Below are 115,343 nucleotides of genomic sequence, written 5' to 3' on the forward strand. Positions count from 1 at the left end.
TCATTGAATGCTTTGAAGTGCCGGGACAACAGCTTCAGATTGGAGAAACCACAAAACGCCAGATTGAACTTTATACTAAATTGGGTGTCACGCCACCGGCATCGTTACAATAGCCCGGGAATTTAGGATATACATGAAATATCTACTGGATATTGGGGTGGCAAGGCAATAGAATAGTGCAGTGCGCTGCTTTTCTTCCCAAAACCATAAGGAGGTGGCGAGTAAAATACCTTGCTTTTTCCCAGATTTTTTTTAAAAGGATTAATTACGAATCTGTCCAATATGAGCACCGCTGCGGTGGTGTTGTTTCATAATGCAGCCGCATTCTTGCGGCCATGCCTACCATTACAATTGAAATCACTTGCAATACTATAATTTTAGGCTGGACTGTTAACTGATAATCCTCCTCCAGGAGAAAAATATGGCTGTACATATAGCGGATCATCCACTCATCAAGCATAAACTCGGTTTAATGCGTCAACATGATATCTCAACAAAAGATTTCAGAGATCTCTCTTCTGAAGTTGCCCGCCTGCTGACCTATGAGGCATCCAAAGATCTTCCCACTGAAAAGAAAACAATTCAGGGTTGGGCCGGACCTGTTGAAGTTGATGAGCTGAAAGGCAAAAAAATCACTATTGTGCCGATTCTTCGGGCAGGGCTTGGAATGATGGATGGAGTAATCGATCTCATTCCTTCGGCCAAAGTCAGTGTTGTGGGCTACTACAGAAATGAAGAAACGCTCAAACCGGTTGAATACTACGTGAAGCTTGCAAGTGATATGGAAGAAAGAATCGCCCTGATTCTTGACCCAATGCTGGCAACCGGTGGTACCTTGCTGGCAACGATTGAAACCCTGAAGAAAGCAGGTTGCAAAACAATTAAAGGATTATTTCTTGTTGCTGCCCCTGAGGGCCTGAAGGTGATTACTGACGCTCATCCTGACGTGGAGATATATGTGGCTTCGGTGGATGAACGGCTCAACGAGGTAGGCTATATCCTGCCGGGACTCGGGGATGCCGGAGATAAAATCTTTGGCACCAAGTAAGGCCATGAGCCATTACAGATAATGTAATGGCTCTTTTTTTTGTCGATCTGATAAGGTCGTACAAAAAGATCAAAACTTACGAGAGACAACTCGTAATAAACTTCAAACAGATAATAACGAAGAAAAAAGTCAGGGCCCGAGAGGGTGTACACCTTGAATACTTGAAACTTCGGGAAAAGAGTTTTTACGATACCATCTGAGAAAAATTTCGTTGAGGAGAGCTGTATAATGTCCGAAGTTTCACAAAGTATTGACTATAAATTTCGTTTTAGCGACTGTCTGCTTGGAGCTCAAATGCTCTTTGTCGCCTTTGGCGCTCTGGTCCTTGTTCCTATTCTGACAGGGCTTGATCCCAATGTAGCGCTTTTTACTGCCGGCCTTGGAACTCTGGCGTTTCAGGTTATCACCAAGGGAAAGGTGCCTGTTTTTCTTGCGTCTTCCTTTGCCTTTATCGCTCCCATCATCTATGGCGTTCAGACCTGGGGCATTCCAGGGACCCTGTGTGGGCTTGCTGCTGCAGGAGTTCTTTATATTATTCTGAGTTTTGTTGTCAGGATTTTTGGCCCCGGGATCCTTCATAAGTATCTCCCCTCTGTCGTAACAGGGCCGGTTATCATGGTGATAGGTCTTGTCCTCGCCCCTGTCGCCGTGCATATGGCCATGGGGCGGACCAGCGACGGCTCCGGCTGGCTTGTTCCTGAGACGACCGCTATGATCATTGCCGGGGTGTCTCTTGTGACAACGGCCCTGGTGGCTCTGGTTGGTAAGGGATGGTTTCGGCTCATTCCTATTCTTTGCGGTATTATTGCAGGCTATATTACCTCACTCGGCCTGGATGTTACCGGGTTTTCCGCCTCGGTCCAGGCGGGTTTTGATCCAGGTGAATTACAAAACTGGACTGGACCGACACTTATTACCTTTGCACCAATAGCAGATAAGATGTGGTTTGCCATGCCAGTTTTTGTTCTTCCTGAATGGAAGTGGGAAGCCATTCTTTTTATCGTTCCTGTGGCCATAGCGCCAGCTATTGAACATTTCGGGGATGTACTGGCCGTAGGCTCCATTACCGGTAAAGATTATGTGGAAGATCCCGGTATTGAAAATACCATGCTGGGTGATGGTATCGCAACGTCGATTGCTTCCCTGCTCGGTGGGCCACCAAATACGACATATTCTGAGGTAAGCGGGGCGGTTGCGCTGACCAAGGCCTTTAATCCAGCCATTATGACCTGGGCTGCAATTGTGGCAATACTTCTCTCTTTTGTTGGTAAAATCGGAGCGGTGCTCGCAACGATTCCATCGCCTGTCATGGGTGGTATTATGATCCTGCTTTTTGGAATGATCACAGTCATTGGTATCAATACCCTGGTAAAATCCGGACAGGATCTGACGACACCCAGAAATCTTATCATTGTCGCTGTAATCCTTGTCTGCGGTATTGGCGGAATGAAGTTTACTGCGGGATCTTTTGCCATTGAAAAAATCGGTCTTGCCGGGGTCCTGGGGCTGTTGCTAAATATCATACTGCCACAGGGTACAGAAGAAAACGCTGACTGAAGGTGAGTTGCATTTCATCGAATCAACAGAGTAACCAATCAGCATTTTATTGTTTAATAAAATATAAGTTTTTACTTGGAGGTAAAAATGGAATTCCCTATAGATTTAACCGGGTATACGCCACTGCAGTTTGATCTTTCTCAAAAGGAACTCACCGGTGATCAACGTTCTGTATTGATTAAAAATATTGATATTGTTCGTAACAGTATCATTTTTTTCACAGCTCTTGCCAATGTTAAGGGCCTCGGTGGCCATACCGGTGGTGCTTTTGATATTGTTCCTGAACTGCTGATTATTGACGGCTTTATGAAAGGCTCTGACAGTCTGCATCCTGTGTATTTTGATGAAGCAGGGCACAGGGTTGCGATTCAGTACATGATGGCTGTGCTCAATGGGTACCAGAAACCTGAGTCCCTGTTGCATTACCGTGAGTATGATCACGGCTATTACGGTCATCCTGAGCGTGATGATAAGAATGGGGTCTTCTTTTCCTCAGGAAGGCTTGGGCATCTCTGGAGTTATGTCAACGGTGTCGCTGAGGCGGACCGGGATAAAACTGTTGTCATGTTCGGCAGCGACGGTTCCCAGATGGAGGGTGATAATGCGGAAGCTGCCCGTTACGCAGTCGCCCGTGGACTCAAGGTAAAACTATTTATCGATGACAACGATGTGACCATTGCCGGTCATCCGAGCCAGTATCTGAAAGGCTATGATGTTGAAAAAACCATGAAGGGCCACGGGCTTGAGGCAAACTCCGGTGATGGTGAAAATATCGATGCTCTCTTTGCCAGGATCCAGCAGGCTCTGATGGTTGACGGGCCGGTGGCGCTTATCAATAAACGGCCCATGGCAGTGGGAGTGCCTGGTATTGAAGGGCTTTCAAAAGGTCACGATGTCATTGCCGTGAATCTCGCTGTCGACTACCTGAAAAGTAAAGGACTGGCCAGTGCAGCAGATCTGCTTCTCAATTTCACGGTTGACAAGGTCAAGGTCAGCTACCTGGGAAGTACGCCGGAGATGGGAAAAGTCCGGGACGATTTCGGTAAAATTGTCTGTGAAATTCTTGATACCACAGAGAACGCCAAAGATAAGGTTCTCGTTGTCGATTCGGATCTTGAGGGTTCCTGCGGGATGCATCATATCCGAAAAAAACATCCTGAACTGTATGTTGCCGGTGGTATTATGGAGCGGAATAACTACTCCGTTGCAGCAGGCTTTGGTTCAGAACCAGGACGTCAGGGAATCTTTGGTACATTTGCGGCCTTTTTAGAGATGGTGATTTCTGAGATAACCATGGCTCGCCTCAACGAGGCAAACGTTCTTGCCCATTTTTCACATTCCGGAATTGACGATATGGCGGACAATACCTGCCATTTTGGAATCAATAACTTTTTTGCTGACAATGCCCTTGCAGAAGGCGATTGTACCAGACTTTATTTTCCAGCCGATGTGTTGCAGTTACGGGCAATGCTCAAAAGAATTTTTAACGATAGTGGACTGCGCTTTTTATTTTCAACCCGATCGGCAACGCCATGTTTGTTGAAAGAAGACGGTACGAAGCTCTACGATGAGGGCTATATCTTTGAACCCGGTAAAGATGAGGTGGTACGCGAAGGAAAAGACGGTTACGTCATAACCTATGGTGAGATGACCTACAGATGTCTTGATGCGGTGGAACAACTCAGAAAAGATGGTCTGCAGATTGGTTTAATTAACAAGCCGACACTCAATGTTATAGATGACGAGATGCTGGCAAAAGTTGGCGAGAGTCCTTTTGTTCTGGTGGTTGAAAGCCAGAACAGCAAAACGGGTCTGGGTGCGAGGTATGGTACCTGGCTGCTTGAAAGAGGTTTTGCACCCCGCTACTCCCTTTTGGGTACAAGCAAGATAGGGCATGGTGGTATCGCAGAGCAACTGCCACACCAGGGTCTTGATGTTGCTGATATCAAGAAGAAAATTCTGTCGATGAAAAAATAATTTCGATCTGGCAGAAATTTTAAATGGCCTGCGTCCACTGTTGGGGGATGCAGGCCATTTTTCTATGATGGCAAAAAAAGAACCTCCCGGTATCTTGGAAAAAAAATTTGCAACCGAACTTGCGTTTAATGTATCCTTCACAAAGTTTAAATTTGTCCTGATATTTTAAGGGTTCTGAGTGCCGACATCATGCTCGGCAATCCGATTTTCCCTGTGGGTACTTTTGGCGGTAAAGCAATTATGGAGACGTGATGGAAGATATTACTAATGGTGTTGAAGGCGAGGAAACCGATATTGTAAAATCTGTCGGGCGTCGGAAAATACGAGGAAAATTACTCTGGTCGTTCTTGATCCTTATTGCACTCACCCTTGTGGTGATTGCAATTACTCTTATTTCCCAGACCTATGCCCAACGAACTGTCCATGATCTTGTCCAGGTCCATGGTAAAATTGCCCGTCTCAGTCTGGAGACGGAAAAGACCCTGCGCGTTATGCAGAGTTATGAAAAAGATTTTCTTCTTCAGCACGAAAATATCGGGATCCGGGAGGCAAAAGAAAAATATCTCACCCCCTTTATGGAGCAAGGTGGTGAGGCATACCGGACACTTTATGAGATCCAGAGTCTGGCGGTTTCTCCAGAAGAGGTTCAGGCTGCTCAATCCGCTATGGATTCCATTAATGAATACCTCAGTGCCTTTGTCGGTACCGTCAATATTCTCGAGCTGCGTGTTGATAAGGAATTCGGTGAGCTGGTAAAACTTCAGGAAAGTCTCAATCTACTTGGACAAGCGGCAGCGCAATCTTCGTCGGCTAAAATCCAAAACCAGTTTTACCTGCTCAAGGCAGCCTTGCAGGATTATCTGGTCGTTCAGACTCCGGAAAACGCAAGCAAGGTCACTGGTGAGGAGGAAAATTTCAGGACATTTTTACAGTCTTCAGCCCTTCCTGCTGCAACCAAAGCAAATCTTGGGGAGAGTCTAGCTGATTTTGCGAAGTGGTATGCTGAGGTGAAGAAGACCGATGGTGAGATCGTTGCCCGTATCCAGGAATATCAGAGTGCTGCGGCAAAAGCAGAGCCGGTCATCAGCTCTTTTCTCAATGGTGCAATTACCAATGAGGCTGCAGCGACAAAAGATATGGAACAAACCTCGGCAATGGTGCTCAAAATTGTTCTTGGTGTTGGTGTGGTAGCTGTTCTTTTTGCAATTTTTATCGCTATCCGGCTTTCAAAAGGCCTCACCAATCAGGTGGATCATATTATGTCACTTCTCGGCCAGATGGAGGCTGAAAATTACGAGGCGAGAACAGAGGTCGTCAGTGACGATGAGCTTGGAGTAATGGCGGTAACTCTCAATAACATGCTGGATAATATTACAATCCTCATTCAAAGCCAGGATGAGCGGAATGCTATCCAGGAGTCGATCATGAAGCTGCTGGAAGAGATCAGTGCACTGAGTGATGGTGACTTTACCGTCCGTGCTGAGGTTACAGAAGACGTGACCGGAGCCATTGCAGACTCTTTTAATGCCATGGCCGATCAGTTTTCTGACATTATTTATAAAGTTAAAGTTGCGACCCAGGCGGTCGGTGTTACAGCCGAAGAGGTGTCACGTCAGACTATGAGTCTTGCTGAGAGGAACATCGATCAGGTTAAAGGTGTAGCGACTGCCGTTGAGGCTATTGACGAAATGGTTGGTTCAATCAGGAGTGTTGCTCAAAACGCCCAGCAGTCTGCACAGGTATCCAGGCAGTCACGGCAAAACGCACAGGAAGGAGCCCAGGCTGTTCAAAAAACAAATAATGCGATGTCAGAAATACGTGAACAGATTAATGAGACAGCCCGCTCCATTAAACGCCTTGGAGAAAGTTCCCTTGAAATCGGTAATATCGTCCAGATCATCGATGATATTGCTGACCGAACTTCAATTCTGGCGTTGAATGCCTCTATTCAGGCCGCCATGGCAGGTGATGCGGGACATGGCTTTGCTGTGGTTGCCGACGAGGTACAGCGTCTTGCAGATAGCTCCAGTAACTCAACAAAACAGATTGAGGTCCTGGTGAAAAGTATCCAGGCGGAGATAAAAGATCTCACAACACGCATTGATGAGAGTATCGGCAAGGTTGTTGAGGGATCAAAACTGGCAGATGGTGCCCATGATAAGCTGCAGGAGATTGAAAATGTTTCTCGCCAGCTTGCAGAGCTTATTGAAGCTATCACCGGGGCTACCACCAACCAGGTGAAAATGTCTGAGGCTATCTCTAAAACCATGGAGGAGGTTGGTGAAGTCAGTCGAGAATCTTCACTCTCAACTCAGGATACTGCGGCTTCTATGAATATTCTCAGTAAGACAGCGCGGGATCTGCGTTCAGCTGTTGAGGTGTTCAAAATTGGCAAGACTGAGGCAGCATAACAACCCGGCATCTCTTTAGGTATATCTGGAAAATGTTGGAACGGCTATCTTTGGAAGGTATAAAATGACCTTCCAAAGTACTACGGTGCATCTTTTGAGAGTGAAGCTTTACTGGAGCTCTCTTTGTACGGAGTGTGGAGATACGAATGAAAAAGACGATCGCGATTATTTTGCTCAGCCTTGCCCTGCTGGTTTTGGAGACACCTGCTATCTTTGCAGGTGATGAAGCGCTGCGCATCGGCTTTAACTTTCCTTTGACCGGGATGTTTGAGCTTGTGGGCAATCATTCAAAAAATGCGGCTGAGATGGTTCGGCAGGAAATAGATGCAGCCGGAGGGATTACAGTTGGTGGGAAAAAATATAGTGTTGAGTTTCTCTATGGTGACAATAAATCAGATGCCGCTGCGGCTTCTTCGCTTACTGTCTCCCAGGTGACTAAAGAAAAGGTCCTGGGGATAATTGGTCCTCTGAGTAGTCGTCAGGCGATACCCGTGGCGCAGATGGCTCAGGCATTTGCCACTCCGATGATTACTCCGTGGTCAACCTCTCCTCTTACCACCAAGGACAGACCCTTTGTTTTTCGCAGCTGTTTTGTTTTTACTATCCAGGGTTCGGTGATTACCAAATTTGCGGCCAGTGAATTTAAGGCCACGAAGGCTGCGGTTTTATATGATATAGTGAGTGCCTATCCAAGAGGAATGGCAAGTTCGTTTAAGCAGGATTTTGAAGCGCAAAACGGTCCAGGCTCGGTGGTTGCCTATGAAGAATTTCGTACAGGAGACAAGGATTTTTCCAAACAGCTTGAGCGCATTGCAGATTCCGGCGCTCAGTTTATTTTCACCCCCCAACATTTCAATGAAGTCCCTCTGATTGTAAGGCAAGCCAAAAAGATGGGTATTACCTTGCCGATTATGGGCAGTAATTCCTGGTCTGGTGGTGATCTCATTGGTGAGTGTGGCCCTGATTGTAATGGACTCTTTTTTACCGGCAATTATGCACCGGGAAATGCCAAGGGAATAAACGCTCAATTTGTTGACGCATATAAAAAAGCTTATGGGGAATACCCCGATGAACCGGCAGCACTTACCTGGGATGCCGTCCGGGTAATGATCCAGGCAATAAAAGATACAAAAGGTTTGACTGGAAACCTGCTTGCTGACCGCAAGCTTGTTCGAGAATCTCTGGTCAATGTTAAAAATTTCGAAGGTGCAACGGGAGTCATGACCTTTAACGAGAGTGGTGATCCTGAAAAATGTGCGGTTGTTATCAAAATTGATAATGAAGGAATTTTCACAGCACACGAAGTGGTCTGTCCATAAAACGACCTAGAGGTCTTTTGTTTCTTCAGACAGTGTATGAATTGGATTTGACGGGCTTTAGGGGTTTGCAATGGAAGAAATTCACAAAGAGTTCAAGGAAAAAGAAAGAGATATCCTTGAATATCTGAGGTCACTTCGTCTTCTTTCAAGTGATCTTGATGTTGAAGTTACAACAATACGCTACAGCGGGCTCATTCAGGTGAGAGGCGGCGCTGTGGGGGCGGCCCGCCAAGGGGCATTAACCGGGAATGGTGCACTTTTTACCTTACTCAGCCAGAGGAAGGGAGAGGTTAAAGCCATGAAGTCCACCGCCCCTCTGGTGAAAAATGTAACGGTGAACCATGAACAAATGGCCCATATCTGCACTAAAATTCTCGGAAACATTGTAGACAAGGGTGCCTGCAGCGAAGAACAGCTTCTTGAGGAGGCTATCCATCTTTTCTTACAGTTTCGGAAAAAAGAGGCTGGGATTAAACTCGTTGAGATCCTGCGTTGTAACAGGTTCTATTACCCTGCCTGGCTCTGGCACTCCCGGCAGTTGAATCAGGTGGGATATCTTACCAAAGCCCTGGATGAGATGAAGAAATGGGGCGGCCACGATCTGCTGGTCAAGCAAGAACTTGCTAAGCTTGGCCCTCGACTTTCAGGGAAAGAGGGGATCGTTAAGCGGTGTATCTTCTGTTGGGCGATTGTTGAACACGGTCAGGAACAGTGTGAGAACTGCCACTGTTTACTCACCGTCTCCTCGCAGCCTTTTGTGCAGGCCACAGGACAAAAAGAGCTGGAAGACTCAGTACATCGCTATGAGGAAGAATTTAAAAAGAGTCCCAGAAATTCTCGTATTGCCTACTGCCTTTGTCTTGGGATGTTCTCTTTGGGAAAAACAGAGCAGGCAAAAGAGTATCTGGAAAGGGCGCTTGCGATTTCACCAGGAGAGCCACTTTTTGTCAAAACCATGCGGTTTTTAACAAGTCTTCTGCCTTCTCCACCCGCACCTAGGCTCGAGAAAAAAGCCATGGCAGTTCAGGCTCCTGTGGTAAACCCTTGTCAACCACCTCAGCAAAAGGCCATAAAAGAATCGGTTCTGGTCATAGAAGACAGTAATACCTCACGCAAAGTCATAACGATGGTTTTGAAACGACACAGGTATTCTATTGTAGAGGCCACCACCGGAGGTGAGGGACTGGCCCGTATGCTCGATATTGTCCCGGATCTGGTTCTGCTTGATGTTATGCTGCCCGATATGGACGGCTATCAGGTTCTTTCCGAGATCCGTGCGACCCCTCGATTAAAAGATGTCCCCGTTGTTATGCTTACGGGGAAAAGAGGCAGTGCCGATCGAATGAAAGGTATTGCAAGCGGGGCCAATGAATATTTAACCAAACCCTTTGACCCGGCTAAGCTACTTAATGTTCTGAAACGGTTTATCGGAACTGGCAGCAAAAAAACATTTACAGTGCCAGTGAAAAAGCCCGTCATTGCCAGGGGTGCAAGTCCCATAAAAAAACCAGCCAGCAGGGTTGTGGAATCCCCAGTAACACAACCGGTTTTACGGCCAATCGAGGAAACGGGCCCCTCCATTCTCATTGTTGAGGATAGCCCGACCACCCAGAAGGTCATTTCCATGGTTTTGGGCCGCAAGGGCTACACCTGCAGGAGGGCTATTTCAGGTGTAGAAGCCATTCAGTCCATGCGAAGCCACCTGCCTGATCTGGTACTGCTGGATGCTGTTTTGCCGGATATGGACGGGTACAGTGTCCTGTTTCAGATGCAGCAAATAGAAAAAATGAACAAGGTGCCGGTTGTGATGTTGACCGCTAAAACCAGTGCCACGGACAGACAAAAGGGTATGGCTTCGGGGGCTAAGGCCTACCTGACGAAACCTTTTGACCCGGATAAACTGCTTTCAACTGTGGCACAATATGCTCCTGTCAGCTCTTCAGCTACGAAAATACGATGACAAAATACCCCGACTTAATAGACCTCATTCACGCTATTGATCGCCAGCTTGAGGGCGCGGTGGGCGGTGCAGACCGCAGTGTGTTTGGTGCCACTGCACCAGAGGTGATGGTAAAATATATTCTTGTCAAGGTCGGTACTCGTACTCTTGCCATAGGAATTGACAGCCTTGCAGAGGTCGGTGTTTTACCCAAAATCACTGCCCTTCCTAATCTTCCATGGTGGATTCTGGGTATTATGAATATCCGAAGTGAAATCATTTCGATGGTCGATTTTACTGGATTTTTGCAAGAACGGCAGCCCGTAAGGAACCATGCAAGTAAACTGGTTGTTCTGCGAAATGACAAGGTAAAGGTGGGTATTGGTGTTGACGCCATTGTTGGAACGGTGAACATCGTTGTACAGGAAATATTGCCCAATGTGAATGGAGACGCTGAATCCATCGAAAAGATGCTGTTTCCTTCAAGGCTACTATCTAACGGGGTTGCATACTCCATTCTGGATGTGGGGAAATTTCTCACCCACCCACGGCTTATCGATTTTGATGTCAAGAGGTCGAGCTAAAATGCTAAGCTGCATGTTTTGTGTAAGAAGGATCAGTTGGAATGGTTAATTTTTCGAGATCGGAGCTTCTTGACCTCTTTTTACAGGAAGTTGAATCCTATATTCCAGAGATGGAAAACAGCCTCAACGCAATTGTTGCCTCCGGGGATACCGGTGCGGTGGATGAGCTGCACAGACTTTTCCATAACGTCAAAGGTGCAGCGGCCCAGGTCTCATTGACACACTTGAGCCGGGGGGCAAGGTTGGTTGAGGATTATCTATCAGACGTTATTGCAAAAGAGCAGCCTTTGCCTAAAAAGGGGGTTGAGGCCATAAAAAAAGCCGTAGAACTGCTGACAGTCTTTATAGGGTTGGATTCTCCAACTGAAGCGGCAGAGAAAAAGTTCTGTCTGGCGGTGCAAGCTCTTTCCTGGCCCCAGGAAAAAGACAGTGTCGCCGAGTCAGACGATGATATTCTGGCTACCATCCAGTCAATCTTACCGCTGCTGGTGGAGCTTGGCAACTGCCTTGCAAGTGACCTGGATTCGCGTAATAAAAACAGCCAAGTCTACGCAAGGTTGTCCACGGCATTTGAGACCCTGGTTGAGCTGTCGAATACGAAAGAGCTGAAAGAACAGAGCCTTTTGTTTGATGATTTCTGCCATCTGCTCAACTCTCTTGCCAGGGGCGGCCACCCCTGCCAGGATGAGATTGCCGGGATGGTTCGCGATTTTCTGGGATTTCTGGTTGTCGCTTTCTCCAAAAAAGACAAGGAGCAACTTGCCTTACTAGGCCGAATTCATACCCAACTGAGACAGGTTGTACAGTTACTGTCATCCCAGGAATCCCCTGACAGTCACAATAACGTTTTTCACGGTATTGAGGGGCAAAACATCTCTGCCGATGATCTCTTTGGCGACTCCGAGGCCATTGATGAGTCGTTATCTTTTCTGGATGAGCTGTATGAGGTGGATTTGCCGGAGGGTACAGGAGGTTTAGAGGAAGAAGAGTCTGAAGTCCTTGATTTTTTTAGTGAAAAACAAGATGTTGAAGACGATTTTATCCTGCCTGCTCAAAAGAATGAAGGTCCATCTGAAGATGAAAAAACTGCTCCAGCAGGAGAGAATCAATTTCAGGAATATAGTGTAACAGAACATGCAGCGCTGGCTGAAATTTTTAAGGAAGAGTGTGAGGAGCATTTTATCACCATTCATGCCGCTTTGAACCGCCTGGAAAAACAGACCATTGCAGATCCCACAGCTCGTCTGAATATAATGGAGCCGCTTCGGGAAATACGAAGGGCTGTGCACACGTTAAAAGGTGCCGCATCCATTACCGGTGTGAAGATGCTGGCTGATGGTGCCCACAGACTCGAAGACATGCTCGACTGGTTGTATGATCACGATCAAGCAATCGCTGGCGAAGAAATCGGACTTATCGGTGAAAGTGTCGAAATTCTAGAAAGTCTGGCTGGGCGTGAAGACAAAGAGAAGGCTGATCTACTGGCTGAACGAATCACCTCATATCTTGAAACAAGAGGAGAAAGGCCGGAAAATCCTGAAAAAGAGATTGCAGACGAGGATGTTATTTCCCTTTTGTCTGAGGCTGAGCATGGAGCTGATGAGGCGCGCTCCCTGCTTCCTGAAGATTCTGGTACCCTCCGGGTAAGGCTCAGTGATCTGGATGAATTGCTTTCCATTGAAGGGGAGTTGGTTGTTGCCCGCGGGGCAATCGAGAAGATGGTGGATGAATTTCGTCAAACCCTGGGAGATCTGGAGAACGTCAAGGAAAACCTCCGGAGAAAAAGTCAGGAATTGGAATCAGGGTTTGAGGTACAGGCGCTCTACGGTGGCCGGTCGGCATCGGGTAAACGAGTCGCTCCACTTCTACTGGTCAATGATCAGGAAGGAAATGAACTTGATGAATTTGATCCCATCGAGTTGGATCGCTACTCGGAGCTGAATCTGATTATACGTTCCCTCAACGAAATTTCAGTTGATGTGAATTCGATCTATTCAACGCTTCAATCCATAACCGGTGGTATCGGGGGCCAGGTCTCCAAACAGCAGCTCACCATGCGTCAGATGCAGGATAAATTGATGCGCATTCGTATGACGCCTCTCTCTTCTATCTCAAGGGTGCTCTACGGGGCGGTGCGTAGTGCTGCGGCAAAGCTTGCCAAACCCGTGGATTTTACCATTGTGGGCGAAGATGTCTATATGGACAGGTTCGTCTGGGCCCAGGTGACTGATCCACTGGTTCATATCTTAAGAAATGCTGTTGACCACGGGATTGAAACGGCCAACGACCGTCTTCTTGCAGGGAAACAGAAACGGGGCAGGATAACCATGCGGGCAGAACAGCGCAGCCGCTATGTTGTACTGCATATTGCCGATGATGGTGCTGGGATTGATGTACACAGGCTTAAACAAAAATTGTCTGCACTCAAAATTGTAAAAGATCCTGAGAGTTTAGATGATAAAGAACTGCTTGAGTATATTTTTTATCCAGGCTTCAGTACCAAAAAAGATGTGAGTGAGTTATCCGGCAGGGGGGTTGGACTTGATGTCGTTAAAAGGAACATCCAGAATCTGCGAGGTTCAATTCATCTCAATAACAACCCAGGAAAAGGCGTGCGATTTGAAATACACATTCCGTTCACCCTTTCTGTCAACAGGGCTGTTCTTGTCAGCGTGGCAGGAGCCCCATTTGCCATCCCGCTTCAGGATATTGAATCTATCAGACAGTTTAAGTCTGAAGATATCACAAGAGATAATGAGGAGTTGCGTCTGTCGGTAGAGGGTGATTCCTATTTATTTTCAAACCTTGCATCCTATGTGAGCTCTGAAAACGCCCCACTTTCAACCGCTGATGGTACCGCTATTGTCTTTTCCACCTCTGCACGAGCGGGAGCGGCATCTGAACACATTGCATTGTCAGTGCCTGAAATTCTTGAGCAGCGCGAAATCATCGTCAAGAGTCTTGGCAGCCATCTCACCCATGTTCGCGGGATCAGCGGGGTCACGGTCAGTGGCGCAGGGGATCTTATACCCATTCTCAACCTCAGAGAACTGGTGGATGTTGCGCAGCCAATGAGCATTGAGTCTGCAGAGGTCTTCAATCCACCCTTGGCAGTTTCATCTTTCAAGGTGTTGATTGTAGATGACTCCATCAGTGTACGCTTCAGTATTGCACGTCTGGTTGAATCACATGGCTGGCAGCAACAGCAGGCTGTGGACGGAGTAGAAGCCTTGGCTCAGCTGGAAAACTATAAACCAGATGTCATTATTCTCGATATCGAGATGCCGAGAATGAACGGCTATGAATTAAAATCAAACCTCAATAATAGAGAGGAATACAGGGATATACCTGTCGTGATGCTGACATCTCGGGCCTCGGAGAAACATCAAACCAAGGCAAGAGAGCTGGGTATTTCCTACTATCTTACAAAACCCTATGAAGAAGACAATTTTTTGCGGCTGTTGGAAAAAATCGAAGGGTTACGGAATTAATCGGATTAAGGTGAACACCCATGGGTACGGACGTTGAAGTTGCAATAGTTCGCGCATGTTGCAAAAGCTGCGATAACGAGGAACTGTACTGGATGATGAGTCGTTCTCAGGTTGAGTTTGTTGCAAAAAATCTCGAGCTGGTACATTCCAGTGGGGACCAGATTTTTGCACGATATGGTGACCAGGTTCTTCCTTTGGTCTCACTGGAGAGTCATTTTGGCTTTGTCGCAGACAACATACAAAAGCGTGAAAAATTTATCGGCGTGCGTTTTGTAAACAACGATGGGAAATTACAACGGCTTGTTATTACAACCGGAGATTCGCCGCATTTTTTTGCGTTAAACCTTTCTTTTTCTACAATGGATAGCTTTTCAGCACCCCAGAATAACACTCACATACAGGGGGTCTATCTGTTGGGTAAAGGCAAGGTGGCGGTTGTTCCAGATATCACCAACGTCTCCTCTGGAACTCTTTAAACAAAGGAGTCTTCTTGAACATTGAAGGGTGCCTCCGTCGTACAGAAACCTTGTTTAATTCCCTCAAAGAACGGATTATGGGATTGAAATAATTTTGAATTTTAAAAGGATGAAAAAAGATGGCAGCTAAATTGATTTTAATAGTGGAAGACAGCCCGACAGACAGAAAGATAGCGGAGTCGGTTTGTCTTGACCAGGGCTACCGAACGGTTGTGGTCACTGAGGGAGACAAGGTTTTAGCAATAGCGACTGAGCAGAAGCCGGATTTGATCCTGCTGGACGTTATTTTGCCCAATAAAAATGGGTTTCAGGTTTGCCGGCAGTTGAAAAATAATGAGGCAACGAAAGATACGAAGATAGTCATTGTGAGCAGCAAGGATCAGGCGAGCGATAAATTCTGGGGGCTTAAGCAGGGGGCTGATGATTACCTGACCAAGCCTTACAAAGAGCAGGATCTCATTGCTGTGATAGAGAAAAATATCTAATAATATTGGTGCTCCAGCCTATGCAAGCACTCCATACCTTGTCTGTATTTTTTGTGGCCTCATTGCTGCTTGCCCTGACGCCAGGCCCTGATAATCTGTTTGTTCTGGCCCAGGCGGCACAACAGGGCAAAAGAGCGGGTATTGTCGTGACCTTAGGGCTCACTACCGGAATTATGTTTCATACTCTGGCAGTGGCCTTTGGTGCCGCCGCTATTTTCAGCACCTCAGTTGTTGTTTTCAACGCCCTGAAATATGTAGGGGCCAGTTATTTACTCTATCTTGCCTACCAGGCCTGGAAGGCTTCAGGTAGAGTGGGGGAGCAGGCAGAGGCTGAGCGTTTAAGCTGGAGAAGGTTGTATGGGAGGGGCGTGGTGATGAATATCACCAATCCAAAAGTAGCTCTGTTTTTTCTCGCATTTTTGCCTCAATTCACCGATCCTGCCCTGGGATCGTTGTTTCCGCAGTTTTTGTTACTAGGGTTACTCTTTGTTGTTTCTACCCTTCTTGTTTTCGGCGCAATCAGTCTTCTGGCTGGCTGGATCGGAGGATATCTGAGATCATCTCAACGGCCGGCGCGGCTACTCAACTGCAGTGCAGCAATGGTATTTCTTGCGCTGGCCGTAAAACTTGCACTTGTTAAGCGTTAATGCCAGAGAAAAATCGAATCGTAAAACCTGCGCGGATTGCGGGTACCGTTATAGCTGAAGATGGGAGTGTTCTTCAAATTCCAGAAAACTGGGAGTTACTTGAACCAGGTGATGGCCCTCTGACAAAGCTTGTTAAAGCAAAAGGACCCAGCTGGGTCGTACAGGTGAAAATAGGCAGACGCCTCATTTCAAAAGGTGTATGGGCCGACAGACAGGGTATTTCCGAGGCCAGAAGCGAGATCGAAGAAAAACGTTCGGCGCCGGGATATGCCAAAAAACGCAGCAGTGATCTCAAGAGAAAAGAGCGGCTGCATGAGGAATATGTAGCGACCTTTTCCAGCGAAGTATCATCATTTCTGGCGTTTGCTCCACGCTATAAGGCCTTTGAACAGAAGCTGGCAGATGCGGTTACAGAACTTGCGACTCCGGTAGGTTCAGGAACCGTTGCGAGGACAACCCGGATTCCGGTGGAAGAAAGGGCAAGAAAGGCGGTCGTTGCCTGGATGAGGCATCAGACCACGAACTATGATCGAATGTCTATTGCAAGGGTAAAGGGACGGCGCAGGGAGGTGCGTCGTGAGCTTGCGGCTCTCTCCATGAGCCTCCTTTCCCGGTATCGAAAGGGAGAAGATGCTCCGGATTGCTGTCCTCTGCAAAGAGCACTTGAGGCGATCAAATAGCTCATCTTTGCTGAGGGTTGACCCCGGATAAAAATATATGACCCCTTCCACCAGACAGGAGATTTCTACCTTGGGACAGCTTGGTTTCACGCAAAAAAAAAGACAAGAAGCCAAGCTGTAAGGGAGTAAAAACAATCCAGGATTACAATCAACCTTCAGTTGCGCGCCTGTTGAACTCTTCCGGGGTAAAGCTGTAAACCTGGGTACCATTGCTCTCAACGGCAAAGGACGCACATACACTGCCCAGGGTGGCGCTTTCCTTCAAACTTTTTTTCTTGAGAAGGCCACTGATGAGTCCGCCTCGAAATGCATCTCCGGCCCCTGTTGGGTCAACAACCCGGGCGGCCTTAAAGGCTTTGATGGGTGTCATGCCGGTGCCGTTATACAGTTCGGAACCATTATCTCCGAGGGTGACAATGGTCGTATGGGCTAACTTGAGGAGTTCATCTTTGGAACAGCCGGTTTTATCCTGGATGAGGTTGAACTCATAGTCGTTGACGATGAGGATAGAACAGCCGGAAATCACCTCGACGAGATCCTTACCCTGAAGCATAGGCAGTGCCTGACCGGGATCGAAAATATACTCAATACCAAGTTTTTTACACTGTTTTGGGTAGTTGATCATATCATCGAGATTGCCAGGGGAGACCAGGAGCAGGTCTTCTTCCGGAGAGAGTCCGGCAACGTCGAGCCCGGAAGAATATTTCATGGCACCCGGGTTAAAACCTGTGATCTGGTTATTGCTGATGTCCGTTGTGATGTAGGCGCCGGCTGTGAGCTCAACGTCTATAACCTTTATGCCGTCTGTGGCAATGTTGTTACGTTTCAGCCATTCAAAATATTTGTGGTGATCACTGCCAATGGTGGCTGAAAACTGGGGAGCCACTCCCATGAGGTTAAGGGCGTAGGCAATATTCCCGGCTGTTCCCCCATAATTTTCAGTGACGCCGTCGACCTGAAAACAGACGTTGAGGCTATGAATTTTATCCGGAAGGATATGGTCTGAGAAGTTATCAGAGAAATTCATGATTCGATCGTAGGCCAGAGAGCCTGAAATGATAACATTTTTCATTGAATACCTTTGTTTGACTTTTTTTCAAGTGAAGATAGAAGCCGGTTCCTGCACTTCGATTGTTAAATTTTGCAGCACTATAGTACACCGGCTGGGATAATCTATAGATAAATTTTCTTGAAAATATGGAGAGGATTTTGCTCTGCTAGCATGAAGAGTTAAAAAGTCCCTACATTGGGACTGTTCATTACAAAACTGTTGTTTTTTATGGTTGGCTTTGACGAATCTGTTGCCTAAGAGATGGAACACTCAAAAATGTAAGTTTGTCCTTGAGTTTTAGGGTGGATTTTGTTACCCACAAAGGAATTACAGGTAATTCAGCGGGTGTATTAGCCCCTTTGAGGTTGTTTTCCCCGAGGGCTTGTATGGTTTGTTGTTCATTGCTCCGGTTCAGAGTATGCGGTCATGGCTTTAAGGGGGGTCCCCTTAAGAAAAGAAAAAAGAAAAAAGGAGATGTAGATGAAAAAAATTACCCTATTGTTGGCCGTCGTCCTGGCGGTTGTCACCTTTACCAGCGGGTCTGTTTTTGCAGTTGATACACTGGCAGAAATTCAAAAACGCGGATCTCTTCGGGTTGGAATGGAGCCCGGTTATATGCCTTTTGAGCTGACCAATAAAAAAGGTGAGATCATCGGTTTTGATGTTGATATGGCAAAAAGAATGGCAAAGGCCATGGGGGTTGAGCTGGAGCTGGTTTCAACTGCCTGGGACGGTATTATCCCCGCTCTTCTCACCGATAAATTTGATATCATCATGTCCGGTATGACCCTGACCCAGGCACGCAATCTCTCCGTAAACTTTGCTACTCCCTATATTTTGATCGGTCAATCAATTCTCTTGAAAAAAGAACTGGCAGACAGTGTCAAATCCTATAAAGACCTTGATGATCCTAAATATACCGTTGCCTCCAAGCTCGGCACCACCGGAGAGCAAGCGACCAAACGTATGATAGGTAATGCCAAATATATCTCCTATGAAACCGAGCAGGAAGGAGTTATGGAGCTTGTAAACGGTAAGATTGATGCCTTTATCTATGACCTTCCTTTCAACGCAATTGCTGTTGGTCAGAAAGGTGATGGTAAAATTGTTCACCTTGACGAACCTTTCACCAAAGAGCCTCTTGCCTGGGCCATTAAGCGCGGCGATGCTGATTTTCTCAATTGGCTGAATAACTTTATGAACCAGGTCAAGTATGATGGTGTATATGACAAAATTTACCAGAAGTGGTTCCAGGATTCTGCCTGGATGAAAGAAATCCAGTAAGAAAAGGAATCACTATTTTGATAGCCACAGATAAAACGTGGCCCTGGAAACTGTTGCTGGTAGCCATTCTGCTCGTGGTGGCTGCCGGTACCTGGGGTGCGGTTCAGAAGATAGACTACCAGTGGCGTTGGTACAGAGTTCCCCAATACTTTTTATACCACGCTGAAGATCCTCAAAAAATTCCCTTTGATGGTGTTGTTGACACCGTCAAAACATCAGGAAAAACAACGAAAGTCAGTCTTATTTCCGAGAATGAGGAAAAACTGACCCTTACTATTGCAACGGATACGTTGCGAGTAGATGAAGGTGAAGACCTTTTTGAGGGAGACACCGTTGGTTTTATAAAGGAATGGCGTCTTGGGCCTCTGATGCTTGGTCTATGGACAACGCTGTGGCTGTCGGCTGTCTCCAGCGTTTTTGCACTTTTTCTCGGTCTGGCAACCGGCCTGGCCAGGATATCTAAAAACTTCACTCTACGCGGTCTGGCAATGATTTATGTGGAGTGTATCCGTGGAACCCCGCTTCTGGTTCAGATCTTTCTTGCCTACTTTTTTCTCGGGACTGTTTTTAACCTGAGTCGAAACGTCTGCGGTATTGGCGCCCTCGCACTTTTTGCCGGAGCCTATGTGGCCGAGATTGTACGGGCAGGAATTCAGGCGATTCCAAAAGGCCAGACAGAAGCGGCAAGATCTCTTGGCATGACCGCTTTTCAAACTATGGTGGAAGTGATTCTGCCCCAGGCGTTTAAAAAGATTCTTCCTCCCCTTTCGGGGCAGTTTATCAGTCTGATTAAGGATTCGTCTCTGGTCTCCGTCATTGCCATTACTGATCTGACAAAGTCAGGGCGGGAAATCATTACCTCAACATTTGCAACTTTTGAAGTGTGGCTGGTTGTTGCTGCTATGTATCTGCTGATAACGTCCGTATTGTCACAAGTTGTCTACTACATGGAACGGAGGTTTGCCATCAGTGATTAAAGCTACGAATGTGGTCAAAATATTTAAAAGCCGTGCCGGTGTTGTGCGTGCGGTAGATGGGGTTTCCACTGAGGTTGCACCAGGAGAGGTCGTCGTTGTCATCGGTCCTTCCGGTTCTGGGAAATCAACGTTTCTGAGATGCATTAACGGGCTTGAGGCTTTTACAGATGGTCATATCATCATCGATGGGGTTGATCTCGCTGATAAAAAAACCAACATCAACAAAATCCGTGCGGAAGTTGGTATGGTTTTTCAGCAATTCAACCTTTTTCCCCATAGGACGGTGGTGGAGAACCTGACGCTTGCCCAGTGCAAAGTGCGTAAACGAAGCAAAAAAGTCGCCGAAGAAAAAGCATATGCCCTGTTGAAAAAGGTTGGAATTCATGATAAAGCCGGCGAGTATCCGTCAAGATTGTCCGGTGGTCAGCAGCAGCGGGTGGCCATTGCCAGGGCTCTGGCGATGGACCCGAAGGTGATGTTATTTGACGAGCCGACGTCGGCACTTGACCCTGAGATGGTTGGCGAAGTTCTCGATGTTATGAAGCAACTAGCCAGAGAAGGGATGACCATGATCGTGGTGACCCACGAAATGGGCTTTGCCCGCGAGGTCGCCGATCGGGTTATTTTCATGGATGAAGGAAAGGTTGTTGAGGTGGGTACGCCGGAACACTTTTTCACCAACCCAACCGAAGAACGGGCGAAGTTGTTCTTAAAGCAGGTATTATAGAAAATAGAGATGTTCGGGAATCGTATACGTACTTCGTATGAACTGACTTGAGGAGGAGAACACATGAAAATGTTAAAAGTTGTATTGCTGTTAACTTTATCTCTGTTTCTCTCAACGGCAAACGCCGCTGAGAAAGAGATGAAGGTAGGTTTCGTTTACGTTTCGCCAATAGGTGATGCCGGATATTCTTATGCCCACGACCTCGGCCGTCAGGCTGTGGAAGCAATGGACGGGGTGACGACATCCTATGTTGAATCCGTTCCAGAGGGGCCGGATGCTGAGCGGGTGATCCTGAATATGGCGCGAAAAGGCTACGATGTCATTTTTGCCACGAGTTTTGGCTATATGGATCCGATGCTCAAAGTCGCCAAGCAGTTCCCTAAAGTTGCCTTTCTCCACTGCTCAGGTTTCAAACAGTCTGAAAATATGGGCAACTATTTTGGACGGATGTATCAGGCTAGATATCTCTCGGGTATTGTGGCTGGTAAAATGAGCAAATCCAATATCATTGGCTATGTGGCTGCATTTCCGATTCCTGAGGTTATCCGTGGAATAAACGCTTTTACACTTGGTGCCCAGTCGGTCAATCCGGATGCAACGGTACGGGTGGTCTGGACCAAGACCTGGTACGACCCCGCCACCGAAAAAGAGGCGGCTAAATCCCTTCTTGACGTCGGTGCAGATGTTATCGCCCAGCATCAGGATTCTCCAGGGCCACAGGAAGCTGCAGAGGAAAAAGGCGTTTATTCCATCGGTTATAATTCCGATATGTCGTCGTTTGCTCCCAAGGCCCACCTGACCGCCACTGTCTGGAACTGGGCTCCTTATTATACCAAGGTTGTGGAGGCTGTAAGAAACGGCACCTGGAAGGCAGAGTCAGCATGGCCTGGGCTTGCTGAAGGTATTGTCGATCTGGCACCATTTGGTCCTATGGTTCCCAAGGATGTGCAGGATGCTGTCAATACTGTAAAGGCTGAGATCATCTCGGGTGCAAAAAAAGTTTTTGTCGGGCCGATAAAAGATCAGAGTGGGGCGGTAAAGATTGCTGAAGGGGTTGCAGCTCCTGATGCAGATCTTCTTGGCATGACCTGGTTTGTCCAGGGTGTTGTGGGCACTACTGAATAATTAGCGTCTGAATGCTTCGTACATGGTGGGAAGTTGTGAAGGTCACAAATGATGAAGGCGGGGCCTTCTTCATCTGTGACTTTTAGCTGAGGCTCCCTAAGGGTATCAGTTTTAACTCTGTACCAAAAACAATAATTTTGGATCCCTGAAAAGGGCAACCGGATAGAAGCCATATGCTTCACATGCGTATTGCAAAAAGACAGGAGCCTCTTGGATTGGGGGGCTCCTGTCTTGTTTTAGTTCTGGCGCTGGCACTCTCACTGGCGCTGAGTGGTTTTCTGTTATTTTTAGGAGGTACGCCTCCTGTTAAGGGGCTTTCCACGCTTTTTCATGGAGCCTTTGGTTCACGCTGGGCCTTTGAAGACAGCGTGCTGAAGGCCATTCCAATTTTCCTCTGTTCACTTGGCGTTGCGATTGCTTTTCGCCTGAAAGTCTGGAATATCGGGGCGGAAGGTCAGTTTGCCCTCGGAGCGGTCGGGGCTACCTGGGTTGCCCTTTCCTATCCGGATTGGCCCGCATATTTTCTCCTTCCCGCAATGATTGCCATGGCAGCGGCTGCCGGCGGTTTCTGGGGGCTTATCCCTGCATTTCTCAGGCAAAAACTGAGAACCAACGAGATCATCGTCACCTTGATGATGAACTATGTTGCTATTCTTTTTCTTGACTACCTTGTATACGGCGTGTGGAAAGACCCTACCAGCTTTGGTTTTCCTATGACTCCGGCCTTTTCCGATAATGCTGTGGTTGGCAAAATTGGCAGCAGTTCCATAAACTGGGGAATTTTCCATTGCCTCGGTCTTGGTTTTTTGATGTGGGGTTTTTTGAAATTTACGAGGCTTGGTTTTGAACTGAAAGCTGCCGGTGATAACGTGGCCGCTGCCCGTTATGCCGGGATTCCTTACGACCGCCTGGTAATGCTGGTCATGGTCATGAGTGGAGCCCTTGCCGGATGGGCAGGGTTTCTTGAGGCGTCGGCCACGGTAAATAGACTGCAGCCTTCCATAATGGTAGGCTACGGTTACACCGCCATTGTCGTTGCCTGGCTGGCCCGTTTAAATCCTCTTAGTATAGGTATCGCCTCAATTCTCCTTGCCGGCTTGCGGGTCGGAGTGGAAAATCTGCAGCTCGATTTGCAGGTGCCGGCAGCATTTGGTGGGATACTCGAAGGGCTTATTCTTCTCACAGTACTTGCGGGCGGTCTGTTTACCCATTACAAAATTGAGAGAAAGAGGATTCGATGACAACAGAAATTATCATATCCCTTCTCGCGGCCGCGGTACAGTCGGGCACCCCTATTCTTTATGCCACCCTTGGTGAAATCTTTACGGAAAAATCGGGAGTACTCAACCTTGGTGTTGAAGGTGCCATGATTCTTGGAGCCCTTGCCGGGTTTATGGTTGCAAAATTTACCGGCAGCCCCGTTATCGGATTTCTTGCGGCGGGTGTAGTTGGTAGTTTTGCCACCTCAATCCACGGTGTTGTCTGTCTCTGGTTTCAGGGAAATCAGGTGGTCTCAGGTCTGGCTCTCACTATTCTCGGGGCAGGTCTTGCAAATTACTTAGGTACTGCCTACGTTGGTTTGTCGGCACCTGGGTTTAATCCACTCGCACTTCCTGTACTTTCTGAAATACCTGTTTTAGGCAAGATATTTTTTCAGCAAGACCTGCTTGTCTATTTCAGCTATTGTATTCCTTTTCTGATGTGGCTATTTTTTGCGAAAACCCGATATGGTCTCAGTCTCAGAGCGGTAGGGGAGTATCCGGCTGCGGCAACTGCAGCAGGGCTGAACGTGTTATTATATCGCTGGGTTGGGATTCTGGTTGGAGGTTTTTTTATGGGTTTAGGTGGAGCCTATCTGTCTCTTGCATATACCCATCTCTGGACCACGAATCTGACCGGAGGCCGGGGCTGGATTGCGGTGGCACTAGTGATTTTTGCTTTCTGGCGGCCGGGACGGGCGGTCTTTGGGGCGTATCTCTTTGGCGGTGTCATGGCCCTGCAGCTTCGTTTACAGGCATCAGGCACTCAATTACCGTCTTCGCTGCTGCTGATGCTTCCCTACGCCTTGACCGTTCTTGTACTGGTTCTTTCCTCGTGGAAAAAAGGCAGCAGCGATGAACCCGGGGCGTTGGGAGTGAATATCGAGCCTGTGGACTGATTGCTGCGGGTATGAAAACAGAATAATGATTTTTGATGGTGTGCATGCTCACTGGACGTTTTAGCTGTTGTTTGAGTATGAGAGCTGATTTTACCATTAAGGTGAATGGAACATTTAGAAAATATATTGAGCCTGTCAGTCAGGCTGTACCAGTTTATTGGAGAAACCTATGTCCACAAACTCAACGTATAGAAAGACCTACCCTATTTCCTGGGATCAGTTACATCGGGATTCCAAAGCACTTTCCTGGCGGTTGCTGGATATGGGTTATTTTAAGGGGATCATCGCAATCACCCGTGGTGGCCTTGTTCCCTCTGCAATTATTGCCCGGGAGCTTGACATCCACCTGGTGGATACCATCTGCATTTCCGGTTATGACTGGAAGGATAAAAAAGATGAGGCTGATATCTTGAAGACCGTTGAGGGGAATGGTGAAGGCTATCTGCTGATAGACGACCTTGTTGATACTGGCCGAACCGCCCAGCTGGTTAAAGAGATTCTACCCAAGGCCCATTTTGCGACGGTCTATGCGAAACCTGCTGGCCGACCCCTGGTAGACACCTTTGTCACCGAGGTGAGCCAGGACACCTGGATTTTATTTCCATGGGATACGGAATCGCAGTTTGTAACCCCACTTGCAGGGCGGGAGAAGGCCTGATTATGTCAACTGCTGTACCACCACTCATTCGACTTGCCGGAATATCGAAATCCTTTGGTGATGTTCATGCCAATCGTGATGTCAGTCTCGATATAGAAAAGGGCAAGATCCTTGCCCTGCTTGGAGAAAATGGTGCAGGAAAATCAACATTAATGTCTATTCTTGCCGGACAACTGCAGCCGGATAAGGGGTCGATTTTCTTTGAGGGAAAACAGGTCGTACTTGATACGACAGAAAAGGCAATCGGGTGTGGCATTGGCATGGTCTACCAGCATTTCAAGCTGGTGCAGGGGCTGACAGTGACAGAGAATGTATTTCTTGGGGCCAGGGGAGGCTTCTGGCTCAACTGGTCCAAGATGCAGGCCGAGGTGAAGGAATTGGCAGCGCAGTATGGGATGCGCATAGATCCGGCCGCCCGTATCTCAGATCTGTCAATGGGTGAGAGACAGCAGGTTGAAATTTTAAAGCTGTTGCATAGAGAGTCGACTGTTCTCATTTTCGATGAGCCTACTGCGGTACTCACCCCTAAAGAGGCGGACAATCTTTTTTTGACCATGCATGAGATGGTTAAAAGAGGCAAGGGCATAGTTTTTATCAGCCATAAGCTCGAAGAGGTTATGGCCATTGCAAACAATATTGCCATCCTCAGAAGAGGGGCGGTCGTAGACACTGTGGCGACCAAAGATGTTGCCTCCACCGCCGAACTTGCAGAACGGATGGTGGGGCGTGAGGTGCTGCTCCAGGTGGATAGAATACCGATGGAGCCTCGACAGGTCGTGTTAAAAGTGGCACAGCTGAGCGATGAATTACTCCAGAATGTTGATTTGGAGCTTCGCCAGGGGGAAATTTTAGGGCTCGTTGGAGTTGCCGGTAATGGTCAGAAAAACCTGGTCGAAACTATCTGCGGTCTGAAAAAACCTAAAAAGGATTGTATCAAAATCCTTGGTGCCGAGTGGAAGAAATTCTTTTCAAGTATGGAGTGGGATAATGTCTTGTCCTATATCCCTGAAGATAGACAGGGCCTTGCCACCTGCCAGGGACTTGATCTGCTTGATAATTTTTTGCTGACAACCCGTCAAGGTTTTACCAGGGGACCTTGGCTTTACCGTGAACAGGCCAGGGAAAAGGCCGACTATCTGGTGGAGGAGTTTGACATCCGCCCTCCAAACCTCAAGGCCTTTGCCTGGCAACTATCGGGGGGCAACCTGCAAAAAATGGTGCTTGCCAGGGAATTTTATAGAAAACCTCGCCTTATTGTAGCCGAACAACCCACCCAGGGACTGGATATTGCTGCTACAGAGGATATCTGGAATCTGCTGCTCAATGCGCGCGAGATTGCAGGAATTCTCCTTGTAACAGGCGATCTTGCAGAGGCCCTTGCACTATCTGATCGTATTGGGGTCATGTTTAATGGCCGATTGATAGACTGCTTTGATTCAGATGATGAAGAAAAAATTGCCCAGATTCCACAGATGATGGCGGGGCTCAAAGAGCAGGCATCAGGAGCCGGAAGATAGCTGCATGTTCCTGAAGAACTTTGCTGAACTGTTTTCTTTTGTTGCTGGGATCAACAGGCCATAAAAGCTGTAAGCACGGAAAATGGCAGAATTAGAAGAAAAACTATACGGTATCGTCGAGCGGGTCACTTACCATAATTCTGAGAACGGTTGGTCTGTATTACGCGTTTCTCCCTTCAATAGTCCCGCATCACTTGAAACGGTCACTGTGCATCAGACAAAGGTCTTTGCCGGAGCTACAGTTGAGTTTTTTGGAACCTGGACCCATCACTCCCAGTTTGGCCGGCAATTTAAGGCCGATCGGGCCATAGAGAAAAAGCCGGCGACCAGTGCCGGCCTTGAAAAATATCTTGGCTCTGGCCTTATTAAAGGTGTCGGACCGAAAACCGCCAGAAGAATCGTCAACTATTTTAAAGAACATACCCTAGAGATTTTTGAAAATGATATCGGCAGGCTGGTCGAAGTTGAAGGAATAGCCAAAAAAAAGCTTCTGATGATTGAAGTCGCCTGGCGGGAACATCGTGCTGTACGAGAAGTGATGATGTTCTTACAGTCCCATGGTATTTCAACCCTTTTTGCCGTCCGTATATATAAGAAATATGGAGAGGAGGCTATTGCAAAGGTTGTAGCTGACCCCTACAGGCTGGCCAGTGATTTTTATGGGATCGGCTTTTTCTCAGCCGATAAAGTAGCACTCTCCATTGGCCTTGATAAGGAGAGTGATCAGCGGCTTAGTGCAGCTATTAGACATATCCTCGCCTCTGCCAGGGATGATGGTCACTGTTTTCTCAGCTACGAGCAGATAGCAGCAGGTATTGAAAAACTGTTGGAACTCAGCCTTGATGAGCGTCTTGCAGAACTCCTGGCTCACATGGAATCGACCAACCAGCTTAAGCTGCGGGTTCTTGAAGAAAACCAGATTCCGAAAAATTGTTACTATTCTAAAACCTTGTATTATGATGAAGAATATGTAGCCGGTAAATTACGGGAAATGATCAACCTGCCTGGCAGAACGAAGGTGGCTGGTGCAGCCCAATGGATTGAAAAGTATTGCAACGGCCAAAAAATACGTCTGAGCAAAGAGCAGATGACGGCGGTGAAAACGGCTGCTACGTACAACTTTTCTGTATTGACGGGTGGGCCGGGCTGTGGGAAAACCACCACTACTCTGGCTATCGTGCGACTTCTTGAGTTTCTTGGAGTCCACGTTGTTCTGGCTGCTCCTACAGGGCGGGCAGCTCAGCGGATGAGTGAGGTGATTGGTCGGGAAGCCAAGACCTTGCATCGGTTACTGGAATGGCAAAATGGTGGGTTTCAGCGCAATGAGCAGCAGCCTCTTCGTGCGGACTGTCTGATCGTGGATGAGTGCTCGATGCTCGATATCTCTCTTACTGCCTCACTGCTCAGAGCAGTCCCCCCTGCTTGTCAGGTCCTTTTTATCGGGGATGCTGACCAGTTGCCATCGGTTGGGGCTGGCAATGTGCTCAGGGATATAATCTCCTCAGGGGCCGTTATGGTCTCCCGGCTTACGGAAATATTTCGCCAGGCAAAAGCCTCTAAAATAATTCATTATGCCCACGAAATAAACAACGGAAGAACGCCTCGGATTGAATCTCCTTTCAAAAAACCTGAGCTGTGGAAAACCGGAGAAGATTGTCTTTTTTTTGATTCGGATGAAGCAACCCAGGAACAGATGAACTTTATCAGCAGGGTGAAGAAACTGAAAGGTTTTGATCTTGAGGCGCGGGAAGAAATGACTTCGCAGGAAGAGCCTCTTTTATATGGTACGGCAGAGCCCATTGTATCTTCCTATGAGCAGTCCTTTGTTGTGCCTGCAAAATTTCAACATGTGGATCTTCTTGAGGTGAGCAGGGCTGAGACTGCGGTCAATGAACTCAAGGCTGTTGTGAAAAAAATCCATCCGTGGTCGACCCTGCATTTTGGCTTTTCAGCAGTTGACGCTGTTATACGGCTGTATACGGACTGGATTCCCAAATATTACGGAGCAGGTATTGAGATCCAGATACTCTCTCCGATGACCCGTGGAAGTCTGGGTACCGTGAACCTGAACAAGGTTATACAAAATGCCATTAATCCAGAGCGAGCTGGAAAGGCGCAGGTCGTGATAGGTGAACGGGTTCTCCGTGAGGGCGACCGGGTTATCCACAGAAGAAATAATTATGAGCTCAATGTTTTTAATGGCGATATTGGCAATATTACGAGTATTGACACCGCAGAGCTTGGTTGCGTAGTACAATTCTTTCCAGATAATCGGGAGGTTATCTATAAAAAGGATGATATGCTGGAATTAGATCTTGCTTATGCGATAACTATTCATAAATCTCAAGGGAGTGAATTTGAGGCGGTCATTATGCCGCTTCTTACCCAGCATTTTAAAATGCTGTTTCGAAACTTAATTTATACAGGCCTTACCAGAGCACGAAAGCTTGCCGTTTGTGTAGGCACCAGAAAGGCTCTTGCCATGGCAGTGCAGCAGGAAGACGGCTGTAAACGTCAGACGGCTTTACAGCAACTCCTTTGCCGTGGTATGTAGAGCGGCAGGAAGCGTAAATAATGGGCAGGGGTCACTTATCTTTAATCTTGATTGGCGAGACTACTACAGATGGAAAATGCGATTAATCTAAAAAACGTATTACGAGGGGTTTCACTTTCTCTCATATTCATTGCTCTATACCATTTTCTGGTCACAAGCCTTGCCGTGGTGGATATCCAGCTTACCACAGATAACAGAACAAAATTTAAGATCTATTACAGTGATTCCAGTAAAAGCTGGTCGGAAGACAAGATGGCTGAGATACTCATAAAGCCAGGCAAAAATCACTACTCTCTGCGACTGGCAAATTTGAAGAAGATCAAGGAATTACGTATTGATACCTCAGAGGAAATAGCAAATGTCCAGGTCGAAGCTCTTGTAATTTCTCAGCCGGGTTTTGTGCCCATACAGATAAGTTCTCCCAGCCAGTTTGAAAAAATTGTGGCAGGTGGTGGCATAGAGGATTTCTCCTATTCAGAGAAAGGTTTTCTGGTAAAGCCCTCTTCTCAGGATCCTAATCTGTTTTACCAGCTTCCTCCTCTGCAACCTGAAAACATTGTTGTTGACCAGTTGGTGCGCAACCTCCTCCTGGCTCTCCTGGCCTTTGCTATTGTTCTGGCCTCGGGAAAGATGGCAGCTCATGCGAGATTTTTGCTCTCAGCAGGACTTGTTGTGTTGACGCTTATTGCGGTGATGGCAGGGGTGAGTAAGTACAATCAGCATCCTGATGAAGAGATTCATGTGAATTCTGCGAAATATTATATTGACCATAATATTCCACCGCAGATCGGCGACCCTGCAGTGGCCGACACCTACAGTCCCTATGGCATGTCAAGGCTGAATACCGGGGAGATTTCTTATTTTTTCGCCGGAAAGTTTGCCCGAATACTCGAACCGCTTCAGCTGCCAAACTATCTGGTATTTCGCTATTTTAATGTGTGCCTTTTTGCCTTTTTGCTGCTAATTGCCCTCTATAAGAAACCTTTTCGTCTCCTTTTGGTACCACTGCTGCTGTCACCACAGATCTGGTATATCTTCAGCTATTTTAATTCTGAGGGTTTCGCGCTGGTGGTGATTCTTCTTGTTGCCTATCAGATGGTAGTGGAAAAATCTGCATGGAACAGGCTTCTTACAGTAGATGGTCCCGGTTGCAGGTGGTGGGAGTTAGCTGGCATCGTGATCTTGTTGATAGTACTGTTGCTCCTAAAGGTGAATTTCTACTTTTTTGGTGTATTTATCTTCCTCTATTTTCTCTGGAGGCTCCTCTATAAAAAAACCTTTTGCGGTAAATCGACATTTTTACGTGTAGCTCTGGTGGCCCTTGCAGGCCTCTCTATTTTTGCCGGAATCCGTGTTTATGACAGTGCCATATATGATTTTAAAAAGAGTGAAAAAATTCTGGAAGCAAGAGAAATGTACGCCCACGAGCTATATAAACCAAGTACACCACTTGACAAGAAATTGTTCTATCTGCAGATGAAAGATAGAGGGATAACCCTGAAGACAATTATCAAAGGTCATCTGTGGGCTGAAAAAATGTTTCGCACCTCCTTTGGGGAATACGGATATACCTCTGTTGCCGCGTCATTGGGGTATTATGACTTTGTCCGCTATCTGGCGGTTGTTGTATTTCTGGTGATTTCATTTTTTACCATTAAAAATGGCGGATGGGAGGGGGTGACTCTTTTGCTGATAACAGTGGGAAGTGCGGTCCTTTTGGCTACGGCAACTCTCTATCACTCATGGACTGTCGATTTTCAGGCCCAGGGTCGTTATCTCCTGCCTGTTGTTGGTATGTTGTCAGTCTTTGCCTACCAGATGCGGGAAAAACTGGCCAATCTTCCCAGCGCATTTGTCCTGAGCTGTATGTTTTTGGTCTCCCTCTACAGTTTTATTTTTGTTGGCCTGGCCGGAATAGCAAAGACAGGTTTTGCCCTTGGTTAAATGCTGATTTTGTCGGCTTTTAAAAGATGAGCAATGATAAGGCCAACAGTAAAGCCCCAGGACAGGCTTGTGGTAAGAGTGATTGCGAGAATCAGCAGAACCACAAACATCTCTTTTTGCACCATCATATCAAGAATAGACAGGCTTAATTGACTACCAGCAAAGACCAGCAGGACGCCGAGGATGGAGGTGGGCAGCAGGTGAAGAATTGCAGTGGCATGTTGTCCCAGAAAGAGTGCAAAACAGAGAAAGATTATTCCGATTATTACATTGGAGCCACCTGTACGTGCTCCAAATTTATAGTGCGCGGCAAGCCCTCCTGCACCATGGCAAAGTGGAATGCCGCCGAGGAGAAAGCATAGGCTATTTGCCAGAGCCATGCTCAGTGTTGTTGCTTTGTAGGTGACTTTTTTTGATTCTTCTCCAAAGTAGTCTTTAGAGAGGTCTGCATTGGCAATGATTGCGTTGCCGATGGTCATGGGCAATTGGGGGAGTACCAGAACAAAAAAGGCGATCACCAGGTCAGGTTGGCTGGGGAGGCCAAAGGGAAGCAACTCCGGAAGATGAAAGCCGAACTGAACTGCAGTAGTTATCCCATTTTTACCCCAAAATATACCAACGAGAAACCCTGCTGAAATCAGGACCAGAGCTGCTGGGTATTTTTTATTGTGCATCAGCAACAGGGTGAGCAGAGCGCCAGCCGTTCCAAGGAGTACGCCGATGGGCAGTGGGCCAAGGGCACTTATCTTAAGAAAAGGTTCTGCTGAACCCGCGGCGAGCTGTTGGGAAGAAGTGCCGATGATCAGTTTTAAACCCTGCATCATAAGGAGGGTTCCGGTTGAGACCTGAATCCCTCTGATCACCGCCTTGGGTATCATCCTGCCAATAAGATTAATCCCTCCTGAGAGCCCGATAATAAAGAGAAACAGGGAAGTAAGAGCTACTGAGCTGCTGATCTGAGTTGCCGAAATACCCGTTGCTATGGCATAGGCACTGATAGCTTTCATCGGTTGTACAGGAACAGGAACCCCAAAGTAGAGCCCTGCCCCGATGTAAAAAAGGCCGATGGTAAAGAAAATACCTGTAGCCGACATGCCGTTTACAACGATCATTCCCATGGCCAGAGGCAGAAGGGTGCCGAGATCGCCCAGTGAACCGGAAAACTCCATGCGATCAAATTTATACGGTATTGTCATCAGCAGTTCCAAGATTGTGGTCTGAGGCCTGTTTGAGCCTGGTGAATAAGGGTGAAGTCGTCCAGCCGATGAATTCACTTTAATTCAAAACCTGAAAAAAAACATGATATTTCAACAGGTAAAAGCATCTGATTGTTGATTTGTAACAGGACAAAACTTGTAAACTGACGAGGGTGCATTAAAATAAGCGCAGTTATGAACGTGATGTATTAAATGGAGAATACGATGTACATATGTGTAGATTTTGATGGAACTATTGTCGATCATAGATACCCTGAAATAGGTGAAGCCGTTCCGGGAGCGATAACCTGGTTAAAAAAATTACAAAGATACGGAGTGCGGCTCATCCTGTTTACCATGCGTGGTGAGAGTCAAAAAGGCCGAAATCTTTTGCAGGAAGCAGTTGATTATTTAGAAGAAAATGGAGTGGTGCTCTATGGGGTAAATAGAAATCCCGACCAGGACTCCTGGACCAATAGTCCCAAGGCCTACGGAGAAATATACGTTGATGATGCGGCCTTTGGCTGTCCTCTCATCGAAGTAAAAGGGTTTAGTCGTCCATGTGTTGACTGGAAAAAAGTCGGGCCTCATCTTGAACATATATGTCTGAGTCGACGATAGGCACTATTGTCTGCGGTTTCTGCAGCTGGGTGAGGTACATTTCAAGCGCTTTGATAAGTTCTTCGGCCAGGAGATAGTTTTTCGCCTTAACGTTACTTGATAAATCGGTGATAAGTGCCGCCAGTCGCCTGAATCCAAACATGCCGCAAACTCCCGTCAGAGCGTGACAGGTGCTGTAAATCAGGGAGTGATCCATTGCCTGAAGAGCGTTTTTCAGCACCTCTACATCTTTTGTAATTGTCTGGAATATTTGCGGTAGAAGTTCCGTCAGGTTTGCTGGGATCTCTTCTGCTTTTTCATTTTCAAGACAGTAGCCGATGGCCTTATTTCCCATTTCAACCGGTGGCGGAACCACTTCCTGTTTGCTGGAAAATCTGAAGAGAGCCTGAATAAGCTCCCGTTTGAAAAATGGTTTTGTCAGTACTCCGTCAAAGCCAAGCTTCAAAAATTTGTTTTTTTGTTCCTGGAAGGCATGGGCTGTAATGGCCAGTATGATTACAGGGGTATCTGTATCATGTTCCTGCTTTCGGATGGTGCTTGTTGCGGTTATACCATCCATGACAGGCATGCGGATATCCATGAGGATGATATCAAATGTCGTCTCGCGTAATCGATCGAGCGCTTCCTGCCCGTTTTCTGCGGTATATACATTTACCGGATAATCCTTCAGGTATACTTTGAGAACTTCAAGATTTTCCAAAATGTCATCGACGACCAGAATCGTCATTTTCGGGAAATTTTCCGGCAAAATGAGATGCGTATCAAAACGAATTTTTCGTCTTTCCGAGACAACAACCTGCGGAACGGGAAGCGAGCAACGAAATGTGGATCCGTGGCCGAAACGGGATTCAACTGTGAGCTGGCCGCCCATGGCTTCTGTCAGCTTCTGGCTGATAGCCAGACCAAGGCCTGCACCTCGATGCTGCTGGGAGAGAGAATCGTTGGCTTGGGTAAATCGGTCAAAAATAACCTTTTGCTGATCTTTTGAGATGCCGACACCTGTGTCCTGTACACTGAAAATGAGGTTCTCCTGTTGTCCTTCATTTTCCGCTATGGTGAGTGTAATGCTTCCCGACTTGGTGAATTTTACGGCATTATTGATAAGATTGAGCAGAATCTGGAATATTTTCAAAGAATCCCCGACGCGTTCCATAACAAGTAACGAGTCATGCTGGACGAGGAAATGGAGATTTTTCGGCAGACAAAGCGGCAGGGCTGAAGTCTCGATCTGGTTGATGATTTCTTGCAGGCTGAAGGGCTCCGGTTCAAAGGATATTTTACCCGCCTCAATTCTTGAAAATTCAAGGATATTGTTCAGAATATCCAGTAATTGTTTACCCGTTAGCCTGAGGCTGTTGAGGTACTGCTGCTGAGGTGGGGTAAGGGCGGTTTCCGCAAGCAGATGGGCCATACCAAGGATAATGTTCAGGGGAGTTCTGATCTCATGGCTCATATTTGCCAGAAAATCTGATTTGGAAAGATCTTCCAGGCGTTTTTGTTCATGGAAGAAGCGCAGTTTATCGTTGGTCTCCTGTAAAAGTGCCGATGTCGCTCTGGTATGTTGTTGCAGGGAGCGGATCTGTTTTTTGGCTGTTTCAAGATCCTGGCGCAGCTGGTCTCGCTCTTTTTCGAGTTGTTCTAGTTTTTTTTTCATTTTTAAAGAAGTATCTTTTTCCACTGCTTCTGCCCATGGAAATACATGTACTATTACACCGGTAATAGATGTGTTCTGGCCGCTGAAGTCATGAACGTGATTTTTATACCAATAATCTCTGAAGAGATAAAAACCACAAAAAACGAGAAAAGACTTCATCTCTCCCCTGCTGCGTTATAAACAATTATCCTTGAAAAAGACCCCAGCAAGACTAAATTCATGGAGAAACTTTAGGACATTAATGCTACTATACGCTGCAAAAATGTGTAACCTCGCTGATACTGCATGAAGAAAAAGACCAGTCTGTAATGTTCCCCAATATATACACAACAGTTCATAATCTGTTTTAACTGCTTCTCAATATAAAGGAAAATATCATGGGTGTGAAAGTCACACAGCTCTATCGCAAAATAGACGAAAACAAGGCCTATTGTTTTAATGTTGAATCAAACAGAGACCTCACTCAGGAAGAAATGATTCGCCTTCGTCTTATCCTGGCCGAGGGGCTATTGGTCGAAACCGTTCAGGTAGAACCTGTACTGTCAGGAGACAGGGTTGTTGAGGTTGGTCCGAGGATGAATTTTGCCACAGCCTGGTCCTCCAATATGGTCTCGATCTGTCAGGCAACAGGTCTTGAGATGGTGACACGGGTCGAACGGTCCAGACGCTATCTTGTACCCGAAGGTGTTGATCTCCAAGAGTTTATCGAGAACAATCACGATCGCATGACAGAATGTCATTATCCGGCGCCGCTTACCACCTTTGTGACAGGTGTTGTTCCTGAGGCGGTGTATGAGGTTGATCTCAAGTCCAAGGGACCCGATGGCCTGAACGAATTACCGGGTATTTCCATGGATGAGTGGGACCGTAATCTGTACTACGACTATTTTGTCAACCAGCAGAAGCGAAATCCGACCATCGTTGAGATTATGGATCTTAACAATGCCAACTCCGAACACTCCCGCCATGGATTTTTTAAAGGCAGGCAGATCATTGACGGCCAAGAGATGGATGATACTCTTTTTGAGCTGGTCACACAGACCCTTACTGCTCATCCTAAAGGGTCCCTGGTCGCTTTCAAGGATAATTCAAGTGTCATAGACGGTTATGACATTGACACCATCATTCCAAGAGAACCAGGGAAGCCATCTCCTTTTGTTCCTGTGAAGGTCAACTATAATCCGCTTCTTACTGCAGAAACCCATAATTTCCCCACTGGGGTTGCTCCTTTTCCCGGGGCAGAGACAGGGACCGGTGGCAGGATTCGAGACGTTCTTGGGACCGGCAAGGGAGGTTTTGTTATTGCAGGCACCGCTGGCTATTGTGTTGGAAATCTCAATATTCCCGGGTACGAGCTGCCCTGGGAGAAGAAATATCCGGTTCCTGAGAACCTGGCCTCACCGCTGGAGATTGAAATAGAGGCCAGCAATGGTGCCTCTGATTACGGCAATAAATTTGGTGAGCCTCTTATTCAGGGGTTTACCCGATCCTTTGATATGCGTCTTGAAAATGGTGAACGCTGGGGGTTTCTCAAGCCGATCATGTTCACTGCAGGGGTCGGTCAGCTTGACCGTCGGCACACTGACAAGGCAGCCGAAGAAAAAGGGATGATCATCGTTCAGGTCGGTGGCCCTGCCTATCGGGTAGGTTTTGGTGGTGGTGCTGCGTCATCAATGCTGCAGGGAGAAAACGAATCAACTCTTGACTTTAATGCCGTTCAGCGTGGCGATGCGGAGATGGAGCAGAAAATGAACCGGGTTATCCGGGCCTGCAACGAGATGGGGGACAAGACCCTGATTGATGTAATTCATGACCAGGGGGCTGGCGGACCTGCCAATGTCTTGAAAGAGCTGGTTGAAAAATCCGGTGGCCGGGTAGAGATCCGTAATATCAGAGTTGGCGATCCAACCATGTCCGTTCTTGAGATTTATGTGGCAGAGTATCAGGAGAGGACAGGCTTTCTTATTCGTCCTGAAAACATAGAGAGGTTTCAGGCGATTTGTACAAGGGAAAAAGTCGGTTGTGAGATCCTTGGGGAAGTGACAGGCGATCTTCGTTTTGTGGTACATGATTCCAATGATGATACGACTCCAGTGAACATTGATCTTCCTGTACTCTTAGGCGAAATACCTCAGAAAACATTTGAAGATCATCGTCGTCCTCTGGGCAGCAAGCCTCTTGAAATTTCCCCGGACGTGACAGTAATGTCAGCCTTGCACGATGTGCTCCGGCTTGTATCCGTTGGCTCGAAAAGGTTTTTAACCAATAAGGTGGATCGAGCGGTTACCGGCCTGATAGCACAGCAACAGTGTTGTGGCCCTCTACAGCTCACCGTGGGGGATGTCGCGGTGGTCGCTCAGAGTCATTTTGGCCCCACCGGTATCGCAACTGCCATCGGGGAACAGTCTATAAAAATGCTGCTCGATCCCGCAGCAGGCGCCAGAATGGCGGTGGGGGAATGTCTTACCAATCTTGTCTGGGCTAAAATTGAAGACATTGAACAGGTAAAGTGCTCAGCAAACTGGATGTGGGCACCCAAACTTGCGGGAGAGGCAGCGGCACTCTACGATGCTGCTGCTGCCATGCGTGATGTGATGATCGATGTTGGTATGGCTGTGGATGGCGGAAAAGACAGCCTCTCCATGGCAACAATGGTCGGCGATGAAATGGTCAAATCTCCAAGAGAGCTGGTTATCTCAGCCTATGCCGCAATCCCTGATATTACCAGGAAAATTACCCCGGATATCAAAAATGTAGGTGCACCGCTTCTTTTTATTGATCTCAGTGGGGATAAGAACCGCCTGGGAGGAACGGCGCTTGGCCATGTCATGCAGCAGATGGGAGATGTGAGCCCTGATGTGGATGATGGAAAAGCCCTCAAAAATGGTTTTCTGGCAGTCCAGGAGCTGATTGGCAAGTCTCTGATCCGTTCAGGTCATGACCGCAGCGATGGTGGCCTGGTTACCACCCTGTTGGAGATGGCCTTTAGTGGTAATTGTGGTCTTGATATTGAGCTTGAAGGCCATTGTACTGTTTTTGAAAAACTGTTTTCTGAAGAACTTGGCCTGATTGTCGAGTGTGATGCCGAAAAACTTGAAGAGGCAGCGTCTGTTCTAGAAAGTTATGGTACAGCTTGTGTGAAAATTGGGAACTCAACCACCGACTCAAAAATCCGTATCAGTTATAATGGAGATCAGGTGGTGGATGAGGAGATGGTGGTTCTGCGCGGCTGGTGGGAAGAAACCTCCCATCAGCTAGAAAAACTCCAGATGAATCCCGAGTGTGCCAAGGAAGAAAAGGTGGAGATCTATGCACGCAAGGGCCCTGGATATCGCCTCAGCTTTACCCCTGAAGCTGCTCCGGCTGAGCTGCTGGACAGGTCGGACAAACCTAAGGTGGCTATCCTTCGGGATGAGGGGTCGAACTCGGATCGTGAAATGACTTCTGCCTTTTATTCTGCAGGTTTTGAACCGTGGGATATTTGTATGAACGATCTGCTCGCAGGTACTGTGAATCTCAATGACTTCAGAGGACTTGCGGCTGTCGGTGGATTCTCCTATGCGGATGTTCCTGAGTCTGCAAAGGGCTGGGCCGCCACTATCCTCTTTAATCCGAGGTTGAAGAAAATGTTTACCGAGTTTTATGAGCGGCCAGACACCTTCACCCTTGGTATCTGTAATGGATGTCAGCTGTTTGGTCTGCTGGGCTGGATACCTGAGGTGGGACTTGTCCCCGAGAAACAGCCACGTTTTATCAGCAATATCTCCGGCAGGTTTGAATCAAGATGGACCACTGTGAAAGTGCAGAAAAGTAAAGCGATGATGCTCCAGGGTATGGAGGACACGGTGTTTGGCATCCATGTGGATCACGGTGAAGGAAGATTGCATTTTCCCGATTCATCGATCCTTGAAAAGGTTATCAGCAGCGGTATGACCCCTATGGTCTATGTCGATGATGACGGGCAGGCCACGGAAAAATATCCATTTAATCCCAATGGTTCCACTTTGGGGCTGGCAGGGCTCTGCTCCAGCGATGGTCGGCATCTTGCCCTTATGCCTCATCCCGAGCGGGTGGTCTTACCATGGCAGGCACATTTTCTGCCGGAGGAGATGAAGGACCTGACGGTGACTCCATGGATGCAGATGTTTAGAAATGCCTATGAGTGGTGCCAGAAAAATTCTTAACAGTAACCCCGGTAGCTTCTCGTTTCTATAGGGAGCTGCTGTATACAAGCAGATCCCAGGCTCAATTTTCCTCCTGGATTGAGCCTGGGATCGATAGAGTTACTTCCCTTGCTTATTCTCCCGGGTCATCTGTTTTTCCAGCATGATTTTGAGGATGGTTTTATCTGTTGCAACCATGCCATCGTGACTGAGTTCCCCCATGTTCTGGATGGTTTTCCTCGTTGAATCTCCGATGATTCCGTCGGTGTCTTTCACGTTGACACCATGGAGGGAAAAAAGAGCGGCCTGCACGGCTGCACCTGCTGCGGTATTGAGTTTAATTGCGCAACCGGCCTTTGCTCCATCGCAGATAACTCCTGCGAGATCCTCCAGAATATTTTTAATGGCCCCCTCCATATGGTGGACGTCGCCGCCGACAAGATAGGTAATGCCGGCCGTGGCACCTGCTCCTGCTGCCACAGAGCAGCCACAGACCGCAGAAAGCCTGCCGGTGTGCGCTTTCACATATGCTGTGACAATGTGACTCAGGCCGATGGCTCGTAGAACCGTCTGGCGGTCATGATCGATAAAATCCTTAATAGCCCAGATAGGCAGAATGGCGGTAAGTCCGTGGTTACCGCTGCCGGCAGAACTCATGGCAGGCAGTTTTACTCCCCCCATGCGCGCATCGGCAGCAGCCGATGTGAGCCTCTTGGCAGAGCTGGACATATCTTTGACCATGAGTTTTTGTTTTATCAGCCGGTCAATGGCCTTGCCAATTCCAAGACCGCTTCCGTGCTGCAGCCCGTATTCTGCAAGAGCCAGGTTGTGGTTGACGCCAATCTGAAGAAAGTTGAGATCGTCTTCGTCTAGGGTGTTGGTGAGCTCTAAAATTTCATCAAGTGTCAGTTCTCTCAACCATTCTTCAAGCTCGGCAAGCGTCCTTTTGCCATTTTTGCCTTTAACTGAGGCGAGCAGAGGTGAGTCGGTTACCTGAACACCATTGAGACTGAGGCTGACAATGTTGTTGTGCAAGTCTATAATAAGGGATTCTGCGCTGTTGGTTCCCGCAATGATTCTGGTTCGGACGTGCAGGCCGACCTCTTCTCTTAAATTCACCTTTACTTTTTTTGCGGCGAGCAGTTGCTGAGCCTTTGCGATAATTACTTCGTCAACGCTTTCGAGTACTTCGAGATCACGCTTGGGGTCTCCGCCATAGGCCCCCAGAGCTGCCGCGGTATCCAGGCCCTGTAGGCCTCCTGTTCCAGGGATCGTAACTGCCATGGCATTTTTATAGATATTGGGATCTATCCATATCTCAATAGAGTCAAATTCCCTTTCGGGCAGGAGGGTTGCGGCAGCAGCAGCTCCTAAGGCAATGGCAACCGGCTCCGTGCAGCCGAGGGCGAGGGTTACTTCCATCTCTAAAATGTCTTTCACCGTAAAACGCATAAACTTCTCCTGGAACAAGGTGCCTGCCGGACTAAATGGCAAGAATAAACTCAATTTCTATGTTTGAATCCAGGGGCAAGGCCGCAACCTGAACCGTTGATCGTGCGGGAGGTGACTCGGTAAAGTGTTTTGCATAAGCTGTGTTCATCTCTGTAAAGTCGCCAAGGTCGGTTAGAAAAATCGTGGTTTTAACCACGTTTGTAAGAGATGTGCCTGCTACTTTTGCAATTGCTGCGGCGTTTTTGAGAATTTGCTCGGTTTTCATACCGATTGCCCCCTCAACCATCAATCCACTTGTGGGGTCGATGGGGAGTTGACCCGAGATAAAAAGGAGGTTGTTGGCGGATACGGCCTGGGAGTATGGACCAATGGCTGCGGGTGCATTTTCAGTGGATATCGTTGTTATGTGCATATTTACCTCGATTTTTATGTTAACGCGTGATTGCGTACTTTTTTTAAGTAATTGTAAACGGTGAACTTAGTCACTCCCATGAGATGCGCTACCTCTTCAACAGAACCCTTGAACTGGAAGGTACCATTTTCTTCGAGGAGGGATATGAGATGGGTTTTTTCTTCTACACCCATGGTAGCAGGGTGCTTACCGACCCTTTCGACAGCCTGGCTGAAAATTGCCTCAACGGTCTCACCAACGGAGTGAGAAAAGGTTTCCTGATTCTCGCTGTTGTTCTGTTCTGCCAGATGCAGGAAAGGGGCTAAGGCCTGGCTGGCATTGTAAATTTCCGTGGTATCAAAATTAATGCAGAAGGCGGCAACTGGTTTACCGCTCCTGTCTGAAATAAAGGTGGTACTGGATTTTAGAGATCTGCCGTCGCTGGTCGTGGTTTTGTAATTATGCATATCCTGTGGGGCGGCGTTCTGTTTCAACCTTCTGCTGAGTAGATCCGTTGCAGGAGCGCCAATAGATCTTCCGGTCACGTTGCCGGCAATGTAAACCAGAGATTTCTGCAGTGAACGAAGGTCATGAATACAGGCCTCACAGTTTTTACCAAACAGAGCGACAATAGAATCTGCTAATTTTTCAAGATTGGTAATGATTAATTCGGTTTCAGTCATGTAGGTTGTTCATGTGAGATTATATTGTGTGTATATGCACCTTACACGATACCATCTGAGGGCTGTGGTTGTCATCTAAAAAAATTAAAAAGATTCAACTAAATTTGAATAAGGGAAACATTAAATACATCAAAACGTGTGCAAAAATATTATATATGAATTCCCGGAAGAGGCTGAGCTATTTGACGATAGGGAGAAAGGTATTGGTGTTCATTGTGCCTATGTGGCGTTTTATTGGGACGGAAACTCGGCTGACCCAATACCGGTAACACTCTCTTGCAAAACATTAAAAAGTCGCATGAAACGACCGGAGAAGAGGCCATGAATGCATCTCGATCCATTTTTAATGTAAATTTTGAAATTCACTTTTATCTCCCTTAAAACTGCATGATGCTGTTCTTGTCTTTTCCCGGTTTGTAGGCTGCAGGTCGTTTTCTTATTACCTAAAGGTTCCTAATCTTCCCTTGCTGTTTGCCCCTATCCCATATATATTTGCTTTCTATGTCATATAATTTTAGTTTTTTACTTACATTATCAACTATATAACTACGACAAGGTAGGAACAGGTTTGAAGAGTTTTCAACATGTTTGTTTTTCTTTTTTAGTCGCAATATCACTTTTGTCTTCCCCCATAAACCAGGTATGTGCAAAAGATGCCGGCCTGAGTTTTACAGATGCCTGGATGCTGGTGGCTGCTGAAAATGATGCTCTGCAGGCGGCAAGATCTGAGGTGGAGAGTGCCGGTCATTCAAAAGATGCCGCAAGAGATCTCTATCTGCCTGAAGTTACCCTGTCTGCCAGCTATATCTATCTCGATGATGACATTGATCTCTCACCCTCAGAGATACTTGACAGTATGGCAGGGGGAGATCAGTTGTCGTCACTGGTCTCAGGCCTTGCTTCAAGTTATGGCATGTCGGCGGCTTATCTTGAAAGTGCCCTGACATCCACCATCCAGGACCGGGAGACGGTGATCAGTGCCATAAGTGCCAAGTGGCCCATCTATGCCGGTGGGCGAATTGATGCAGCCCAGGATATAGCCAAAGGTAAATACCAGGAAGCGACACACAATCTTCAACTGCAGTCACTGGAACAATTCGAGACCTTGACTCGCTATTATTTTGGTGCTGTCCTGGCCAATAACGTGTTTGAGACTCGAAAAGAAGTGGAGGCCGGCCTCAAGCAGCATCTGGAGCATGCCATCCTTTTAGAGCAGCAGGGGCAAATTGCCAGGGTTGAGCGTTTGCAGTCAGAGGCCGCACATGATAAGGCGGTTGTGGAGAAAAAAAAAGCAGGTCGGGACCTGGAAATAGCACGACTTGCCCTGACGAGACTGCTGAAGCAGGAAAATTCTGTTATCCCAGCCGATGCTCTCTTTGCCAACGGGGTTTTGCCAGGAATGGAAACGATGCTGGAGAGAACGCTGCAGGCATATCCTGGCCTGCAACTGCTTGATGCCAAGAAGGACCAGGTGACAGGTCTTCTGGCCGTTGAAAAGGGGAAGTATTATCCCACGGTAGGTCTTTTTGGAAGCTACAGTGTCTACGAAGAAGACAGTCTTGCAACAGAGCTTACCCCGGATTGGTTTGTTGGAATGGGAGTGAGTTTTCCTCTTCTTGAGCGCGATGGCAGGTCGGGCAAGGTGAAAGCGGCGCAGTCCACAATGAAGAAAATTGAATCCCTTAAAAAGCAGGCGAGGAGTGATCTCACCGTGCTGCTGGAAAAGACCTATCGTCAGGCAGAGCAGTCCCTGGAGGAATATCAAGGTCTTGGTTCCAGCGAAGAACTGGCAAAAGAGACGGTAAAGCTCAGAATTAAAGCCTTTAGTCAGGGGCTTTCCACATCTCTTGATGTGGTGGATGCGGAGCTTTTTCTGGCTGGTGTCAAATCCCAGCGGGCAGTGGCTCTCTTTAACCATGTGGTCGCCCTGGCAAGGCTTGCTGCCGTCAGCGGGGATCTCTCGAGTTTTTTTCAATATCAAACTTCACCGCTGATTGAGGTGCGTTGATGCGTGTATTTAGAACGATAGTTATTTTTGTAGTTTTTGCGGTAATCGTGGCCTGGCTTTCCTATACCTTCTGGCTTGCGTATCAGCCAAAGCCCTTACGCATGCAGGGCCAGATAGAGGCGCAGCAGTACAATATCAGTTCTAAAATTCCAGGTCGCATCAATGAGGTTCTGGTAAGAAAAGGCGATGTGGTGGACAAGGGACAGCTTATTTTTACCATTCTCAGCCCGGAGATAGATGCAAAATTAGCACAGGCCCAGGCAGGGCAGGATGCCGCTGAAGCTTTGGCTGAAGAAGTGTATACCGGAACGAGAACAGAGCAGATCGAGGCGGCCCGCGACAAATGGCAACAGGCCAAAGCGGCAGCCGAGCTCATGGAGAAAACCTTTCAGAGGATAGAAAATCTCTATAATGCAGGTGTTGTGGCTGAGCAGAAGCGTGACGAGGCTGAGACCAAGCTGAAAGGGGCACGGTTTGCTGAAAATGGGGCCCTCCAGATGTACAAGATGGCACAGGAAGGGGCTCGGGAAGAAACGAAAAAGGCGGTGACAGGCAAGGCGAGAATGGCTGCCGGTGCCGTTGCCGAGGTTGAAGTATATGCAGCTGACACGAAGATTGAGAGCTGGCATAGTGGCGAAGTCACTCAGATCTTATTGCAGAGCGGTGAGCTTGCTCCCCAAGGGTTTCCCGTGGTGACGATCATCGATATGAGTGATGCCTGGGCCGTTTTTCATGTGCGTGAGGACAGGCTTATGGATTTTAACAAGGGCAGTGAGTTCAGTGCAGAAATTCCTGCTCTGGGAGACGCCTCTTATCGCTTCAGAGTCGATCACATCGCAGCTATGGGAGATTTTGCAACCTGGAGGGCAACAGACAGCGACAAAGGTTTTGATATGAGAACTTTCGAGGTAGAGGCAAGACCTGTGGAGAGTATTGAAGGTTTACGAGCCGGTATGAGTGTTATCATCAAAAAATGAGTGCCCTATCGTTTACCGCAATGCAGCGGCGCGAGTGGCGACTGCTTTTGCATGACCCCTGGCTCTTTTCGCTGATCACCTGGATTCCAATGGCCCTTGGGGTGTTTCTCTGGTCAATTTTTGCCCAGGGAATAGCCCGTGATCTGCCTATCGGGGTTGTAGATCTAGATAAAAGTCAGGTTTCAAGGTCCATTATCCGAACCTATGACGCCAGCCCCGCCCTTCAGGTCATAAAAGGTTTTGCTGATATCAGCCAGGGGGTGGCAGAGCTTCGGGCAGGTACAATCTACGCCCTTGTGCTGCTTCCGGAAAACCTTGATAAAAACACGACCCTTGGTAGCACTCCAGAAGTTACCGCATTTGTGAACAGCCAGTTTCTGCTCATTGGTAAAGTTGTCAATTCTGCCCTGCTCCAGGCACAATCGACCTTCACCGTAAAGGTCGAGGTGAAAAAGAATCTGTTTTCCGGCCAGTCTGTCATGGATGCCGCGCTTTCCTCTTCTCTTCCCATCGGAACACAGACGACTCCACTCTTTAATATTAATACAAACTATGCACAGTTTCTCGTCTCTGCCATTTTGCCAGCTCTCTGGCAGATTCTCACCGTTGCACTTACGGTACTTTCATTTGCGGCGGATAAAAGACGACTGGGCCTGCAGGTCTGGCTTGCTGATGGCCCGGTGAAGGCTGTAACTGCAAAATGTATTACTCTTATTGTGGTTGCTTTTTGCCAGGGTGCTCTCTTTTTGTCGGCAATGTATATCTGGTTAGGCTGGCCGATGCATGGGGCGTGGTCGATTCTTCTTAGTGCTCTATTTCTTACCTCAGTGGCCAGCGTTTCTGCGGCCTCCCTGCTTTTTCTTGCAACCCGTGATGCCGCGAGAGGTTTAAGTCTTGCAGCGGCCTACGCTGCTCCGGGACTTGCCTTTATGGGGGTGACCTTTCCCGTGAGCGATATGACCTTACCGGCTCGAATATGGCGGAGTCTGATTCCGATCAGTCACTACATTGAAATTCAGTTGAGCCAGGTGAATTATGGAGCGCCTTTTGTGACCACGATCCCCCAGTTTAAAGCGCTTCTCTACTTTATCGTTCCCCTTCTGCTCTCTTTAGTTTTGGCAAAGGTAGTGGCTTCGCCACGTAAAGTTGCGGGGGAGGTTGTATGAACTGGTGGGATATCTGCAAAAAGGAGTTGAAGGCAATATTTAAGAATCCCGCTATACTGCTGACGGTATTTGGCGGGGTCATATTTTACTCCTTTCTTTACCCACTTCCCTATTCCGAACAGATTCCAAGGGAGTTGAAAGTTGTGGTCGTTAACCTCGACAACAGTCAGATGAGTCGAACACTTGAACGGATGGTCGACGCCACGCCCCAGGTGCAACTGGTGGCAAGAGCCCATAGTCTGGCTGAGGCACAATCTGACTTTGTTCTGAAAAAACTTGCGGGTATTCTGGTAATCCCAGAGAATTTTTACCTTGATCTTTTGCAGAATAAAAGACCAACCCTTTCTTTTGCAGGAGATGCCAGTTACTTTCTGGTGTATGGAACGGTTCTAGAAGGTATGGCATCGGCCGGCCAGACCCTTGCGGCCCAGGTGAAGGTCACCCGGATGGTGATGTCCGGTCAGTCAATGGTCCTTGCCGCAGAGCAATATAGCGCCATAAAACTCAACATCTTCTCCGCCTTTAACGAAACACTCGGCTATGTGAATTATGTCATTCCGGCAATATTTATTCTCATTCTCCACCACACTCTGCTTATGGGTGCAGGAATTCTTGGGGGAGGGCAAAATGAAGAGCTGGCTACAGGTACGGTGGATTGCTACTGGCTTAAAGCGCCGGTCTGGAAGCTTCTTTGTGTACGAACTGTCATATTTATGACGATCTACTGGCTCTTATGTATGTATTATTTTGGATTCGTCTTTGAGTTTTACAGCATTCCCCATCTGGCCGATTTTCATCAGCTCAACCTCTTTATCCTGCCGTTTTTATTAAGTACTTCGTTTCTTGGAATTCTGCTTGGTCTGCTATTGCCGCGGCGTGAGCTGGCGACACTTTTAGTACTGCTCTCTTCCATGCCAATGGTTTTTGCTTCCGGTTTTGTCTGGCCGACCTCAGCAGTTCCTGGGGGTATTACACAAATCATTCAGCTTATTCCAGTAATTCCAGCTATCAACGGGTTTCTCAGGCTCAATCAGATGGGAGCGGCCTTTGGAGATATTCTCTCTTTATGGAACCAACTCTGGTTATGTGCTGGTCTTTATGGTTCTCTGTGCTGCCTGTTGCTCTGGAACAAAAAAAGAAAATTTCAATAGCTCTATCCTCGTCTTCCTTTTCTTGTATTGTGTATCTCAATGCGTCTGTTTCACACGTACCACGTAAGCCTTAGTCGGTTTTCTTGAGAGTGCCTGTTCTTATCAAAGAGAGAACAGGCGCAGCTAAATGTGAGTCGATATGACCTCTATTTGAGAAAGCCTCAATTTTCCGGCTGTTTGAGATCTCACTTCGCCTCGGTGATATGGCGTAGTAAAATATTTTCTACACCTGGAAGCAGACCAATTCCATTTTCAAGCACCTCAACATCCATACCTTTTTCGATCAGTTTTGAACGCCAGGAGCTTTTATCTTCTGCTACTATGTCGCGCCGGTAGTGCATCCCTGCAATAAGGAAAAAGGGAAAAATTGTCACCTTTCTGCAGCCTGATTCAGCGATTTCATTGATCAGGTTTGTGGAATCCGGATATTGCTCAACCACGCCGACATGGACCCTCTCTCCAAACCTTATGCGCATGAAAGTTTGCAGACTGTAATAACCTGTCCAGCTTGGATGAGTGGTACCGTGGCCCAGAATAAGGATTGTTCGGTCTGGCCTTCTTTCTATCTGTGGGGCGAGAAGGGTGCAGATCTGATTATAATCTTCCGGGCCAGTCAGAAGAGGCAGGCCAATCCTGCACGTCAGTGAGCTTTGTCTCGCAATTGTGACAAGGCTGTGAAACTCGGTTCCTGGAAAGAGATGAAGCGATTGTATAATAACTTCCTTGTGTCCACTATCAGTGAGCATTGTCAGTACTTCTGAGGGGCTTTGAATCTTGTCGTCTTCTTTTTTTAAGTCAGTGGTGATACGTCTTGAGGAATACGCCCAGAAGAAGTTCTCTTCAGGAAGCAGTGCTGCCAATTTTTCATGGAGGTGATGATAGGTTGTGATAGCTTTAGTTGTGGTGCCAAATGCAATAAAAATAATGGGTAATTTCATAAGGATAGGCGTAAATAGATGAGTCGCGAATGCGAGGTAAGATAAATATAGTCGGCAAACACGATAATGATACACTCTTCTTGAGGAGAAATCCAGCGCAGAGATAATACAAAAAATTATATTTATGCTCCATCCTGTTGTGTTTTTAGTAAAATATTTGATACACTATTGACGAGAGATGGACAACTGTAGTACTAATGAAATTAATTAAATACTACAGTAGGTGTTTTGTAGGTGGGGCGCAAAAGTACGGGGTCACAATTCATATGGGAGGAGAATTATGCTAAAGAAATTTTCGGTGCTGGCACTGGCAGGGATGCTGGCATTGCCAGCTGCAGCTTTTGCTGGTGGGGGCGCCAGTACAGTTGACATGGAGAAAAAAATCGAAGAGCTGAGCAGGCAGCTTGACGAATTGCGGGCCGCGATGGCAGCTCAGGCAGAGAAAAACAATGACCTTGCTGAAACCGTAGAGGCTTTGGACGAGAGCGTAGGAGACCTCGATGATCGTTCAGAGGTGTGGGATCTTGCCTCGCGGTTTGATTTTTCCGGTGATTTCCGAGCCAGGGGAGATTTTTACAATGCGGATTCTGTTTTTGGCAGAGACCTTGACAATGACACGATCCTGACCAACAGATTTCGTCTGAATATGCGAGTCAAGGCGACTGAAAACGTTGAATTTAAAGGTCGTCTGGCGATGTATAAGACCTGGGGGAACCAGTCTGCCTTTACCGATGACAGTGGTGCCATGTGGCCTCTCTTTGATGGCAATGTGACCCGGTCACCTACTGGAAGCAGCGCCCTCTATGTTGATCGGGCTTTTGTGAACTGGAATAACATTGGTGGCCTGCCAATGTGGTTCTCTATTGGGCGCAGGCCAACTACCGACGGGCCACCAGCGCAGATCCGCCAGGGCCTGGATGAACGTCAGGCCACTCCAATGGCGTTTATGGATTGGCCTTTTGACGGTCTATCCATGGGCTATGCCTGGAACTGGGGTCTTGAAGCGCTAGGTTCCAGTCGTGTTCGATTCTGCTATGGTAGAGGTTTTGAAGCCGGTCTTCAGGATGATGTAACGGGTTCTGTAAATGATATGGATTTTGCCGGGGTAAGCTGGGATATCATGAAAAAGGCCGACCGCTTTGCCTATATCCAAAGTTTTATGGCTTTTGATGTTATCAACTATCCAAACTTCCAGGATCCTATTATCAACTCCGCTTTTGGTGACATGAGTGGTATGGGAGAAAGAAATAATCTTGGGGACATCTGGCACAATGCTGCGGTGTATGAGAGCAAGATTGCCGGTCTGAACTATTTTGTGGCAGGTGGTTATTCACAGACCCAGCCCGATAGTTCTGGAATGTTCAATGATCCATTCTCAATGACTGGACCTAATACCGACAATGAAGATGGTTACTCTTTGTACCTCGGTGTTCGTTATGATCTGGAAGATGCCGGGTTGAAGTTTGGTGCTGAGTTTAACTACGGCTCACAGTATTGGCTGGCTATGTCGCCTGGTCATGATGAAATTTATCAATCCAAGCTCGCTGCCAGAGGTCAGGTCTATGAAGTTTACACCATCTGGGATCTACCAACAGGTGAGGCCCTTTCCAAGTACGCGAAAACATTTATTCGACTTGGATATCAGCATTACGAGTACGATTATTCCGGTTCAGGAGATTGGAATCTTGCAGCCTATGACCTCAGTGATGCTGGGGACCAGGCAAAACTGCAGATGATGGGGATTGACCCAGTGGAGAGTGCGGATCAGGTGTATCTCACCTTTGAGGCCTACTTTTAAGAACCATACAAAAACATTAAGAACGCTTTTAACGAGAGTTTACTCAGTGTAAGTTGTAGAAAGGTTTGAACTGAAAACGGGTTTGGTCACAATTGTGATCAAACCCGTTTTTTATTGCTCCGCCAAGTGAGCTGTTTTACCGTATTACTTTTTATATGGAATGAATACGTTAACAGGTGATGTCTCATGGTGAAATTTTCTGGAAATGATGTGACGGGTGGGAATTTTCCCCAATTAACAATAAACGGCCGCATGCGTTGCAGCTATATGATGTTCAACTGTGAAGGAGGAGAGAGTGACGGGAATTTTAAGTCCTTGAACGTCGGACTCCATGTTGGCGATGATGCGCAAGCTGTTCTGGCAAACCGGGATATTGTAAAAAGGCGTGTGGGGGTATCCTACCTGCTTTCGGCCCTCCAGGTTCATGGCAGCGACATATATGTGCAAAAGGAGCCGTTAACAGGCGATACGGAGGTACAAAACTATGATGCCCTGATTACCAACCAGGGGGGTGTGGCTCTGATGACTCAGCATGCAGATTGTCAGGCTGTATTGTTATACGATAGCGTTGCCTGCGTGATTGCCTCGGTTCATAACGGCTGGAAAGGGAGTGTCCAGAATATCCTGGGCAAGGTTGTTGGCCAGATGGTCAGGGAGTTTTCGTCTGAGCCTGCCCATATTCAGGCTGTGATCAGTCCGTCGCTTGGACCGTGTTGTGCGGAATTTATCCATCATCAAAAAGAACTACCACCAGAATTTCTTCAGTTTCAAGTCAAGGAAAACTATTTTGACTTTTGGCAGATCTCTGTAAAACAACTTATGGATAAAGGTCTACTGCAGGAAAATATTATCCTTTCAGGGCAATGCACGGTCTGTTCTGATGAATATTTTTCCTATCGTAAAGCGGTTCGCTGTACAGGTGGCGTGACGGGTAGAAATGGTTCTGTGATTGTACTTCGTGATATTTAACTCTATGTTTTTAATATTATGCGAATTTTACTTATTGAAGATGATACGAAAATAGCTTCATTTATTGAACGAGGTTTCAGGGAAGCGGGGTTTGCTGTCGATAAATGCCTTGATGGAGAATCGGGGCTGGACAGAGCGCTTGATGCCGGCTATGACGCGGCCGTTGTTGATCTTATGCTGCCGCGGCGTGACGGGTTGTCAGTCATTGAAGAGATGCGCGTTCAGGGTGTAGACACCCCTGTACTCATTCTCAGTGCCAAGCAGTCCGTCGATGACAGAATCCAGGGCTTGCAAAAAGGTGGAGATGATTACATGGTGAAGCCTTTTTCCTTTAGTGAACTGCTTGCCCGTATTCAGGCCCTTATTCGACGCGATAAGAAAAGCGCCCAGCCGATGTCACTGAGAGTGGGAGATCTGGAGATGGATCTTCTCAAGCATGAGGTATACAGGGCTGGGGAAAAACTCGATCTGCCGGTTAAGGAGTATGCACTGCTGGAGTACCTGATGCGCCATCCGGGTATCGTTATTTCAAAGACATCAATTCTTGAAAGGGTCTACGATTATTCCTTTGACCCCCAGACCAATGTGGTGGATGTGCTGGTTTGTCGCCTGCGAAATAAAATCGATAAGGATTTTGACCATAAAATGATCCATACCGTACGAGGCGTGGGCTATGTCCTTAAAGATAGGTAAGAGTGATCTCACCTGGTCCCGCTCTAAAAGAGCCTTGCCTGTCTTTCTCCTCCTCTGGACAGGAGGGATTTTACTTGCATGTTCCTATCTTTTAAGTGCCCGAGCGCATTTGCAATCCATAGAAAGACATCAGGCAGAGCAACTGCTGAACAGCTATTTAACTCTTCGCCAGACCGGCAGTAATTCCTTTGGGCCCTTGGCGCTGCAGCAGGACCAGCTCCCCGAAGGGTTGTTGTTTGCCCGTATTGTACATCACGGTGAGCAGCTGTTGGTGGTCAGTGACTCCTTGGGAGGATTAAGTTTTAAAAATATGGTGGACCTTCCCCCCGAAATATCAGGGGTTTGGTTGAAAATGAAAGGGATGGAAGAGGGGGAGACAGATGTGCTCACGGTAGTCACCCGCTCCTTTAAAATGGGCTCAATTGTACAGGTTGGCAAAGACGGCCGAGCAAGCTATCAGCTGTTTGGAGAGATGGTGCAGAGTGCTTTTATGATCGTTTTAGCAAGCGTTGTCTTTTTATGGCCACTGTCTCTCTATTTTATCAAGCTGAGCCTCTCTCCCCTTATTGTGACGAAAGATAAAATTGCAGACCTTGCCAGCTATTCAAAAACAGAACTTCTGCCGGAAAAAGGCAGCGGCCCTGAACTGGATAACTTCTACAAACAGATAAACAGCCTATTGCAGCAAAATCGCCATCTTGTTTCTGAAATGCAGCAATCTCTTGATAATGTGGCCCATGACCTGCGCACTCCTATGACCAGGCTCCGGTCTGTTGCAGAATATGGTCTGCAGGCCGGTGGAGACACCGTGCGCCTGCAGGAAGCCTTGTCCGACTGTCTTGAGGAATCTGAGAGGGTGCTTGCGATGTTGAAAATCATGATGAGTGTGGCAGAAGCCGAATCTGGAACCATGCGCCTGGATAAAGAACCTTGTGATCTGTTGGAAAGTCTGGCTCAGGTGGTAACCCTCTATGAATATGTAGCGGAAGAGAAAAATGTTCAAGTTGTGTTGGAGGAGTTCCCGGCTGTCGTACTTGACCTTGATCGAACCCGAATCTCCCAGGTGTGGGCCAACCTTTTAGATAATGCCATCAAATATGGGCGAGATGGAGGGTGGGTTAAAATTTATGTCAGTCGCTTAAAGGAGATGGTCCAGATCAGTTTTGAAGATAACGGTATGGGGATATCGCCCACAGAGCAAGAAAAAATATGGGAAAGGTTGTATCGCGGAGACAGAAGCAGGTCACAAAAAGGGTTGGGACTCGGGCTGAACTACGTTCAGGCTGTGGTGGTGGCCCACGGCGGCGAGGTTTCGGTGCGCAGTGATCTCAATTCCGGGAGTTGCTTTCAGGTCAGGCTGCCATTAGGTTCTGTGAGCATACAGGAAAAGTCGCAGATAAGCGGCGAATGATCCGAGAGCCGCACATCCGGTATATAAAAATTATCTATACGAATTCCCGAGCTGTGGAGGATGAAATCGATCTGTCTTCTGGGTGCGTGGCTTGGGTGAGAAGGGGCGTTGCCGAGATTAGCATTGTGCAGGTCGGTTGCCGCGAGAAAAAGGTTAAGTTCTCTGCTTCCCCAGAAGGTATTAAAATCTCCTGCAATAATAATTTCTTTATCCGTTTCTTTCACTAAAGCATGGAGCTGTTCGAGTTGATTCTGTCGATGCCGGTATTTCAGCGAAAGGTGGACAATAAAAAGGGCGACCGCTTTGAGATCAGTCTGGATGACAAGCTTTTTCATCCCTTCTTCAAAATAATGAAAATGATAATGCTCAACAGACTGCTTGGTCAGGATGGCATTGCCCTGCTGTTTCAACACCGGGACTTTTCTGGCAAAGGAGTTATTTTTGTACTTTGGTTCGACCACTAGGTTGTATCCCAGAGTGTCGGCTATGGTCTGCCCCTGACAGAGGTGTCCGGTTCGGTAGGAACCGGTATCCACTTCAACCAAAGCAACGATATCAGGGTTCATCGATCCTATGAAATTTAAAATACGCCTGAAATTAGCAGTGCTGTTTTTAAAAAAACCGGAAAAAGGCAAGGGCAGGTGGTAGCCGTTTTGATGTCCGGTTCCGTATCGTATATTGTAAAGTAGTAGTCTCATACAAATATGATACTGATTTGTGTGATTGGTGGCAACGTTAGGTGGTAAGAAAGAGGGAAAAGTTGTGTTTTGCACTGCAGGTCATGTATGGTATCCTCACACCGTTCGACGTCACAAATGATGAAATATTATTGGTAATACTATAGTGAATATAGTTGTAGATTGCTCTAACATATTGGAATAAAATGATAACTATTGGAACAAGAAAAAGTAAACTCGCTATGTGGCAGACGGAAACAGTTGCGGGCTTTCTCAACGCTGCAGGAATAGAAACCCAGATTAGCTCCATGGAAACTATTGGAGATAAGGTTCTTGACAGGTCAATTGCAAAAATTGGCAGCAAAGGGGTTTTTACCGTGGAGCTTGAAGAGCAGCTGGCAAATGGAAGCACTGATATTGCCGTACATAGCGCAAAAGATATGCAATCGGTGTTGCCGGAAGGTTTTAAGCTGATAGCGTTTACAGAACGGGAAAAAGCAAACGATGTGCTGGTGAGTGGCGACAAAACGGTCGACATAACGAATACCGAAAGGCCCTTGATCATAGGGACCTCTTCTGTGCGTAGACGTGCTTTTTTGCGAAATTATTACCCCCATGTAAAAATCGTAGAGATGCGGGGGAATTTACAAACCCGGATACGCAAGATGGAAGATGGTGATTGTGATGCCCTGATGCTTGCGTACGCTGGAGTAAAGCGTATGGGCTACGAAGACATGGTGGTGCATGAATTTGATGTCACTGAATTTACCCCTCCCGTGGGCCAGGGATGTATTGCTATTGAAGCTGCAGTAAGCCTTGACCCAGAAAAATTGCAACAGGTTCGAAGGTGTTTGAATAACCAGAAGAGCGAGTGTTGCTTGCTTGCTGAGCGTGCTTTTCTTAAAACCCTTGAGGGGGGGTGCAGTATTCCGGCTTTTGGTCACGCTACTTTGAGTGCTGATGGTTCAGAAATCACCCTTACAGCCGGGCTTGCAAGCCTTGATGGCGCAACAATTCTTCGCAGGTCCGAAACAGATAGTACAGAGCATCCGGAAATTCTTGGGGCTCGGGTTGGAGAATATATTCTGGCCAATAATGGCAGGGAGATGTTGCTTGAGATCCGGCGAATGCAGGCAGCGGATTAAAAAAACATAACTGTGTCTTTGATTCGATACTTGACGAAGTCTGGGGGCTCGTATACTCTTTACTCAGTCAAGGTGTCGACACGACGCTAAATGGGAATCCGGTGTGAATCCGGAACGGGCCCGCCGCTGTGACCGGGGACGAAAATCGCTTATGCCACTGAACTGAGATTCTCTCGTTTGGGAAGGTGCGATGAGTAGGATGATTCGGAAGTCAGAATACCTGCCTTGACCATAATGCTTTGCTCTCCGAGGATCAGAGAGCTCTAGCGCCTATCTGTGGTGAAATCAGGGCCCCCAGATCAATACAATTGATCCGGGGGCTTTTTTTGTTTCCGGGTCGATATTTTCTCACACCTGGAGGAATTAACTATGGACAAGAAAGAACTGGCCTATGCAAAACAAACAGTCACTGCAGTCAAAGATTGGGACGCGTATCAGGCGGTGATAAGAAGTATCTCTAAAATATTGAGAGTGCTTCATTCTCCCCAAAAGTAACATGAATTAATTAGGCTTGATATTCTAACAGATCCCGCATACCATAATATTTAGTATGTGGGATTTGTTTTTTGTGATATAACGAGTAAAATATTGATTCTGTTTGTTCGAATATACATGAAATAATAGCTGTTTCACCTGATTTTATCACTGAACAGCCTGACTGATTGTATGAACCATATTTTTTGTTGAAAGAAAAACCTTGAAATTAGCCATACGCTGAGATAACTGTTACAAATGTATACTTCAAAGATGGTCAGTTGGGCGTAAAACGCAATGAATAAATAGAGAGGAAGAGATGAAAAAGACATTTTTAAAAGTAATTGCATTAACTGCGGCCCTGTCTTTTGGAGCAGTAAGTGTAGGTTTTGCAGCTGGTGGAAGTATTGGGCATGGTGATATTTCAGTTTTTAAAAATGGTCAGTTGTCAGCAAAATTATCAGGGCAAAATCCTGTTGAAGATGGAGCATTGCTGGTGTGTGATGGCAAATGTATGCTCAAGTCGGAAGGAATTTCTATAATTGCTACTGATAAATCACAGGTTGCTGTAACTAACGAAGACGACACGTTTAAGTTATATGTTAAAGAAGGCACTGTTGACTATGTAATTAGCAGCAATGCCAGAAAAATTGCTTTTTATACCCCACAGGGGACTTACACTGTTGCCGAAGTCGTATTTAACGCAAGTAACAATTCAGTGGTTAAAGGGTCTGTGACTGTTGCAGCAGATGGGCAAACTGAAATCAGTGTAACTGAAGGTAAGATGGTTTTTGCAACTGCTGATGGAATGAAGACAGTAGATGCTAATAATAAAATAGTTCTCGCCGTTGCACCTGCTGCAGCAGGTGGTGGTGCGGAAGCTAAAATTGGTACCGTCATCTTTGGTGCCGCTAGTTTGGGTGTCGTCGGGGGGGTAGTGGCAGCTATAGCTGACGATGATGATACACCGTCGGTGGCTGCTGCTGCGGCTCCAGCTCCAACTCCACCAGTTGTACGCCCAAGACCTACTCCGACAGCTAGTCCAAGCAATTAAATATTTATTTTTGATACACTTAAAGGGTTGTCTGCAGGCTAAAGACAACCCTTTTCTGATTGTTATCAGGCGTTATGCAAATCATGAAAAAATGTATTCAACGGTTTTTCTGTCTGGCTGGTCTATTACACTTATTGCTGGCTTTACTTCTACAAGGTTGTGGGAGTGATCCTCGTTTTAAGGAAACAGTTTCTATCGAGGAGTTTAAAAAGCAATCGGTGGAACAGGTTGCTGAAGTCAAAGAGAGTAATGTTCCATTAACTTCATCAATGCCAGAAGATGTCAGTGTCTCAGGTGATTATCTCTTGGGAGAAGGTGATTTGATTTCTATTCAGGTTTTCGAAACAGAAGAGTTGAATACTGAAGTCCGAGTTTCTTCTACCGGTGTAATTAATGCACCTCTGCTGGGAGATGTTAATGTGCTTAATCTCTCTGCTGCTGAGGCTGAGAAAAAAATCGAAAAGCTGTACGCCAAAGATTATCTTCATAATCCACATGTTGCTGTCCACATAAAAGAGCATGTAAGTAAGCAAATCACCTTATTAGGGGCTATAAAAACTCCTGGTACCTATAACTACGTTTCAAGAAGACGCATTTTAGACATTCTTGCCATGGGCAATGGGTTGACAGAAAAAGCGGGTTCTTTTTGCTATATTACCCGTCAAGATCCCAAAACTGGGAGTCGTGTGAGTTATATGGTTGACCTTGACGAGTTGATGAAAAAAGGTGATGTGGAGAGCAACCATACGATTTTGGGTGGAGACGTTATTTATATTCCGGAATCTGGGCAATGCTTTGTTGATGGTGCTGTGAGAAAACCCGGAACATATCCAATTAGTAATAATATGTCCGTTTCTGAAGCGATTGCACTTGCGGGTGGACTTGCCAGCTACGCCGATGATGACAGTATAAAACTTGTCCGTTATATGGGGAAGGGTAAAGAGCGACAGGTCGTCAGTATCAGCTATAATCAGTTGCAAGCTGGTGTGGGAGATACACTTTTTCTCCAGGATCAAGATATTATTTTTGCGGAATCCAGCGCCTCCGGGAAGTTGATGGCTGGATCAGGACTTACAATTGGTTTTATGGGGACGGGCGTTTCGTTTAGAGACCCTGAAAATTGATGATATTGATTGTCTCTGACATCTGTGAAACCTGAGATGCAATTCGAAAAAACCGCCCGGTATTTTGTACTGGGAATTATTGCAACAATTCCTCTTGTTTTTGGTGCGGTTCATCCTCTTCTCACCGGCGTTTACACATTTTTGTTGCTTGTTGGTCTTGGTGGCTGGCTTTTATTGAACCCGACAGAAAAAAAGACCTCGCCCTCTTTAAACATCCTTCTTCCTCTTATTATTATTCTTTGGATTGCACTTCAATCTCTTCCACTGCCTATTGAGATTGTTGAGTTTCTCTCCCCCCATCGTGCTGAGCGGGTGAGCATGGTCAATACACTGACTGGCACAATTCAAAAGTTCGTTACATTGAGTGAAAATGGTAGGGAAGGGCTGTACAAGGCATTATTTTTGCTGTCGTTTCTTTTGTACTATCAGACGCTTAAAAGACTTTTTGCTCAAGATAAAAATTTTTTGAATACTGTTGTCCTGGCGATTGTGGCAGTCGGAACTCTTGAGGCATTTTATGGACTTTTTCAGTTTGTTAGTCCCCAGGTTGGTATACTCTGGTTGGCGATAAAGGGGAGGGCTGCATATGGGACTATTATATATAAAAATCAATATGCTTCATTTTTGAATATGATTTGGCCTCTTGCGATCGCGAGTGGCTTATATTTTTTTCTCAATCAAAAGAAAAGGATACAGAATAAAAAAACAGAGAACCAAATCACGGCAACTCTCAAGGAGCTTGCGAATACTAAAATTCAGGCGATTATATATTTATTCGCAGCGGCTCTGATGTGGCTGGCCGTACTGTTCTCTCTCTCTCGAGGTGGAATATTGGCAATGGTCTTGGTTGCCATGTGTTTTATTTTTTTCCTCCCCTTTTCTAAAATGAGAAAACTGACCTGTTTAATGGCCTTTGTTGTCTTTGTGGGCAGTTATGGTGCTATACTTGGTCTGGATACCGTTGTGGCAAGGTTCAATTCAATGGGGTCTTCGGGGGCTGTGCGATTCGATATCTATCTTGCCTCGCTGCCCCTGCTCATGGATCATTGGTTGACGGGAATTGGAGTGGGGGCGTACACCTTGCTTTCTCCGGTTTATTTGAAAGGCTTTCCTGTGAATATACATTTTGACAGGGTGCATAATGAATACCTCGAATTGTTTATTGAACTCGGTATTCCCATGGCTTCACTACTGTTTTTATGGTTGGCGTTTCAGTTGGGCAGGATGCTACGCAACATAATAGATACTACTCGGCTGTTACAGCTTGATTTGAATCTCTTTCTTCCTGGTCTTGCTTCTTTTTGCGGACTATTGGGTTTTTTGATTCATGGTGTGGTCGATTTTGGCTGGAGGTTGCCTGCGAATCTTCTTTACGCCACGACATTGGCAGCCATTGCGACGTATTGTTTAGAGAACGGAATGAGGCAACCAAAAGGGAAAAAAGGGGAAAATAAAGCGACCTGATAATTAAACCGTTGGTTTTTCTGATGACAGAAATTCAAAACTTTATCGACATTCACACACATATATTACCCGCTTTAGATGACGGTCCGAAAAGCCTTCAAGAAAGCATTGCACTTGCACGTTGTTATGAGCGTGTTGGAGTTCGACGCGTAATAGCAACCCCTCATTTTATACCGGGAACAGCCTGGGCTCCATCAAAAGAAAAAATTATTCGATCGGTGGAGGCTCTGCAAAAAAACCTCAATGATGAAGGTGTTTTGCTGACGATTGAGCCGGGGATGGAAATAGCCTATCATACTAAAATGGCCGACCGGATTTACGCTGGAGAGCTTCTGTCACTTGGCAGTAGTGGATACTACTTGGTTGAGCCTGATTTTCATGGAGAACAGGACAGTTTATTAGCAACAGTGACCCTCCTATTGCAAAAAGGCATAAAAATTATCATCGCTCACCCAGAGAGGACTATGGGGTTTCAGGAACAACCTCAACTGCTTGAACGGTTGGTTAGCGAAGGGGCGCTTCTTCAAATTAATGCCGGCAGTCTCTTGGGAGAATTTGGCCCAAAGAGTAAGGCAATGGCAATATTTCTTGTTGAAAAACAGCTTTGCCACTTTTTTGCATCTGATGCACATAATTATGACAAAAGAGCACCAATAACAACGGCGGAATGGTACACTCTTGGTTGCCTGTCTGCAAACAGCAACTTGTGTAGGACTTGCCTGCAGAACATTTGTTGTGTTTTCGATGTCTAAGATATGATTGATAGTCATATAGTCTATGCGACTATAAAAAATATACATGGGAATTATGAAGCCAAATCAAGATCTGTATCCTGAACTCGACAATAAACTCGTTGTTCGAGAAGAGAAACAACACTATTTGCCGAGCACTGAGGTTCGGGAAATTGCACCAGAATTTAAAGACGAAATCGATCTGCGAGATCTGTTGGATACGATCATACGACGCAAAGCAGTTATCCTGATATGTCTGCTCTGTTGTTTCTCTGCTGTCACTTTGTATACCTTTACCGTGACTCCTCAGTTTAAGGCAAAGGCTGTGGTGCGGGTCTCTGCTCAGTCAGATAAGCTTACCCAGTTTGAAGGTATCGAATCCACTGCAGTGCAAACAATGGAATTCCAACAAACCCAGGTGCGATTGCTGCAAAGTGAGCAACTTGCCATCAGAGTAATGGATCGGATGGATTTGATGAATAATCCTCAATTCAATAGTGAAGCAAAAACCGCTTCTGGTGAAGCTGGGACTCCAGGTTTTTTTGATACTTTAATGTCGTTTGTCCGTCCTGGTGAGAGCGAGGATACTTTAAATCTCTTAAATGAAGAAAATCAAAATCTTATTGCCGTTGATCGGTCCTTATTACGTTTTCATGAATTGTTTCAGGTAAGTCCAATACGTAATAGTGAACTTATCGAGGTTTCTTTTACTTCGACCTCCCCCGCGTTGGCCGCAGAAGTCACAAATACGACCACGGATGAGTTTATCAATATGCATATGGACAGCAAACTTAAGGCGTCCCGTGATGCGAGCAGGTTCCTGGCAAAACAGATTGAAGCAGCACAGATCAAGCTTGAAAAATCTGAAATTGAATTACAGGAATTTGCGAGAAAGATAGGAATTGTATCTCTTGATCCGAAATCAAACCTTGTGATGAAACAACTGGAAGAACTCAATGAAGCTTTGGCAAAAGCACGATCCAACCGGATTTTGCAGGAGGCAAGATACCAGCAGAGTCTGAATGGAGATTTCCGCAATCATTTTCAGATGATTGATAACGAGTTAATTCAAAACCTTAAAAATAAACATGCGTCTCTCCTTGCAGAGTATAAACAGCTGAGCGCAACGTTTAAGCCGATGTATCCCAAAATGGTACAACTGAAAGCGCAGATGGATGATATTGATGCGAGCATTAATGCAGAAAAGCGTGCAATTATTGATTCCATAAAAAACGACTATGATACAGCGGTTAAAACAGAAGAGTACTTGCTTCAAAGAACGGAAGAGCAGAAGAAGCGTGCTATGGATTTAGAGGAAAAAGCGACACAATACAAAATATACGAACGGGGTGTGGAAAGTAATAAATCCATCTATCAGAGCCTTCTGCAACGATCAAAAGAAATTGAAGCGACAGTCGGTGCATCTGTGACAAATATCGAGATCATAGATGCAGCTCGTCCTCCGTTATTCCCGTTCAAGCCACGGGTTCCATTAAATCTCGCTCTTGGTTTTACTTTGGGATTGATAACTGGTGTCGGGGCAGCTTTTCTTCTGGAGTATTTCGACAACACAATCAAAAATCCTGACGAAATGACAGATCGTTTCGGTATTCCTGTACTTGGCCTCATCCCCTTTGATAAAGATGCTGTGGATAATCGAAACCTCATGGCTTTGAAGTTTTTCAATGAGCCCAGATCTCCTGTTGCTGAGGCATTTCGAACGACAATGACCTCAGTGCGTCTTTCTGTGGCAGATTCTCCACCCAAGACAATTCTTGTCACGAGTATTCTGCCCGGTGCCGGTAAAAGCTCTCTATCCAGTAACTCATGTTTATCGTACCTGGCTGAGGATGAACGGTGCCTGCTGATCGATGTTGATCTTCGGAAACCAAGTCTTCATAATGTATTTAAAGGTGGTATTCGGGGTAAAGGGCTCTCCTCAGTGCTCAGTGGTATGTCTAAGCTCTCTGAGGTTATAGGGCAGACAGAATATCCAGGCCTGGATTTTATCAGTAGTGGCCCACTTCCTCCCAATCCTGCCGAACTGCTTTCCTCAAAGCGCATGCGGCAGTTGCTACAACTTGTCTCAAGAAACTATGACAGGGTCATTCTTGACGGCCCTCCCTATCAGGGATTTGCTGAAATACTTGTTCTATCCAATATGGTTGATGGGGTCATACTGGTTTCAGTTGAAGGCAATACGCCGCGCGAAGGTGTGAAACATTTTAAGCGGGCTGTAACGAACGTCGGTGGGCGGATACTTGGTGCAATAATTAATAAGGCAGGGCAAAGGAAGGGGTATAGCTCATATAGCGGCTATAAATATTACTCATACAATTATGAGTATGGCAAAGATTCGGAAAGCTGAACACAACCATGCTTTGGAACCTACTGCAGAATAGAATTTTACGGATATCTTGTTTCGTCGTCCTTCTTGTTTGTGGAGTGCTGCAGATGAGACATGCTGTGTTTGAGCAGCAAGTGTTTGGAGGACGGATAGGAAAAGTTCCAATTGACCAGATACGGGATGCGGGGCTTCTTAATCAACAGGCAAAGAAAAAACACCTTTTTGATGCGGATACTAAGACCGCTACTCTGCTGTTGCAGCAGGCCTTGATTAGTACCCCTTATGCAATACCAGCTTGGCTGAGCCTTGCTGAGCTGTATAACGATCAAGGGGAAAAAAAACTGGCATTTCAAGTCTTGGAATATTCAGACCAGTTGCTCTCAGGGGTAAAGCGCTGGCGCTGGGAAAAAACCCTTGTTGATTATCAGGTCGGAAGAACTGGAATGCTGCCCGCTGAATTGAGTTTTATTATTGGTGAAATTCCGGGAAAGCCTCGAACGGATGCCCTGCAGTTGTCTTTTACCCTGTGGGATAACCCTGCTGATCTTTTGGCTAATATTGGTTTATCGAATATCGAACACTTGTTTGACTATACAATCCAGAAAAACCTCCCTCAAAAAGGCCTTTTCTTTTGGAGGGTTATCCAGAATAGCAACATATCTTTGAGTGAAATAAAGACCGTATCTTTCTTGGAGATGCTTCTTCGTAATGGAGACGTTAATGCTGCAAATGGAATTTGGAAAACCCATTTTCATAGTGCATCAGTTATTTTCAATGGAGATTTTAAAAAGAGATTTCTGCAACAGGCATTTGGCTGGAGACAATCCAGTAGCAAAGATTTTACCATGAACTATGAGCGCAAAGCCGATAAAGAATCTCCCGGAGTACTTCATTATAATTTCAAAGGATGGGAGAATGTAAACTTTCATCATCTCTATCAGATTGTGCCTGTTGATGGTGGACAGCATTATACATTTAGCGGGGAGTTTAAATCAAAGCGCCTTACCACAGATCAACGACCTTTCATTGAGGTCTACGGTTATAAATGCAACACTCCTTATGCAAAATCTGAAATGGTGCAAGCTGACCAGGATTGGTCTTCTCTTCATCTGAATTTTGTCGTCTCTGAAGAATGTCAAGCTGTCGTCGTAAGATTGCGGAGGCAGGAGAGTCATCAAATAGATAATAAATTGACGGGTCAGATGTGGCTGAGGAACTTTGAAATTGAGAAAATCGCTGATCCTTATACTGCACTCGATGGGTTAACTGAATGAACTCTCAGCAAAAGCCTCTTATACAAGAGCTTATGAAAGCGTTTACGACCCATTCAAGTATGGACGCGACTCTTTCATTCGTTGCCAGCAGGGGTGGTTTGCTTTCGGCCTGTCAGACTCTCCTTAAAGATCTGGAGCGAGACGATACACAGAGTGTTGAGTGGGTGAGAGTTGAATGTGAAAAGTATTCTCTGACATTCCGTTCTTTTGTTGATCAGCTCTCTCAACTTGTCTCCCTTTTTGTTCCTACAGAAGATATCGCAGATTATTTTTCTATCCTTGGTTTACAGGCAGGTGCAGGACATGATGAAATAAAAAAAAGTTACCGTAAGCTCAGTTTACGTTATCACCCCGACACAGCCACGGGAAGTGACCCGGACGCATCTGAAAAGTTTATGCAGATTACTAAGGCCTATCACATCTTGATAGGACGCAATGATCAGCCTCGGCCAAATGTGGCATCATCTCAAGCAAGTAATTGGGAACCCAGAAGACAAAAATCAATTCATGCAGGAAGGCAGAAAAAACTGTTCGTATGGGTTTTGGGGCTTGTAACGATATTGTTGATTTTTTCAGCTGTTACTTCGAAGGTGTATAAAAGAAAGGCCATGCTTGCAGGACTGAAAGAAAGTAGAGGTGCTTTTGTTCCGCCCCAAACAAAACATGAGATAGATTTCGCTGACAATGAAGAGGAAGCTAAAAATCACCCTCTGTTAATGCCTGAAAAAGAAGAGACTTTTCAATTTGACCATGAAAGTAAAGAGGATATTATTGCGTCTACGGAAAATAAAGCAGAATCAGAGGACGTAAATCAAAAAGTAAAATTTACGAGCGATGTTGAGTCGGTTTCTAAACCCGTTGAGCCACCTTATGGTGCGAATGGAATTGAGGTTCGGGAGGAAAAGGTTGGTGAGGTATTAGCTCAACAAATACCAACCCTGTCAAGAGATGCAGAAAAAAAACTCCAAAAACCACCGCTAAAAAATCAATCTTCAGATTCTGCTGAGAAAAATAATATCACCATAGTTCAAGTGGGTCCAGACCATGTTCATCTTAAGAGCCAGAATCAGAGTCAAAGCGATGATCCACAAGTTGAGGGAAATATCCCATTAGACAAGGACGCTATATCAAGCAATGGCACAAAAGATCATTTGGATCGAGGAGAACAACCTGTTCTCAGCTTCAATGAAGCTGAGGTTGCAAAAGCTGATTCTGAAACGTCTGGAGTATATTCTAAAAAGAACAAAGAGGTCTTGGTCAGTGTTCCCGTGGTCGAGGAAGATAACAGGCAAACGTCTTCAGGGGAAGTAGACCTTCAACGTAAAATTGACGTTTTTTTTGCTCATTACATTAGCGCTTACGAACAGCGAAATCTTATTCTTTTTTCCCGATATTTTGATGCAGATGCCACAGAGAATGGGAAGTTATTTACGACAATGCTTCCAGTTTATATGGATCTTTTCGCTACAACATCGAGCCTTAAAATGGATTTAACAATTTCTTCTTGGAAGAAAGCAGGTAATGGAGTTTCAATTGATGGCCGGTTTAAGGTAGACTTCTTGTATACTGACGCGAGAGAAATCCATGGCTCTGGCGCCATACACTTCATGTTAAAAGAAAACAACGGTGAATTTCGAATTCAATCAATGGAATATGAATTTGATCGTTGACGCTATATATGATAATTTTGTGAGAGGTATTTCTTTTCCAGTATATATCCAGTTTAAGATAGGTTTACCAGGTTGATATAATTTATGTTACTTGCTTTACGCACCACACTGCTCCTTCAACTTTCGATTGCGAAACGTATAAGCTGTAATCCTAAATTCTGGATAATTTTATCTGTAGATATTGTTTTCATTATTCTATCGCTTTATTGCGCCTATAGTCTTCGTTTTGAGGGAAATTTATTTGCTCTTGAGCAGTTTTCCCAGTTTTTAGGAATTTTACCAATTATGGTTTGTGTAAAAATTCCAACTTTCTATTTTTGGGGTCTCTACCGAGGAATGTGGAGATATACCAGTACAGAAGATCTGTTTAATATTTTGAAAGCGACATTTATTGCCACTATTATTCTGGTTGCAATTTTATTATTCATCAATCGCTTCTCCGGCTTATCGCGCTCGGTCTTTATCCTCGATACGATTTTCACCTTCCTGTTGATATGTGGCCACCGTGTAGGGATACGTTTTCTCTTTAATACCTCCTACAATACAAAAGACTTATTGGGTGAAAGAGAACCGAGGGCTAAAAAAAGGCTACTTCTTGTTGGGGCTGGAGATGCAGCAGAAAAGATACTTCGTGAGTTAAAAACTAACCATAGCCTTCCCTACACCCCCATTGCTCTATTGGATGATGATCCACAAAAAACGGGCTTAAAAATACATGGTGTTCCCGTGGTTGGTCTCGTTGAGGATTTGAAAGAACATGCATTATTCACCAAAGCTGAAGAGATTCTTATTTCCATCGCCTCAACAAACGGCAAGGAAATGAAGCGACTTGTCGAATTATGCCAAGGGACAAAGATTCCCTTTAAAGTTATCCCTGTATATGGGGAAATATTGAATGGGAATATCTCTGTGAGGTCTATACGAGACCTCTCATATAATGATCTTTTAGGCAGAGAAGAAGTCGATCTCGAACAGGATAAAATTGGTGATTATCTCGCTGGGAAAACCGTGCTTATCACCGGTGCGGGTGGTTCTATTGGTTCAGAATTGTGCCGTCAGATCTTACGATTTTCTCCTGAGCAACTTGTTCTTTTTGATAGCAGCGAGGAAAACCTTTATAATATCCAGATGGAACTGCTGCATGAAAAGCATATCACTAATGCGATCACAATTCTCGGGAAAGTACAGGATTTAAGGCTGCTTAATCTCGTTTTTTGCCAGTATCGACCGACTGTTGTGTTTCACGCTGCCGCATATAAACATGTGCCGCTGATTGAACGAAACCCCTGGCAGGCGGTAAACAACAACATCTTTGCTACGCAGTTGCTCATTGAAACATCTATTGTCTATCGGGTAGAGCGTTTTGTTTTGGTTTCCACCGATAAAGCGGTCCGGCCGACCAACGTTATGGGAGCCTCGAAACGGATTACTGAGTTACTTATGCAGGCGTATGATAGCAAAAACTGGGATGGGACCTTTAGTAGTACATGGCAGGAAATGGGTAAGGATGTTGAATCGTTTCCTGACCTTATCCGTAGCGCCCCCAACCACGATACTCGCTTTATGGCAGTACGTTTTGGCAATGTCATTGGCTCCTCAGGCTCTGTTATCCCTCTTTTTAAGAGACAGATTGAACACGGCGGCCCTGTAACAGTAACTCACCCTGAAATTACCCGATATTTTATGTCTATAGATGAAGCGGCTCAGTTGATTTTGCAGACTGGGGCAATGGGGAATGGTGGTGAAATATTTATTTTGAAAATGGGTGCGCCTGTCAAAATTGACAATATGGCCCGTGACCTTATAAGACTTGCAGGGAAAGAGCCTGATACAGAAATTGAAATTAAGTATACTGGGCTTCGAGAAGGGGAAAAACTTTACGAAGAGCTCATTACTGTTGGTGAGGGGATTGTTGATACTCACCATAAAAAGATCATGGTGCTTCAAGGGAACTGTTTTATTGCCTGCACAGAATTGCATAATTATCTAGAGGACCTTGCAAATGAAAGCCGAGCACATGATAGTTTAGGAATTAAACAATTGTTAAAACATATAATCCCAGAATATATTCCAGATATTTCTTTTGAAAAATCTGTTGGCTATTTTGAACCGAGCTAATATTATAAAGTCTTCCCGTGTTAGATAGAAACCTTTCTTGATTAAAATCTAAGAACTTTAAAGTTTCAATTCAGTTAATAGAGCTGAGGCTCTCAGTTAGAAAGAAATGAATTACCTTAACTCTCTACTATGCAAGATGTTATCGTGGAGATTTTTGATCGGTGTAGGACGCTCTGATTTGTCTAGAGATAGTAGGTAATTGTATTCACTTAGAAAAAATCTGGACCACTAAAGGCAAGCAGCCGAAACGTATGGACGGATCAGGTGGTTGAAAAGGCAATATGCTTGGTGAACTAATGCGAAGTAAATTTAGGATCTAGCATGTTTACTTTGTGTGAATATAGCACAGAGAAAGAGTGTTTGAGCTGTAGTTGCTTTGAGTTGAGTTAAAGTAATCAATGGCTGGATAAGGGGTAAATTGAAATGTTTGTAGGTTGTAGTGTGGATTTTCGTTTGTGTGAGAAATGAAGGAAAAGCGAATAAATACCTGTGTCAATATGGAAATTAAAGTTTCACCTACCTCAAAACGACTTTCTTTATGGCATAATTTTTCTTGGAGTGTCACAGGGAGTTCGGTCTATGCGGGATGTCAATGGGGAATATTGGTATTGTTGGCAAAACTGACGACCTCTGAAATGGTTGGTCAATTTTCATTGGGGTTGGCGATTACTGCTCCAATTATAATATTCAGCCAGCTTCATCTGCGTGCTGTACAAGCTACTGACGCAAAATATGAGTACGAGTTTGGGCACTATATAGCACTGCGTTTAATGACAACGATGCTCGCTTTGATTTTGATTGCTTGTGTGGTCATATGGGGTGGGTATAGTCACTTCACTGCTCTAATAATTTTAGTATTAGGCATCTTTAAGGCTTTTGAATCTATGAGTGATGTTTTATACGGTTTTATACAGAAACATGAACGTATGGATTATATTGCACGCTCACTTGTGTTACACGGGATCTCATCAATAATTGTGGTGGGATGCGTAGTTTTATTCACTCACAATGTGTTGGCTGGTGTTGTTGCATTAGCCACCACGAGGGGACTGGTTTTGTTTACTTATGACCTTTATAATGTGAAGGTTATGTTGAACGATAATTTGAATGATCCAACTTCAACTTGGGGGAAGTGTTTCAATATAAAACCAACGTTTCGAGTACGAAAGCTAAAAGCACTTATACAGCTTACTCTACCTCTTGCATTTGTGATGACAATGATTTCGCTAAAAACAAATATTCCAAGGTTGTTTATAGATGACTACTGTGGAGCTCGTGAACTTGGTATATATACTGCGTTAGCGTATTTGGTCGTTGTGGGTAACACGATTGTATCTTCGATAGGACAATCTTGTGTTCCTCGTATGGCGAAATATTATGCCACAGGTGAATTAAATAAATATAACAGCCTGTTATTTCGGATCGTTTCTCTTGGTGCAATTATCGGTTGTGGAGGGATGCTCGTGGCATTTTTTTTTGGACCATCGCTGCTAGCTGCTATTTATCGCCCTGAATATGGACAATATCCAGATCTATTGGTGATTCTGTTTAGCGCTGGAGCATTGTCTTATATTAACTCGCTATTGGGGTATGGGTTGACAGCCACGCGAAATTTTAAAATATTTTTGCTACCATATATTATTATTACAGCAATGGCTTTCACCTTATCCGTACTCGTTATTCCTAGTTATGGATTGAAAGGGGCTGCTTGGGCTGATTTATTTTTAAATTTGATAAATCTAGTCATGTTTATAATACTATTACACAAAAATACATGGAGGGAGCGTGCAAAATCAACTGCGAAAGATATTGTTTGAACAATATGCCACGCATTATAGACGAGCTAATAAAGATGTTGAACAAATTTCAAGAAAGGATGAGGATTCATTTAAAATTATGTATGGTCAATATCTTGAGTCATTGTCTCAGGATAGCCTAGTCCTTGATGCCGGTTGTGGGAGTGGGTTACTTCTACAGCAGCTAACGAAATATACAAATATAAAGCCTGTTGGCGTGGATATTTCAAAAGGGCAAATCGATAAAGCCCGTGAATGTTTGCCGAATACAGAATTGATCTGTTCTGATGCACTAGAGTATTTAAAAGATCATAAGAAAACTTTTTCGGGTATCTTTTGTACTGATGTATTGGAACATTTAGAAACTATTGATCATTGTCTTGAATTTGTTAGGGCTATGCAGAGTGCATTGATTCCTGGCGGATTCTGTATAGTTAGAACTCCAAATGCTGCGAATTTAACATCAAGTTATACTCGATACATGGACCTTACACATGAAAGGTCATTTACGCGGACCTCACTATTGCAATTGTTAGAGTCAGGGGGATTACAAGAACTTGAAGTTATTTCAGAAGCTGCTAAACATTTTACTGGTACCATTCGGTTGTTTGTTGAACGGTATTTTCATAAAGTGCTTTTTATGCTTTGTGGTCGTGGATTAGAGTATGTGTTTACAAAAAATGTTATTTTATTAGGATACGCAATTAATAAAAGAGAAACGACAAACAATTGAGGGGCCATATCGATTTTACGCACTAATTTTTGGTCCAATATCCTAATTGACCAATCGATATGTATTGATTTGGCTTAGATAGAGTGTAAAGAATGATTAACCTTGTGGTTAAATTTACTGTTTATTCTTTGAAGGAATGATCGATTTTGAAACAAGCCGAAAAAAACAAGAAATCTATATTAGTTGATTTGATAGCTACACAAACCGATGGACAATCAAAATTCCATGGTGGCGGGGAGTATGCAAAAGAGATTTTCCATAGTATTCTAAAGAATAGAAATCATCAAGAAATAACGTTTATATTTGACCCTTCAAGACCGTTAGACTCAAGCATAACAAGAAAGTTTGATACACCAGGGTGTCAATTTGTAGCTATAAAAGATAATAAAAAATTACAAAAAATTTTGTCGAATAACAAGTTTGAAGTGTATTACGCTCCTTTATTTCGAAAAGATCATTTAGCACTCGAATTTGGAGAGACAAAATTTATTTTGACCATTCATGGCCTCCGAAGTATCGAAATGCCTCGAGATAAGTTTGAGCTGTATTATTCCTTTAGTATATGGTCTTTAATGAGATTTTGCTATCGTATGCTTTTTTCAAAACACGATATTCAAAGAAAAAGAAATATATATTCTGTTTTGTCTAGAAAAGCTGATGTGATAGTAGTTCCATCAAATCATACAAAATACTCTTTGCTCTCATCAATAAAAAATATTGGTGAGGATAAAATACGAGTGCTCTATAGTCCAAGAAAAGCAAACAATCGATCGATGAATGATAATTTTGTCGAAAAGTTGGTTCTAGAAGATCAAAATTTTATTCTTTTAATATCATCAAATAGGTGGCTTAAGAATGCTTATCGGGCGGTTAGGGCAATAGATGAACTGTATTCTCAAGGGATATCTATACCATCAAAAACACTTCTGCTTGGAGTCACTAATCCGTGGACATTCAAATTCATTAAAAATAAATCTAGGTTTATTTTAAAGAACTATGTTTCCCAAGAAGAATTAGATTCTTGTTATAAAAAAGCAGCTCTCTTTGTTTATCCGACGCTCAATGAAGGGTTTGGATATCCACCATTGGAAGCTATGAAATATGGGACGCCTGTTGTTGCCTCGGCAATAGGCTCTATTCCTGAAATATGTGGCGACGCTGTTATGTATATCAATCCGTTGTCTGTGGATGAGATTAAGACACGTATAACACAATGTTGTTGTCAAGAAGGGGTTATAGAGAATTTGCGTGAAAAAGGTCCCAAACAATCTAGTTATATAGGTTTGATGCAGGATGATATGCTGGCTACACTTACGCGTTTAATACTTTTCGGGGAAAATAAGATCTCGTTATCACAATGATACCAATAGAAAGTCTATTTGATCAACAAGCCAAAAAGCAAACAATATTTATTATAGGACGCACAGAGTTTATGCTTTCTCTGTTGTGTTGTTTTGCTATTTTGCTGGTGAATCCTTTGTCTGTACCATTATATATAATTTTTGCAATAGCAGCCCATTTAACTCGTCCAATTTTCATCCAGTACGCTTTTCAAGGAAAAAACACTGTATTATTGAGTTTTGCTGTTTATACCCTTCTTGCGCTGCTCATTTTCACCGCGCAGATGTATACGCTACCAAATTATGAGGGATTGTCTGGGCCTGAAGGTGGAATTGGAACAGACGACACCTATTTTTATACCCAAGCAACGAAAGACGTTGATTTTAGCCGCAATGGCGCTCTCAGAGCTTATTCTTCAGTCATGCATCCGTTCTCAATTTTTTTAGGGACATTTGTTCAGATGATTGAATTTTTTCGTGAGTGTCATTTAGTCGATTTATTGCTTCTTAATGTGTTTGCACTATCCTTTATACCATCATTGTGTTCTTTGGTAGCGGTCAGATGTTTACCTTTGTGGTATGAATCTCCTTTAGGACCTAATAGTATACAACTTGCCTATTGGCTTGCGTTAATGCATTTTTCTCTTTGGGCAGATGGTTTAATACTCATTAGAGATGGTTGGACAGCATTATTCTTTACTGTTGCTCTGTTCTCTCTTATTAATGGATCAATTTTCAAATTTTTGATTGCGACGATCTGTTTAGCGTATTTTAGAATAGCATCAGCAATAATGTTAGTTTGTAGTGTAATGCCGTTATTACTTCCGATATCTATAAAAAAATTAAAAAAATACGCATTTTTAATATTGCTTCCTTTAAGTGCAATAGTCGTAATTGTAATTGCTTATGCTGTGTCTTCAGGTTATGTAGATGAAAAACAAATATCATTTCTTCGAAATGATTATGTTAATTCATTTATAGCCAATGCTGCTGACAAAAAACAAGATTCGTCAATCCTCTTTATACTATCCAGTATGTCCTTCTATTTACGAATTCCATTAACTTTTGTGTTTTTCTTTTGTGCTCCTTATACTAGTCTAAATATTGTGACTGATGGTGTTTTTGTCCCGCGATTGCTTTTAAATTTTTTTGCAGGAGTTTTGAATATTGTTCTTCTTAAATGGTGGGTTCAATCATTGGTTGTGGCATTTCAGATCTGGTTAAAAAAGCGGACTGATTTGTTGCTATATTTACATCTTACGTATTTAATAGGTATTTTCCTTGTATCAACGATGTCTCTTCAGTTGAGACATAAAACTATGCTTTTGCCATTGTTGTGTGTTTTAGCTGCTCATGGATTTGCGATTCGAGAATTTAGAGTTCGGACTATAGGGAATATAGTCATGCTTTTAGTGTTTCTTGTAAATATTTTTAATGTAGTCAGGAGTTTCTAACTGGAATTATTAATTTGATCACTTACTGGTTGGTTTCCGATTCTGAAGATTGATTACCATAATACCAGTAACTGGTTCATATTATTTTGTATTATAAAGAATTTAACCGTAAACTATTACAACTCTAAACTCTATATATTGTTTTAGCACATGACATGAAAAAAAAAGTTTTACATTTCATTTTGGCTTATAAAATAGGTGGAACTGCCATAAACAGTTTAAGATTTATACAGGCATCCCAGGACAAATATTTACATTATTCATTGGGCCTTGAACCTACCACTCCAGAAGATAGAATTATTCTTGAGGACTTTAAAAACAATGTCGTCAAAGCTTTTGAAGTAGATGTGACTAAATTTTCCCTCAATTCATTATTTAAAGTTCTTGCAGTTGTAAAGGAGGTGAGCCCTGATATTATACATGTCAATGGTAAAGGAGGAGCATTGTACGGTTTTTTCGCAAAAATATTTTATAGAAATATTAATATGTTCTATACATTTAGGGGTTTTCATATGCCTTTTGGTGGGGGGAAAAAAAAATTATATGTTCTTTTCGAAAAGTTTTTTTCGTCTAGTATCAATATGTGTATAGCGGTATCCGAATCTGAAAGGCAATATTATTTAGATGAAATTAAGACAAAGGGTGAGAATGTAGTTGTTATAGCTAATGGTATTACGGTGGATAGACGAGAACTGCCAATTAAAGTGCGAAAGGAAACAGATAAATATAACATTAATATTATCACCTTATCGCGGATGTGCTATCAGAAAGATATTATTACGATGTTGAAGGCTTTCGATCTTGTTCAGCAAAACGATGTAAGTCTTCATATTTTTGGAGGTTACATCAGGAAAAACGAATCCCAGGAAAAATATAAACAAGAAGTTGATGAAACATACGTAAAAATGAAAAATAGAAATAGAATCTATTTTTGGGGCGATTTACCTATGGCCTGTGATATCATTCATAATTTTGATATTTACTGGAGCACTGCGGTTTTTGAAGGTTTGCCAAGTGCTATAATTGAAGCCATGATGAGTGAGATATTAGTTGTTGGTACTGATTGTAGAGGCAATATTGATTTAATTATACCTAGGGAAACTGGGTTGTTGACAAAAATGAAATCCGTGAACGATAATTATGAACAACTCAATGTCGCTATTAATCTAGTGAGGGAGAAGGCTGCAGGTAAAATGATAGGGAATGCATTCAGGCTCAGTGGAGGATATTCTATTGAGAATAATGTTACACGATTAGACTCTCTGTATATGTCGTAAAAAATGAAAATAATTACACATTTCTTCAAAACATTTTTTCCTTATACTCAAGGAGGGCTAGAGGAGGCTATCAGACAAATTGGCAAATATTCAAATGCCTGCGGTTTTGAAACTAGAGTTGTTTGTCAGGCACACGAGAATAGTTATTCTGTTGTAGATGGAATTCACGCTTATGCTTTTAAATCATGTTTTGGACATGAGTCAGCTCCTTTCAGCCTTCAATTAATAAAAGAATATAAAAAATTTATTCAAGAAACTGATATTATACAAATACATTATCCATCTACCTGTGATGAGTTGTATTTTAGTTTGATAGGATTGAAAAAGCCAGTTGTTATAACCTTCCATTGCGCTATTAATAAATGGAATGTATTAAGAAAAATATATGAGCCATTTGCAAAAAGACTCTTTAGCAAAGCAACTGTCATAGTACCTACAAGTCAGAACCTTCTTGATTCAAGCCTGATATTACAGAATTATAGAGAGAAATGTGAAGTCATAAATCTTTGGATAGATGAGTCCAGATTTCAGGGGGGGGATGAAATCGATAATGAATTTATTGCTAAAGTTAATGGTCTAAAAAGGTATACTTTGTTTATAGGAGTTTTAAGATGGTATAAAGGCCTTCATGTTTTATTGGATGCTTCAAAATCTATTAATGGTAGTATCTTAATAGTGGGTGAAGGACCTATGTTTGATGAATTGGCTGTGAGGATTAAAAAAGAAAACTTAGTTAATGTCCATTTGCTAGGATTTCAACCCGAATGTAACCTGAAATATTTGATTCAAAACTCTAGTTGTCTTGTTTTACCCTCTGTGTCTCCTTCTGAAGCTTTTGGACAAGTTTTGTTAGAATCTTCGTTTTATGGAAAGCCGATGGTTTCAACTGAATTGGGAACTGGAACTAGTTTCGTCAATCTAAATAACGTAACCGGCTATGTAGTTTCTCCTAATGATTCATATGGGTTGCATTCCAAAATTAATAGCTTATTTGCCAATAAAAATCTAAGAGAAGAATTTGGAAAAAATGCGAGAAAAAGACTTCAGTCCAATTTTACCGCTCACATTCAAGGTCAGCGCTATGTAGATCTGTATAATAGATTACTGAACAGCTAATATCAGTATTTTTTATCTTTGGCATGATAGGTCTTTTTTCTGAACAGTGCGTAAAATAAATCAAAAAGAAGAAATGTTTGTTTCTTTTAGAAGATCTTACCACAATTATTTTTTCTCATTTATTAAATCAACCAAATTTGAATGGGATCTTGGTCGAATTTGGTACCGAACTTTAGAATAAAAAATAGGTTAACGTTGTGCGGCGAATTCTTGTTACAGGTGCAAATGGATTTGTTGGGAGATGGCTTACAAAAAAGCTTTTGCAGCGTAATTATTTTGTTCGTAATGCAGTGCGGCGGCAGGCCTTAGCTGATATTTCTAGTGATGAAGAGATAATAATTATTGATAATATTGATCACACTACCAAATGGGAAAGGGCGTTGGCGTGTGTTGATTGTGTTGTACATCTGGCAGCACGTGTACATGTTATGAATGAAAAAAGTGAAGATCAATTGTCAAATTATCATACTATTAATGTAAATGGTACTGTTAATCTAGCGAAACAGGCTGCCGAATGTGGAGTTCGGAGATTTGTCTATATAAGTTCAATAAAAGTTAATGGAGAAAACACCATTGCAGGCTTGAAATTTGTCCCAGACGATGACCCTTGTCCTGTAGGGGCCTACGCAGTTTCAAAGTATGAAACTGAGTTGGCACTTTTGGCTATTTCATCTAAGACTTCAATGGAAGTTGTAATTATTCGTCCGCCACTGGTATATGGACCAGGTGTAAAAGCAAATTTTAAAAATTTGATGAATTGGTTAGATAAGGGGATTCCTTTACCATTCGGTTCGATTTACAATAAACGTAGTTTTGTATATGTAGAAAATTTAGTAGATTTAATCATAGTCTGTATCGATCATCCTAAAGCCAAAAATGAGATATTTTTGGCTGGAGACGGAGCAAGTATTTCCACTACAGAGTTGTTGGTTATTCTTGGTCAGGCGCTAGAACGACCTGCAAGGCTTGTAAGGGTTCCACATGGATTATTAGAAATTGCTGCGGCCTTATTAGGTAAACGGTCTTTGGCACATCGAATATTAGGGTCATTGCAGGTTGATATATCCAAAACAGTTGATTTACTTGATTGGGCACCGGCATATACGCTTAATGAGGGGTTGTGGAAAACCGCAAAAGCTTATATCAGAGACAAGGCGGGTTATGAAGCGGGTTTTTGATTTTTCATTGGCATTTCTTGGTGTTATTGTATTAATTATACCTATGTGTATCATTGGAGCATTTGTGAAAATTACATCACGTGGGCCTATTCTTTACTGGTCTGCTCGCGTTGGACAGAATAACACTATTTTTCAGATGCCTAAATTTCGTACCATGTATCTTCAATCACCCGTGGTTGCAACACATCTTATTGAAAATCCTGACCGTTACGTTACTTCTATAGGTGGTTTTTTACGAAAATCAAGTTTGGATGAGTTGCCACAACTGTTTTGTATATTGAAAGGACAGATGAGTTTTGTCGGTCCACGACCAGCCCTTTATAATCAAGAAGATCTTATTGGGCTAAGAACGCAAGCAGGAGTTCATGTATTAGTGCCAGGGCTTACAGGGTGGGCACAAATAAATGGTAGAGATGATTTGGAGGTTTCTCAGAAGGTGAGCCTGGATAGTTATTACTTGATTAAGCAATCATTCAAGTTTGATATAAAAATTATAATTAAAACTATCTTTAAAATTGTGCAGTGTGAGGGAATCAAGCATTAATAATACCTTATTATCCTGTTGGTTCAAATCAACGGCAGGTTGTAATTTTAATTGTTTTTTATCATTTGTAATTTGAAATTAGCAAGCTACATCATAAGTTTTCTAATTGATGATTCCTATAACACTTTTGATGTAGCTTAATGTTGAAAACATCACTCACCACTCACTGAAACATGAATTAAACTCCCCCAGTTTGTGTAAGTATTAGCAGTTTTTGATACAACTGTTACGCTAGAATCAAGTGTTAGTGCTGTTAAAGCGGCAGCTACCATTCCATTGGCGTTGCCATTTGCATCATCCACGAAAAACCATTTCTGTCCGGCCTCTCCAGAAGCCCAGTCGCCGCAGTCGGTTCTAGTATTCTGTAATAGCATTATCTTTCCAGATGTTTTTGCACCTACTGAAATAACTTTAACATTTGTGCAATAGCCGTTTTGTGCAAGGCATATTTGAGAAGTTGCAAATATTACGACTAAAATGTAGCTAGTTAGCGTTAGAAGGTTTTTGAAATTTTTCATGTTTTTGTTCTCCTAGAAATAATTGTTAAAACATCAATTTTATGGATTTATAAATAATGGGTTGTTAACATTTTCAATGTGTGTTTCAGCCTCCAGGGTTTGGAGCTTAGCAATTTCTTGCAACGTCATCCCAGTCAAAGGCTCTACTGATTTTGGATTGTTGATGTTTTGATTAAATGAATCACTTTCCTTTTTTTTAAGTTCACCTATTTCTTGTAGTTTTATACCGGTTAAAGGCTCAACTGACCCAGGGTTGTTAATATATTCGTCATATATTTTGTTTTCTTCGTCTTTTAGAAGAGCTATATCATTTAAATGGGTACTGGTTAAGGGTTCTATAGCTTTAGGATCATTGATATACTGTTTATAGACAACATCTTCTTTTGCATGTAATTTTTGCAGATCTACATTTATTACGGGAGATTCATCTGTCATTCCAGTCGGACTGATATCTACCAGCTGATTATTTTTTTCTCCAAAAGTGCGAATGGTTAACGTATTACTAGCCTCGTCATGTATGGCGCTGTAATTTTGTCCACGAAGGCATTTCGCAATGAAAGTTTCTACGTCATTTTCAACAAAATTTCCAGAAATCTTCTTTTGGGCTAAATTATCATCAATCCTAAATGAAAGATGTGTTTGTTGTGAAACTTGCTTCAAGACCTGCTCAAATGGCATTTCTTCTAATCGTAGTGTAATGGTTGGGTCACATACGCCTTTGGGCTGGGCCGAATAACCATTTTGGGGCAAAAACAACATGAACAGAAGCAAGGTAATAAAAATTCGCATTAGTTAGAATCTCAGTTTAAAAGCAATAAGTTTATTCCAGATGGAAAAATTCTTTTTGCAATATAGCCAGTGCCGTGAGCGGCGTTATTAATTTTTGGATTATAAGTATTATTTTCTGGGTCAGTTTTGTAACGATTTTGGTATTCTTGAAAATCACTGTAACCATCCCTATCGTAGTCACCGGTTGCAGTGAAATGTTCGAGGACATCTGTTGCGTCAGATGCCACTCCACTGGGGCGGTAAGTGATCTCCCAATTATCATCAATCAAGTCGCGGTCTATATCTACAAACTGAGTGCTAACAGTTACCGTGCAACTATTAATTGTATTGACGGTGTGACTTGGATACGTGTCACCCTCTATACCTACAAAAAATGGTATGCGATTGGTAATATCTTCGGGATTGGCTGTATACCCAGCAGTTGTATTTGTTATCACTGATTTGATTACAGAAATAGGATAGACACCAGTGCTTCCTGTAGCTTGAAAGGTGAGCGTGAAAAGAGATTCATCTAATCCTGATCCATTATGAAATCGTACTGCCGCAAGCATGCTTCCTGTTGAATTGGGGCTTATAACTTGAGGGCTGTAATATTTCACAGAATCTACAGTAATATATCCTCCGCTTCCATCTTCTTCAGGTGTATCAATAAGCTGTGTATCAAAAGTTCCAAAGAAGGTGCTGGTAATATTGCTTAAGGCTAAGTTTGTTGTATCATAAGTAACTGTAAAAGCTGCTCCAGCAATCATTGACGCATCATCTACCTTGAGATGAACAGCGAAGGAGTCTCCAGCAACAACATTTATTGTGCTGAGGTCTGTTTCAGATACAATGGAAATGACTTTTTCTGCGGCGCTTGCTATTGTTGACTCCACACATAGAGCTAAAAGCACTGGAGTGAGTATCTTGTTTAGTTGTGCGAACATTCTCCCAAAAACCTCTATTAAAGTATCGCTGAATTATACACATAAAAAAGAGTGTATGACAAAAAAAAACAGAAAAAAATAGTTTTTATTTAAAATTAATGACCTCGTAATTACATACCAACATCCAACTAAGGAAGCAGGTGTGTGAAATAAAATGGAAATTATTCTCAATCGATATTCCATTCTTGCAACCTCTGAAAGAGGTGCTATCTGAAGGAAGTTCTACTTTGTATTTGCACATTATCAAGATTGGTTTGATGAGGAAAAAACAGCAAAGTTCTTTTTAGGCTATATGTACAGTACTTACAATGGCGTGATTACGGCGGATTTGTACTGGATTTATATGGAATTTTCTGAGTTTTAAGATTCTCGCTCACGTATCGTTAAGGTTGGTCCCAAAAAGCATAATCGTGAAAATGTTATAACCTTAGAACAAGGGGGAAATTTTTCATAATGAATAAGTGCATTCTTGCTGGAGCCTTTTCCTTTCTGGTTCTTATCAGTCCGACTTTGCTATTTGCAGGAGGTCAAGTGGTGGGGATGTATGGTGTTTCAACGGGCAACAGTAGTTTTGACGTTGGCGGGGGGCTTGGTCTTAAAAAGAGTGGTGTGAATGCTGTATTTGTACGTTCTGAAAGTAACGATATAGAATATTTTGCAACACAGCAATTCAAAGTATACCTCACCTTGAATGTATTCGGTGGACGCGAACCTTGGAAAGCATTTCCAGATTCTAATCCAGTTACTGCCGATGGAACTCAACTTTCTGGTAGTTATGGTGGAGTCTGTCCAACTCATCCTCAGTGGCGTGAAAATAGACTTCATCTGCTGAAACAGTGGCTGACCGATTTTGGTGGAGATAATGGAATCTCTGGCATCTGGCTTGATTATATCAGATATCCTGGTCGATGGGAGCATGAAGAGCCGTTCCTGGCCGATACTTGTTATTGTCCGAGATGTCTCTCCTTATTTCAGGAAGAGACCAGGGTGAAGATTCCCGAAGGTCTATCAGTTGAAAAAACCGCGGAGTGGATTCATCAAAACGCTGCTTTACAATGGATGGAGTGGAAGAAAACCCAAATAGTTTCTTTTGCAATGGAGGCGAGAAAACTGGTTGATCGTCACGCCAATGGACAGCAGCTACTTCTGGGGGCTTTTCTCGTGCCATGGAAAAAGTCAGAGCATGATGGCGCTATTTCTTTCCAATTAGCCCAGGATGCTGAACTTCTAGCCCCATATATAGATGTGCTTTCTCCGATGGTGTACCATAAAATGGTTGGCAAGCCTGTTTCCTGGATAGGTGAAATAACCCGTTATTATAGAGGATTGGTCGATGTTCCTATCTGGCCCATCATCCAGGCGGAAGACCTCCGCGAAATCGAATTTTCAAGAGCCATCAGTGAAGTAACACAAGCAAATGCAGACGGATTGCTTGTTTACTCCCATCGTTACATGACAGATGATCTCTGGCCGCCACTGGAAGAGGTACATTTTGAAGATAACCTGCTTTCTAATCCACATCTCTACATGGACGACCCCGAAAAGGCGCCTGAGCAGTCCTTGTCAGTAAAAGGGCATCCACAATTCTGGTTCACTCCTCCCGCGGAGGCAGTTCTTGACAGCAGATTTTATTTTGATACCGAGGCCGACCAGAAAAACAATTCTATTGGCCTTACTGCCGGGCTTGATCGAAAAGCAATGTGGAGTACGGAGATACAGCAGTGCGAACCTGGATCTGAGTATCAATTTTCAGCAGATTTTTTTCGCAATGACAGGGAGGACGGTTTAGCCTATCCAGAGATAACCGTATGGGGTCAGAAGTATCGCCTCAATACACACAGGGCTGAACAAAAATGGCAAAAGTTGAAAGTGCAAGTCTCATGTCCCGCAACCTATAGTAAAGAAGAGAGTTCTTTTATATTTCACAACAACTACCCGAGCACGTCTTTCTGGATGCGATCACCTTGGTTGGTAAAGGTAGCGCCGGGTGATGGTGGTCCTCACCAACTCCCTCCTAAAACCAGATTTTTTCCAATAGGCGCCTATGGAGCAAAACCTGACAATCTTGATGAATTCAAAAGCATTGGTCTTAATACTGCCGTAGTTCCAATGAATTACGATAATATTTCCAAATGTCTGGACCTTAGTATGCACTGTACTCTTTCTGTGCCACGGGATCCTGAGAAGTTACTTTTGATGCTGGATGACCTGGCTCTTCTTCATCAAGGCAAATTTTCATACTACGTCAACGATGAACCTGGGATTCATTCTTTTCCTGAGAGTAAGGCCGAAGACATTCAAAATATTTTAAAAGACCGCTTCCCAGCAGCGGTGACCAATATGGCAATTGTCCGTCCACAGGCTATACCATATTATGAGAAGGGAGCGGATTATTTCATGCTGGACCAGTATCCGGTACCGAATATGCCGATGACCTGGCTCTCTGATTCCATGGATGAGGCGGCAGAATATGTTGGGAGAAATCGCCTCCAATCCGTCATCCAGGCCTTTGGTGGCAGGCAATACGCCTCCAGTGGTTGGCCAAGACTGCCGACCTTTGCCGAAATGAACTGTCTCTCGTTTCTTTCAATTATTCACGGGAGCAGAGGGCTTTATTTTTATACGTTCCCAAGTATCATGGCAACAGCAGAGGGGCGTGAGGACTTTTCACTTCTCATACGCCGTCTCAATAGTTTACGATCGTGGCTACAGATAGTAAATGACCAAAAGCCCGTGGAAGTTCAAATGACTTCTGTATCTCAGGTCGATCCCAAAGGTCAGCCGGCAGTGCATTGCAGCACAAAAGAGCAATTCCATACCCAGTTGCTCATCTGTGTAAATACGATTAATACCTCTGTGGAAGCAGAAATTGGTGTGGCGGAAAATCGGCAACATTCCTGGCGTGAATATTATACAAGTGTGCCATATGCTGTTGCGGATAAAACGATACTTGCCCGCTTTAGTCCACTTGAGGTGAAGGTTCTCCTCGAAGAAAGGTAGCGGTTGTTTTAAACACCTGAAAAAACGGCGGCTTTGCCTCTTTACTGCAGAACACCAAGAGTTACAGCCTGAGTGACTTTGACGTTATCCCTGATGTACTCGAGGGTGACATCAGAATGAGGGCGAGACAGTGAGATCCGGTTTCTGAGATCAGCGGCCCCTGCAATTGGGGCCCCATTTATCGTTATGATAAGATCACCATCTTGTAAGCCAGCCCGTTCTGCGGGAGAGTCATCTTTTACCCCGACAACTCGTGCTGCTTGAGCACTGGTAAGTCCAATCAGTGTCAGCGTATCGTCCACCGTAGCATCCTTTAAAGAGACTCCAAGCCAGGCGCGCGTAACTTTTCCATAGGTAATAAGTTGCTCTGTCACGGTACGTACCATATTTATGGGAATGGCAAAGCCAATCCCTATGTAGCCCCCGGTCTGGGTGAGGAAGGCGGTGTTGACCCCTATGACCTCTCCTTCAATATTAATGAGCGGTCCTCCTGAATTGCCAGGGTTGATGGCAGCATCCGTCTGGATGAAGCTTTCATAATCGCTGATGCCAAGGGCATTGCGTCCTGTGGCACTGACAATTCCCGCAGTCACTGTCTGGATATACTGATACGGGGAGCCTATGGCGAGAACCCAGTGACCACTCTTGATAAGATCAGAATTACCAAGTGCAATGGAGGGAAGATTTTTCGCAGCAATTTTAATAAGGCCAATATCCGTTTTGCCATCGACGCCGATAACTGAGGCCGAAAACTCTCTTTTATCTGCGAGTGTGACCGTGATTTTGCTGGCGTCTTTGATCACATGGCTGTTCGTTATGATGTATCCATCAGGGCTGAAGATAAAACCGGAACCATACCCGTAGGTTGTATGGTCGGTAAAAAACGGGTTTTCTGCTTCATTGTCAGATTTTTTGCCAAAAAATTCTTCAAGTTCGGGACTGAGTTTTTGTTGGCCTGACTTGCCCGCAGCCGCCTTTTTTGTCACCTGAATATAAACTATTGCAGGTTTAGAGTGGTCGATAATCTCAGAGAAAACCTGCGCCGTGCGTATAAGATATTCTTTCGTCGGTTGCAGATCGGTTGCGGCAGAAGTTGTGGTGCTGTGTATTGCAACCGATAGAGCCAAAGTTATAAAGAACAGAATATTTTTCATTATGATGTTGTCTGAAATAGCAAAAAACAAAGGAATGGTTACCAGTTAAACCTGATTCATTACAACCATTGGCAACATATCGACTATAGAGAGGAAAATCAATCTGTCAAAAGAGCATTGGACGTGAATGAAACAAAATGATCGGCCGCTTTCTGTAAAATTATTTCCATTGCAAAAAAAATATCCGGCCAACTCTAAAGTAACTCCTTACAATGATTTGGATTACCAGTAGACCTTGATTTTACAGAAAAAAATGGCCGGAAAAGCGGTGTTAAAAGCTAGAAATAACATGGAGAGTTGGTTATAATCGCTTTTTTTTATACCTGCGTTGACAAGTAGAGCATCACATATTGTATACTTTTTACTGGAATGCAAGTCGTTCAGTGGGAGGATAATCCTTCCATCTATGTTGAAGTTATTTTAAGAGAAGGTCATGGCGAATAAATTGTATGTTGCGGGAACCGAGACCCGTACTGGTAAATCGGCTGTTATCCTGGGCTTAATGGAATTATTGACCAGAAATATTAAGAAGGTGGCGTTTTTCAGGCCTCTGGTTGATATGGATGACAAGCATTTGGTAATGGATAATACCATTAGTCTCATCAAGCACCAATTTCATCTGTGTTATGATTATGATGAAATGTATGCCTACACGGTAAATGAGGCAAATCACCTGATTTCTCTGGGAAGAACAGAAGAACTTCATGAAGGCATTCTTGCAAAATTCAATAGCCTTGCGGCCAAAGCTGATTTTGTCCTCTGTGAGGGAATTGAGCTTGAAGGATCGAGTGCTTCCTTTGATTTTGATATAAACGTTGATATCAGCAATAACCTGGGATGTCCGGTTATGCTGGTTGCCGGTGGCCGCAGGAAGTCCATCGATGAGTTGGTTCGGTCAATTAAGGTATACTATGAATCCCTTCAGGAACGGAGTTGTGACGTCGTTGGGACCATCGTCAATCGTGTTGATCCCCTGGTGGTTGAGACTGTTCAGCAAAAGCTGGCTGAGGAAAAAATCGGCCAGGGAGAACAGCTTTTTTATGTTATTCCCAATGACGAAAACCTGGGGAACCCTTCTGTTGGGGAAGTTGCACGACTGCTCAATGCAGAAATTCTCTACGGTGAAGAGAACCTGACCCGTCATGTTCGAGGATTTACCATTGCTGCCATGCAGCTGCGCAATCTGCTCGCCCGAATTGAGTATGGTGCTCTTGTTATTACCCCGGGCGATCGATCAGACGTCATACTTGCCTGTCTTGCCGCTGTGGAATCGGCGACCATGCCCAATATTTCCGGTATCATGCTTACCGGTGGCCTTGTCCCCGAAGAGCCGATTCAAAGGGTGATTGAGGGATTTCAGAACACTATTCCGATCATTGCAGTGAGTGAGAACACTTTTCAGGCAGCGATTCGGGTCGAAAACATTCATGCCGCCATTACCCCTGACAACACCAGAAAAATTATTCAGGCTCTGGCAGTGTTTGAACGTCATGTAGACATGGAAAAGCTCAGCGAAAAAATTGTTAAGACGAAGACCACCATCGTTACGCCAAAGATGTTTGAGTCCAAGCTGATCCAGCGGGCACAGAGTAATAAGCAGCATATCGTGCTTCCTGAAGGGGAAGATGACCGGGTGCTGAAAGCTGCTGAAATCCTTCTTCGCCGCGGGGTTGTTGATCTGACCCTCCTTGGCAGTGAAGATAGGATCAGTGAGAGGGTCAAAAGCCTTGGTCTGCACCTTGAAAGTGCAACGGTTATTGATCCGAAGTATGCCACAAATTTTGTTGATTATGTTGATACCTATTATGAACTTCGTAAGTCCAAGGGGGTAACGAAGGATGTCGCGACAGATATCATGGCTGATCTGAACTTCTTCGGTACCATGATGATCTACAAAGGCCATGCTGATGGAATGGTTTCCGGTGCTGTACATACGACCGCTGACACCATTCGCCCCGCCTTTCAATTCATTAAAACCAAGCCGGGATGTTCGATTGTTTCCTCCGTTTTCCTCATGTGTCTCAATGACCGGGTTCTTGCCTACGGTGATTGTGCAGTGAACCCCGACCCTACTGCAGAACAGCTGGCTGAGATTGCTATCAGCTCAGCACAGACAGCGGCACTCTTTGGCATTAATCCTCTTGTCGCCATGCTTTCATATTCTTCCGGAACATCCGGGAAAGGTCAGCAGGTTGAAAAGGTTCGAGCCGCAACGGAGATTGCCAAAGAAAGGGCAAAGACTTTTTACCCAGGCCTGGAGATTGAGGGTCCGATTCAATATGATGCTGCCGTAGATCCAGGTGTTGCCCGGACGAAAATGCCAAACAGCAAGGTTGCAGGTAGAGCGACCGTTTTTGTCTTCCCTGATCTCAACACCGGAAATAATACCTATAAGGCGGTTCAGAGGTCTGCAGGGGCTATAGCGGTTGGTCCAATCCTCCAGGGACTCAGAAAGCCTGTGAATGACCTGAGCCGAGGTTGTCTGGTTACAGATATCGTCAACACTGTTGCCATGACCGCAGTGCAGGCCCAGGCAGAAAAGAAGTAAACCTCACGGCAAGTTTTTCATACTTCAAAAAACAAAAGCCCGACGATTTTTTTTAAATCGCCGGGCTTTTGTCATTCATGCAGTCAATTGCGTTACAGGTTTTTCCTTGCCTTCATAGCAGCAACCAGTTCTCGCAGGTAATCGAGCCACTTTTCCATACCTTCACCTGTTGGGGATGCAAGCTCCATGGTTCGAAGATTTGGGTTGAGCCGCAGCGCATCACCCCTGGCCTCTTCAACAGGAAAATCAAAATAGGGGAGCAGGTCAGTTTTGGTGATTACAAAGGTTTGGGAACTGGTAAAGGCCTTTGGGTATTTTGATGGCTTATCTGGTCCTTCGGGGACAGAAACAAAAACCACCCGCTCGTGCTCGCCAAGGTCAAAGGTCGATGGGCAGACCAGGTTGCCGACGTTTTCAATAAAGAGCAGGTCAATCTTGTCTCCTCCGGGCTCTTTTTGCAGACGGTGAAAGCCCTTGTGGGTCATGGCCGCGTCGAGATGACAGGCACCGCCGGTGGTCAGTTGGACAACCGGCACACCTTTTGCCCGAATCCTGTCTGCATCTCGCTCAGTTTCTATATCGCCTTCAATCACACCAATATTAATTTCGCCCTTGAGTGCCTCAATGGTGTGTTCGAGCAGGGTTGTTTTGCCCGAACCGGGGCTGCTGATAAGGTTAAGGGCAACAGCTCCAATTTCGTCAAAATGTTCTCTGTTGGCTCTGGCCAGGGCATCGTTTGCCGCAAACAGGCTGGCGTGTACGTCTACGGTTTTGGTCTGGCTGTGGCCGTGGGAATGATCGTGGTTATGATCATGAGAATGGTCAGAAGGGCTTGGGCAGCCGCATGTATCACACATTGTAATTCCTCATTGGTATATATGTAAGAAGAGACAGGTTCCTGGTATTATTCGTTCAACCTTATCTTAAGACAATTTCTATTTTTTACTATTCCATTTCAACCTGGAGGAGCATCAGGTCTTCGCCTCCGCTTGGGATGAGAAGCAGATCTCCACATTTCGGGCATCCATCGGGTTTTGGTCCGGCAACCGTTTCGACGTGTCCGCAGTCAGAACATCTGTATTGTACCTCGGGAATCTTTACGATGAGTTTGCTGCCGCGTAACATCTCATCGTCTGCGGAGAGAATATCAAAGCCAAACTGAAATGAATCCAGGACAACGCCACATAAGGGGCCTATCTCCATGGTAACGGTTGTGATCCTGGTTGTATTGTTTTCGGCAGCGAGATCTCTCAGTTGTTGAAAGAGCCCTTCTACCAGTGATATTTCGTGCATTCTGAGGTCCTGTATTCTATCTGGCTAGTTCTTTTGTGTATATTCCACGCCAAGTTCAGTGAGACGGCCAAGTATCATTTCAGCAACCTCAACCTTACGGTGGCCGACGACATCTGACAGTTCAATTCCCTCTTCGAGCACTTTTGGGATCACCGTGTAGAACTCAATGTCACCGGGCGTTGCCCCCCGGAGCTTTGAAACCTCAAGTATCTCAAGCAGTCCAAGTTGATGGGGAGACATGCGCAGCTGGAAATTACCGGCTTTCACATCATCGAGTTCAAAGAAGTGGAAGGAACCGGGCTCACCTTCGATATCGACAACATCGATGACAAATATAAGATCGCAGTTTTCGAGAAATGGGCCCATGAATATTCCAGCGGTACCCACATCCTGAATGTCGACATTGTCTGGAAAATCGTAGTGCTCCTGGAGGTAATGAACAACATGTACTCCAAAACCCTCGTCGGCCAGGATGTAGTTACCGATGCCGGCGATGCCGATCTTTTTTTCTGCAGTCATAGTATCCCTTACGCTGTCTGTTAACATATTCGTGGCAGTGGCATTCCATGCAGGGGAGTAACAACCCTGGCGCCTCCAACCGGGGTCCTGATCACGACCCTGCCTGCTTTGCCTGCCACAAGTTTTCCTATGACGACCGCTTCTTTGCCTTCGGGTGTCCCATGCATTATACGCAGGGCTTCGTCGGCCTTGTTGCCGCTGACGATAACAAGACATTTACCTTCGTTGGCAAGATACAGGGGTTCCAGCCCCAGTAATTCGCAGGCAGCATTGACCTGAGGCCGAACAGGGAGTGCTTCATTGTCGATTTCGATAGAAAGGCCACTATTTTCTGCAATTTCGTTTAAGGTGGAGGCAACCCCTCCCCTTGTAGGATCACGGAGGGTATGGATGTCTCCTGGAAGCCCTTTCAGCAGAGCGGCTACCATTCTGTGCAGAGGCATGGTGTCACTTTTGAGATCCCCTTGGAGGGCAATACCAGCTCTTCGTGTCATGATGGTGATCCCATGGTCACCCATGGTACCTGAAAGAATAACAACGTCCCCTTCTTTGGCGTATTTTGAGGAAATATCAACCCCTTCTTCGACAAAGCCTATGCCCGAAGTGTTAATGAAGATTTTGTCACCTTTACCTTTGGGGACAACTTTGGTGTCTCCGGTAACAACGTAAACACCTGCCTCCCGGCAGGCCTCAGCTATTGATATAATGACTCTTTCAAGCTCGTCAAAGAGCAGCCCTTCTTCAAGGATCAGCCCAAGACTGAGGGCGTGGGGCCTGGCGCCCCGCATGGCAAGATCGTTGATGGTACCGTGGACGGCAAGCTTGCCGATGTCTCCACCGGGGAAAAATATAGGGTCAACCACATAACTGTCTGTGGTAAATGCAAGTCTTCCACCAGGGTTTTCGAGTATGGCACTGTCTTCGAGACTGTTGAGTATCGGGTTGTCGAGGTGCTTGATAAACACTTCACTGATCAGTTCCTGGCTTGCAAGACCTCCGCTGCCGTGATCAAGTAATATCATTTTTTCGGACATGTGCTGGAAAACCTCTGGTTTGGTAAGCTTTATTTATTGAGTACCTTAGAAATTCATTCGAAGTCTGCGCTTATCTCTTTTTTGTGAATGGATTTCGTGAAGGCACTTATTCCGGTTTGATTTCCGGTTTGCCGGGGTTGATTTTGTCTGTATTATTAATGGCTAGAGAGCGACTGTTAGATATCCCGTCCGTATTTATGATATGCTGCACAGGTACCTTCACTTGAGACCATGCACGGTCCGATGGGGGTCGCAGGGGTACAGCGTTTATCAAAGAGGGGGCATTCATTGGGGATTTTTTTACCTTTCAAGATCTCTCCACAGAGGCACCCCTTTGGTTCTTTAGAATCAGGCAGGGTAATGTCAAGGCGCACTTCAGCATCAAAATCCCTGTAGGTCTCCCGTATTTTCAGACCACTTTGGGGGATGGGACCAAGGCCGCGCCAGTCCATATCGGCTGGCTCAAAAATCTCATCCACCATTCTTGCGGCCCGGGCATTGGGCTCCCGGGAAACGGCCCTGGGGTAGACATTTTCCACCTTGATATCTCCACGACCCACCTGTCTTGCGAGGAGGACGAGTGCTTTTAAAAGATCCGCCGTCTCAAAGCCACCAACAACGCAGGCAAGGTTATACTTTCTGGCCATGGGCTCCCAGGCCTTTGCCCCTATGATTGTGGACACATGTCCTGGACAGAGCAACCCATCAATTTTTAGGCTCGGGTCATCAAGGAGTGCTGCCATGGGTGCAGGCATGGTTTTCTGGGTGGAGAACACACAGAAATTATCAACCTTCTGATTTTTGGCTGCAAGGATGGTGGCGGCTATCCCTGGGGTTGTTGTTTCAAAGCCTACCCCCAGAAATACGATCAGCTCCTGTGGATTATTCTTAGCGATCTCCAGTGCATCCATGGGCGAGTAGACAATATCCACCTTTGCCCCACGTGAGCTGGCTTCGGCCAGGGAGCCATTGCTGCCGGGCACTCTGAAAAGGTCACCGAAGATGGTCACATGGACCCCCGGTATATCCGCCATGGCAATAAAGGCGTCCATGTGTGATGCGGAAGTGACACAGACAGGACAACCTGGACCCGAAACGAGTTTCATCCCATCAGGGAGAATGGATCGCAGGCCGTTTCGAAATATCGCCATGGTGTGAGAGCCGCAAACTTCCATGACGGTGAGCGGTTTCGTCACAGCTTTTTTGAGCTCTTCCACCAGTGGCAGAGCCAGACTGCTGTCCCGGTATTCGTCCAGATGTTTCATTGGTTGCCTTAACTGTTAATACCTTATTGTAAAATAATGAACCTTAGTACAACAAAGGGGATTGGGGAGAATATTTGACATTTCATCTGAGTTGTTTAAATGGCGCAATACGTAACATTTGATTCCAGCCTTTTTCCCGCGATTAAGAGAGCAGCTCTTCTGGCATGTTTTCGGCAAGTTCCCGAAGAAGAGAAATGTTTTTCAGAGCCTCTTCCTCAACAAGAGAGTGGATTGCAAAGCCTGCATGAATAATGACATAATCTCCTACAGCCGGCCAGTAATCAACGATATCAAGTCGAACGTCACGGCTGATACCATCTGCATCAACTGTGGCGACCTGGTTGCTGGTAAAGTCATCGGGATCACCATGAATGGCGGTTACTCTCATTGGAATTGCAAGACACATGGCGCAGACCTCCTATTATTGCCTGACCTATGGAGATGGAGCCATCATTGATGGGCAGGGCATTTCCCGTATACACTTCTAGGTCGTTTTGTTTGAGTAATGAAAAAAAGCCTTCAAGCAGCAGACTGTTTTGCATACAGCCACCTGAAAGCACAACTTGTCGAATTCCTGTCTCTTTTGCAAGACGCAAGGCAAGTTGGCTCATGCTTTCTATGAGCATGAGATGAAAATGTAGTGCTATCGAAGAAACGTCACGATTTTTCTGCATTTCATCAACAATCATTTTAACAAATTTTGTCGAACTTATCTCCCATTTTCCGCCGCGATAGCAAAGAGAGTTGTCGCTCGCCCTGTGCAAGTTATGCCAGGCTGTGTCAAGCCAGTTGTTGGTTTTGGCAATTTTAGCGAGTGCTTCCAGCTCCATAGCTGCCTGGCCTTCATAGCTCATCGTGTCTCGGAGACCAAGAAGATTTGCAATAGCATCAAATAATCGTCCACAGCTTGAGCTGAGAGGGCAATTAAAAGAGTTCTCCAGCATGGATGAGATGATACTGAGCTTTTCTTGTTCCAGATGTTGCAGGTTTGCAGGGAGATTTCGAGCAAGGATGCCATCTATTCCGTAGCTGCTGTAGAGGGCGGAAAGACCCATTCTCCATGGCTCTGTGGAAGCAGCATCGCCGCCGGGCAGGGGGAGATGGCTGAGGTGGCCCAGCCGTTCAAAGTCCGTGAGGCTGGTTTTGAGTATCTCCCCCCCCCAGAGTGTTCCATCTGTACCAAGGCCAACCCCGTCAAGCACTATGGCAAGTACGGGTTCTGTCAGTCTGTGTTCAGCCATGACAGCGACCGCGTGGGCGTGGTGGTGCTGAACCGTATACAGAGGAAGATCTAGACTCTTGGCGTATTGGCTTGACAGGTAGTCGGGATGAAGGTCGCAGGCAACCGCCTCGGGTTTAATCTGATAGAGACTTTGAAGATGATGTATGGACTCCTGATAGAATTCGGCAGTTTCCAGATTATCGAGATCGCCAATGTGCTGACTGGGGAAGATGGTATTTTTCCGGGTCAGGCTAAAGGTGTTTTTGAGTCCTGCGCCGCAGCCAAGAATTTGCGGGAGTTCCATTTCTACAATCAGCTTTGCCGGGGCATAGCCCCTTGCCCGCCTTAAAATGACCTGGCTTTCACTAACTGTTTTGACCACGGAATCATCAACTCTGGTTAGGATCTCCCTGTTGTGCAGGAGAAAGAGGTCTGCAAGGGGGGCCAGACGGTGTATGGCGTCATCATTACTGATGCAGATTGGGCTGCCGCTCATATTGCCCGAGGTCATGACCAGCGCTGCTGGACAATTACTCTCGGCAAATAACAGATGATGGAGCGGAGTATAGGGAAGCATGACCCCCAGCTCCTCAATGCCTGGAGCAATGTTAACAGCGAGGCCGCCCTCAAGTTTACGCCGTAAAAGAACGATGGGATGTTCAAAGGAGCAGAGAAGTGCAGCTTCACTATTGTTGACATGGCAGAGCTTTTTGGCGGCATTGAGGTCTTTTACCATGATGGCAAGAGGCTTATCCGGTCTGCTTTTACGTTCCCTTAATTTTGCAACTGCTGTTGGTGAGCACCCATTAACACTGAGATAAAAACCGCCGAGGCCGCGTATGGCGACAACCTGATTGTCAGCCAGGGCCTGAATTGCGGTGGTGATTGGCCTGGTATCGCTGATCAGATTACCATTGCTGTCGTGGAGGCTGATCTGGGGGCCGCAGACAGGACAGGCATTGGGCTGAGCGTGGAATCTTCTGTCTGTCGGATCGTTGTACTCTTTTTCACAGACAGGACACATGGGAAAGACCTTCATGGAGGTCTTGGGTCTGTCATAGGGGATGCTTTCAATTATCGTATATCGTGGACCGCAATTTGTGCAGTTGATAAAAGGATAATGAAATCTTCGATTTGTAGGATCTAAAAGTTCAGAAAGACAATCGCTGCAAAGGTTTATATCTGGTGGAATAGCAGTATTTGCGATGTTTTGGTTCTTGCTGCTGAGAATAGTAAATTCTGATCCTGCAGGTGATTTACCATGCAGCTGACAGGGACTGGTTGTAATCGAATCGATTGTCGCAAGTGGCGGCGCATCTTGCGTTATAGCCTGGACAAAGGCGTCAATGCTGCTTGACTCACCCTGGGCTGCAATGAAAACGCCTGCACCTGTGTTGCTGACACTGCCGGCGATACTGAGACGAGTGGCTAAGTTGTAGATAAAAGGTCGAAATCCTACGCCCTGAACGGTGCCCTGGACGAGGATTTCGACACTGACCTGCTTATGATTTATGGGTAAATTTGACACCGGTAAATATAGAGGAGATGATTCCCTCTGGTGCTTTGGCATCATTCCATATGCATAGATACACATGGATGACAGCAAATATCATGAACCACCACATAAGTAAGTGATGCAAAAAGCGAGCGGACTGCTGGCTGCCAAAGATCGCCAGCCCCCAGCCTTCCCAAAAAGGTACTTCCGGGAAGAGCATGAAAAAGCCGCTGATGATCATGGTGACAGCTACAAAAAATGTAAACAGGTAGGTCAGACCGGCCAGGATGTTATGGCCGAGTCGCTCATCGTGTTTATCGCTGATGTAACTGTACTGGAGCAGGGTCATTTTCAGATTGTTGAGATTTCTGCCCGTGATGGGGAGGATATCCCAAACTCTTTCCTGGGCATTGCCAAAAAAGTAGAGGAAAAGTCTGATCAGAACCGCTCCGGAAAAAGTGTACGCTGCAATAAAATGTATGAAGCGCATGGTTGCCATGGGGAAGCTTGCACTTCCCTCGATCATGGTGTTTGTCCACGGATTGTTGATGTAAAAACCCGTCGTTACCAGAAAAACGATAGACAGAGCAAACATCCAGTGGAACAAGCGGAGCAATACGCTCCAGCACTGTTGTTTTTCAAATGTTGCCATTCTAGTTACCTCCTACGGTATGAACCGGAAAGAAAAGTTGTTGTTATTGTAAACAGGTTATTACATCGCCTTTACTTTAACGACTTCCTTACCTTCAGGGTCGAGCATATGGACGGCACAGGCAATACATGGGTCAAAAGAGTGAACAGTACGCAACACCTCAAGAGGTCTTTCCACGTCAGCGACGGGATTGCCCATAAGGGACGCTTCGTACGGTCCGAGTTGTCCTTCTGCATCTCGTGGGCCGGCATTCCAGGTTGACGGAACAACACACTGGTAATTTTTGATCTTGCCGTCCTGAATAACAATCCAGTGAGACAGGAGACCACGAGGTGCCTCGTGAACACCAACACCGCGCTGTTCTCCCTTGGGAAATACAGGTGGGTTAAAGATCTCGTAGTCACCGGTGGCAATGTTGTTGACCAGAAGATCCCAATGCTTGAGAGCGAGATCCGCCATCATACCTGCACGAACTGCACGGGCCGCATGGCGACCAATGGTACCGTGGAGGATTTCAGGACCGACCTTGACACCCGCAACAGCGCTTATGCGACCAAGGAAATCATCAACGCTTTTAACGGTCAATGCATGGCCCTGGGCATAACCAACGACCATCTGAGCCAGAGGACCAACCTGCATTGGCTTGCCCTGGAAGCGAGGCGCCTTCAACCAGGTGTAGCGTCCCTCATCTTCAAAGTCGGTGTATTTTGGATCAGTTGTAGACTCCCAAGGGTGCTTGGACCAGTCACCGTCGTACCAGGCCCTGGCGATGGACTCTTCAACATTTTCTTTAAAGTATGGATCAGCATGAACATTGATGTTCTTAATGGTACTGAGATCACCGTTCATGACCGTTCCACCTGGGAGGTCTGCCTTGGTTGCAGCTGCATCGAGGAACATGTCGGGAGCGGCAAGATAGTTGGTAACGCCTGCACCGTAAGGAATCCACTCTGCATAGAGTGCACCAACGGCCACAACATCTGTCATGTAAACCATCTTGACGAAATCCCGAACCTCTTCAATGAGCTGCTTGACCCAGTAGAGACGTTCCATGGTCACTGCGGTCTCATTTTCAGGATTCAGGTTGGTGGTCACACCACCGACGGAGAGATTCTGGACATGAGGATTTTTGCCGCCGATGATTCCAAGAGCCTGGGTGGCCTTACGCTGGTAATCAAGTGCTTCAAGGTAATGAGAAACCGCCATGAGATTTGCCTCAGGTGGTAGTTTCATGGCTGAGTGTCCCCAGTATGCATTGGTAAATGGACCGAGCTGACCGCTTGCAACCAGGGTCTTTACCTTGTCTTTTACCGCTGCAAAACGTTTTGGGCTGTTACCGGGCCAGTCCGAAAGACTGTCTGCAAGTTTAGCTGTAGCCACGGGGTCGGCATCGAGTGCTGAAACAACGTCTACCCAGTCAAGAGCGGACAGGGTGTAGAAATGAACAATGTGATCCTGAAGACAATGAATTGCTTGTACCATGTTACGTACAAGCTGCGCGTTCAAGGGAATCTGCAGGCCAAGGGCATTTTCAACCGCACGGACAGACGCAAGAGCGTGGACTGTGGTGCAAACACCGCAGATACGCTGGACAAAAAGCCACGCATCACGAGGGTCCCGTCCTTTGAGTATATTCTCAAGGCCTCGATACATCTGTCCTGAAGACCATGCCTTGGTGATGAGACCACCATCTACTTCAACATCTACTCTTAAGTGACCCTCGATCCTGGTAATTGGATCAATGGTAATTCTTTGAGCCATTTGTGAAACCTCCATATAAATTTAGACTACTGATCGCAGGGAAAATGCGTGTTTCTGCGCTCAGTAAAACATTGCAAATGATAAAGTAACCCCTCAAAAAATATAGGAGATTAAGCTTCTTCGTCCTTTTTCTTACCCTTGATCAGACTTTTGCCAATGCCAACTGCGGCATGGATACCAATTCCTGCAGCGGTTGCAGCCAGGATGGTCTTGCCTACCTTGTCAGCTTTTTTGACGATTCCTGTGGCAGGGATTTTCACCATTGGCAGTCTTTCATAAAATGGAGTCATGGTGTCCCAGAAATTAGGTTCTGTACAGCCGATACATCCATGGCCGACGCTTACGGGCCAGACGTCAACATCGTTGAAGCGAACGACCGGACAGTTTGAGAAAGTTTCTGGACCCTTGCAGCCAACCTTATAGAGGCAGTAGCCGAGTTTATGGAATTCGTCACCGTATTGCTCGACAAATCGACCTTCGTCAAAGTGAGCGCGTCTTTCGCAATGGTCATGGATGCGGCGGCCATAAGCAAAGAGGGGGCGGTTGAGACTATCAAGAGCAGGGAGTCTTTTGAAGGTCAGGTAGTGAAGGATGGTTCCAAGAAAAGAAATGGGGTTAGGTGGACAGCCCGGGATGTTAATGATCGGCTTGTCGCTGACGAGATCCATGACACCGACAGCACCGGTTGGGTTTGGAGCTGCGGCCTGGACGCCACCAAAAGTTGCACAGGTACCGATTGCTATGATGGCAGATGCCTTAGGGGCGACCTCGGCCAGGATGTCCATTGCGGTTTTACCTGCAATTTTACAGTAAATACCATTGTCTTTTGTCGGTATTGCGCCTTCTACAACGAGGATGAATGGATGATTGTCCACTGTGTCATGCAGGTTTTGTTCTGCCTGGTGGCCGGCTGCAGCCATAACTGTTTCATGGTAATCAAGTGAGATTATATCCAGAATGAGACGACCGATATCCGGATGGGATGAGCGCAATAGGCTTTCCGTGCATCCAGTGCATTCCTGAAAATGAAGCCAGATAACCCGTGGCCGTTCTGCGGTCGCAGCTGCTTCAACCAGTTTGGGGATCATTGCATCGGACAGTCCCAAAGCGGCTGCAGCAATTGTGCATCCCTTGAGGAATCCGCGCCGATCAAGCTGCGGGTCCAGATTAGTTTTTACTGTGTCTGCCATATCAACCTCCTATTGCTGTGTGACAACAATTGTGCGCCAATGCGCGATTTCTTTCGACATGCTTCTCGTCGAATAAGGAAAATAAAAATACCCATAAAACAATAAAGCCGGTTGGCTTTGAAAGTAGATTCAATGGTTTTGATAAGATACCATTCGGAGAGTCTTTGGAGACACAGGACCGCACTTTCCAAGGATTTGTTACTTGCCTGCTTACGCAAGTAAAAAAAATAAAAAACCCAACGATGTAATGGGGAGCTGATGTTCGAGAAAAAGTGGATTGGTATGATGGCTCTACCTTGAAGCGCTGGGGGAATTTACCTTTGACAAATGAAACAGGGCAAGAAAAACAACCCTTAGATTGAGCGAATAGCCATGAGTGGATCATTTCAACCATTGTGCAAAGGGTGCGTTAGCACATATTAGCAAAGTGCAGTGTTGCTTGTGCGAAATTTCAGTATCACATATGTAAAGTTACAAGAAAAGTACCACTATGCAGGCTCTATAGCAAGATTATTTTAATCATTTAACGAATCTACAGTAGCCCCAGGTAGGGTGTTGCGAGAATTTGCACAATCGGCATATTTAACAGAAATCTGGGAGGAAAAGGTGGTTGTGCGAAAAACCGCACAACGATGTGGCGAATTAACGTGCGCCCGGGAAAAAGCAGTGATTGAAGTGGAAGCAGGCGAGTTTAACGTTTGAGGCCGAAAATACCGCCTTTCTTATTTTTCACCAGAGCTGGTTTGTGGCGAGGTTCTTCAGTAGTCTCACCTGGGCTCGTGGTCCTGGTGGCGACGTGTTCTATGGAGTCTTTTGGAGCACCTTGTGACAGGTTTTCAAGGTCAAGTTCTGTGTTGGTCAGAGCGGCCTGGTAGCAGTGGTAAAAAAGCCTGGCACGCTTAAAGTAACTCTTTTTTTTAAGCCAGTTCGGCCAGTTGCCGTGCTGGTTGTTGTGGATAAGGAGAGCCAGGTTGATCAGGTAATTGACAACTTCCTGTCTTAGCGATTTACGGAGGTTAAGGTGAATACCGATTCCCTGATCGATGTCCTGGCGGATCTGTTTCGCGTACTGGAACAAGGCCCCCCCTTTTCGAGGAGTCGTGTAGAGTTGATATCTCGATTCGACGAAAGGCGTGAGCAACAGGGCTATAAGGAAGAAGTCCTTTTGTCTGTGAATGTTATTGGTTTTGCTCAGAGAGTTAAGATTGTCAATGGCGGAAAAGAGTTTGCCTAAAAGTTCTCTTTGTTGCCGTGCATTCTCGGAGCGAGCAGTTAATATTTTTCCGTAGAAGGGAAAGAGGGTGAGAAAAAGACCGGAATCAAAGGCGAGCGGGAACCAGGCACCTGATGCCTCACTGTAGAGATCTTTGAGGAGTTCATCCCGCAACCGCGATGGAGGACAGAGCCTGAGTTTGTCGGCGTTGGTGCAGATTGCCTTCCAGCTCTGTTCTTCAATGGAAAATCCATTACGGGCGGCGTGGCGGATTGCACGCATCATCCGAACAGGGTCTCGGGTGAGTCGTTTGTCGGGGTCGCCAACGATCCGGATGATAGAATTGGCGAGGTCCTGACTGCCATTGACGTAGTCAATGATGGTACAATTTTTAATTTCGTAAAAGAGCGAATTTATGGTTAAATCACGTCTTCTCGCATCTTCGTGGAGCGTACCGAAGGTGTTGTTGGGAGCAAGTACTGCCTCAGGCCCATCCAGGTCATACTCAGACAGAGACCTGAGAGTGCTGACCTCAATCGTTTTTCCGCCCTTGAAAAAAACCTGAACAAGGCGAAACCTTCTGCCGATGGTGTTGCTGTTTGGAAAAAGTTTTCGCAGCTGGCCAGGGTGGGCATCGGTGCTGATGTCAAAATCCTTGGGCTCTTTGCCAAGGTACAGGTCGCGTACCCCCCCGCCAACGAGGTAGCCGGCAAAGCCAGCATCTTGAAGTTTTCTCAAAACATAGAGGGCATCTTTATCAATCATGCTGTTGCAGATTGGATGCTTATGGGGAGGGATAACAATAACAGCGCAGGAGTTGTCGGTCGTGTCCGGCGCTGTGTCAATTTCTTTGGCTTGATTCATGTGGGGAGTGATCAGGCGATCGGATTGAAGCCTTTGCCTTCGCGATATACGGATTCCGCCTGCTCTTTGAAACGTCGAAAGATTTCTGCTACCGACAGGATCTTGTCCATTTTGAAGGTGTTTTCGCCGGAAAAAATTAAGCCGTCTTTGGTGTTGCCGTTTTTAGCCATCATCAGCCGTTCATTTATGCAGTAATGGTGGTCGCATTTTTTGAGACAGAGATGCGGGCATTTTTTGGTACTGACATCTTCGCCGGCATTCATGCCTTTTACAAAGGGGTTGTTGATGGCCCGTCCAGGCATTCCTACGGGGGAGGAGGTGAGGACGATATCTTCTTGTTTGGCATCGAGAAAGGCCTGTTTGTACTCGTCAGATACGTCACACTCCTTGCTCAGCACAAATCTTGAAGCTATCTGAACCCCGTCTGCACCATACTTGTCCATCATTTCGGCCATCTCAAAGCCGTTGGTGATACCACCGGCTGCGATCAGGGGGATTTTTTTGATGGCGTCCCGGATAGCCGGAAAAATTTCCCGAAGAGGCTTGTCCGTTCCAAGGTGGCCGCCGGCCTCTTTAGCTTCAACTATAACTGCTGCTGCTCCAAGCTTTTCTGCCATTTTGGCAAGGGCTGGAGAGCTTACTATCATGACGATGGGGGTGTTGTGTTCTTTACCGATCTTGAAAATGTCCCGGGAAAAGCCCGCGCCGGTAACTATCATGTCAACACCTGCATCAATGGATGTCATTACCAGATTGTAGAAATCCTTCATGGCATACATAATGTTTACGGCAATAATTCCATCGGTTCCAGCTTTTGCTTTTTTTATGTCTTCGTGAAGCTCCTCAGGGGGGAGTCCGGAGCCGCCAATTATTCCTATTCCACCACAATTGGCCACTGGAATCGCCAAAGCAGAAGTCGAAACACGTATAGACATTCCACCCTGAAGAAGTGGAAAGGTTGCTTTGAGATTCGCAATGTTTAGTGAAGGTAACTTCATAGAGGTGCTGCTCCTTTTTAAAAATAATATTAGAGTTGAGATAATGCATCTCTTGCTCGCTTTTGTCAAGAAAAGTATAAATCGTTCAAGATCGCGTAAAACAAGGCATTCCAGGACGGAACCTGCTGATGTGGCGTGATAATTTTACGATTACAGGTGTTGGGTCTGGCCTGTTGCTTGACAAAAGTATAAAATTACGGTTAAATTCGCAGTTTTTGATTAAATATAGTCTCTATCCTATTATCATTACATTGGAGAATGGTTTTGAAGATCAAGGCCCTGAAAGGCTTTAAAGACATTATACCCGGAGAGGTCGAGCTGTGGCAGTATCTTGAGTCCACTGCGCGAGGAGTTTTTGAACGATTTGATTTCAACGAGATTCGTTTGCCGATTCTTGAAGAAACTCAGCTTTTTGCAAGGTCTATTGGCGAAGCCACAGATATCGTTGAAAAAGAGATGTACACCTTTGTCGACAAACAGGTCACCATGCGACCTGAAGCGACGGCATCACTTTTGCGGGCGTATATCGAGCATGGTCTGTATGTGCAAAAACCTGTGCAGCGCCTTTTCACTATCGGTCCGATGTTTCGCCATGAGCGCCCACAAAAAGGGCGTCTGCGGCAATTCCATCAACTGGATGTGGAAGTACTCGGTTCTGAAAGTCCCAGGGTTGATTCAGAACTCATCTCCATGGGGGCCATGCTCTTTGATGAGCTGGGGATAAAGGTCAGCCTGGAAATTAATTCACTTGGCTGCCCTGCCTGTCGCCCCGGTTATCGAGAAATACTTGTTGCCTATATAGCTGAGCGTTTTGACGCGCTCTGCAGTGACTGCAAGCGCCGGAGCAAAACCAATCCACTGAGAGTGCTCGACTGCAAGGTCCCTACCTGCAGAGAGCAGATTAAGGATGCCCCTTCAATTCTCGAGCATCTCTGCGGGGATTGCAGTGACCACTTTGGCAAAGTGCAGGATGGATTGATACAGCTTGGTGTTGACTATAAACTCAATAAATTCATGGTTCGTGGTCTCGATTATTACTGCAAAACCACATTTGAGTTTATTACTGCAGATCTTGGTTCCCAGGCTGCGGTGGCTGCAGGCGGCAGATATGATGGACTGATCGAGACCCTTGGGGGGCCAAAAGACAGCCCTGGCATCGGCTTTGCCATGGGTATGGAAAGGCTGGTGCTCTTGCTGCAACTCCAGAACAGGGAGGTCACGATTGCTCAAACCGATCTTTTTATTGCCGGGCTTGGTGATGAAGGTGTCCGGGTTGGTTACGGACTGGCCCATGGCCTGCGGAAAAAAGGGCTCTCTGTTGCCATGGACCACGAAGGACGAAGCCTGAAAGCACTCATGAAACAGGCCAATAAGGCTGCTGCCCGTTATACCCTGATTATCGGTGATTCTGAGATAGCGTCGGGTAAAGGGGTGCTGAGAGATATGCATGACCGCGAGGCAGAGCAGCAGGATGTTGACTTATCTGCGGAAGCTATTCTTTCAGCGATGGGGTAATAAGTGCGATACAAGCGATTATTACGCGTTTTATTTACATAGATTTAGTTATTTACTTTTTTTCTAATCTTACCGGGTGGCGTCAAATCCGTCTCTTAAGCTAGAAAGCAAAATTCAACATACGCAAACATCATGGAATCAATGGGAAATTTGGTCCGGACTCATTTTTGTAATGATCTCGGAGTAGAAAATATAGGTGAACAGGTAACGCTGATGGGCTGGGTCCTTCGCAGGCGTGATCATGGTGGTGTCATTTTTATCGATCTTCGTGATCGTGATGGTATCACCCAGGTGGTGTTCAACCCTGAAATCAACCCGGAGGTTCATCAGAAGGCACATCAGATTCGCAGTGAATGGGTTCTTGCCGTGAGTGGCAAAGTAGAGGCCAGGCCCGGTGATATGGCAAACCCCAAACTGGCAACGGGTGCCATTGAGGTGTTGATTGATGATCTGCGGATCCTCAACTCCAGCGAAACCCCGCCTTTCCCCCTTGATGAGGATACGGAAGTCTCCGACAACCTGAGGTTGCAATACCGTTATCTGGATCTACGCCGGCCGGAGATGGCGGCAAATCTGGTCATGCGTCACAAGGCAGTGATGACTGTGCGTAACTATCTCAACGATGCGGGATTCCTCGATATTGAGACTCCGATGCTGACACGATCAACTCCTGAAGGTGCCCGAGATTATCTGGTTCCTAGCCGGGTGAACAGTGGTAAATTTTACGCCCTTCCCCAATCTCCCCAGTTGTTCAAGCAGCTGCTCATGATTGCGGGAATGGATAAGTACTATCAGATCGTTAAATGTTTTCGTGATGAGGATCTGCGGGCCGACCGTCAGCCTGAGTTTACTCAGATCGATATGGAGCTCAGTTTTGTTGGTGAGGAGCAGATCATGGCCTTGAACGAAGGCATGATTACAACCCTTTTTAAAGAGACTCTGGGGGTTGATCTTGCACCACCCTTTCCCCGTATCACCTTTGATGAATCGATGAGTCGCTTTGGTACCGACCGCCCTGATATCCGTTTTGGCATGGAGCTTGTCGATCTTACCGCAATTGCAGCTAACTGTGGCTTCAAGGTCTTTCGCTCCATCGCCGATCAGGGAGGATCTGTTCGCGCCATTAACGCCAAAGGGTGTGCGACCTTTACCCGTAAAGAACTCGATGGCCTGACTGACTGGGTCACCCAGTTTGGTGCAAAAGGTCTTGCCTGGGTCAAGATGAAGGCTGATGGTGAGTGGCAGTCACCCATCGCAAAATTCTTTACCGACGAAGAGCGAGCTGCAATTGCCAAAGAAGTGGATGCTGTTGAGGGTGATCTGCTCTTTTTTGGTGCTGATAGTAACAAGGTCGTTTTTCAGGTTCTCTCCGAGCTGCGGGTTGAGCTGGCCAAACGTCTTGACCTGTTGAAAAAAGATGATTTCCGTTTTACCTGGGTCACCGACTTCCCTCTTATGGAATACGATGAGAAGGAAAAGCGCTATCAGGCCCTGCATCATCCCTTTACTGCGCCAAAAGAAGAAGACATCGAAAAACTCGATACTGATCCCGCAAAGGTCTATTCCCGTGCCTATGATCTGGTCCTCAACGGTACTGAAATAGGTGGCGGTTCCATTCGTATTCACCAGAAGAGTCTTCAGGCAAAGGTTCTGAGCGTTCTTGGAATCGGCGAAGAAGAGGCCAATGAAAAGTTTGGCTTTCTCCTGCGCGCTCTGGAACTGGGGGCACCTCCCCATGGAGGCCTGGCCTTTGGTCTTGATCGTCTCCTGATGATTATCACCGGCAGTGATTCTATCCGTAACGTTATCGCCTTTCCAAAAACCCAGAAGGCAACCTGTCCATTGACCGATGCTCCGGCATCTGTTGCCCGCAAGCAGCTGACAGAGCTGCATATTCGTCCGGACTGGAAAGAATAAAGCTTTGATGTAACCGTAAGTTTTTGTACAGACTCCCCGCATATCCTTATGGTGTGCGGGGAGTTTTTCGTTTACAGGTGGCAAACACCGAGGCACGACTATGGATTTAGTGAACGTATCACCCGAGATCCTCGTATTTTTGTTCATGGCAGCTTTTTTGGCAGGCTTTCTGGACACACTGGCCGGCGGCGGAGGCTTGATTGTTCTTCCTGCCCTTATTATCAGCGGCATTCCTCCACTTTTGGCCCTTGGTACCAACAAACTACAGGGTACAATGGGTACGGCTACCGCCTCTGTTATGATGCTCAGAAGCAGAAAAGTCAGGTGGGATGAGATCCGCTATCCGATGTTTCTTGCTTTTTTAGGATCGGCGGCGGGAACTATCGCCGTGCAGTTTATAAATACTGAACTGCTGGTTTTTGTCATTCCCCTGGTATTGGTATGTATCGCCGCCTATTTTATCCTCTCTCCCCTTATACAGAGCCAGCAGAGTGGGGCTCGCATCTCTTCTCAGAACTACAGACGCTTTATCGTGCCTGTTATAGGTTGGTATGATGGCATGTTCGGGCCCGGAACCGGATCTTTTTTTGCGGTTGCCGGTGTTTCACTGCGAGGGATGAATCTTATCGATGCAACCGCTAACGCGAAAACCCTCAATTTTGCCACAAATTTTGCCTCTCTTCTGATTTTTCTCATTGCAGGAAAGGTGGTCTGGCTTGCCGGTCTCATCATGATGGTCGGTCAGTTTGCAGGGGCCTGGGGTGGGTCGAAATGTTTACTCAGCATTCATCCAAATTATCTACGAATTCTGGTTGTTACGATGTGTCTTGCGATGCTTGGTAAATACGCTTTGACCATAGGCTGGATTGGCTGATGAAGGATCATACAAAAAAGTAAGGTAGGGTATTGGTAAGGGCGGAATTGATGGCAGGATAGTACATCAGTTGAACAGGAGTGAAGAACAATGTCTTTGTAGCGGTGTATGGCTTTTATGAATGAGCTGGGTAACGGGACGAGGGGCATGGCAGGTCGATAATGAAGTTTACAGCTCCATATCAGCTTTGATGTGCTCATCCCCCGAGGCTGGAAAAGGTGAGATGCCTCAGCATGGTTATAGAGAAAAGCCCCATGCAGCAATGCTCCAGTCCCTGCCCGTCAGGGATTTGCAAGTTTTTTTAAACTATAAATCGCCTCGGGTAACCCGATGAGACCATCACCATTCACATCGCCACTTTTACTTGCATCAGCGTCGTTTCCTGTCAGCAGTTGCAGGGTGAGAACGGTGTCTTTAAGCGTAACCTCACTGTCTCCATCAATGTCTCCAACCACTGATGCTACAAGACCGGTGAGACTGATGTCGTCTAGTGACATGCCAGCGTAAGCATAATTGCCACCATCATTGAAGTATGTCCAGCGTAAATATACCGCTTCAGCGTTGTCTGCATGTTCTGATAGGTCGAAAGAAAATGGCGTCCAGCTGTTAAAATAGAAGGGACCGTTTTTTGAATACATCTCCTGCCAGGCGCCGTCTGCCCCATTTTTGTATTCGACTCTTGCTGTATAATTCGAGTAGATGGCATACCAGCTGCTGAAGTTGAGATGGACTTTTGTATAAGCGCTACAGTCAATTGGACCCATGGTCAAGGTAGAGGTCGTAAAAGCCACATAATCTAAATCAGTGTCATAAAGGTTTGCGCCAGTATTGGGAGCGCTTGGGCCTCCATAGAGCTCTGTTTTATCTGTCCACGGTCCAAATTCCCAAACTCCGGTTTTCACCACATTACCAGGCTCTGTGTCAAGAGAATCAGTGAAGAACGCTGTATGTACTTCAAACGGCTGATCGCTTTCATCAAACTGGCTTGGGTCGGCCATACTTGTGACCCGGATAGTGAAATATTCACCTGAGAAATCTGTTGGTATATCCCATGAATACTGCCGATCATTGAGGGTGTCGCTGGCAATTGATGAGTGAAACACACCCTGTTGATAGAGATCAATTTTTACATTGCCTGTGATACTGTTTGAGTTCCAGGTGATGTCGTAGGAGTTACCCGCTGTAAAGACGAGTGACTGGTTGGGGTATTCAACTAAAATTTTGTTTCCATCCAGATCTCTGGCTCTGTAGTCAGCATAGACATTTTTCAGCAGGCGGAGAACTCTCGCATTATTGGCAAGGACAGTATCGCCGGCTTTGAGCCCGCTATGGGTTATGTCGGGATCAGAGAAGAGGCCGACCTTGACATGATCCAGGCCGTCTGCGTAGTAAACTCCATCGTTATAAGCCATGATTGAAGAGTATCCTGTTTCGCCGGCTTGGGGGTGCCAGTGGTAGCCTGCGGCATCTGTTCCGATTGGAGGGCCGGTCGGGCCGGGTGAAGAAATCTGGTCAGCGGCATGTGCCAAGCCCATATTGTGGCCGATTTCGTGGCAGGGCGTGTAGCCATCAAAGACGTTTTCATCTACGACACTAAAGGCATAGGCAGGGGATCCAGAGAGGCTTGTCAGTATCCAGGCAATCCCGCCGCCACTGCTGGACGAGCCATTTCCGACGATCAGTGAAACGAAATCAGCGCCATAGTTATCCCTGATAGTATGAACCTCATCCATGATGGAATCATTGGTTCGAGTTATGAAATCAAGAAAATCTCCCTTGTCGTGGCTTGCGCTTTGTGTGTAGTCTAAAATTTCAGAATGGACCAAGTTGAGGGTAATGCCAGTAGTGGTATTGCCATGTGTATCATTTGCCATTGCTATTCCCAAGGCAATCACATTCTGCATGTTTGCAAGACTGCCAACCTCACTGAAAGCCTGGGCTGTATATACGACAAGTATGTCGACCACAACGCCCGCAATGGATTCGTCTACAGCAAGCGCCTGTACTGATCCGACTTCTGTCTCAGAGGTTTCTTCGGATTGCATCTTCGTACCATTGCTCTGAGGTGTTGCCTGGCGTGGGGCGTAGCGATGTGGCCCGATATCATCAGGCTCTTCTGTTGCAGGGTCAAGTTCAAGAGCATAGTACTGATAATCCTGGGGATTAAAGTTGATGGCATACATCCTGTTCTGTTCAGGGATGATTATTTTGGCTCGGACCTCATTGTTTGATTGAGCAACAAAAACGCGGCCATATTCTGAGCCATTAATCCGGGCTGTTGTTGTGACTGTCCCGTTCACGTTTTGTATTGATGCGCTGACTGTTGCTGCAACCTGCACATCATCAAAAAGTTGAAATGAGATCTCTTGACCTTCTACTAAGGTATTTTGAGATAAAAGAGCAGATGGCAATATGAAGGGGGTGCTGCGTATTGCATTGTTTTTTAAGCCGAGCCATGGCTCTGCCGGGGCAGGGAGTGGTTTTTGGGAGACGGCTACGGGGGATGTGGTTTTTGGCAAAGGAGGAACTGCAATCGGTCGAACCCGCTGAGGAGTCGTTTGGGCTAGAGTGCCTGGTAGCTGAGAGCTGGAAGCTGAGGGGGCAGTCGTCTGCTCATCGTTCTCAAGACTTTTTGAGCGAATTACTAGAATGGAGACGAGTGCGACAATTGTAACGGTAACTGCAATAAGATTTCTTGGTGTCATTGGTTTGCTGGAGGTTATTCTGTAAAACTAAGGAGCTGTCTTTCATCTTTGCTCGATGCATTTTGAGTGTGGGTAAGATTATCGCATACCCTCGGCCTGATTGTCAAAGAGATGAAAGATGAGTTGAGCAGATCATCGGACTGACACTAACATGTAAGCAGTCGGGAAGAGGCGAGTCTGTCTCGTCGATTCTTGAATCATTTGCAAATGTCTTATGAATCTATAAACATACAAGAACAACGGGCAAAGTAGATGCAGACACCCCTCGCACGAAGAAATCCAAGCCCACCCTTAAGGTTTTTCTTTTTTGACCATAAAAGTCGTCATTACAATCCCGCTAAAAATAAGGACAATGGCCTGGATGTGATTTGTGGTAAGGGTTTCACCAAGGAAAAGCACAGCGAGTATGGTGCTGAATACCGGCATGAGATGGATAAACGGTCCAGCAATATTGGCTCCAAGCATAGTAACGGCCCGGTTCCAGAAAATAAAAGCAAGAACGGAGGCAAAAAGGGCGACGTAGCCGATGGTGATCAAGGTGTTGGTAGAGAGTATCATCGTTCTGCCCATGGACATCTCCAGCAGGTAAAAAGGCGTGATGAGTGATAGACCCACAATGACAATAGCTGTCTGATAGGCAAAAGGGTGGAGGCCTTTTGGGTATTTTTTCAGGTTGGCAGAGTAGAGGGCCCAGAGAACTGCGGCGATAAAAACGAGAATATCTCCCTTGTTAAACTGCAGGTGAAGAAGCGTTGCCAGCTTTCCCTGGGAGATGATGAGGAGCACGCCGCTAAGGGACATACAGACCCCAAGGGATTGTCTGAGACTGAGTCCGTCCTTGTACATTATCCATGAAATAACGACAATGATAACAGGGATACAGGAGTTTACAAGAACGGCATTGATGGCTGTGGTGGTCTGGATAGCGATGTAGATAAGACTGTTGAAGCCGGCCACTCCAACTATACCCTGCATGATGATAAACTTCTTATGCTCCAGGACCAGCTGACGTTGGCAGTAGAGATGGCGGAGGCCAAAGGAGCAGAGAATAACCAGAGCAATGGCCCAACGCCAGAAAGACAGGGACATGGGCGGGATAGCCGCGTGCATGCCCCGGCTGAGGACAAAATTTCCTGACCAGAAGAGGGTTGTCAGTATCAGAAGGATATAGGGCATGTGTCGTTCTTCGTTGTTGATAAATTAAAGGAGGGAAGGGGGAGACTGGTCAGATTCATTGGGCTCGTTTTTTGGACGGATAGAACGGACCTTTGGCAGATAGTCCTTAAAGGTATCGCCGTAGATCTCCCAGATGGTGATGAAAAGAGCAGCCACAATCGGGCCTATGACGATACCAAGCAGACCGAACATGGACAGGCCACCCAAGGTTCCAAACAGTACGAAGAGGTCGTGCATCTCTGTATCTTTGCCAACCAGTCGAGGACGAACAAGATTGTCCAGGTTTCCTGCCACTACACCGCAGAATATGGCCAGAATGATAACCCCTGAAAAATTACCCATGAGAGCGAGGATACAGAGTGCCGGGAACCAGATTATTGCAGTTCCAAAGGCAGGGACGATGGACATAACCGCCATGACTGACCCCCAGAAAACCGGGCCCTTAATACCCGCTATGGCAAAGGCCGCTCCGCAGATTGATCCCTGTAAGACTCCTATGATCAATGTTCCTTTCAGGGTTGCCCTGGTGACGGAGGTGAACCTGTTGAGCAGTCGTATCTCGTTGTGGTCGTCGAGAGGAAGAAAGTAGAGGATTTTTTCAAGAAGAACGTCCCCCATGGTCAGGAAATAGAACATTACGTAAAGCATTATTATTGATGAGAAAATTGCATCAATAGTCAGCTTTGTAAATCCGGAAAGCGAGTTTATTAAAAATGAAGATAAGGTGCCTACCAATTCTCCGGCTTTCTGGATGATGATGTCACGATAGGGCAGGATTTCCTGATAGTAGGGCACTTTTTCAAGATAGGTACTGATAATTGTAGGTTCGTTGATAAAGGTCTGAACCCAGGGGGTAACAGACTGACCAATGGAAATTGCCTGGCTGATAACAACCGTCAAAAGAACGGACAGTGGTGTGAGAACCAGAATAATGATGGCAAACACTGTCAGAATTGAGGCAATGGTTTCTTTGCCTCCCAGTGCGTTGCTCAGCCTTGTATGCAGTGGTGTGACGATTGCTGAAAACAGTCCAGCCATAAAAATTGCCATCAAAAATTGATGGATCATGGATAAAAACACACCGGAAATGAGAACAACCAGGGTGATCAATGTTATTCTGCTGAGGTTTTCGTTTTTCATGGGACTGGTTTTGCCTGAAGGTGTTTTCTCAAACCCGTTCGATTATGATTTTTCAGCAGTTTCTTCTGCTTGATCGTCTAGAGTGCACGCTTGCTCTGGTGGAGTTTCACTCTCTGTCTTTTCCTCGCTCGGGGATTCGGATTCTACTTGAATTGCTTGCGGTTCAAGCTGTTGAGGCTCTTCTTTGAGTAAGATGATATGGACCTCTTTGGGGCCGTGGGCACCATGGACTAAATGGGCTTCAATGTCTGCCGTCTTGGATGGCCCGGAGATGAAGACGTAGCTGTCCTCTGGCTTAAGATCTTCTAAAAGGCAACAGGCTTCCTTCAAATCGGCAACCAGAGTTTCACTTCTGATGAGAGCAATATGAATCGACGGAACCAGTGAAGTTGATCTGGGGCAGCCTGCTGATGTGATCTGCACGAGGGTGCCGGATTCGGCGATACTGATAGACGGTACTGTGATCCCGATGTAGGAGGCGATAGTTTTCTCCGTTGTTTCATGGTCACCAGAAAACGTTGTATGTACTGTCACAGATTCTCGGTTAAATCTTTTCCAGAGCTGCATCGCTGCAATATCGGGATGATCATGCAGGACAATATGTCTGTTGTAGGAAAATTCAGGCTGTCTGGATCGCACTATTTCAACGGTAATATCTTCAGCTTCTTTCAGCGAGCCGGCAATATGCAGTTTGGTCCCGAGATTCGTGCAGTTCTCGCTGAAAATATTGATAAGATCCTGTTTTTCCTGATATGTTCGCCGTTCGATACGCCGACGGGTTGCACTTTTATCCGGTTTTTCAAACAGTGTGGGCACTGTGAGTTTAGTCCGCTCCTGACCTTGGGGGAGGTTAAGGGCCTTTCGAATATTATCTAAAAAAGGGAGATCATTTCTCATTGTTTGTCTCCTCCTTTATTGCAGGAGTCTGTTGCTGGCGCTTGGCATATTTTTCATCCCATATTTCAGAAAAGGTTCGTTGAGCGATGGGCGGCAGATCGCGGTCATCCGTCCAGCCGGAGGCAAGACCGGCCATCTTTTTTATCATATTATTTTTACCAATGAACGGTTTCTGTAAAAGGCGTGCGGTCTTAATCATGCGTCGATAAGCAGAGCTGTGGGAAATAGCTTTCTGCCAGGCGGCATACACATAGGCCTCTTTGACGTTATGCTGGCGTACGTTCCACCGGTTATCACCATAAGCGAGTTTGTATCTGAGGGCGCTGAGCATTCGTGGCAGGTCATTTTTTACCGGACAGACGTCCAGGCAGGCGCCGCAGAGTGTTTCGCCCTTGCATAGATCGGCATGTTTGTTAACACCATCAAGCAGAGGGGTGATGACCGCTCCGATCGGTCCGGGATAGGTTGAGTTATAGGCATGACCGCCGATTTTACCGTAGACCGGGCAGATGTTAAGACAGGCGCCGCAACGAATGCAGGCAAGGGATTCACGAAACTCCAGGTCAGCCAGAATCTTAGAGCGGCCATTGTCTATAATAACCAGGTGAAACTCTTCGGGGCCATCGGGGTCACCTTCTTTTTTTGGGCCTCCGTTAAAACTTACATAGGTGGAGAGCTTTTGCAGTGCAGCGCCACGGGTGAGGAGCTGCAGGGTTTCCCGCTGTTCATCTGTGGTTGCTGTGACTCTTTCCATACCCATCAATGCCAGATGAATGCGTGGCATTGTGGTTGACATGCGGATATTGCCCTCATTGGAAACCAGAGCGATCTGCCCTGTTTCGGCACAGGCAAGGTTGCATCCCGTAATGCCCATGTCAGCTGAGAGTAGTTTTTCCCGAAGGGCCTTGCGGGCAGCCATGGTGAGTTCCGGTGGATCCGTTGTGGGCTCGATCCCAAGTTTATCCGTAAAGAGCTTGCCAATATCATGACGGTCCATGTGGATACAGGGCGCAATGATATGGGAAGGTGTGTCTCCTGCAAGCTGGATGATATATTCTCCAAGATCGGTTTCAACAACTTCAATGCCCGCTTTTTCAAGGGCCGGGTCAATGTCGATCTCCATGGAGGTCATTGACTTTCCTTTGACCACGCTTTTGACCTGGTTCTTTTGGGCGACTTCGAGGGTGTATGCGACCGCTTCTTCGGCGGTCCGGGCAAAAAACACCTTTCCTCCGCGTTTGCGTACCTTTTGTGCAAGTTCCATCAGAATAATATCAAGGTGGGCCAGAGTTCGCATCCGTGACTCCTTAACCCTGTCTCTCATCCCCTGGTCTTCCAGTTCTTTCCAGAGTTGCATGGCCCCTTTGCCAAAACGATCTTGAATATTGTCCAGGCTTTTTTGCAGGGTGGGAGAGGCTATGGCTTTTTTCGCACCTTCAATATAGGCGGATTCTATTTTTTTACTCATGACTGGCCTCCGGCTGTACTGGCGAGGAGTTCTGCGATATGCATCACTTTTACATTTTCTTCTCTGCGGGAGAGGCGCCCCTGGATATTCATCAGACAGCTGATGTCGCAACCCGTCACAACTTCGGCACCGGACGCGAGGATGTTTTCAATTTTTTCATCAACCATGGCTGTAGAAATGTCTGGGTAGTTGATTGCAAAAGTACCGCCAAAGCCGCAGCAGGTATCGCTGTCTTTCATCTCTATAAACTCCAGGCCTTTAATATGACGAAGCAGGGTGCGAGGTTGAGAATTGATCTGCAAACCACGGCTGAGATGACACGAGTCGTGGTAGGTGACCTTGCCTGGAAATTCGGCACCAATATTTGAGAGGTTCAGCTCATCAACCAGATACTGTGTGAATTCGAAAGTTTTAGAGCCAACAGTCTTTGCTCGTGCCAGCATCTCAGGATCATCTGCAAAAAGTTCCGGATAATGATGGCGGACCATGTGAACGCAGGAGCCGGACGGGCAGACAATGACGGCCTCGTTTTCAAATATTTCTATGAAGCGTCTGGCCGCAACAGTTGCATCTTTACGATAGCCACTGTTAAAGGCGGGCTGTCCACAGCAAGTCTGCTGGGTGGGATAATCAAAGTCGATCTGTAATCTTTGAAAAATCGAGACCATAGCTTCTGCTGCCTGCGGAAACATTGAGTCGACTAAACATTGCACAAAAAGGGAAACTTTCTTTCCTGCCATTGGGGCTCCTTGTTCTCTCGGTCTATATTGAAACGATTTAATTCAGATGGCTCTTGTTTTGTTGTGTGCGACTGTGAAGTGTACACCATTTATGGGAGCTGCGGGGATTTTTGTAGACCATATCTGCAATTGAAAAGAATTTTTTCTTTTGCTGCGGCAAACAGGACAGCATTTCATTTTATATCCTTGAATCAATTTGCATAATCTTCTAGAAAGGTCAATAAGAATGTACTGTAAAGACATAAAAGGTCAAATCAAAATACAAAAGGAGAAGAGATGAAAAAGGCTGCGCTATCGATACTTATAGGACTAATTCTAGGAGCGGCGACTGCTGGGCTTGCAGATACGCCACGAATCTCTGTGAGTCAGTTTGTGGACCACCCCGCCTTGAATGCGGTACTGCAGGGCTTTAAAGATGATTTAAAGGAAAATGGTGTGGAGGTTCAGTACAAGGAATATAATGCCCATGGTAACATGGGAACCGTAGGGCAAATTGCAACGCAGATCGCCTCGGATTCTCCTTCCCTGATCGTGGCCATTGCAACGCCAAATGCACAGGCCTGTGCCAAGCTGTATGAAAAGGCACCACAACTTGCCGATACACCAATGCTTTTTACCGCAATTACCGATCCTATGGCGGCAGGGCTGGTTGAGGATTACGCAAAGCCGCCTAAAAACATCACAGGTGTTTCCAATCAGATGCCCATGGATAAACACCTTGACATGATTAAACGTTTTCTTCCGGAACTCAAGCGTCTTGGTGTGATGTATAATGCTGGAGAGGTGAATTCGGTTTCCAACGTGAAGCGTTTAAATGAAGCGGCGGTTGAGCGTGGAATAACAATTGTGGATGGGCCTGTGACAAATTCAGCTGATGTATTCCAGGCGGCCCAGAGCCTTGTCGGTAAGGTGGAAGCTATTTATGTGCCGACCGATAATACGGTGGTTTCAGCCTTAGAGGCGGTAGTTAAGATCTGTGAACGAACGCAACTACCACTTTTTAGTGCGGATACCGATTCTGTTAAACGTGGTGCAATTGCCGCTCTTGGGTTTGATTACTACCTGCATGGAAAACAGACTGGTGTCATGGCTAGAAAGATACTTGCAGGAGCAAAACCGTCTGAGCTGCCTGTTGAATTTCAAAAAGATCTATCCTTTCATGTTAACCCAAAGGCTGCAGAACGTATGGGACTTGTTGTCGATAAAAGTATCATTGACTCAGTCGACGTCATCCATGAATAGGACTGCGATTTCCTGGAGATAGTCTGGAAGAAAATATTGAGGTTATGTTGGCCTCATTTGTTATATCATACCATCTTTGTTCTCTAAAAAAGCCAAACCCAGGTTAACCGGGTTTGGCTTTTTCTGTTGAAAAAAGAGAAAACGCCAGCCAATAGTTTTTTTTCTGCATCACTGAGGCAATCAGACATCTATCTATTTCTTACCGTATCTTTACTTTGTATAGTGTCGCACTTTTTTCAATTTAAGTCATTGATAAACCGTAATTTTTGTTTTTGAGAGTGGCACTTCATACGTCCTGGTAAAATAATCACTGTTTCAAGGGCTTGTTAACCGTTGATCCTGCCCTATAGTTGAAAACTGGGTAGGCGAAAAACACACTGGAAAAACTGGGACGAACAGGTTGGGTGAAAGAAAAACCCTGAGATTATCCATTTTCGCCAGATTGAAGAAAAGCCATCATACACAGGGGGGAAATATGGCAGGATTTGCAGATATTCTTGGTGCACTCGTTCAAAGTGGTATGTCCAAATCAAGTACAAAACGTCTTACTAATGCCTTTGGAGCAGGAGGTGGAGGCTCACTCAGCGATATAGTCGGCGGACTGGCCAGGATGGTGGGTGGTGCTGGAGGCCAGTCACAGGCCGGTGGCCTCGGTGGTATGTTGGGAGACGTTCTGGGAAACCTCAGTAACAATAAAGCGGCCCTCGGGGGTCTGGGAGCCCTTGGTGGTGCACTGCTTGGAGGAGGAAGATCCTCAGCGAAAGGTGCCATTGGTGGGGGTGCCCTGGCTATGCTGGCCTCCCTTGCTTTTTCCGCATTAAAGTCGGCCGGACAGGCACCAGCTCAGCCTCCAAAGGCGCTTTTGGAGGCGCAGACCCCGGAGCAGGAAAAAGAACTGGATGAAGAGGCCAATCTTCTTGTTAAGGCAATGATAAATGCAGCAAAGGCCGATGGTGCGATAGACCAGGCGGAGTTGCAGAAAATTATCGGAAAATTTGAGGAAGACGGTCTTAGTCAGGAGGATAAAGACTTTTTTATGGTTGAATCAGCGCGCCCCCTTGATATAAGTGGACTTATTGCCGCTGCTGCAGGTCGTCCGGAGCTGGCCGCCCAGATTTATGCGGCGTCACTGCTGGCCATCGAGGTTGATACCGCGGCCGAAGAACAATATATGCAAAAGCTGGCCTCGGGACTGCAACTTGCGCCCGCAACAGTGAGCTACATTGAAACAACGTTAGCTAAATAGTTAAAATACGGGTGGATGCAACAGGTATGTTTCGACCGTGTCGATAAAAAAACTATTCTGCAGGGAGATCGCTATGGGATTATTAAGTTTTGCAAAGAATATAGGTAAAAAAATCTTCTCAACGGAGGCGGAAGCTTCGTCCGCAATAAAGGCCCATGTGGAAGAGGATAACCCGGGAATTAAAAATCTTGAAGTAACAATCAAAGACGGAGTGGTATCGCTCAGCGGCGAGGCGGAGAGCGCAGAGGCCCTGGAAAAATCGGTCCTTCTTGCAGGGAATATTAAAGGGGTCGGAGAGGTAAAGTTTGATAACGTGGCCGCCCCGGCCCCGGTTGAAGAAGTTGAGTATTACGAAATTGTCTCCGGGGACACCCTGTCGGCAATTGCCAAGAAGTTCTATGGTAAGTCCTCCGAGTATCCACGAATCTTCCTTGCGAACAGGGAAGTCATCAAGGATGCCGACAAGATTTATGTCGGCCAGAAAATCCGTATCCCTAAGTAACCGTTTTTAAGGGCAATATAAAGGATTTGTGATAAAGATCGTGCATTTTTTTTGCACGATGGCAAAGAACCAGAGGCCGGATGACTGCATAGGTCAGCGGCCTTTTTGTATATCTGTAAACAGCCTGAAAGTCTAATTATCGTGGGGAGTAGACCTGCTTCCATTTTTCTGTTTGTCCTTTGTTGTAGTTGGCAAGGGCCTTGTAAAAGGCGCCAACGGCAAGCTCAGCACAGTGGAAGTGGTCAGGGGGCAGGGTCTGGAGAAAATCGGCGACGTTGTCTGGGGACAGGTCCCAGCCGGTCTGGACCGATCTGCCTTCCATGAGATAGGAGACGGCATTCCCGCAGGCAACGGTGTTAAGACAACCGTTCACGGTAAAGGTGACCATCTGAATCTGGTTGGCACGAATTGAGATATACATATTAATGGTGTCCCCGCATTCACCTGTTCGAGAACCAAAACCATCGGGGTGTTCCAGTTCGCCATAGCGTTCTGTGCGACTGACCATTGCCTGAAAATTGTCTGAATGTTCTTGCATTGTTTTCTACAACCCTCCTCTTTTGCAAGAGGAGGGTGAGTCTATAGTTATCGCTCCATGAGCGGGATAAACGGCCTGGTTGTCTCTCCGGTGTAGATCTGGCGGGGTCTGGAAATCCTCTGTTTATGATCATGGAGTTCTTTCCAGTTGGCAATCCAGCCAGGCATTCTGCCGATGGCAAACATCACAGTATACATGTTGAGCGGAATACCGATGGCACGCAGGAGGATACCGGAATAGAAATCAACATTGGGATAGAGATTTCTCGAAACGAAATAATCATCCTTGAGAGTCGCTTCTTCCAGTTCCAGAGCAACGTCGAGGAGGCCGTCTTGGATGTTGAGAGCCTTTAACACCTCATGAACCTGATTTTTCAGGATAAGAGAACGGGGATCGAAGTTTTTGTAGACCCTGTGACCAAAGCCCATCAGTTTAAATTGATCATCCTTGTCTTTTGCCCGGTCCAGATAGTGGTTTAATGGACGTCCAGAGTCCTTGATGTCTTCCAGCATCGCAATGACCGCAGCGTTAGCTCCGCCATGCAGAGGCCCCCACAATGCACATACCCCAGCAGCTACAGAGCTGAACAGGTTTGCCCGGGAACTGCCAACGACACGTACGGTGGAAGTGGAACAATTCTGTTCATGATCGGCATGGAGAACTAAAAAGAGGTTCAGTGCCTTGTCCACTACTGGAGAAACCTCATATTCCTGGTATGGATCTGAAAACATCATGTGGAGAAAGTTACCACAGTAGGAGAGGTTAGGGTTGGGGTGGTTGATTGGCTTGCCTGATGCCATTCTGTAGGCAAAGGCAGCAATGGTTCTTACCTTGGACAGCAAAAGGGAAGCCGTTCTGTCAAACTGTTCTCCGGTGGTTGGAACTTCAAGAACCTCAGGATGAAAGCAGGATACCAGATTGAGCATGGCGGAAAGGATCGCCATGGGAGGTGCTTCCTTTGGAAAGCCAGAGAAATGATGTTCTAGATTGGTATGGAGTGGGGCGTGTTCTCTGAGTCGCGAAGAGAACTCTCTTAGCTGTTGAGGCGTTGGAAGTTCTCCGTACAAAACAAGATATGCGGTCTCTGTAAAAGAGGCTTTCTCTGCAATCTCTTCAATGGGGTATCCTCTATACTTTAAAATACCTTTGGCTCCATCCACATAGGTGATAGAAGAGTAGCAGGAACCGGTATTACCAAAACCCGGATCCATGGTGATGATTCCACTTTCAGCACGTAATTGTTGTATATCTATGCATGTCTCGTTCTCGGTTCCTGTTATGACATCAAACTCATAACTTTTTCCGTGTATGTTCAGTGTTGCTTTTTCGCTCATGAGGGCTCCTTGCAGAGTTAGTAAGCTGTAACATGGAAATTTTCCAAAACATTAGCTCAAGATGGCTTTCACTTCATTTGCTTTAACAAGTTAATAATAGTAACCTTTTAGGTTATTGCAACGGTCATGAGAATCCGCCAGGCTGAGGTCAGCAGGTAGTATCCTTTAAAATCAGTGCCCGGCCAAGGACGATAAAGTTCTCAGCCAGGCAT

Annotated in this window: 90 protein-coding genes and 1 riboswitch; of the genes, 58 read left to right on the plus strand and 32 right to left on the minus strand. The window is 45.7% G+C overall.

What is annotated here, in order from left to right; genetic code table 11:
• Positions 1–421: 421 nt before the first annotated feature.
• The 12 genes from upp to FCL48_RS07875 all read left to right on the plus strand — a co-directional run bounded on the left by upp (position 422) and on the right by FCL48_RS07875 (position 16,614).
• Positions 422–1,048 (plus strand): uracil phosphoribosyltransferase, encoded by a 627-nt coding sequence (gene upp / locus FCL48_RS07820; RefSeq protein ID WP_136871708.1) that lies wholly within the window; start codon positions 422–424, stop codon positions 1,046–1,048.
• Between the two features lie 228 nt (positions 1,049–1,276).
• Complete coding sequence (locus FCL48_RS07825; RefSeq protein WP_136871709.1) at positions 1,277–2,605, plus strand: uracil-xanthine permease family protein; 1,329 nt, start codon at positions 1,277–1,279, stop codon at positions 2,603–2,605.
• A gap of 87 nt (positions 2,606–2,692) precedes the next feature.
• A complete protein-coding gene (locus FCL48_RS07830; RefSeq protein ID WP_136871710.1) occupies positions 2,693–4,582 on the plus strand; it encodes a transketolase C-terminal domain-containing protein in 1,890 nt (629 codons plus the stop codon).
• A gap of 251 nt (positions 4,583–4,833) precedes the next feature.
• Positions 4,834–6,993, plus strand: a complete 2,160-nt coding sequence (locus FCL48_RS07835; protein WP_136871711.1) for a methyl-accepting chemotaxis protein — start codon at positions 4,834–4,836, stop codon at positions 6,991–6,993.
• A 146-nt stretch (positions 6,994–7,139) separates the two neighbouring features.
• Positions 7,140–8,312, plus strand: a complete 1,173-nt coding sequence (locus FCL48_RS07840) for an ABC transporter substrate-binding protein (RefSeq protein ID WP_136871712.1) — start codon at positions 7,140–7,142, stop codon at positions 8,310–8,312.
• Between the two features lie 70 nt (positions 8,313–8,382).
• On the plus strand, positions 8,383–10,272 hold the full coding sequence (locus FCL48_RS07845; protein WP_136871713.1) for a response regulator: 1,890 nt from the start codon (positions 8,383–8,385) through the stop codon (positions 10,270–10,272).
• Complete coding sequence (locus tag FCL48_RS07850; RefSeq protein ID WP_136871714.1) at positions 10,269–10,835, plus strand: chemotaxis protein CheW; 567 nt, start codon at positions 10,269–10,271, stop codon at positions 10,833–10,835. The genes FCL48_RS07845 and FCL48_RS07850 overlap by 4 nt, the downstream gene beginning before the upstream one ends.
• A gap of 41 nt (positions 10,836–10,876) precedes the next feature.
• Complete coding sequence (locus FCL48_RS07855; RefSeq protein ID WP_136871715.1) at positions 10,877–14,326, plus strand: response regulator; 3,450 nt, start codon at positions 10,877–10,879, stop codon at positions 14,324–14,326.
• Between the two features lie 20 nt (positions 14,327–14,346).
• Entirely contained in the window at positions 14,347–14,802 is a 456-nt protein-coding gene (locus FCL48_RS07860) for a hypothetical protein (RefSeq protein WP_136871716.1), read from the plus strand.
• A 119-nt stretch (positions 14,803–14,921) separates the two neighbouring features.
• On the plus strand, positions 14,922–15,287 hold the full coding sequence (locus FCL48_RS07865) for a PleD family two-component system response regulator (RefSeq protein WP_136871717.1): 366 nt from the start codon (positions 14,922–14,924) through the stop codon (positions 15,285–15,287).
• A 20-nt stretch (positions 15,288–15,307) separates the two neighbouring features.
• On the plus strand, positions 15,308–15,934 hold the full coding sequence (locus FCL48_RS07870; RefSeq protein ID WP_136871718.1) for a LysE family translocator: 627 nt from the start codon (positions 15,308–15,310) through the stop codon (positions 15,932–15,934).
• The gene (locus FCL48_RS07875; protein ID WP_136871719.1) at positions 15,934–16,614 is read left to right on the plus strand and encodes a DUF2293 domain-containing protein; all 681 of its coding nucleotides are present in this window, start codon (positions 15,934–15,936) and stop codon (positions 16,612–16,614) included. The genes FCL48_RS07870 and FCL48_RS07875 overlap by 1 nt, the downstream gene beginning before the upstream one ends.
• Before the next feature lie 148 nt (positions 16,615–16,762).
• Here the strand turns inward: FCL48_RS07875 and FCL48_RS07880 are convergent, their stop codons facing one another.
• Positions 16,763–17,686 carry a carbohydrate kinase family protein gene (locus tag FCL48_RS07880; protein ID WP_136871720.1) on the minus strand — a complete coding sequence of 308 codons (924 nt, stop codon included), beginning with the start codon at positions 17,684–17,686 and terminating at the stop codon, positions 16,763–16,765.
• A gap of 459 nt (positions 17,687–18,145) precedes the next feature.
• On the opposite strand from FCL48_RS07880, the gene FCL48_RS07885 reads away from it, so the two are divergent.
• The 10 genes from FCL48_RS07885 to FCL48_RS07930 all read left to right on the plus strand — a co-directional run bounded on the left by FCL48_RS07885 (position 18,146) and on the right by FCL48_RS07930 (position 30,609).
• The gene (locus FCL48_RS07885; protein WP_136871721.1) at positions 18,146–18,949 is read left to right on the plus strand and encodes a transporter substrate-binding domain-containing protein; all 804 of its coding nucleotides are present in this window, start codon (positions 18,146–18,148) and stop codon (positions 18,947–18,949) included.
• A gap of 17 nt (positions 18,950–18,966) precedes the next feature.
• Entirely contained in the window at positions 18,967–19,926 is a 960-nt protein-coding gene (locus FCL48_RS25400) for an amino acid ABC transporter permease (RefSeq protein WP_136871722.1), read from the plus strand.
• A complete protein-coding gene (locus FCL48_RS07895; protein ID WP_205747667.1) occupies positions 19,919–20,653 on the plus strand; it encodes an amino acid ABC transporter ATP-binding protein in 735 nt (244 codons plus the stop codon). Before FCL48_RS25400 ends, FCL48_RS07895 begins: the two co-directional genes overlap by 8 nt.
• Positions 20,654–20,716: 63 nt before the next feature.
• Complete coding sequence (locus FCL48_RS07900) at positions 20,717–21,778, plus strand: BMP family ABC transporter substrate-binding protein (protein WP_205747668.1); 1,062 nt, start codon at positions 20,717–20,719, stop codon at positions 21,776–21,778.
• Between the two features lie 173 nt (positions 21,779–21,951).
• Complete coding sequence (locus FCL48_RS07905; protein WP_136871723.1) at positions 21,952–23,019, plus strand: ABC transporter permease; 1,068 nt, start codon at positions 21,952–21,954, stop codon at positions 23,017–23,019.
• Positions 23,016–23,936 (plus strand): ABC transporter permease, encoded by a 921-nt coding sequence (locus FCL48_RS07910; protein ID WP_136871724.1) that lies wholly within the window; start codon positions 23,016–23,018, stop codon positions 23,934–23,936. The genes FCL48_RS07905 and FCL48_RS07910 overlap by 4 nt, the downstream gene beginning before the upstream one ends.
• Positions 23,937–24,105: 169 nt before the next feature.
• Complete coding sequence (gene gpt, locus FCL48_RS07915) at positions 24,106–24,594, plus strand: xanthine phosphoribosyltransferase (protein WP_136871725.1); 489 nt, start codon at positions 24,106–24,108, stop codon at positions 24,592–24,594.
• A 2-nt stretch (positions 24,595–24,596) separates the two neighbouring features.
• Positions 24,597–26,111, plus strand: a complete 1,515-nt coding sequence (locus tag FCL48_RS07920) for an ABC transporter ATP-binding protein (RefSeq protein ID WP_136871726.1) — start codon at positions 24,597–24,599, stop codon at positions 26,109–26,111.
• Between the two features lie 82 nt (positions 26,112–26,193).
• The gene (locus FCL48_RS07925; protein WP_136871727.1) at positions 26,194–28,665 is read left to right on the plus strand and encodes an AAA family ATPase; all 2,472 of its coding nucleotides are present in this window, start codon (positions 26,194–26,196) and stop codon (positions 28,663–28,665) included.
• A 69-nt stretch (positions 28,666–28,734) separates the two neighbouring features.
• Complete coding sequence (locus FCL48_RS07930) at positions 28,735–30,609, plus strand: hypothetical protein (RefSeq protein ID WP_136871728.1); 1,875 nt, start codon at positions 28,735–28,737, stop codon at positions 30,607–30,609.
• On the opposite strand, the gene FCL48_RS07935 is transcribed toward FCL48_RS07930, so the two are convergent.
• Positions 30,606–31,805 carry a putative sulfate/molybdate transporter gene (locus FCL48_RS07935; protein WP_136871729.1) on the minus strand — a complete coding sequence of 400 codons (1,200 nt, stop codon included), beginning with the start codon at positions 31,803–31,805 and terminating at the stop codon, positions 30,606–30,608. The genes FCL48_RS07930 and FCL48_RS07935 overlap by 4 nt on opposite strands.
• A gap of 225 nt (positions 31,806–32,030) precedes the next feature.
• On the opposite strand from FCL48_RS07935, the gene FCL48_RS07940 reads away from it, so the two are divergent.
• Positions 32,031–32,426 carry a hypothetical protein gene (locus tag FCL48_RS07940; protein ID WP_136871730.1) on the plus strand — a complete coding sequence of 132 codons (396 nt, stop codon included), beginning with the start codon at positions 32,031–32,033 and terminating at the stop codon, positions 32,424–32,426.
• Here the strand turns inward: FCL48_RS07940 and FCL48_RS07945 are convergent.
• Positions 32,356–34,239, minus strand: coding sequence for an ATP-binding protein (locus FCL48_RS07945; protein ID WP_136871731.1), 1,884 nt, complete (start codon positions 34,237–34,239; stop codon positions 32,356–32,358). The genes FCL48_RS07940 and FCL48_RS07945 overlap by 71 nt on opposite strands.
• Before the next feature lie 218 nt (positions 34,240–34,457).
• Here FCL48_RS07945 and purL point away from each other — a divergent pair, with 218 nt between their 5' ends.
• Complete coding sequence (gene purL, locus FCL48_RS07950; protein ID WP_136871732.1) at positions 34,458–38,264, plus strand: phosphoribosylformylglycinamidine synthase; 3,807 nt, start codon at positions 34,458–34,460, stop codon at positions 38,262–38,264.
• A 99-nt stretch (positions 38,265–38,363) separates the two neighbouring features.
• On the opposite strand, the gene FCL48_RS07955 is transcribed toward purL, so the two are convergent.
• The 3 genes from FCL48_RS07955 to FCL48_RS07965 are packed head-to-tail and all read right to left on the minus strand — an operon-like array spanning position 38,364 to position 40,769.
• Entirely contained in the window at positions 38,364–39,695 is a 1,332-nt protein-coding gene (locus FCL48_RS07955; protein WP_136871733.1) for a serine dehydratase subunit alpha family protein, read from the minus strand.
• Between the two features lie 31 nt (positions 39,696–39,726).
• Positions 39,727–40,107 carry a RidA family protein gene (locus tag FCL48_RS07960; RefSeq protein ID WP_136871734.1) on the minus strand — a complete coding sequence of 127 codons (381 nt, stop codon included), beginning with the start codon at positions 40,105–40,107 and terminating at the stop codon, positions 39,727–39,729.
• A 14-nt stretch (positions 40,108–40,121) separates the two neighbouring features.
• A complete protein-coding gene (locus FCL48_RS07965; RefSeq protein WP_136871735.1) occupies positions 40,122–40,769 on the minus strand; it encodes a transcriptional regulator in 648 nt (215 codons plus the stop codon).
• 568 nt (positions 40,770–41,337) lie between these two features.
• Here FCL48_RS07965 and FCL48_RS07970 point away from each other — a divergent pair.
• From FCL48_RS07970 to FCL48_RS07985, 4 genes are read left to right on the plus strand one after another with little or no spacing between them, the layout of a single operon-like run.
• Entirely contained in the window at positions 41,338–42,777 is a 1,440-nt protein-coding gene (locus FCL48_RS07970) for a TolC family protein (RefSeq protein WP_136871736.1), read from the plus strand.
• Complete coding sequence (locus tag FCL48_RS07975) at positions 42,777–43,754, plus strand: HlyD family secretion protein (protein ID WP_136871737.1); 978 nt, start codon at positions 42,777–42,779, stop codon at positions 43,752–43,754. Before FCL48_RS07970 ends, FCL48_RS07975 begins: the two co-directional genes overlap by 1 nt.
• Positions 43,751–44,920 (plus strand): ABC transporter permease, encoded by a 1,170-nt coding sequence (locus FCL48_RS07980; protein WP_136871738.1) that lies wholly within the window; start codon positions 43,751–43,753, stop codon positions 44,918–44,920. The genes FCL48_RS07975 and FCL48_RS07980 overlap by 4 nt, the downstream gene beginning before the upstream one ends.
• Entirely contained in the window at positions 44,917–46,071 is a 1,155-nt protein-coding gene (locus tag FCL48_RS07985; RefSeq protein WP_136871739.1) for an ABC transporter permease, read from the plus strand. The genes FCL48_RS07980 and FCL48_RS07985 overlap by 4 nt, the downstream gene beginning before the upstream one ends.
• Before the next feature lie 185 nt (positions 46,072–46,256).
• Here the strand turns inward: FCL48_RS07985 and FCL48_RS07990 are convergent, their stop codons facing one another.
• Positions 46,257–47,009: a sirohydrochlorin cobaltochelatase gene (locus FCL48_RS07990; protein WP_136871740.1), complete on the minus strand. Its 753-nt coding sequence runs from the start codon at positions 47,007–47,009 to the stop codon at positions 46,257–46,259.
• 280 nt (positions 47,010–47,289) lie between these two features.
• On the opposite strand from FCL48_RS07990, the gene FCL48_RS07995 reads away from it, so the two are divergent.
• From FCL48_RS07995 to FCL48_RS08010, 4 genes are all read left to right on the plus strand, one after another.
• Positions 47,290–48,807, plus strand: a complete 1,518-nt coding sequence (locus tag FCL48_RS07995) for a DUF3373 family protein (protein WP_136871741.1) — start codon at positions 47,290–47,292, stop codon at positions 48,805–48,807.
• Positions 48,808–48,993: 186 nt separating this feature from the next.
• Positions 48,994–49,776, plus strand: coding sequence for a peptidoglycan editing factor PgeF (pgeF, locus tag FCL48_RS08000; protein WP_136871742.1), 783 nt, complete (start codon positions 48,994–48,996; stop codon positions 49,774–49,776).
• Positions 49,777–49,794: 18 nt separating this feature from the next.
• Positions 49,795–50,469, plus strand: a complete 675-nt coding sequence (locus FCL48_RS08005; protein WP_136871743.1) for a response regulator transcription factor — start codon at positions 49,795–49,797, stop codon at positions 50,467–50,469.
• Positions 50,450–51,880: a cell wall metabolism sensor histidine kinase WalK gene (locus FCL48_RS08010; RefSeq protein ID WP_136871744.1), complete on the plus strand. Its 1,431-nt coding sequence runs from the start codon at positions 50,450–50,452 to the stop codon at positions 51,878–51,880. Before FCL48_RS08005 ends, FCL48_RS08010 begins: the two co-directional genes overlap by 20 nt.
• Here FCL48_RS08010 and FCL48_RS08015 read toward each other — a convergent pair.
• Positions 51,817–52,578, minus strand: coding sequence for an endonuclease/exonuclease/phosphatase family protein (locus tag FCL48_RS08015; protein WP_136871745.1), 762 nt, complete (start codon positions 52,576–52,578; stop codon positions 51,817–51,819). The two genes, FCL48_RS08010 and FCL48_RS08015, sit on opposite strands and share 64 nt — an antisense overlap.
• A 185-nt stretch (positions 52,579–52,763) precedes the next feature.
• On the opposite strand from FCL48_RS08015, the gene hemC reads away from it, so the two are divergent.
• The 18 genes from hemC to FCL48_RS08100 all read left to right on the plus strand — a co-directional run bounded on the left by hemC (position 52,764) and on the right by FCL48_RS08100 (position 75,396).
• The gene (gene hemC, locus FCL48_RS08020) at positions 52,764–53,702 is read left to right on the plus strand and encodes a hydroxymethylbilane synthase (RefSeq protein WP_136871746.1); all 939 of its coding nucleotides are present in this window, start codon (positions 52,764–52,766) and stop codon (positions 53,700–53,702) included.
• Between the two features lie 53 nt (positions 53,703–53,755).
• A riboswitch (cobalamin riboswitch) is annotated at positions 53,756–53,945 on the plus strand.
• A 126-nt stretch (positions 53,946–54,071) separates the two neighbouring features.
• Positions 54,072–54,197 (plus strand): hypothetical protein, encoded by a 126-nt coding sequence (locus FCL48_RS25645; protein ID WP_256374282.1) that lies wholly within the window; start codon positions 54,072–54,074, stop codon positions 54,195–54,197.
• A gap of 298 nt (positions 54,198–54,495) precedes the next feature.
• On the plus strand, positions 54,496–55,230 hold the full coding sequence (locus FCL48_RS08025; RefSeq protein WP_136871747.1) for a hypothetical protein: 735 nt from the start codon (positions 54,496–54,498) through the stop codon (positions 55,228–55,230).
• Positions 55,231–55,304: 74 nt separating this feature from the next.
• Positions 55,305–56,354, plus strand: coding sequence for a polysaccharide biosynthesis/export family protein (locus tag FCL48_RS08030; RefSeq protein WP_136871748.1), 1,050 nt, complete (start codon positions 55,305–55,307; stop codon positions 56,352–56,354).
• 36 nt (positions 56,355–56,390) lie between these two features.
• Entirely contained in the window at positions 56,391–57,818 is a 1,428-nt protein-coding gene (locus FCL48_RS08035) for an O-antigen ligase (protein WP_136871749.1), read from the plus strand.
• 23 nt (positions 57,819–57,841) lie between these two features.
• Positions 57,842–58,570, plus strand: a complete 729-nt coding sequence (locus FCL48_RS08040) for a tyrosine-protein phosphatase (RefSeq protein ID WP_136871750.1) — start codon at positions 57,842–57,844, stop codon at positions 58,568–58,570.
• A 55-nt stretch (positions 58,571–58,625) separates the two neighbouring features.
• Positions 58,626–60,917, plus strand: coding sequence for a polysaccharide biosynthesis tyrosine autokinase (locus FCL48_RS08045; RefSeq protein ID WP_169309134.1), 2,292 nt, complete (start codon positions 58,626–58,628; stop codon positions 60,915–60,917).
• An 86-nt stretch (positions 60,918–61,003) separates the two neighbouring features.
• Positions 61,004–62,170 carry a hypothetical protein gene (locus FCL48_RS08050; protein ID WP_136871752.1) on the plus strand — a complete coding sequence of 389 codons (1,167 nt, stop codon included), beginning with the start codon at positions 61,004–61,006 and terminating at the stop codon, positions 62,168–62,170.
• Positions 62,167–63,840, plus strand: coding sequence for a J domain-containing protein (locus tag FCL48_RS08055; protein WP_240744787.1), 1,674 nt, complete (start codon positions 62,167–62,169; stop codon positions 63,838–63,840). The genes FCL48_RS08050 and FCL48_RS08055 overlap by 4 nt, the downstream gene beginning before the upstream one ends.
• A gap of 84 nt (positions 63,841–63,924) precedes the next feature.
• A complete protein-coding gene (locus FCL48_RS08060) occupies positions 63,925–65,958 on the plus strand; it encodes a nucleoside-diphosphate sugar epimerase/dehydratase (RefSeq protein WP_136871753.1) in 2,034 nt (677 codons plus the stop codon).
• A gap of 497 nt (positions 65,959–66,455) precedes the next feature.
• Positions 66,456–67,775 (plus strand): lipopolysaccharide biosynthesis protein, encoded by a 1,320-nt coding sequence (locus FCL48_RS08065; RefSeq protein ID WP_169309135.1) that lies wholly within the window; start codon positions 66,456–66,458, stop codon positions 67,773–67,775.
• On the plus strand, positions 67,744–68,487 hold the full coding sequence (locus tag FCL48_RS08070; protein WP_136871755.1) for a class I SAM-dependent methyltransferase: 744 nt from the start codon (positions 67,744–67,746) through the stop codon (positions 68,485–68,487). The genes FCL48_RS08065 and FCL48_RS08070 overlap by 32 nt, the downstream gene beginning before the upstream one ends.
• 146 nt (positions 68,488–68,633) lie before the next feature.
• A complete protein-coding gene (locus FCL48_RS08075) occupies positions 68,634–69,848 on the plus strand; it encodes a glycosyltransferase (protein WP_136871756.1) in 1,215 nt (404 codons plus the stop codon).
• A complete protein-coding gene (locus FCL48_RS08080; protein ID WP_136871757.1) occupies positions 69,845–71,281 on the plus strand; it encodes a hypothetical protein in 1,437 nt (478 codons plus the stop codon). The genes FCL48_RS08075 and FCL48_RS08080 overlap by 4 nt, the downstream gene beginning before the upstream one ends.
• Before the next feature lie 155 nt (positions 71,282–71,436).
• Positions 71,437–72,558: a glycosyltransferase gene (locus tag FCL48_RS08085; protein ID WP_136871758.1), complete on the plus strand. Its 1,122-nt coding sequence runs from the start codon at positions 71,437–71,439 to the stop codon at positions 72,556–72,558.
• A 3-nt stretch (positions 72,559–72,561) separates the two neighbouring features.
• Positions 72,562–73,674: a glycosyltransferase gene (locus FCL48_RS08090; protein WP_136871759.1), complete on the plus strand. Its 1,113-nt coding sequence runs from the start codon at positions 72,562–72,564 to the stop codon at positions 73,672–73,674.
• 197 nt (positions 73,675–73,871) lie between these two features.
• Positions 73,872–74,852 carry an SDR family oxidoreductase gene (locus FCL48_RS08095; protein WP_136871760.1) on the plus strand — a complete coding sequence of 327 codons (981 nt, stop codon included), beginning with the start codon at positions 73,872–73,874 and terminating at the stop codon, positions 74,850–74,852.
• Positions 74,836–75,396: a sugar transferase gene (locus FCL48_RS08100; protein ID WP_136871761.1), complete on the plus strand. Its 561-nt coding sequence runs from the start codon at positions 74,836–74,838 to the stop codon at positions 75,394–75,396. The genes FCL48_RS08095 and FCL48_RS08100 overlap by 17 nt, the downstream gene beginning before the upstream one ends.
• 152 nt (positions 75,397–75,548) lie before the next feature.
• Here the strand turns inward: FCL48_RS08100 and FCL48_RS08105 are convergent, their stop codons facing one another.
• Genes FCL48_RS08105 through FCL48_RS08115 form a run of 3 tightly spaced genes read right to left on the minus strand, consistent with a single transcriptional unit; the run spans position 75,549 to position 77,629 of the window.
• Positions 75,549–75,914: a hypothetical protein gene (locus tag FCL48_RS08105; RefSeq protein WP_136871762.1), complete on the minus strand. Its 366-nt coding sequence runs from the start codon at positions 75,912–75,914 to the stop codon at positions 75,549–75,551.
• Positions 75,915–75,953: 39 nt separating this feature from the next.
• Entirely contained in the window at positions 75,954–76,703 is a 750-nt protein-coding gene (locus FCL48_RS08110) for a hypothetical protein (RefSeq protein WP_136871763.1), read from the minus strand.
• Between the two features lie 11 nt (positions 76,704–76,714).
• Positions 76,715–77,629: a hypothetical protein gene (locus tag FCL48_RS08115; protein WP_136871764.1), complete on the minus strand. Its 915-nt coding sequence runs from the start codon at positions 77,627–77,629 to the stop codon at positions 76,715–76,717.
• Between the two features lie 453 nt (positions 77,630–78,082).
• Between FCL48_RS08115 and FCL48_RS08120 the strand changes: the two genes are divergently transcribed.
• Entirely contained in the window at positions 78,083–80,629 is a 2,547-nt protein-coding gene (locus FCL48_RS08120) for a hypothetical protein (protein ID WP_136871765.1), read from the plus strand.
• A 41-nt stretch (positions 80,630–80,670) separates the two neighbouring features.
• Here FCL48_RS08120 and FCL48_RS08125 read toward each other — a convergent pair whose 3' ends face one another.
• Positions 80,671–81,783 carry a trypsin-like peptidase domain-containing protein gene (locus FCL48_RS08125; protein ID WP_136871766.1) on the minus strand — a complete coding sequence of 371 codons (1,113 nt, stop codon included), beginning with the start codon at positions 81,781–81,783 and terminating at the stop codon, positions 80,671–80,673.
• Positions 81,784–82,216: 433 nt separating this feature from the next.
• On the opposite strand from FCL48_RS08125, the gene pta reads away from it, so the two are divergent.
• Positions 82,217–84,331, plus strand: coding sequence for a phosphate acetyltransferase (gene pta, locus FCL48_RS08130; RefSeq protein WP_136871767.1), 2,115 nt, complete (start codon positions 82,217–82,219; stop codon positions 84,329–84,331).
• Between the two features lie 92 nt (positions 84,332–84,423).
• On the opposite strand, the gene hypB is transcribed toward pta, so the two are convergent.
• From hypB to FCL48_RS08190, 12 genes are all read right to left on the minus strand, one after another.
• The gene (hypB, locus tag FCL48_RS08135) at positions 84,424–85,188 is read right to left on the minus strand and encodes a hydrogenase nickel incorporation protein HypB (protein ID WP_136871768.1); all 765 of its coding nucleotides are present in this window, start codon (positions 85,186–85,188) and stop codon (positions 84,424–84,426) included.
• Between the two features lie 88 nt (positions 85,189–85,276).
• On the minus strand, positions 85,277–85,624 hold the full coding sequence (locus tag FCL48_RS08140; RefSeq protein WP_136871769.1) for a hydrogenase maturation nickel metallochaperone HypA: 348 nt from the start codon (positions 85,622–85,624) through the stop codon (positions 85,277–85,279).
• A gap of 24 nt (positions 85,625–85,648) precedes the next feature.
• Positions 85,649–86,143, minus strand: a complete 495-nt coding sequence (locus FCL48_RS08145) for a HyaD/HybD family hydrogenase maturation endopeptidase (protein ID WP_136871770.1) — start codon at positions 86,141–86,143, stop codon at positions 85,649–85,651.
• Positions 86,144–86,163: 20 nt separating this feature from the next.
• Positions 86,164–87,177: a hydrogenase expression/formation protein HypE gene (hypE, locus tag FCL48_RS08150; protein WP_136871771.1), complete on the minus strand. Its 1,014-nt coding sequence runs from the start codon at positions 87,175–87,177 to the stop codon at positions 86,164–86,166.
• Positions 87,178–87,353: 176 nt separating this feature from the next.
• A complete protein-coding gene (gene hypD, locus FCL48_RS08155; RefSeq protein WP_136871772.1) occupies positions 87,354–88,442 on the minus strand; it encodes a hydrogenase formation protein HypD in 1,089 nt (362 codons plus the stop codon).
• A gap of 142 nt (positions 88,443–88,584) precedes the next feature.
• Positions 88,585–88,848, minus strand: coding sequence for a HypC/HybG/HupF family hydrogenase formation chaperone (locus FCL48_RS08160; RefSeq protein WP_136871773.1), 264 nt, complete (start codon positions 88,846–88,848; stop codon positions 88,585–88,587).
• Positions 88,805–91,192, minus strand: coding sequence for a carbamoyltransferase HypF (gene hypF / locus FCL48_RS08165; protein ID WP_169309136.1), 2,388 nt, complete (start codon positions 91,190–91,192; stop codon positions 88,805–88,807). Before hypF ends, FCL48_RS08160 begins: the two co-directional genes overlap by 44 nt.
• The gene (gene cybH, locus FCL48_RS08170; RefSeq protein WP_136871775.1) at positions 91,167–91,811 is read right to left on the minus strand and encodes a Ni/Fe-hydrogenase, b-type cytochrome subunit; all 645 of its coding nucleotides are present in this window, start codon (positions 91,809–91,811) and stop codon (positions 91,167–91,169) included. The genes hypF and cybH overlap by 26 nt, the downstream gene beginning before the upstream one ends.
• Before the next feature lie 60 nt (positions 91,812–91,871).
• A complete protein-coding gene (locus FCL48_RS08175; protein WP_136871776.1) occupies positions 91,872–93,572 on the minus strand; it encodes a nickel-dependent hydrogenase large subunit in 1,701 nt (566 codons plus the stop codon).
• A 110-nt stretch (positions 93,573–93,682) separates the two neighbouring features.
• A complete protein-coding gene (locus tag FCL48_RS08180) occupies positions 93,683–94,762 on the minus strand; it encodes a hydrogenase small subunit (RefSeq protein ID WP_136871777.1) in 1,080 nt (359 codons plus the stop codon).
• Between the two features lie 691 nt (positions 94,763–95,453).
• A complete protein-coding gene (locus FCL48_RS08185; RefSeq protein WP_136871778.1) occupies positions 95,454–96,839 on the minus strand; it encodes a polya polymerase in 1,386 nt (461 codons plus the stop codon).
• An 11-nt stretch (positions 96,840–96,850) separates the two neighbouring features.
• Positions 96,851–97,837 (minus strand): nitronate monooxygenase family protein, encoded by a 987-nt coding sequence (locus tag FCL48_RS08190; RefSeq protein WP_136871779.1) that lies wholly within the window; start codon positions 97,835–97,837, stop codon positions 96,851–96,853.
• A gap of 264 nt (positions 97,838–98,101) precedes the next feature.
• Between FCL48_RS08190 and hisS the strand changes: the two genes are divergently transcribed.
• From hisS to FCL48_RS08205, 3 genes are all read left to right on the plus strand, one after another.
• Positions 98,102–99,352 carry a histidine--tRNA ligase gene (hisS, locus tag FCL48_RS08195; RefSeq protein WP_136871780.1) on the plus strand — a complete coding sequence of 417 codons (1,251 nt, stop codon included), beginning with the start codon at positions 98,102–98,104 and terminating at the stop codon, positions 99,350–99,352.
• A gap of 132 nt (positions 99,353–99,484) precedes the next feature.
• Positions 99,485–101,269, plus strand: a complete 1,785-nt coding sequence (gene aspS, locus FCL48_RS08200) for an aspartate--tRNA ligase (RefSeq protein ID WP_136871781.1) — start codon at positions 99,485–99,487, stop codon at positions 101,267–101,269.
• A gap of 100 nt (positions 101,270–101,369) precedes the next feature.
• A complete protein-coding gene (locus FCL48_RS08205) occupies positions 101,370–102,143 on the plus strand; it encodes a TSUP family transporter (RefSeq protein ID WP_136871782.1) in 774 nt (257 codons plus the stop codon).
• A gap of 281 nt (positions 102,144–102,424) precedes the next feature.
• Here FCL48_RS08205 and FCL48_RS08210 read toward each other — a convergent pair whose 3' ends face one another.
• The 6 genes from FCL48_RS08210 to FCL48_RS08235 form a co-directional block, all read right to left on the minus strand.
• On the minus strand, positions 102,425–104,848 hold the full coding sequence (locus FCL48_RS08210; RefSeq protein ID WP_136871783.1) for a M12 family metallo-peptidase: 2,424 nt from the start codon (positions 104,846–104,848) through the stop codon (positions 102,425–102,427).
• Positions 104,849–105,139: 291 nt separating this feature from the next.
• Positions 105,140–106,024: a DMT family transporter gene (locus tag FCL48_RS08215; protein ID WP_136871784.1), complete on the minus strand. Its 885-nt coding sequence runs from the start codon at positions 106,022–106,024 to the stop codon at positions 105,140–105,142.
• A gap of 24 nt (positions 106,025–106,048) precedes the next feature.
• Positions 106,049–107,164, minus strand: coding sequence for an AI-2E family transporter (locus FCL48_RS08220; protein ID WP_136871785.1), 1,116 nt, complete (start codon positions 107,162–107,164; stop codon positions 106,049–106,051).
• Between the two features lie 42 nt (positions 107,165–107,206).
• Entirely contained in the window at positions 107,207–108,061 is an 855-nt protein-coding gene (locus FCL48_RS08225) for a lactate utilization protein (protein ID WP_136871786.1), read from the minus strand.
• Positions 108,051–109,529, minus strand: coding sequence for a LutB/LldF family L-lactate oxidation iron-sulfur protein (locus FCL48_RS08230; RefSeq protein WP_136871787.1), 1,479 nt, complete (start codon positions 109,527–109,529; stop codon positions 108,051–108,053). Before FCL48_RS08230 ends, FCL48_RS08225 begins: the two co-directional genes overlap by 11 nt.
• Positions 109,526–110,269: a (Fe-S)-binding protein gene (locus FCL48_RS08235; RefSeq protein WP_136871788.1), complete on the minus strand. Its 744-nt coding sequence runs from the start codon at positions 110,267–110,269 to the stop codon at positions 109,526–109,528. Before FCL48_RS08235 ends, FCL48_RS08230 begins: the two co-directional genes overlap by 4 nt.
• 276 nt (positions 110,270–110,545) lie before the next feature.
• Between FCL48_RS08235 and FCL48_RS08240 the strand changes: the two genes are divergently transcribed.
• The 3 genes from FCL48_RS08240 (at position 110,546) to lysM (ending at position 113,259) form a co-directional block, all read left to right on the plus strand.
• The gene (locus FCL48_RS08240) at positions 110,546–111,511 is read left to right on the plus strand and encodes an ABC transporter substrate-binding protein (protein ID WP_136871789.1); all 966 of its coding nucleotides are present in this window, start codon (positions 110,546–110,548) and stop codon (positions 111,509–111,511) included.
• 475 nt (positions 111,512–111,986) lie between these two features.
• Complete coding sequence (locus tag FCL48_RS08245) at positions 111,987–112,757, plus strand: tellurite resistance TerB family protein (protein ID WP_136871790.1); 771 nt, start codon at positions 111,987–111,989, stop codon at positions 112,755–112,757.
• Between the two features lie 73 nt (positions 112,758–112,830).
• Entirely contained in the window at positions 112,831–113,259 is a 429-nt protein-coding gene (lysM, locus tag FCL48_RS08250; protein WP_136871791.1) for a peptidoglycan-binding protein LysM, read from the plus strand.
• A 136-nt stretch (positions 113,260–113,395) separates the two neighbouring features.
• Here the strand turns inward: lysM and FCL48_RS08255 are convergent, their stop codons facing one another.
• Positions 113,396–113,797, minus strand: coding sequence for an iron-sulfur cluster assembly scaffold protein (locus FCL48_RS08255; protein ID WP_136871792.1), 402 nt, complete (start codon positions 113,795–113,797; stop codon positions 113,396–113,398).
• 47 nt (positions 113,798–113,844) lie between these two features.
• Positions 113,845–115,131 carry a citrate synthase gene (locus FCL48_RS08260; protein WP_136871793.1) on the minus strand — a complete coding sequence of 429 codons (1,287 nt, stop codon included), beginning with the start codon at positions 115,129–115,131 and terminating at the stop codon, positions 113,845–113,847.
• Positions 115,132–115,343 lie beyond the last annotated feature (212 nt).

The organism is Desulforhopalus sp. IMCC35007 (assembly GCF_005116575.1).
In the GTDB taxonomy this organism is placed as follows: Bacteria; Desulfobacterota; Desulfobulbia; order Desulfobulbales; family Desulfocapsaceae; genus Desulforhopalus_A.

What these genes read in the sequence shown, in the direction of transcription:
- upp (WP_136871708.1), top strand. Translation starts at nt 422, where the DNA reads ATGGCTGTACATATAGCGGATCATCCACTCATCAAGCATAAACTCGGT.
- FCL48_RS07825 (WP_136871709.1), top strand. Translation starts at nt 1,277, where the DNA reads ATGTCCGAAGTTTCACAAAGTATTGACTATAAATTTCGTTTTAGCGAC.
- FCL48_RS07830 (WP_136871710.1), top strand. Translation starts at nt 2,693, where the DNA reads ATGGAATTCCCTATAGATTTAACCGGGTATACGCCACTGCAGTTTGAT.
- FCL48_RS07835 (WP_136871711.1), top strand. Translation starts at nt 4,834, where the DNA reads ATGGAAGATATTACTAATGGTGTTGAAGGCGAGGAAACCGATATTGTA.
- FCL48_RS07840 (WP_136871712.1), top strand. Translation starts at nt 7,140, where the DNA reads ATGAAAAAGACGATCGCGATTATTTTGCTCAGCCTTGCCCTGCTGGTT.
- FCL48_RS07845 (WP_136871713.1), top strand. Translation starts at nt 8,383, where the DNA reads ATGGAAGAAATTCACAAAGAGTTCAAGGAAAAAGAAAGAGATATCCTT.
- FCL48_RS07850 (WP_136871714.1), top strand. Translation starts at nt 10,269, where the DNA reads ATGACAAAATACCCCGACTTAATAGACCTCATTCACGCTATTGATCGC.
- FCL48_RS07855 (WP_136871715.1), top strand. Translation starts at nt 10,877, where the DNA reads ATGGTTAATTTTTCGAGATCGGAGCTTCTTGACCTCTTTTTACAGGAA.
- FCL48_RS07860 (WP_136871716.1), top strand. Translation starts at nt 14,347, where the DNA reads ATGGGTACGGACGTTGAAGTTGCAATAGTTCGCGCATGTTGCAAAAGC.
- FCL48_RS07865 (WP_136871717.1), top strand. Translation starts at nt 14,922, where the DNA reads ATGGCAGCTAAATTGATTTTAATAGTGGAAGACAGCCCGACAGACAGA.
- FCL48_RS07870 (WP_136871718.1), top strand. Translation starts at nt 15,308, where the DNA reads ATGCAAGCACTCCATACCTTGTCTGTATTTTTTGTGGCCTCATTGCTG.
- FCL48_RS07875 (WP_136871719.1), top strand. Translation starts at nt 15,934, where the DNA reads ATGCCAGAGAAAAATCGAATCGTAAAACCTGCGCGGATTGCGGGTACC.
- FCL48_RS07880 (WP_136871720.1), bottom strand. Translation starts at nt 17,686, where the DNA reads ATGAAAAATGTTATCATTTCAGGCTCTCTGGCCTACGATCGAATCATG.
- FCL48_RS07885 (WP_136871721.1), top strand. Translation starts at nt 18,146, where the DNA reads ATGAAAAAAATTACCCTATTGTTGGCCGTCGTCCTGGCGGTTGTCACC.
- FCL48_RS07900 (WP_205747668.1), top strand. Translation starts at nt 20,717, where the DNA reads ATGAAAATGTTAAAAGTTGTATTGCTGTTAACTTTATCTCTGTTTCTC.
- FCL48_RS07905 (WP_136871723.1), top strand. Translation starts at nt 21,952, where the DNA reads ATGCTTCACATGCGTATTGCAAAAAGACAGGAGCCTCTTGGATTGGGG.
- FCL48_RS07910 (WP_136871724.1), top strand. Translation starts at nt 23,016, where the DNA reads ATGACAACAGAAATTATCATATCCCTTCTCGCGGCCGCGGTACAGTCG.
- gpt (WP_136871725.1), top strand. Translation starts at nt 24,106, where the DNA reads ATGTCCACAAACTCAACGTATAGAAAGACCTACCCTATTTCCTGGGAT.
- FCL48_RS07920 (WP_136871726.1), top strand. Translation starts at nt 24,597, where the DNA reads ATGTCAACTGCTGTACCACCACTCATTCGACTTGCCGGAATATCGAAA.
- FCL48_RS07925 (WP_136871727.1), top strand. Translation starts at nt 26,194, where the DNA reads ATGGCAGAATTAGAAGAAAAACTATACGGTATCGTCGAGCGGGTCACT.
- FCL48_RS07930 (WP_136871728.1), top strand. Translation starts at nt 28,735, where the DNA reads ATGGAAAATGCGATTAATCTAAAAAACGTATTACGAGGGGTTTCACTT.
- FCL48_RS07935 (WP_136871729.1), bottom strand. Translation starts at nt 31,805, where the DNA reads ATGACAATACCGTATAAATTTGATCGCATGGAGTTTTCCGGTTCACTG.
- FCL48_RS07940 (WP_136871730.1), top strand. Translation starts at nt 32,031, where the DNA reads ATGTACATATGTGTAGATTTTGATGGAACTATTGTCGATCATAGATAC.
- FCL48_RS07945 (WP_136871731.1), bottom strand. Translation starts at nt 34,239, where the DNA reads ATGAAGTCTTTTCTCGTTTTTTGTGGTTTTTATCTCTTCAGAGATTAT.
- purL (WP_136871732.1), top strand. Translation starts at nt 34,458, where the DNA reads ATGGGTGTGAAAGTCACACAGCTCTATCGCAAAATAGACGAAAACAAG.
- FCL48_RS07955 (WP_136871733.1), bottom strand. Translation starts at nt 39,695, where the DNA reads ATGCGTTTTACGGTGAAAGACATTTTAGAGATGGAAGTAACCCTCGCC.
- FCL48_RS07960 (WP_136871734.1), bottom strand. Translation starts at nt 40,107, where the DNA reads ATGCACATAACAACGATATCCACTGAAAATGCACCCGCAGCCATTGGT.
- FCL48_RS07965 (WP_136871735.1), bottom strand. Translation starts at nt 40,769, where the DNA reads ATGACTGAAACCGAATTAATCATTACCAATCTTGAAAAATTAGCAGAT.
- FCL48_RS07975 (WP_136871737.1), top strand. Translation starts at nt 42,777, where the DNA reads ATGCGTGTATTTAGAACGATAGTTATTTTTGTAGTTTTTGCGGTAATC.
- FCL48_RS07980 (WP_136871738.1), top strand. Translation starts at nt 43,751, where the DNA reads ATGAGTGCCCTATCGTTTACCGCAATGCAGCGGCGCGAGTGGCGACTG.
- FCL48_RS07985 (WP_136871739.1), top strand. Translation starts at nt 44,917, where the DNA reads ATGAACTGGTGGGATATCTGCAAAAAGGAGTTGAAGGCAATATTTAAG.
- FCL48_RS07990 (WP_136871740.1), bottom strand. Translation starts at nt 47,009, where the DNA reads ATGAAATTACCCATTATTTTTATTGCATTTGGCACCACAACTAAAGCT.
- FCL48_RS07995 (WP_136871741.1), top strand. Translation starts at nt 47,290, where the DNA reads ATGCTAAAGAAATTTTCGGTGCTGGCACTGGCAGGGATGCTGGCATTG.
- pgeF (WP_136871742.1), top strand. Translation starts at nt 48,994, where the DNA reads ATGGTGAAATTTTCTGGAAATGATGTGACGGGTGGGAATTTTCCCCAA.
- FCL48_RS08005 (WP_136871743.1), top strand. Translation starts at nt 49,795, where the DNA reads ATGCGAATTTTACTTATTGAAGATGATACGAAAATAGCTTCATTTATT.
- FCL48_RS08010 (WP_136871744.1), top strand. Translation starts at nt 50,450, where the DNA reads ATGTCCTTAAAGATAGGTAAGAGTGATCTCACCTGGTCCCGCTCTAAA.
- FCL48_RS08015 (WP_136871745.1), bottom strand. Translation starts at nt 52,578, where the DNA reads ATGAGACTACTACTTTACAATATACGATACGGAACCGGACATCAAAAC.
- hemC (WP_136871746.1), top strand. Translation starts at nt 52,764, where the DNA reads ATGATAACTATTGGAACAAGAAAAAGTAAACTCGCTATGTGGCAGACG.
- FCL48_RS25645 (WP_256374282.1), top strand. Translation starts at nt 54,072, where the DNA reads ATGGACAAGAAAGAACTGGCCTATGCAAAACAAACAGTCACTGCAGTC.
- FCL48_RS08025 (WP_136871747.1), top strand. Translation starts at nt 54,496, where the DNA reads ATGAAAAAGACATTTTTAAAAGTAATTGCATTAACTGCGGCCCTGTCT.
- FCL48_RS08030 (WP_136871748.1), top strand. Translation starts at nt 55,305, where the DNA reads ATGCAAATCATGAAAAAATGTATTCAACGGTTTTTCTGTCTGGCTGGT.
- FCL48_RS08035 (WP_136871749.1), top strand. Translation starts at nt 56,391, where the DNA reads ATGCAATTCGAAAAAACCGCCCGGTATTTTGTACTGGGAATTATTGCA.
- FCL48_RS08040 (WP_136871750.1), top strand. Translation starts at nt 57,842, where the DNA reads ATGACAGAAATTCAAAACTTTATCGACATTCACACACATATATTACCC.
- FCL48_RS08045 (WP_169309134.1), top strand. Translation starts at nt 58,626, where the DNA reads ATGAAGCCAAATCAAGATCTGTATCCTGAACTCGACAATAAACTCGTT.
- FCL48_RS08050 (WP_136871752.1), top strand. Translation starts at nt 61,004, where the DNA reads ATGAGACATGCTGTGTTTGAGCAGCAAGTGTTTGGAGGACGGATAGGA.
- FCL48_RS08055 (WP_240744787.1), top strand. Translation starts at nt 62,167, where the DNA reads ATGAACTCTCAGCAAAAGCCTCTTATACAAGAGCTTATGAAAGCGTTT.
- FCL48_RS08060 (WP_136871753.1), top strand. Translation starts at nt 63,925, where the DNA reads ATGTTACTTGCTTTACGCACCACACTGCTCCTTCAACTTTCGATTGCG.
- FCL48_RS08065 (WP_169309135.1), top strand. Translation starts at nt 66,456, where the DNA reads ATGGAAATTAAAGTTTCACCTACCTCAAAACGACTTTCTTTATGGCAT.
- FCL48_RS08080 (WP_136871757.1), top strand. Translation starts at nt 69,845, where the DNA reads ATGATACCAATAGAAAGTCTATTTGATCAACAAGCCAAAAAGCAAACA.
- FCL48_RS08085 (WP_136871758.1), top strand. Translation starts at nt 71,437, where the DNA reads ATGAAAAAAAAAGTTTTACATTTCATTTTGGCTTATAAAATAGGTGGA.
- FCL48_RS08090 (WP_136871759.1), top strand. Translation starts at nt 72,562, where the DNA reads ATGAAAATAATTACACATTTCTTCAAAACATTTTTTCCTTATACTCAA.
- FCL48_RS08100 (WP_136871761.1), top strand. Translation starts at nt 74,836, where the DNA reads ATGAAGCGGGTTTTTGATTTTTCATTGGCATTTCTTGGTGTTATTGTA.
- FCL48_RS08105 (WP_136871762.1), bottom strand. Translation starts at nt 75,914, where the DNA reads ATGAAAAATTTCAAAAACCTTCTAACGCTAACTAGCTACATTTTAGTC.
- FCL48_RS08110 (WP_136871763.1), bottom strand. Translation starts at nt 76,703, where the DNA reads ATGCGAATTTTTATTACCTTGCTTCTGTTCATGTTGTTTTTGCCCCAA.
- FCL48_RS08115 (WP_136871764.1), bottom strand. Translation starts at nt 77,629, where the DNA reads ATGTTCGCACAACTAAACAAGATACTCACTCCAGTGCTTTTAGCTCTA.
- FCL48_RS08120 (WP_136871765.1), top strand. Translation starts at nt 78,083, where the DNA reads ATGAATAAGTGCATTCTTGCTGGAGCCTTTTCCTTTCTGGTTCTTATC.
- FCL48_RS08125 (WP_136871766.1), bottom strand. Translation starts at nt 81,783, where the DNA reads ATGAAAAATATTCTGTTCTTTATAACTTTGGCTCTATCGGTTGCAATA.
- pta (WP_136871767.1), top strand. Translation starts at nt 82,217, where the DNA reads ATGGCGAATAAATTGTATGTTGCGGGAACCGAGACCCGTACTGGTAAA.
- hypB (WP_136871768.1), bottom strand. Translation starts at nt 85,188, where the DNA reads ATGTGTGATACATGCGGCTGCCCAAGCCCTTCTGACCATTCTCATGAT.
- FCL48_RS08140 (WP_136871769.1), bottom strand. Translation starts at nt 85,624, where the DNA reads ATGCACGAAATATCACTGGTAGAAGGGCTCTTTCAACAACTGAGAGAT.
- FCL48_RS08145 (WP_136871770.1), bottom strand. Translation starts at nt 86,143, where the DNA reads ATGACTGCAGAAAAAAAGATCGGCATCGCCGGCATCGGTAACTACATC.
- hypE (WP_136871771.1), bottom strand. Translation starts at nt 87,177, where the DNA reads ATGTCCGAAAAAATGATATTACTTGATCACGGCAGCGGAGGTCTTGCA.
- hypD (WP_136871772.1), bottom strand. Translation starts at nt 88,442, where the DNA reads ATGAAACATCTGGACGAATACCGGGACAGCAGTCTGGCTCTGCCACTG.
- FCL48_RS08160 (WP_136871773.1), bottom strand. Translation starts at nt 88,848, where the DNA reads ATGTGTCTTGCAATTCCAATGAGAGTAACCGCCATTCATGGTGATCCC.
- cybH (WP_136871775.1), bottom strand. Translation starts at nt 91,811, where the DNA reads ATGGCAACATTTGAAAAACAACAGTGCTGGAGCGTATTGCTCCGCTTG.
- FCL48_RS08175 (WP_136871776.1), bottom strand. Translation starts at nt 93,572, where the DNA reads ATGGCTCAAAGAATTACCATTGATCCAATTACCAGGATCGAGGGTCAC.
- FCL48_RS08180 (WP_136871777.1), bottom strand. Translation starts at nt 94,762, where the DNA reads ATGGCAGACACAGTAAAAACTAATCTGGACCCGCAGCTTGATCGGCGC.
- FCL48_RS08185 (WP_136871778.1), bottom strand. Translation starts at nt 96,839, where the DNA reads ATGAATCAAGCCAAAGAAATTGACACAGCGCCGGACACGACCGACAAC.
- FCL48_RS08190 (WP_136871779.1), bottom strand. Translation starts at nt 97,837, where the DNA reads ATGAAGTTACCTTCACTAAACATTGCGAATCTCAAAGCAACCTTTCCA.
- aspS (WP_136871781.1), top strand. Translation starts at nt 99,485, where the DNA reads ATGGAATCAATGGGAAATTTGGTCCGGACTCATTTTTGTAATGATCTC.
- FCL48_RS08205 (WP_136871782.1), top strand. Translation starts at nt 101,370, where the DNA reads ATGGATTTAGTGAACGTATCACCCGAGATCCTCGTATTTTTGTTCATG.
- FCL48_RS08210 (WP_136871783.1), bottom strand. Translation starts at nt 104,848, where the DNA reads ATGACACCAAGAAATCTTATTGCAGTTACCGTTACAATTGTCGCACTC.
- FCL48_RS08215 (WP_136871784.1), bottom strand. Translation starts at nt 106,024, where the DNA reads ATGCCCTATATCCTTCTGATACTGACAACCCTCTTCTGGTCAGGAAAT.
- FCL48_RS08220 (WP_136871785.1), bottom strand. Translation starts at nt 107,164, where the DNA reads ATGAAAAACGAAAACCTCAGCAGAATAACATTGATCACCCTGGTTGTT.
- FCL48_RS08225 (WP_136871786.1), bottom strand. Translation starts at nt 108,061, where the DNA reads ATGAGAAATGATCTCCCTTTTTTAGATAATATTCGAAAGGCCCTTAAC.
- FCL48_RS08230 (WP_136871787.1), bottom strand. Translation starts at nt 109,529, where the DNA reads ATGAGTAAAAAAATAGAATCCGCCTATATTGAAGGTGCGAAAAAAGCC.
- FCL48_RS08235 (WP_136871788.1), bottom strand. Translation starts at nt 110,269, where the DNA reads ATGGCAGGAAAGAAAGTTTCCCTTTTTGTGCAATGTTTAGTCGACTCA.
- FCL48_RS08240 (WP_136871789.1), top strand. Translation starts at nt 110,546, where the DNA reads ATGAAAAAGGCTGCGCTATCGATACTTATAGGACTAATTCTAGGAGCG.
- FCL48_RS08245 (WP_136871790.1), top strand. Translation starts at nt 111,987, where the DNA reads ATGGCAGGATTTGCAGATATTCTTGGTGCACTCGTTCAAAGTGGTATG.
- lysM (WP_136871791.1), top strand. Translation starts at nt 112,831, where the DNA reads ATGGGATTATTAAGTTTTGCAAAGAATATAGGTAAAAAAATCTTCTCA.
- FCL48_RS08255 (WP_136871792.1), bottom strand. Translation starts at nt 113,797, where the DNA reads ATGCAAGAACATTCAGACAATTTTCAGGCAATGGTCAGTCGCACAGAA.
- FCL48_RS08260 (WP_136871793.1), bottom strand. Translation starts at nt 115,131, where the DNA reads ATGAGCGAAAAAGCAACACTGAACATACACGGAAAAAGTTATGAGTTT.